Raw genomic sequence first — 115343 nt, forward strand, 5'->3', positions numbered from 1 at the left:
AGACAGCCGTCCTAGAATAAGTTGACAACAAATCGACTTATTATGAAAATGTAGGAATAGAATTTCCGAAGAGGAAAAGCGAAGTCAGAAGGATTATAACTCATTTTAAATTATCACTGGTTTCGCGTGTAGAACAAGGTGAAATGACTTACAAACAAGCCCAGCGATTGTGCGATACAAGGGAAATCGACAGTTTTGGTTTGCTGTGAAACATGGTAAGCTTGGATTGGTCCAATCCACTCATCCATTTTATGAATCCTGAAAAGAAAGAAGAAACCCCTGCCCAAAGATCAAGCGACTTGAGAGAGAGCTTTCGGGAAGAGAACGGTTAAAGAATTTGATTTACTGAAGATGATCGATATTTCCGATCAGCAGCAGGCATGGGACAGCCATCAGAAAAAAGTTTTCCCCCAAACCGTCTGGCGCCTCAGAGAAGAAAAAACAATAACAAGTATTTCCAGTCTCTTTGGGAGAAAAAGCTGATCAGTCGCCAAGCTTTACATCAGGCAGAAACAGAGCATTGAATGAAAAGAAGAACTGTCTGAAAGATTAAAACCGCTGTTATTGGAGAAGCGGATGAAGATGCCCCGTCTGGGCACCAGAAACTGTATTATTTACTAGAGGATCAATTCAGTGAAATGGGAGTCAAATTGGGTAGGAGATGGCCTTTTTGGCTTATTTAAGAGAGGAAAAGATGTTGGTCAAACCTTGAAAAGCTATACCAAGACCAATTATTCAAAACACTGGCTGAAAAGCTATCCCAACCTGTTAAAGGAACTCAAACTACCAGAATGGAAGAGGTATTTGTCATGATATAACTTATGTAAGAAGTAAAGAGAGGACACATTATCTAAGTTTAGTTACGGATGCTTTTACAAGGAAAATCATGGGATATGAGCTCAGGATGATATGGGCACAGAGCATGTGTAAAGGTATCATTGCAAATGGCCATCAAAACACGGAAAACCAAATGGCCGTTGATTCATCACCTGACAGAGGTTACAACACGTTCATCTTTATACCAGCAAACATTGCAGGAAGAAATCCAGACATCCATGACCGATGGATACGACTGCTATCAGAATGCTCTTACAGTGGTTAATGGAATATTGAAACAGGAGTTTCTTGTGGAAACCTGTAATACTGGACAGGATCTGAAAAATATATTGAAGAGTCAGTAAATACTATAATCAGGAGAGACCACATTTAAGCCTGAATATGAAAAACTCCTGATCAAGTACATCAAAAAACCGAGGAAGAAAATCAACCTCGGTCTCAAATTCATTAATTTAAACCTGTCAATCTATTTTAGGACGATAAACTAAAAAAGGTGGTCAATTGACCACCTTTTTTTATTGATTACCTTACAAATTAGGCATTTTTCTTTTCTTGAACTTCCTTACGGATATCTTGTGCCATATTCTTCAAGTCTTGCATTCCTTTCCTAACTCTAGTGCCGGCAGCTTGGTTGCCTTTTTCATAGAATTTTTCAAAATCGGCTTCTAAGCCATTTACAAGATCTCGGACTTCACTAAATCTGCTCATAGTAAAAGTGATTATTGTTTAGGTTGATGATAAGTTTATTCCGTTCAATATAGCCTAAATACTTGCTAAATCAATCAGGAGGGCATTTTTTTTGAATTTTTTTTTATTCTCCAAAAGAAATTGCCAACTCTGAATTCTTATAAATTCCTGATGTAAGTTTTTCCTTGATTTCAGCAAAGGCTTTCACTGTTTCTTCTACATCGGATAAGGTATGTACCGAAGTTGGGATCAACCTCAAGATAATCATTCCTTTAGGAACAACTGGGTAAATGACCACCGAACAGAAGATTCCGTAGTTTTCTCTTAAATCATGGGATAGCGCTGCAGCTTCTCCTACAGTACCGTTTAAGACTACTGGTGTCACCGGTGAGTTTGATTTTCCGGTGCTAAAACCATTGTTATGCAATCCGTCTCTTAATGCATTTACAATTTTCCAAAGATTATCCTTTAGCTCAGGTTTGGTTTGAAGTAACTCTAATCTTTTTAAAGCTCCTTCTACCAATAACATTGGAAGGGACTTGGCAAAGATTTGAGAACGCATGTTAAAACGTAAGTAATGGATCACTTTTTCATTACCCGCGATGAAAGCACCAATAGAGGCCATTGATTTTGCAAAGGTCGAGAAGTATAAATCTACTTCCTCAATTACACCTTGCTCTTCATGTGTACCTGCTCCTGTTTTACCCATGGTTCCAAAACCATGTGCGTCATCCACGAGTAATCTGAAATCAAATTTATTCTTTAGCGCACAAATTTCTTTCAATTTTCCTTGATCTCCAGTCATACCGAATACACCTTCGGTAATCAATAAAATTCCACCGCCAGTTTCCGCGGCTAATTTAGTGGCTCTTTCAAGTTGCTTTTCACAATTGTCGATGTCATTATGAGGGAATACGTAACGTTTACCCATATGCATTCTTAATGCATCTATAATACAAGCGTGACATTCAGAATCATACACTACGACGTCTTTTCTATCCAATAGTGCATCAATTACAGACATGATGCCTTGGTATCCGTAGTTGAGTAAATATGCTTTTTCTTTACCCACGAATTTGGCAAGTTCATCCTCTAATTTTTCATGAAGATTGGTTTGGCCTGACATCATTCTAGCTCCCATAGGATAGGCTGCTCCCCATTTAGCAGCTGCATCAGCATCTGCTTTACGAACTTCAGGGTGGTTAGCTAGCCCAAGGTAGTTATTCAAACTCCATGTCAATACTTCCTTTCCTTGGAACATCATTCGTGGAGCAATTTCCCCTTCTAGTTTGGGAAACATAAAATAACCATCTGAATACTTAGAATGTTTGCCCAGTGGGCCCATATTCGTTTTTAATTTAGCAAATAGATCCAAAGTGATTTTTTATTTTAGGTGTGTGCTATTACGATTAAGAAATTGTGATCTTTTCTTGTAAAATCCGTCAAAAATAAAACTTTAATGCCGTCTAAGCAAAAAACGATTTTCGTTTCCAAGCTTTCTTAACATAACTTGGATAAATTTCTTTACTTAGCCAACGACCCAAATAAAACTTAATAAACCAAAAAAAGCATGCCTAACATCAAAAAACTTTTAATAGCCAATAGAGGTGAGATAAGCTTAAGGATCATGAGAACAGCAAAGGAAATGGGAATTCAAACTGTAGCCGTATACAGTGAAGCGGATCGCCTTTCTCCCCATGTGAAGTTTGCGGATGAGGCAGTTTGTCTAGGACCAGCCGCATCTTCAGAATCCTACCTTTTAGGAGATAAAATTATTGAAGTGTGTAAAGAATTAAATGTAGATGCTATTCATCCTGGCTATGGCTTTCTTTCGGAAAATGCAGGTTTTGCAAAAAAAGTTACTGATTCCGGTTTGATTTTCGTCGGACCTTCTCCAGAATCCATTGAGGTGATGGGGAGTAAATTAGCTGCTAAACAAGCGGTAGGGAATTACAATATTCCATTGGTTCCGGGTACCGAAGAAGCTATTTCAGATATCCCTGCTGCCAAGAAAATTGCAGCACAAATTGGGTATCCAATTTTAATTAAGGCCAGTGCTGGGGGAGGTGGAAAAGGGATGAGGATTGTGGAGAATGAAGCTGAATTTGAAAGCCAAATGGATCGGGCAATTAGTGAGGCAATCTCCGCATTTGGAGATGGTGCAGTTTTTATAGAAAAATTTATTACCTCACCCAGACATATTGAAATTCAGGTTTTAGGAGACCAGCAAGGCAATATTGTTTATTTATTTGAAAGAGAGTGTTCCATCCAAAGAAGGCATCAAAAAGTAATTGAAGAAGCACCTTCGGCAGTGGTGACTCCTGAAATGAGGGAAGCGATGGGAAAAGCTGCTGTTGGAGTGGCAAAAGCCTGTAATTATTATGGTGCAGGAACGGTTGAATTTATTGTAGATGATGCCTTGAATTTTTATTTCCTGGAAATGAATACTCGACTACAAGTAGAACATCCTGTGACAGAAATGATTACGGGGAAGGATTTGGTCAAAGAACAGATTCTAATTGCTGAAGGCAATCCACTTTCCTTCTCCCAAAAAGACATAAGCATCCATGGACATGCGATTGAAGTAAGGGTATATGCTGAAGACCCCAAGAATAATTTCCTTCCGGATATTGGTACTTTGGAAACTTACCAGCGACCACAAGGTCCTGGTGTTAGGGTGGATGATGGGTTTGAAGAAGGGATGAAGATTCCTATTTATTATGATCCTATGATCTCAAAATTGATCACCCACGCATCCACAAGAGAAGCTGCTATTGAAAGAATGATCAGGGCTATAGAAGAATATCAAATTACAGGAATCCAAACTACCTTGGGTTTTTGCAAATTTGCGTTGAATCATGAAGCTTTTGTCTCTGGAAATTTTGATACCAAATTTGTTGAACGGTATTTCAATCCTGAATCCTTGGATCCAACTTTTTCTAAGGAAGAAGAAGAGTTACTCGCTGCCCTGGCGGTAGAGTTTTTTGATAAATCCAAAAAAGAGTTGGTGCAAAAACCCAAACAAGAAAAAGCAGCAACAGTTTCAGCTTGGAGAAATAGATTAGATTAAGAATGGCAGAAATCCTACCAATTAGGGCCTGGAGATACCATGATCGTCTTTTGGGTAAAATGGAGGAGTTGACCGCTCCTTTATTTGATGTGGTATCTTCCAAGCAAAGAGAGTTATTGTATGAAAACCCATTCAACAGCATTCATCTTTCTGTTCCCAATGGACCTAATCCAGCAGAAAAAGCTCGAAATACCTTGAGAAAATGGAAACAAGAACAACTAATTGTCCAAGATGGGGAGCCTGGAATCTATGTGTATTATCAATATTTCAGATTACCTGGAGAGCATGATGCAAGATGTAGAAAAGGTTTTATAGCCCATATTAAGGCATACGATTGGGATGAAAAAGTAATCCTAAGGCATGAAAACACGATTGTCCATGCAGTAAATGATCGAATTGATTTATTGAAGTCTACAGAAATACAAGCTAGTCCCACTCATGGATTGTATGAAGACCCAGAGAATCAACTGGAGGCTTTTATGGATGAAGCGATGGAAAAACCTATCTATGAATTAGAGGATTACCAAGGAGTGAGAGAGGTCCTTGCTGTCATCCGAAATCCTCAAATCATTGCCAAGTTTTTGACTGTTTTAAAAGATAAACAGGTGATATTGGCTGATGGTCATCACCGTTTAGAAGGAGCCATTCAATACCGGAAATCCAAACAACCAACTGCTTCCAAATCAAAATGGAATGGATTTGATTACCATATGATGTATTTAACAAATACGAATGGGAACCATTTAAAAATTCTTCCCACACATCGGATTTTTAAAGCATTGGAATTAAGTAATCATGAATTTATTCAAGCGTTACAAGAATGGTTTGAGGTGAAAAAATTTCATGACCAAGAAGAGTTGGGTGGTTATTCCTTTACCAAAAAATGGTCTTATGGGTTGATTTTGAAGGAAGAAAGTTATTTACTCCAGTTGAAACCTGAGAAATTTGATGAAATAGAATCCAATTTTCCGGAAATCATTAAAAAGTTAGATCTGGCTGTATTACACAGCTTGGTTTTCGATAAGATTTTGGGAATTCCATTGGAAGAACAGCGCTTTCAGAAAATATCAACTATGAGAGAAATTTTTCCAGATGTATCCATGAAGTCCAATCTGGAAAGGCTAGCTTTGCAGTCATCACTCGCGAATTGGAATTGAGTCAGGTTCTAGAGGTTTGTAGGTCCGGGTATGTGATGCCTCAAAAATCGACTTACTTTTATCCTAAAGCTTTGGGAGGCTTACTTTTTGCGAGTATTAATCAACAAGAATTCGAATTCGATTATGGAGCCTTTTTTAAATAGCTTGAAGAGCAAAAAGATAATTCTTGCATCCAACTCACCAAGAAGGCAGGAGTTATTAAAGGGACTGGAAGTTGAATTTGAGGTTCGTCCCACTTCAGTAGAGGAGAAGATTCCTGCAGACATGAAACCTGAGTTTGTGGCTGCCTACCTTAGCAAATTGAAGGCGGAATCCTTCTTGGATGAATTAAGTGAAAATGAACTCTTAATTACTTCCGATACAGTAGTGATTCAAGATGGGCATGTGTTAGGGAAGCCTAATAACGAAGAGGAAGCTTTTGATATGCTTAAAAGTCTTTCAGGTACAAGTCATGTAGTGATGACTGCGGTTACTTTTAGAGATCATAAAAGACAACTAACTGTGGAGGATGAAACCCAAGTTACTTTTAGGTTTTTGGAAGAGGAAGAGATATGGCATTATATCAAAAACTATAGTCCTATGGACAAAGCGGGTGCTTATGGAATCCAAGAATGGATAGGATATATAGGAGTAACCAAAATGGAGGGTTCCTATTTTAATGTGATGGGATTTCCCTTGCATTTGGTCTATGAACAGTTAAAAAAATGGTCATAAAAAAAGCCCCGATTAATCGGGGCTTTTTTTGATTAATTGGCATTAGCAGCTGGCCCAGCTTTAGGGGCTTCCATTTTAACTACTTTATCTCCTTCTTTCAACTGCTTGGAGACTACAAAGTATGGGCCTGAGATGATTTCTTCTCCCTCAGTAATGCCTTCTAATACTTCAATGTTTTCGAAATCAGAAATACCAGTTTTGATTTCTTTCAATTTCGCAACTCCATTTTCACTTACAAATACCAATTCTTTTGGTTTTGTCGTACCACCGGCCAAGGTATCTACCATGTTATCTCTGGTAGTAACTGCTGATAATGGGACAGACAAAGTATTGTTTTTAGATGTGGTGATGATATCCACAGAAGCAGTCATTCCTGGACGGAAAGGATATTTTTTGCCTTGGGCTACCAAGTCTTGGTAAGAGCTATTCAAGATTCTGATTTTTACTTTAAACTCGGTTACAGCATCTGCGGAAGCTTTGGTGTTGGCAGTATTAGCAATACTGGTTACTACACCTTTAAATTTCTTACCGGTAGAAGAATAAGAATCAACATCAATAATGGTAGTATCACCCATGCTAAGTCGGATAATGTCATTTTCATTGACATCTACACGTACTTCCATTTTAGAAAGATCTGCAATAGTAAGCATTTCTGTACCTGCCATTTGTTGAGTACCTACTACACGTTCTCCTTTTTCAACCAATAAGTTGGAAACAATTCCATCCACCGGAGAATATACATTGGTCAACCTTAAGTTTTCTGCCGCCTCATTCACGGTAGCTTGTGAACTTTTAACGATAAATTCCGAAGCAATCACGTTTTGTTTAGCTGCTTCAAGGTCTTTCTGAGCAGTGATATAATTGGCTTGGGCAGTTTCAAAATCAGCTTCAGAAATTGCTTTTTGTTCAAACAATGTCTTCTGTCTATTGAAGTTCAATTCAGCCTGGGTGAATTGAGCTTCGGATCTTTGTAAGCTGGCTCTAGCTTGGGAAAGATTTGCCATTTGCTGATTTAAGTTGGCTTTTGATCTATCCAATGCAGAGATGAAGTTGTCAGGACGAATTTTGACTAACAATTTGCCCTCAGCGACAGAATCACCTTCTATCACATTCAATTCTATAATTTCACCCGCAACATCAGGAGATAATTTCACCTCAACTTCTGGTTGGATTTCTCCAGAGGCACTTACCTTTTCAATGATCTGAGTCTTTTTTGCCTGGGCAAATTCCACTTCGATTTCCTTTGCTCCTCCAACCCATCCTGCAGAACGGCCGATGATTGCAAAAACAATAATTAATCCTACTGCTCCGAGTAGGTAATACAATAGCTTGTTCGACTTCTTATTAGCCATGGTTTAGTTTAAGTTAATAGGATTACCCAAGTAAAAATCAAGAACTTTTCTCTGAAAATATAAGTGTATTTATCATAAATCAATTGCGACTGAGCGCTGAAAAGATTGTTTTGAGCAATTTGAAAATCAACAGAGTTGATTGCCCCTAAATCAAATCGTTGCTGAGCAATTCTATAAGATTCTTCCAAACTCTCTACTCTTTTAAGGGAAGCTTGATAGGACTGCTCTGATGCCAATGCATTGGTATACGCAGTTTCAATGTCCTGTCGAAGCTGATTTCTTGCTTCAATTTCAGCAACTTCTGCCAGGCTTTTTGCACTCTAGCCCGCTGTACAGAAGCTTTATTGGCCATTCTAGAGAAAATAGGCACGCTCAAAGAAATTCCAGCAGATTGTGAAAAGTTGAAATCCAATTGGGTTCCAAATTTTTCATCATACAAATCCACATAGTTTGTACCTAAGTTACCTCCAATGTTAATGGAAGGGTAGAAGCCAGCTTTAGCAAGTTTTACTCCATATTCAGCACTTTGAACTCCTAAGGAAGCTGCTTTGATTTCAGGCATCACTTCCTCCGCTGTTTCGAAGATAGTCGCTGAAGACTCGGTAACCATAAACGTATCATCAATGGTTAGTTCTGGTTTTACAATCTGAAAATCAGGAGTGTAAGGTATTTGAAGAGCCTGAGCAAGATTTAATAATGAGATAGTCAATGTAGCTTTGGCATTGATTAAATCCACATTATTGGTTGCCAATTGTGACTGTAAATCAAGTTGATCCGAATAAGGCAAAGAACCCGCATTTACAAGTTTTGTAGTCCGTTCTAATTGCTCTTCTGTAGTTTTATATTGATTCTCCGCAATTTTAACCTGCTCTTGGTTAAAGACCACATTGATATAAAGATTGATCACATTCAAAGTGATCGAATTCTTTGTTGCTTCAATATTATAATAACCTTGCTCCAAGTTTACCTTGGATTGCTTGATAGAATTATTAACTCTTCCAGCATTAAATATTGGTGCATTTGCGTTTGCATTCAAGTTAACATTACCAATTCTTTGGGTCTCAAATAAGTTGGTTGCCGGGTTAATCGATCTACCCCAATTAAAATTGGTGGAACCTCCGGCCGTCAAATTTGGATACCTTGCACCTTGATTTTGAAGTAAGGCGGCCTCATTGGTTTGTTGGTTTAATTCACTTCTCTTTAAGTTCAAGTTGTTTTCCAAAGCTATATTTACCGCAGTCTCCAGGTCGTAGGGACCTGTGTATTCCTGTTGGGCAAAAACTCCAAAAACCGTACTTGCCAAAAAAGCTAAGCTTAAAAAGCATTTCTTCATGTGTTTGTGCGTAGTTAAAGGTCAATGTCAGGTATATAAATTAATTCTTTGATCCAAGGAAGTGATTTAAGGTATTCAATAGTAATCCCTTTAATTCCGGAGTCCATTTCAATAACATGACATGCTCGATCATGTTTACCTTTTCTGGAAACAGACATGGTGGCAATATTGGTTTTTTCTTGGGCGATAACACTTGAAATAAATGCGATGGCTCCAGAGACATCTTCTGCTTTGATTATTAAAGTATGATCTTTGGCAGAAAAATTTGCAACAAATCCATCTACTTCAGAGATATTGATAATCCCACCTCCCAAACTTTCTCCCACTACTTCAACAGATCTATCACCTTTGACCAAATTTAGTTTAATGGTATTGGGGTGATGTATGGAAGAATTACCAATGGACTTGAATTTATACTCAAATCCAACTTCTTCCGCAATGCTTAATGCATCCTTTATTCTAGGGTCATCCGTCTTAAAATCCATAAGACCACCAATGATTGCCCGATCACTTCCATGGCCTTCATAGGTTCTTGCAAATGAATTATAAAATGTGATGAGCGCAGAATCAGGTTTTCCTCCTAATACTCTAATAGCAGCTCTTGCAATTCTCACTACCCCGGCTGTATGAGAAGAGGATGGCCCAATCATTACCGGACCAATCATATCAAAAACGCTACTCTTATTTGCCATCTCTTTTTTGGGTTCAATATTAGTGCTAAGCTAAATAGACTTTCGTTATTAAGCCCAAAAATGTCATTTATCACTGAATTTTCCTCATATGGGTAATTTTCTTTATTAGATTTAACAAGTTCAATTAATGACAATTTAGAAAACTGACCGTATTTGAACAGTTTATGAGCGATTTTGAAACAAATTTTATTTTAGATAGCCAGACGAGATCGTGGCAACCAATTAAAGATATAAAAATTCCAAATAGAGCTATGAATTTTGGGGATGGTCTCTTTGAATCTATGGTTTTTGTTGGGGGAAAGATTCGATATGTTCACAAGCACTTGGCTCGGTTAAAGTATGGCATGGAACTGCTCCAATTGAAAATGGATTCTGTAAATCTTGAGGAAATTGAATCATTGATGAATAGGTTGTTACCCAAGGAAAATTTTCGGATTCGATGGAATGTATATAGAGCTGAATCTGGTACTTATACGCCCACTACTCAAGAAGTCATCCAAACCCTACACATCAAGGAATTTAAACCGCCGGTTATGGTTAAGAAATTGGCCTATATATCTAAAAAGATCCATGTTTACCCCACATATTGGTGCAATGCCAAAACCTTAAACTCTTTGACTTATGTATTGGCTAATCAGGAAAGGACTGAGTATGAAATGGATGAGGTAATTCTTTTGGATCAAAGAGGGTTTATCTCGGAAGCTGGCTCTTCCAACGTATTTTGGAAAATAGGTGACGAGGTTTTTACTCCATCCCTTAAATGCTCTTGTATAGCAGGAGTAGGAAGAGCAGCGATTCTTGAGCGATTAAGGGCTCAACATTTAGAGATTCATGAAGGAATGTATTTGCCAGAACATTTGGCTAAAGCAAGTAGTGTTTGGGTGAGTAATGCGATAGGAATTAGTTATTTGGAGAATGTAAATGGGGTTAAATACGCTACTGATCCACTTCCTTTTTTAGATCAGATTTTTGAATAAGTTGATAATCCCAATAATTTATTTTCTGACCTTTAGATGAAAACCCTATATTTAACGCCTTGTCTTGATTTTAGACTTGAATAATAATCTATTAAGCCCAAACACCAACCTAAATTAATATGCTTTTAGAACCCTTAGATCTGATTGTTTTCGTTGGATACTGTATGCTCATCATTGGGATGGGCCTTTTTGTATCCAGAGAAAAGAAAGGACATGTAAAAAATTCCTCTGATTACTTTCTAGCATCCAAAGCGCTCCCTTGGTGGGCCGTCGGAGCATCCTTGATTGCATCCAATATTTCAGCCGAACAATTTATTGGAATGTCTGGATCTGGATTTGCCATGGGATTGGCAATTTCAACCTATGAATGGATGGCAGCAGCAACCTTATTAGTGGTCGCAATTTTCTTTTTACCAGTCTACTTTAAAAAGGAATCTATACCATGCCTGGCTTTTTGCTAGATCGATATGATACTAGGGTAAGAACTACCATGGCTATATTTTGGCTTTTATTGTATGTCTTCGTAAACCTTACTTCTGTATTATACTTAGGTGCTCTTAGTTTAAATACCATCTTGGATGTACCTATGATATGGGGTATTGTGGGCCTGGCAGCATTTGCCATGCTTTATTCCATTTATGGTGGTTTGAAAGCGGTTGCATGGACTGATGTAGTCCAAGTAGTTTTCTTAGTAGCCGGTGGATTGGCTACCACTTACATTGCCTTGCAAATGGTTGGTTCTGGAGATGCATGGGAGGGGTTAAGCCTCTTGAGAAAAGAAGTTCCAGGTCACTTTACCATGATTTTCTCCAAAGGTGAAATGATGATTCCTGATGGATCAGGAGGAGTGAAAGATGCCTATTTGGATCTTCCCGGTATTTCGGTTCTAATTGGAGGAATGTGGATTACCAATTTAAGTTATTGGGGATTCAATCAATACATTACCCAAAGAGCTTTGGCTGCCAAAAGTCTTGATGAGGCTCAAAAAGGGATGATTTTCGCAGGCTTTTTGAAGTTGTTGATGCCTTTGATCGTAGTAATTCCAGGTATTGCAGCATTTGTCATAGTAGAGAATGGAATAGATTTAAGTTTCATGGAGTCAATGAAAGATCCTGCAACTTCAATTATAAAATCTGACAGAGCATACCCTACCTTATTACAATTACTGCCGGTAGGTTTGAAAGGATTGGCATTTGCAGCCTTGACTGCCGCGATTGTTTCTTCTTTGGCATCTATGGCCAATAGTACCTCCACTATTTTTACCATGGATATTTATAATAAATACATCGGTAAAGGAGCATCTGAAACCAAACAAGTAAAAGTAGGAAGAATTACCGCCTTGGTGGCATTTGGATTGGCATCTTTGGTAGCTCCTGCATTAGGAGCATTGGATCAAGCTTTTCAGTTTATTCAGGAATATACAGGCTTTATTAGCCCTGGGGTATTTGCGATTTTCTTCTTTGGGGTATTCTGGAAAAAAACCACATCCAATGCCGCATTGGTAGGAGCTGCTTTGAGTATTCCACTATCTATCGTACTGAAAATAGCCTTCCCAGGACTTCCTTTCATCGATCGCATGGGGGTAGTGTTCCTAATATTGGCAACATTGATGATAATTATCAGTTTGGTAGAGGGTAAAGGAAAAGACCATCCAAACAGTATAGATATCAATAAAGAACTTTTCAAAACCAGTACTTCATTTAAAATTGGTGCAGTATTAATTGCGGGAATTACTGCAGCGCTTTATATCGTGTTCTGGTAAAAAAATATTCAAATGAGACAGTTATTATTAGGGTTAGATATAGGTAGCTCTTCTATCAAGGCATCCTTATTAGATGCTGATACTGGAAAAGCAATCGTAGCGAAGGCATTCCCTGAAGAGGAAATGACCATTGAGGCACCACACGAAGGCTGGGCTGAACAAGATCCAGAAATGTGGTGGAAATACATTAAAGAATCCAGTAGATATGTGCTTCAAAAAGCAAGTGTAAAAAGTGGAGAATTAAAGGGGATTGGAATTGCTTACCAAATGCATGGATTGGTATTGGTGGATAAAACCAACAGGTTTTAAGACCTTCGATCATCTGGTGTGATAGTAGAGCTGTTAGCATAGGTGAAAAAGCTTTTCAAGACTTAGGGAAAGATTATTGTCTTCCGCACCTTTTAAATTCTCCTGGGAATTTTACAGCATCTAAGCTTAGATGGGTCATAGAAAATGAACCTGAATTGGCTTCAAAAATTGATAAAATCATGTTACCAGGTGATTTTATTGCAATGAAGCTGACAGGAGAAGTGCTCACTTCAGAGACAGGTTTATCAGAAGGTGTCTTTTGGGATTTCAAAGAAAATGGGATCAGTGAAAAGGTGATCGAAAATTATGGAATAACTAAAGATTGATCCTAAAGCTGTACCTTCCTATTCTATACAAGGAAAGGTGACTCAAGATGCAACTGATGAGACTGGCATAGAAGCAGGGGTTCCAGTCGCTTATCGAGCAGGTGATCAGCCTAATAATGCGTTCTCTTTGCAGGTGTTGAAACCAGGAGAACTTGCCACCACGGCAGGAACTTCAGGTACAGTATACGGAGTTTGTGATACACCCCTATATGACCCATTGTCTAGGGTGAATACTTTTGTTCATGTAAATCATACCAAAGAGAAGCCTTCCTATGGAGTATTACTTTGTGTGAATGGCACAGGTATTTTGAACAGCTGGATTAAGAAACTGATGGGGGCTGGGAAGATAGATTATGATGAAATGAACAACTTAGGAAGTTCTGCTCCTATAGGTTCTGGTGGCCTGACCTTTATTCCTTTTGGGAATGGAGTAGAGCGAATTATGCAAAACAAACATGTAGGGGCTCATTTACTTGGGTTGGATTTGTTGAAGCATGATAAGAAGCATATGATCAGAGCCGCACAAGAAGGAATTGTATCGGCATTGACTTTTGGCTTTAGAATTATGCAGGATATGGGAATGGATTTGAAAACAGTGAAAGCTGGAAAAGCCAACATGTTCCTTAGCCCTATATTTAGAAAGACCTTTGTTCACATGAATAAAGTGGTTTTGGAACTTTATGATACAGATGGAGCACAAGGAGCCGCACGGGGAGCAGGAATCGGAATCGGCTTGTTTTCAAGTGAAAGCGAAGCCTTTGCTGGATTGGAATTGTTGGAAACCATTGAGCCCAATGAACAATTCTATGAGCCTTATGAAGAAGTCTATGCCCATTGGAAATACCAATTGGAACAGATTCAAAATTTAAAATTATAATTGCAAGATTAAACCTATTAAGTCAAACCTAAATATTAGAAACATGTCAAAACAGTATTTCCCAAATATCGACAAGATTCCTTTTGAAGGGAAGGACAGTGATAATCCGTTGGCGTTTAGATTTTACGATGAAAATCGGATCATCCAAGGGAAAACCATGAAAGAGCATTTCAAGTTTTCCATTGCCTATTGGCATTCTTTCTGTGCTACTGGTTCAGATCCTTTTGGCCCAGGTACCATTGTTCATCCTTGGGATGCCAATCCAGATCCAGTGCAGAGAGCCAAAGATAAAATGGATGCTGCATTTGAGTTCATCACTAAAATCGGAGCTCCTTATTATTGTTTCCATGATGTCGATCTGATCGATGAAGGAAAAGATATCGCAGAGTACGAGCAGCGTATGAAAATCATTGTTGATTACGCAAAGCAAAAGCAAGCAGAAACTGGAGTGAAATTATTATGGGGTACTGCCAATGTATTCAGTAATCCTCGATACATGAACGGAGCATCGACCAATCCGGACTTTGATGTATTGGCTTATGCAGCTACCCAAGTGAAGAACTCCATCGATGCAACGATTGCTCTTGGAGGGGAAAATTATGTGTTCTGGGGAGGTCGTGAAGGTTACATGTCTTTGTTAAATACAGATATGAAACGCGAAACAGAGCATTTGGCGAAATTCTTATCCATGGCAAGGGATTATGCTAGAAAGAATGGATTCAAAGGTACTTTCTTCATAGAACCAAAACCAATGGAGCCAACCAAGCACCAATATGATTATGATGCTGCAACGGTGGTTGGATTTTTAAGACATCACGGATTGGATAAGGACTTTAAATTAAATATTGAAGTAAACCATGCTACCCTGGCTGGTCATACCTTCCAACATGAACTTCAAGTGGCAGCCGATGCAGGAATGCTGGGAAGTATTGATGCCAACAGAGGAGACTACCAAAATGGTTGGGATACAGATCAATTTGCATTGAACCTTCAGGAATTAACAGAAGCGATGTTGGTGATCCTAAATTCTGATGGAATCCAAGGTGGTGGAGTGAACTTTGATGCAAAAATCAGAAGAAACTCCACAGACCCTGAAGATTTATTCCTCGCACACATTGGAAGTATGGATGCTTTTGCCAGAGGAATGTTGATCGCAGAAGATATCTTGAAAAAATCAGATTATCTTGAAAGAAGAAAGAATCGCTATGCAAGTTATGATTCCGGAAAAGGAAAAGAGTTTGAAGATGGTGCCTTGACATTGGAAGATTTGCGTAACTACGCAGCTGCCAAAGGCGAGCCTGCCATGACTAGCGGTAAACAAGAATACTTCGAAAACTTGTTGAACAGGTTTATTTAATCTGCCTTAAATAAAGAAAGATGAAGAGTCCCGATGAAGTTTTGCTTCATCGGGCTTTTTGTTTTCTAAAACGGAAGGATTGGGAGCCCAGATCTGTATTTCATTATTCTTTCCACTATCGATTAGGGATAAAATTTTGAGATTAAGAGAATGGAGGTCCATTAAGGTCAATTGCCAAACTACCATGACTAAATGGGTGAATACCCTATAAGTATCAAGTATATATTGGACTTTAAGGAATATTAAGGTAGAAATACAAGGCAGTAGTATATCATTTCAAAAAAATGTCAATTTTCAATAGTAAACCCTAAAATCTATGAAGCGTTATTTAGCTGTCCTACTTTTAATTTGGAATTTTGGCTGTGATTCAGACAAGTTTGAATCTGAAGTAATGATGCCAAAACTTTTCGAAGAGGGTATGGTGCTTCAAAGAGAACAGAAAATCTCTGTTTGGGGAAGAGGGATTCCTACTAAAAAGTTCGAGTTTCAATAGCTGGATTATTAGGTAGCACAGAGGTAAATGCGGATAGTACCTGGTCGATCAAGCTTCCAGCATCTAAAGCCGGAGGTCCTTATATTCTTGAGGTAAATAATACGCAAATAAAAGATGTCTACATTGGGGATGTTTGGTTGGCAGGAGGTCAATCCAATATGGAATGGGCGTTAAAATCTGCTGTCATTGGAGCTGATCAAGAGATAGAAGAAGGAGGATTTCCGAAAATCCGATTTTTTAAAGTTCCCAAGTCATATAGCGCAAGACCTCAAAATGAGCTAGAAGGTGGGGAATGGGAGGTAGCTACTCCGGAAAATATGCCTGACTTTTCTGCTGTGGCTTGGTTTTTCGCAAAACGAAATCACTTAGAGAAAAATGTTCCAGTAGGTATTATTGAATCGAACTGGGGTGGTACACCCGCTGAAGGATGGACTGAATTATCGGTTTTGGCAGGAATGAATGCTTCCTATAGTAAAGAGGCACTTGATATCTTGGAAAACCAGGATACGTGGCAAGAGGAGGTATTCGCGAATGAGGAGAGAAGGGCTCTACGGGATCAACTAGTTCCAAAACCAGATTCCTTAAAAGCCTTGGAAGTTGCCAGTGTAAAATATAATGATAGCCAATGGAAAAAGGTCAATCTACCCCAATCCAATCCATTAGAGCACATCGCATGGGTTCGGAAGGTCTTTCAAGCGAATTCTACTGAAGCAGCTACGCTTCATTTGCCTAGAATAGACCAAATGGGCTATGTTTATCTGAATGGGAATTTACTTCATTACAAAGATTGGGGAACTACTACTCCCGATTTGGAAATTCCAGCATCTAGCCTCTTGGAAGGAAACAATGTATTGACAATAAGAGCGGTCAATACTTGGAATAATCAGCCAAGTATAGGGGCCACAGGTGAAATGTATATCCTGCAAGGGGACAAAAAGATCTCTCTGGAAGGTATTTGGAGCTATTCAAATAATAAGGTAGAACCTTTGCTTCCAAAAGTAGATTTTCTGAATTGGAAGCCAGGAATGATGTTCAATGCCATGATCTATCCATTAATCAATTATCCCATTAAAGGGGCAATATGGTATCAAGGAGAGAGTAATGCAGGAAGGGCTGAAGAATACCATGAGTTGTTTGCTGCCATGATTACCAATTGGAGAAAAGTATGGGGTCTTGGCGATTTTCCATTTCTGTTTGTTCAATTGGCCAATTTTATGGAAAGGAAATCCCCCCAGCCAGATAGCAATTGGGCTTATTTAAGAGATGCGCAGAAGGAGACCTTAGATTTACCCAATACAGGAATGGCGGTAATTATCGATATTGGAGAGTCAGGGGATATACATCCAAAAAATAAAAAAGAGGTGGGTGAAAGGTTATGGCTACAAGCGAGGAAAGTAGCTTATAAGGAAAAGCTTGTTTCCTCTGGGCCTGTCTTAGAATCTGCCACTTTAAGGGATGGAACCATGGTGTTAAATTATTCAGAAGTTGGTGAAGGGCTTCAAACTTCCGATAATTCAGAGTCAGTTAAAGGATTCATTATCTCCGATTCAAGAGGGAATTTTACAGAGGCCAAAGCAGTGATTACTGGGAATAATGAAATTACCATTGAAACAGAAAGGGCAAATATTTCTGAAATCAGGTATGCTTGGGCGGATAACCCAGAAGTCAATTTGATCAATCATCTAAATTTACCCGCTGTGCCATTTAGGTATCGCTTTGAGGAAGAATAAGCTGCCAAAATGAAACTAGTCTTGATTATTGCATGGATTCCAATTCTACATCCAACTTATTTAATTCCTCTACTTTTCTTTGATATTCCTCTTTGGAAGGTACTTTAGCTACATTTTCCAGAAAGTCAATGGTGGAAAATAAAACACCTTCCCAATCTCCAGAGGTGATGGAGCTTCCAATGACATGGTCTCCTGCATCAGGAAAAGCCGCCTTTCTTTTCAGGCTCTCCGGTGTTCCCAGTTGATCAAACATTTCTAACATTTTAGGGACAGAAACGACAAAATCTTGTTCTTGCTCACTTTTGTAATAATATCCAAGAAAAAGGGGTTGATTGATTTTTCTAAAAGTCTCTTCATTCATCATGCTATACATCAAAATCCCCAGACTTTTGTAGGCATTGTAATGATATTCCTCAGACCAATATTTTGCTTTTTCGCCTTCTCTTGGCTGAGTCTTCATTTTATTTTCCATCCAGGTCCATTGCATGATTTTTTTCATCCAAGGCGTAAATAAATTATTGAGGGTTTCTCCATTGTCTCTTATGGCAGGAGAATAAACGACCACAGATTTTAGATCAGGTTGTTGACTAGCCAAAAGAAGTGTCAATGCTCCTCCCATTGAAGTGCCCATTACAATGACTGAATCTCCTAGGTTTTTTCCTATTTGATAAGCTTCTCCAGCTGCATCAGCAAGCTTTTGAGCAGACAAATATTCCATGCCATTTTCACGTTTGATTCCATGCTCTGGAAGCCTTGTGACAAATAAATTTGCGCCAAAATGAGCTGCTAAAAAGCGGTGAACCGGATCTCCCTCCATGGGACTTGCTCCAAAACCATGAATGTAGACGATGGAATAGGGGTCTTCCTTTTATTAGTACTATCGGCCCAAATGATGTAAGCTTCGTTACCGGGCTTTAGCCCTTTTACAGTATCCTCTCGTTGAGCTACATATTGCTCAATTTCAGCCAATCGAGTAGGGATCTGTGGATAATTAATGATCAGCTCCTGCTTTTCTTCTTTTGGCCCCACCATATAGAGGATCGCAAAAAGCATGGCCGCACCGAATATTCCTAAAAAGATTTTGCGTAACATGTTGGTTCGTTAATTTTCAAATAGGATTTATGGAATCCTGTAAATGCTTGAATTCCCAAGCCAAATATACTATAGATCTAAGCTATTTTGAATGATCCCAGGTCTTGTGATTTTCAATTTAAATAAATCAGGTAAGTTCTTATCGTTCAAAACCATAATCCCTTTCAACCAAACAAATCCTGGTTTTAAAAGACGCATACCATTTTTCTCTTCCCATTTGTTGTGCCAACAAATGGTCACTTTGGGCTTTCCAATGCTTAATGGAATCTAGATCTTTCCAATAGCTAACGGTAATTCCTACCTCCTCTCGAGCAGAATCATGCCCTAAATACCCTTCTTGAAGGGAGGCCAAATGCTCCATTTTTGGCGGTTTCTATGTAATTTTGATCGTCACTTGTTCTTATACTTGTGAAAATCACTGCGTAATAAGGAGGATTTGGAGTGGTTGCTAACATTTTTACATTTTTTAACTAGGGGTAAATTCCCAGTGGGTTGTCTTAGGATCAAAGAAATAAAACTAAACCAAAAATCCGTTCAAAATGGCTTTAATCCAAGAAAATGTGCATGCTATCACAGCAAATCGAAGAGCAGGCGACTTGCCACCATCTTCACCTAAGCATTTGGTAATTCTCCAATTGCTTTGACTTAGATCAAGAAATCAACTAGTTGATAACCAGTGCTGTGAAATTGCCGTACATTTGTATGCTTGCAGCACTTTAAAATTCAAAAATCAAAATTTTATTTTAAAACATGCAAGATCATGAAGTTTAGAAAGAATTATATAAAGATATATTATACATTTTCAATTTTATTAGCATTAGCACTATTTAGCTCTTGCGGTAAAGAATTGGAAGTTGTTCAGTCCATCAATCAAGAGTTTGAAGGAATTGAAGAAGTGGAAATTGAATCCGGTTTTCTGGAAGTAGTTTATACTGGAGATCCAAACTTGACCTCTGTCACCTTAAATGCCATGTTGGAATCTACTAATGCCGGGAGGTATAAGATTGAGTATAGAGAGGAATCAGGAAAGCTGATCATTGAGTTGGATCAAAAACGAGTATCGAATAGCGGAAGAGATCGAGGATTCATCCATTTGATAGGGCCAGAAACCATGGGGATGAACGTGGAAGTAGGAGCTGGTTCAGCTACTATTTCAAATGTGGAAACTGAAATATTTGATGTTGTAGCAGGCTCAGGGAGATTGAATATTCAGAATATTCATGCTTCTATTGCCAATTTAACTGCCGGATCTGGTTCGGTTAATGTGATCAACTTGGAAGGAAATACTATTGTAGAGGTAGGTTCCGGAGTTGTTGAGATGAAAGACGTAGTAGGAGGCGTAAGTCTATCTGGTTCATCAGGTAGATATAAATTGAATAGAATGGAAGGAAAGGTGGATGCCATCCTTAGTTCAGGAAATATTGACTTGACTGATGTAGAAAGCTTAGGAAAGTTAGAAGTCTCTTCTGGAAGGATCAATGCCATCAATTCAGGATTAAGCGAAGAGTCTTTATTCAAAGCTTCTTCTGGATCTATTAGAATTCAAACATTTTCGAATTTGATGGATTATAATTACAACCTCACCACCAGTAGTGGGAGAGTTTCTGTAGGAGATAGTTCCTCCAGTGGAACATTAAAGATTGATAATGGTTCTCCTTATACCGTGTCAGGTACCGTTTCTAGTGGTATCATTGAAATAAGGAATTAGTGAAAAGTTGTCACAATCACCTCCAGCCCCGAATTAAAAATTCGGGGCTTTTTTCTTTATAAGAAAATAGAAACAAGTGTTTTGATTCTCCCTTTTATTTGGCAAAAAGAAGGAATCTCCAATTTTTAACATAGTTGATGACCAAAGTCAGATTTTTATTGGTCATTTCATGGATTTTGCGTATCAAACTAGATCAAAACTATTTTTTCATAATGAATCAATAATGCCTGTTTATACCTTATAAAAAACAGTAAATCAATTGATTATAATTTTATGTTTAGAAAATAGTTTATAGATAAATCAATCTCACTAAAAAATACATAAAACCCATATTTTTTACCTAAGTAATAATTTTTAGCTCTTAAAATAGCCAATCATGTAATGGGTTTCCCTGTTTTTTGAAAATAATGTAATTTAGAAATCCTTCATACGTTAGAATCAGTATCTCTTCATATGATTTGAAGAGGTACAATTCCTAGACTAACCTTGAAGAATTGAGAATAACTAGCTGAATAATTACCCATGAAATCTATTTTTACTGAGAGGAAATTAAAATCTTCCTTTAAAGGTTGGATTGTGTTTTCTGCACTGTCCTTACTTTCCCTAAGTTCCTGTGGTGACGGAGAAGGTAACCGCCGAAAGAAAAACAAACCATTAAGTATTCCAATCATGGAACTTACTTCTAGAAGTATAGACGTTCCCCAAACTTATGTTTGTGACATACAGGCGGTTCAATTCGTGGAAGTACGAGCCAAAGTGGAAGGTTTTGTTGAAGAAATTTATGTGGATGAGGGAGAAGAAGTAAAAAAAGGTCAAGCGCTATTTAAACTTAACTCCGCTGAGCTCGGAGAGGTAGTCAATAGTAGTAAAGCTCTTTTGATGAAAGAAAGGGCAGAAGCTCAGGCTGCCAAATTAGAAGTAGAACGTCTTCAGATTTTAGTAGACAAAAACATCATTACCGATTCTGAATTAGAGTTAGCCAAAGCAAAATTGGAAATGGCTGAGTCAGGGATTCTTCAGGCAGAATCCATGTTGAAAAATGCACAAACAGGACTTTCATATAGCATCATTAAAGCCCCATTTGATGGAATTGTAGATAGAATTCCTTTTAAGACAGGTAGCTTGGTCACTCCTGGAGACCTAATGACTCATATTACCGATATTTCGGAAATTTTTGCCTACTACAAGGTAACTGAAAATGAATACCTGCGGTACATGCGCGAAAAGCAGGAAAAAGGGGAGGAGTTTACGGAGAAAGAAATCACTTTAGTTCTGTCTGACGGACAAGAATACCCTTATAAAGGCAAATTGGAAACAATGGAGGCTGATTTTGAGAGAGGTACAGGATCCATAGCCTTTAGAGTTCGATTCCCAAATCCTGATGGTTTGATAAAACATGGTGCCAGTGGGAAGGTGATGATGACCAATGAAATGGAGGATGTGTTTTTAATTCCTCAAAAATCCAGCTTTGAAATTCAGGAATATACCTACGTCTATATTTTGGATAGTGATAATACGGTAAAGGTGAGAAGTTTTAAACCAATCAGAAGGTTTGGACTTTTTTACGTGGCTGATGGTTTTCAACCAGGTGATAGAATCATATACGAGGGGATACAACAGGTGAAAGATGGAAGTCTAATTGAACCTGTTCAAGTATCTGATCAAGAAGCTTATGATACGCTATATCATTCGCTATAATCTTCTGTTCACCTAAATAAGTAAGCTTTATCCATGTTTGAATTATTTATCAGGCGACCGATTTTATCTACGGTCCTTTCGGTAATTATTGTCTTTATGGGCTTATTGTCATTGACATCCCTGCCCATCACGCAGTTTCCAGAGATCGTTCCACCTTCTGTTACCGTCACAGCGAAATATACGGGAGCCAATGCTGAGGTATTGGCAAAAGCAGTTGCGACTCCCCTTGAAAGAGCCATCAATGGGGTTCCGGAATGACATACATGAACTCTGTCAACACAAATGATGGTGTCACTGTCATTACGGTGGTCTTTAAAGTTGGTACAGATCCTGATCAGGCAGCAGTGAACGTGCAAAATAGGGTGGCCACCGTGATCGATGAACTTCCAGAAGAAGTAATCAGAGCTGGGGTGATGACTGAGAAGGAAGTAAATAGTATGTTGATGTATCTCAACATCATGACTTCCGACACTACCCAAGATGAGAAGTTTGTATACAACTTTTCCGACATTAATATCCTTCCAGAACTGAAGAGAATTGATGGGGTAGGTTTTGTGGAAATCATGGGTTCCAGAGAATATGCCATGAGAATCTGGATGAATCCAGATCGAATGGTAGCCTATAATATTTCTCCCCAGGATATCACAGATGCAATCAGAAAACAAAACGTAGAGGCTGCTCCTGGTAAATCAGGAATTAGTTCTGATCAAGACCCTCAGGCCCTTCAATATGTCCTTCGTTATACGGGTAAGTTTAGCGAGGAAGTGGATTATGAAAACATCACCCTTAAAGCGCTGCCTGATGGTTCCCTGTTAAAAATTAAGGATGTGGCAGAGGTAACTTTTGATTCCCAGGATTACAATATGGCTTCTATTACGGATGGGCGTCCTTCTGCTTCCATCATGATCAAGCAACGTCCTGGATCCAATGCGAGAGAGGTGATAAATAACATCAAGAGTAAAATGGAAGAACTGGAGCAAACATCCTTTCCTCCAGGGATGATGTTTAATGTCTCTTATGATGTTTCAAGGTTCTTGGATGCTTCCATTCATGAAGTAATCAAAACCTTGATCGAGGCATTTATTCTTGTTTCCATTGTAGTATTTCTCTTTCTACAAGATTTCAGGTCCACGTTAATTCCAGCCATTGCAGTTCCAGTGTCCTTGATTGGTACATTTTTCTTCATGGACTTATTCGGTTTCTCTATTAATATGTTGACCCTTTTTGCCTTGGTGCTGGCGATTGGAATTGTGGTTGATAACGCCATAGTAGTGGTGGAAGCTGTCCATGTGAAGATGCATGACTTAAAAATGAATGCAACAGATGCAACCATTGAAGCCATGAAGGAAATCGGGGAGCAATTATTGCCATCACCATGGTGATGTCTGCTGTATTTATTCCCGTAGGCTTTATGGATGGTCCCGTAGGAATATTTTACCGACAGTTCTCATTGACCTTGGCCATTGCCATTGTGATTTCAGGAATCAACGCACTGACATTATCACCGGCACTATGCAGTATGTTGTTAAAACCGGCCAAGCATGTACCTGATGATGAAAAAGGATTGGTACAAAAGTTTTTTGACGGTTTTAATACACGATATGATCAATTATCCGGTAAGTATTCCGGGATTTTGAAAAAGATTGCGGGAAGACAAGTGGTGACCTTTGGGATGTTGGGAATCTTTATCTTGGCAACTTTTGGTATCTCTAGTATACTTCCGACAGGATTCATCCCAACAGAGGATCAAGGGATGATTTATGTGAATATTACCACTCCTCCTGGAGCTACCGTAGAGCGTACAAAAGTGATTTTGGATGACGTTCAGGCTGCTTTATTGCCTTTGGAGGAAGTGGAGACGATCTCTACTTTGGCAGGGTACAGTTTATTGACTGAAACGGCTGGAGCTTCCTATGGAATGGGGATGATTAACCTCGTTGCTTGGGAGGATAGAGCACAAAGCGTGAATGAATTGATTTTGGATTACCAAGATCGAGTGAGTCATATTGCGGGAGCTGAAATTCAATTTTTCCTCCTCCAAGTGTTCCAGGATTTGGTAATGCCTCCGGTTTTGAAATGCGACTTCTTGATAAAACAGGAGGTCCTTTAGGAGTTACAGCCAAGACTACACAGGATTTTGTGGCCTTATTGAATGAAAAGCCGGAGCTCAATGGAGTGTTCACCAACTTTGACCCAAATTTTCCTCAATACATTCTTCATGTGGATCATGATAAAGCAGCGAAGCTCGGTGTTCCTGTAGAGGATGCCATGCTGACACTTCAAAGTTTCATTGGAAGCTTTTATGCATCTAACTTTATCCGATTTGGGCAGATGTATAAGGTAATGATTCAAGCAGCTCCTGAATACAGAACTAATCCCGAAGCCTTACTAAGCATGTATACCAAAAGTGATCGGGGAGACATGGTTCCCTATTCAAATTTCGTGACCTTAGAACGAGTGTATGGGCCAGAGCAATTGACAAGGTACAACATGTATACTTCAGCGATGATCAATGGAGAAGCTGCTGAAGGATTTAGTAGTGGAGATGCGATTCAGGCGGTTGAATCTGCTGCTTTGGAATTTTTGCCAAGAGGATTCGATATTGATTGGTCAGGAATTACAAGAGAGCAAATTGCTTCAGGCAATCAAGCAATCTACATTTTTGCGGTGTGTTTGATTTTCGTTTACCTGCTATTGGCAGCCCAATATGAAAGTTACTTATTGCCTTTGCCTGTCATCTTATCCTTACCTGCAGGTATCTTCGGTGCATTTTTATTGCTCAAGGTAACAGGCTTAGAAAATAACATATATGCCCAGGTTTCATTGGTCATGCTGATAGGACTTTTGGGAAAAAATGCCATTTTGATTATTGAGATCGCGATTCAAAATAGAAGTAAAGGATTGGGGATAATAGAATCCGCGATGAACGGAGGGGTCGAAAGATTAAGACCAATTTTGATGACCTCATTTGCCTTTGTTTGTGGCTTGATTCCATTGACGATCGCCTCCGGGGCAGGAGCCATTGGAAACAGAACCATCGGAACTGCTGCGGCAGGAGGGATGATGATCGGAACTATCGTAGGAGTTTTTCTGATCCCAGGACTATACGTAGTCTTCGAAACACTGTCTACCAAACTGAAAACCAAATCCCAAGCAACAGAAGTAACAAAATGAATCGATTCAAATATAGCATAGTAACAGCGGCGTTGGTATTAGGCTGGGGATGTAAGTCTTCTTATGAAATACCAGAAAAGAAAGCAGTTCCAGTTGAGTTTGAAACTACCAGTGATTCAACAAAAAATTTATCAGATCAAAGCTGGGACCAGTTTTTTGAAGACGCCAGGTTAAAGGAATTAATCAGATTGGCACTTCGAAACAATTACGATCTGCTGAAAACCCTTGAAAAAATCCGCATTGCCAATGCCCAGATGAAAATGGGAAAATTAGGCATGCTCCCTCAAGTCAATGGAATGTTTGGCGCAAGTCAAACTAAGTTTGGTAAGTATACCATGGATGGGGTTGGGAATTACGATACTAATTTCTCCGAGAATATTACCGAGGACGAGAAAATACCGGATCCATATAAGGATTTCGGGATTGGAGCTCAGTTCTCATGGGAATTGGATATTTGGGGTAAATTTTCCAATAGGAAGAAAGCTTCTATCTCCAGGTGGCTAGCAACCCAACAAGCAGCAAACTTGGTTAAAACTCAATTGGTTGCCCAAGTCGCAAAATTGTACTACCAATTAGTGGGACTTGATGAAGAGATTATTATTTTAAATAAAAACATTTCTTATCAAGAGATCGCATTTGGGCTTTCCAAGGATTTAAAAGAGTCAGGAAAAGAGACACAATTGGCAGTGGATCAATTTGAGGCACTTCTCTTACATTCTAAATCCTTACTGATAGAAAAGGAAAGAGAATTGAAAGCAACAGAGTTGGCACTTAAAGGATTATTAGGAAGTTATGAAGTATCCTTGCAGAGAACCACTTTGTCGCAGGTAAACTTTATGCCGGAGATACTACAGATTGGAGTTCCCGCTCAATTATTACAAAGGAGACCAGATATTCTCCAAGCAGAAAATGAATTAGAGGCAGCTCATGCAGATGTAGGGGTAGCGAGAGCGGCTTTCTTCCCATCCGTAAGGTTATTTGGTTCAGCTGGATTTAATGCTTTTGATTTCAGTAAGTTTTTCTTTACTCCTGGTTCTGCCGTGTATGAAATGGGTGCAGGTTTAGTAGCACCAATTTTTAATAGAGGTCAAATTAAAGCAAGCTTCGAGCAGGCTAAAGCTTCTCAACAAATAGCTTGGTTGGATTATGAACAAACTGTATTAAATGCCTATTTGGAGGTCATTCAGGTAGTGAATGAATACGCTACATTGGATGAGCAATTAGACTTGAAGACGGATGAAGTTTTGGTTTTGAGGAGGTCTATTTCCAATGCAAATACCATGTTCTCCGTAGGATATGCGAATTACCTCGATGTCATCAATTCACAAAACCGAGCGCTAGAAGCAGAATTGAATTATGTTGGACTTAAAAAACAACAATTGGCAAGTATTGTAAGTCTTTATAAATCCTTAGGGGCGCAGCTACCGATTTGGATGTAGGGGAATAACAAATTGTAGCCCCCAACAAAAAGGGGAAAGTACTTCGGTGCTTTCTCCTTTTTGTTTTATTGCTATTCAATTTTTACCTGAGGTTGATCGCCTAAATAGCCAAGAGATTGTAGGAATTCATCCGCTGCCAAAAGAGTCTTTTGATAGTATTCAAAGTTTGGGTAGTTGAAAAACCCATGAGGTTGGTTCTCATAGAGCTTTAATTCACACCTACTTCCTATCTTTTCCATCACCAATTGATAATATTGAGCCGTGGTAACGGGCACGAGGCGGTCTTGAGTCCCGAGCATCAATAGAGTAGGAGGAGCTCCAGCTCTAATATTGTGAAGAGGAGAGAAGCTTGGATAAGTTTCTCCGATCCGTTCATATCCATAGCCTCCAGGACCATTATCTATTACCGGGTTAAACAAGACCAATGCGTTTGGTACTGGGCTGATGTCCAAAGGATCGGTGGCTTCATTAAATTCAGAACTCAATGCTGTTGCGGCGGCCAAGTGCCCCCAGCAGATCCTCCAGAAGCAATGATCTTTGAAGGAGATACATGGAACTTTGCGGCATTTTTTCTGATATATCGAATGGCGGATTTTGCATCCTTCAAGGATTCAAAAGGACTGGTTTGATGCTTGTTCCTTGTCCTGTAATCCACTAAAAAACAAACCAGTCCTCGCTTGGCAAAGTAATCAGCTTGGTGTTCAAAATGGGATCTTTCTCCACCTACCCAGCCTCCTCCAAAAAAGAAAACCATGGCAGGGTATTCTTTCGTTTGGTCCATTTCTTCTGGATAGATTACTTCCAAGAATAATTGTGTTGTATCTACTTCCTTATAAAGTATCACTTCTTGGGCTGAAGCAATTTGTAAGAGGGAGGAAAACATTATTCCTAGCAAAATTGACCGGTAGTTCATAGTTCAAATGTTTTTTTCGGATTGGCTACTGTGAAACAAATAGACTCAATTAAATAGGGAACTAATGAATATTTTAGAAGTGGAATGGAAATCCTTGAACCATTTCCAGATCACTTAATTCCCTGCTAGGTCCATTCTTCAGAGTTTAATTTGATCAATAGGTTTATGGGGTATGATGATCTGAATTTTCATAATGTTCTTTGATTAGGTCTTTTCCGAAATCCCCATTAAAATCTCTCCATACGGTGTGGATATGATTTGCATTGGTTTGTGTGTTGTCAAATTCTATTAAGAATGACTTTCCTTGAATTCTATAATAATGTCCCTCCCCTGATTTAGTAGCCCCTGCCCAACCAAATCTGATTTCTCCTAGTTCTTCATCTTGAATGTTTTTCATCCTTTCCATTGCCAATTTTTCAGGCATAGTGGATAGGTATTCATCAATAAGACTTAAGAAAACTTTTTTTGACTGGAATTTAAACGCTCAAATTTGATACCTTCTGGTGACATGGGGTTAACTTCGATGGAGTTTCTGGTCACGATATCATTAATAGGTGCCTCCTGAAAGATAGCGATGGCTTTCTGCTCTGGATCGAGAGAATTGACCAATTGAAAGCCTAGCTCTTCTTCTTTTTCTAAAGTTCTTTCCCCTTTTCTTGGACCAGAAGGTATAACAGCTGGATTTGCCCCAAAAAATCTTGGCGCTATGCTTTGTTCATCATTGAGTACTGTGAAATTTAAGGATATGTGATGCCCTTCAAAGGACCAAGACCAAAGACTATCTGTTACAGGATTACCATAAAAAGCCACAAAAAACTTATCAGGGTCACGCATCACCGAGTCCCCGGACATTTCTCTCAAAACATTTTCCAGATCAATAATCTTTTTGGTTTTTATATACCCTGTTTCGGAAAGAGAGGATTGAAGCAATTCATGTAGTAGCTTTTTCTGGGTAACATCTAATTCTGCCAACGAAATTCCTGCTCTTGGAAACATAGAACTTGGAATATAATGCCATTGGGTCTTTGTCTCATCCTCAAAAGAATAAAGCACTTTTTGCTTTTGATCCTGGCTCATGGAATTAAAAAATTTGCTGGCAGGATCATCCTTAAATAGTATAAATGCTAGAAAAATTGAAGAAAAAATGAGCAGTCCTACTAAAACAATTTTTTTCATAATGACCTATAATTGGTTTAAAATTGAATTTACACACTACAAAATAGGACTTTTTGAAATAGGAATTCGTGGATCTTCAAAGGAATCTCAACTCAATCTCTTGTTTTTTAATAGAATATAGAATTTAAAGAATAATCTAAATCGGTACGATTGACGATAGGAAGTCGTGCAAATTAGAAATAAGTCAGGATTTCTTCAGCTATAAGCTGATGGCCTTTCTCATTGGGATGATTTCCCTGAGACATATATTCCATTACACATTTACAGGATTCTTGAATTTTTTGGAATAGCGCATAACTGTCCACCAAACCCACTTGATATTTTTTTGCCAATTCAATTATTTGTTGACGATGTAAATCGAGTTCATTCCCGGATTCTGTAAAATCTACTTTAAGGTCAGGAGATGGTGTCAAAAGAATGACTTTGATATTTTTCTTTAAAGCTTTGGCAATCATTTTTTCCCATGCTTTTCGGGATGCTTCCAAACCAATTCTTCGGTCATTTAATGCATAGTCAAAAAACAAGACCTTGGGTTGATGAGGGAGAACTTCTTTGCTAAACCTCTTTTGTCCACTGTAAGAATCTTCTCCACCAATGGCGGTATTGATTACATTGACCACAGCATTAGGATAAGCTTCTTTAATTCCTTTTAAAACTAGAAAAGGGTAGGAGTGTAGCGTATTTACATCTGGAGTTTTGAAATAGCCAGCCGGAACACTATGGCCATGGAATACTAGGTTTATCGTTTGATTATCTGGCCATTTGACATTCAACTCTGATTTGATTTCATACAGGTAATTTGTTTTTGAATCCTGTTCAGGTGTTTGGGCAACGGATGAAAGGGTAAAAAGGAATAAGAACGTAACTGGGAACGCTTTATACATGAGAGGAAACTTGATTAAAGGAATTTCAAAGAATTCAAATTACTTATTTTCTTCAGGAATTTTATCCTCTTCACCTACTTGGGCTTCTAGGTTTGGTTGAGCAGCGGTCTTGATTTTTTCCATTGCCTCTTCCTGTCGCTTCAATCGAAACTCTTTCATGGCATTACCTCTTTTGGATTCTCCTGAATGATAATCAGTTTTTGGGCCTTCTTCTTTTTTCCAATCATCATCTGGTTGATAGATAGCATCCGAAGGTACGCTACCAACAACAACCTCCATATTTCTATAGCCACTTGACCTTACGGTTTTATCCCTCTCTGATCCTTTTTTCTTTACTTTGCTATTTCTCTTAGAGGAATGAAAGGAATCTAACGTCCCATGAACTCCCTCACCTAAGGGTACTTTATGACCAGTAAGCGGATCAAGTGCCCATTGAGCAGATAATTTTTCTTTATTCACTTTAGATAAATCAGTGATAATTGCCCCGCTATGTTCATATCTTTCTTTTGTTTCTGGGTTAATTTTTTCAGGTTTTTGACCAAAACTTTCATGGGCATTGCTAAGAATCGGCCTTTTAGTAGAGGTATGGCTTAAGGCAAAAAGGTTGTCTCCTCCACCGGCACTTTGCTGGACAAATTCACGATGATTCCAAGTAAGTTCACCTGCTCCTCCTGGCCCAATTTTCTTTTTCTTCTTAGTTTTCCATAAGTACCGATTCCTTTAGTAGTTAATCCAGCTTGAATATCATCTTGATAATTCAACTCCCTTCTGATATATCGAGGCACAAATGTTCCTCTGTTATCCTGAACATACTCTTTGCCTACATCATCTCTTCGAAAAAATTTGGTATTGTTCTCCTCCACCTCTTCTCCGTAATAGGCCTGACCCGATAATAATGCAGTTTCTTCCAGATTATATTCTTTCGCTAAAGCAATTACCCCTTCTTCGTATTCTTTCCGTATCCTTTCTATTTCAGCATTATAATCATTGTCCCTAGTTTCATCCTTACCTTGTTTGTTTGCCCAGGTCATAGTGGCTAATTTTTTAGCTGCTCTTCTAGTTTGTTTTAAGGCATCGATTTTTTGCTGGATTTCTTCTTTTTTATTCTGCCCCACTTTAGACATATCAATTCGGTTTTTGAGTTGAAAAGGAGGGACATTTACCAAAGAAGTTAGCTTTCGCTGAAAAATGGATTCAGGTCGAAGATCAGCAAACTGGAAATTGGTTGATTGCTTAGTTGGTGAGTGGACAGGGCTACTCGGTTTTTGAGCGAATTGATGAGCAAAAAAAGGCATAAAAAATTTTATTGAAAAACGTTCTCAAGAATTGAATTGATTTAATAAAAACTTATAAATCAACAATTGTTTTTGAATTTAACTTATTGACAACCAATTTACAATGGTAGATTTGAATGCGAGTGACTTTTTTACCTAATTAGTTTATTATTCACCATTCCAACTCAAGGTAATCTATTTCATGTGGCTTACCTGGCGCAACCAAAAATCTTGGTTTATCCGAAAGCTCATAAATGACGCTGGCAAAAGTAAATCGATTACTCACCACATCTTGACCATCATTATCCCTTGAACTCAATACTTTTTTTATTTCATCAATACTAATGGATTGGGTGTTTTCAGTAAACCGATTCTGAAATGATTTGATGCGCTGACATTCGTATAAACCTTCTTCAGGAGTCTTATTGTTTGATGCCAAAGAAGCCAAATAGTTGGCACTATAATCAGTATTGCTCATGGGATGGTTGGTATGATAGGTGAAAATAGAATTTTCAAAGGGTCGGAATTCTTCCAGTTTATTTGAGGAGCATTCTAAACTATAAACTCTTTCTGGGCCTCCCAAAATGTAATTTTGACCTGATGCATGATGAATCCTCTTCAGGAAATCCATTGCCTCTTCCTGCGTATCCTTACTTAATACTCCTCTGACAATAAAGGTTACCGGCAAACCAGTTTTGGTATAATCCAATTGCATCAAGGTATTGCAATTGATAGAAACAGATTGATTATTCATTCCTGTCAATCCTAAATGACCTGGTACTGACAGGTACATTACTTCTTTACTTGAATTGGATTCAGAAGCTTTGATCACTGTTTGAAAACCATGATAAAATTCTGGAATATCCATGTTTTGGGCGGTAATGCTTGGATACTGCGAGGTCTTGTTAACACCGAAAGAACTGCAACTATGTGCCATTACGTCTTTAGTATTGAACCAGTATTCGTCTCCCAATTGATGCATAAAAATCGTTTCAAATTCTACTCCTGATCCATCGCTGATCCCATTTACTTCTTCTAATAATTCCGGAGTATATTGCTCCACAGAAGATAGATAGTCTGTCTGCTCTAAAAAGAGGGTGATAAATTCTTTTGGATCTATTCCAGTCGTAGATCGTATATCCTCATAAAGCAACTCGATGACATCTTGGATATCCTTTTTAACAATTTCCCGTGCTCAAAACCTCTTTGATAGGGCGATCCAGTCAGTTTTAAATACCTGAGGTTCCCATTAGCAAGAATTTCTAGGTGTACTTCTGGCTTTACCGATCTGTCTTCTTGACTTGATTCTTTTGGTGAACAAGAGAAAAATAATAGACAAAGTGAAACAAGAACTATATGATAGTTTTTCATAAAATCTAAAAATTGAATTCAGTTGAATTTACACAAAATAGATGGAATTGGATATAGTAAAGAGTTTGTAAATCAATAAGATATAAAAAATTGGGAGGTCAAACATTTTGTTTAAATGGGGAGATCAGAAAGTAGGACGGAAAAAAATCCAGAAAGCCTTTTTTAAAAGATCAATTATTGGGTGTGGGCTTTAATCGATTAAAATAAAAATAATTGAGTTCATCGGAATTACTCTCGATGATATCCAATCTCTGGTCGTTATTTAGATCTTTGAGGATGATATCGTAAGTGTCTAATTCTCCACTGGAGAGGGGAATCTCTTTCCAACTATTTCCATTTTGGAAATTTAAAAAGACCTTATTGGGGCTCCCCGAATTTGCAATAACTATATCAATGCTGCCATTATTGTCTAAATCCCCAAAATCCAAAGAATAAGATTCATCTGAACTGGGGTCAAAAATGATGTTTCGTTGGTACACTAAGGATGAATCTCCAAAATAGATCACATTGGGCTCACCAATATTGGCTGTAATGATATCCAGGTAACCATCTGTGTCTATATCAATCACTCCAACAGATCTAGTTTCATCTGAGCCAGTCCCAAAAGGTAATCGAGCAGTAAATGTCAGATTTCCATCATTTAAGTAGATGAAGTTTTGCTGCCCATCTCGATTTGCCAAAATCAGGTCCATGTCTCCATCTTGATCCATATCTGCAACATCCACATCGATGGTGGAGTCGTCAGAGGATCCAAACTCTACTCGGTCACTAAACTTCCCTTGTCCATTATTCAGACAAATTTCATTGACACGACCTCTATTGGTAATTAGAATATCGATGTCTCCATCGGTATCTATATCCACTGTTTTTAGATTTCGAGTGGGGGAATAGTCATTTCCAAAAGTACCAGACCTGGTGTAGTTTCCTTTTCCGTCATTTAGGTAGATGGCATTAGGGGCCATATCGTTTCCTACAGCCACATCCAAGTCTCCATCCCCATCAAAATCGGCTAGTTCTGTTGCATAACTTGTTTCATACACTTCATCTAGCAAACGGGACACGGTAAAGATTCCGTACCCATTATTGTAAAATACTTTATTGGTTTGGGGCCAATGCCTTCCATCTGCCACCACCACATCGATATCCCCATCCTGATCAATATCTCCAGCGCTTACGGAAGCTGATTTTTCTTTTTCTCACCCAAAATCAATCTGGAATTTGTGATAAACTCTATTTCTTGGGCATTTACCAGTAGCTGTAGGAAAATCAAAGGGAGGAACATTAGCTTCTTCATAGTGTGACTGGTAATTTTGGGATAGGATGTTTTTTCTCTAATTCAACTGTTTCAATAAGCCCTCTAAAATTTCATCCTCCTCATCTAAAAGATAGTCTTTGATATAGATATCTGGAATTACTCCCTGCTCTGCGGTACTTCCATTCACCCGGACAATATAACCTTTTGAGACTTGGACTTCTATGCCTGAATTGGGCAATTTATACCTAAAAACTGATGCATATAAAGAGGGATATTCTCCGGTCTCCTCGCCGACAATTTCACCAAAATTATAGTCTTGAATTTGAGAAGCTGAAACCGCTGATTGAGAATGAGATTGCCTATTCACCAATACGTATACTTTTCCGGTAAATCTCTTCTCTAATGGCTGGGGCTGGATATCATCAAATTTAAAATCAAATATCTCCCCATTTTCGTGTGAAAGAATTGCCTTTGAATAGCGGGTGGTTGTATCATTGTTTTTTCGAACATGGTCTTTTAAAAAACTACTGGTCTTCAACGTGAATTCTGAATTCCAAGTAAATGGCCGATCTGCAAAATAAGAAATCAAATAATCACTATAAGAATTATCGCCACCTCCATTATTTCTCAGGTCAAGAATTAAATTTTTGCTTTTATTATTCCGAATTTCCACAAAAGCTGAGTCGATGAATCTTCGATATGCTTGTTCATCACCTCCAAAATTGCCAGGATTTATATAAGCCGAATTTCCTAAAAATTTTAATTCCAGTCTTGCATTTAAAATTTCATCTCGCTTCATCTCATAATCTTCAATGACACGAATGGCATTAAGCGTATAATTAGATATTGTACCGTTTGACTTTAATTCAATCTCAAAAGTGTCCTGCTTGCCAAATAGTTGCCAATAAAACCTAGGGAACGAAAACAACTCTAATTTCACTTGCTTAAAGTACAGTCGCTCAGCTGAAATTTGGGGATAAATTTTTGACAAGATATCTGAAATTGGAACCCCGTTCACGCTGAGTAACTCTGAGCCTGTTTTGATTTGTTCTTCAGTGGACCAATTTTTTCGAATCAAGGGCTTTCCATCTTCAAAGGCAATTTCCAAAGGAAAAACGGTGCCTCCAGTATAAGCATATTCAGCATAGGATTGGCCTGGAAATTGAATTTCAGTATGACCGTTGTTAATGGCTGAGATTAATTGTTGGAAAGCGGTAGTGGTTTCCAATAGATTCAGACTATCCTTTTTGATGGAACCCTTTACTTTCTGATAAGTAGATTCAAAATCTTGCTCAGTGACATAGGCATACACTTGATAATGCGCTTCAATTAAAGAATTATATAAGTAGTCTAAATCTTCCAATACTTTTTCCTTAGGGAGAAGGGTTGAGTTTGATTGGGCAAGGATTGATTGGATGGATAGGCAGAAAAAATGAGTATTGCCAGTATTTTTTTTATATATGAAAGTTTCAACAGAAGATAAGATTTCATAAAGACAAGTTGTATTACCTACAATGATAACTTATGCATGGTAAATGCAAAAGAAATTTGATGCCTTAAACCTATTCATATAATTTTAACCGGTTTCTGAGCATGTTTAGCTCTTCTTTCAGTTCTTTTTCTTTTTGTAAAAGATTAAAAACCACGTCTATTCCCTCCAAGTTAAGGTTTAACTCATTGCGCAGTCGAATCATTTTTTCGAGATCTGAGATTTGATCTTGATGTATAAACCTGTCATTTTCTATGAATTCAATATGGATCAATCCAAATTCATTTAGTTCTTCTACAAAGGAATTATCAATACCATAGTTTATGCAAATGGTTTTGATAGCTATAAAGTGAGTCTCAACCATGAGTTCTAAGTTTTTGTAATTCTTTGAATAATTCTTTTTCGCGTTCGGTTAATCCTGTTGGAGTTTTGATATGGTAAGTGATAATCAAATCTCCAAATTGTCCTTCTTTTTTGTATACAGGAAAACCTTTTCCTTTTAGTTTGGCTTTGGTGCCATTTTTGGTTTCGGGACTTATTTTAAGCTTTACTTTGCTGTCAAACGTATCCATGATGATCTCATCTCCTAAAATGGCGGTATATAGGTCGAGATCGACATCTTTATACAAATTGTTTCCCTCTCTCTTAAATGGGGTGGAGTTGTTGATGATAAACTTGATGTATAAATCCCCGTTAGGCCCTCCGTTGATACCTGGGCCTCCATTTCCCTTAATTTTGATTTGTTGTCCATTTTCTACTCCTGCAGGAATGGTCAATCTTATTTTTTTATCATTTACAGTTAGTATTTGCTTTTGGGTTGTATAAACATCTTTGAGGTCTAAATGCAATTCTGCATTGTAATCTTGTCCTTTGAATTTTGGAGTTCTATGCCCGTGACCGGAATAAGTTCTTCCACCACCGCCAAACATTGATTCAAAGAAATCTGAATAATCCTGACCCGAGAAGCTTCCTTGACCGGATTCATGCTGGGTATACTGTGATTGTTGCCGTCTTTGCTGTTGAGCTTTTTCAAATTCCTCTCCGTGCTTCCAATCTTTCCCGTACTTATCGTATTTCTTTCTGTTTTCCGGATTGCTTAAAACCTCATTGGCCTCATTAATCTCTTTGAATTTTTTTCAGCCTCTTTATTATCTGGATTAAGATCAGGATGGTATTTTCGAGCGAGTTTTCGGTAGGCAGCTTTGATTTCTTTTTCCGTTGCAGTTTTCGAAATGCCTAATGTTTTATAATAATCTATAAATGCCATAGAATAAAATACTAGTTAGAAGCACTTTTAATTTCGCCATTTTGATCGGCTTGTCGCTGAAATCCGGAAGAAATTTTCATTCACTTCCTATTTTGATTATAATTTTTCCTTGATGAAGACCTCTTCCAAAATATTGGATCATTCCCGGAATTTTGTCAAAAGAGTAAGGTCCATCAATTTGAAATTTAAACCCATTCTTGAGCATATATTGCGTAATATTTTCTAGATCCTTATTAGGAACCAAACTCAGAATATGGAGATTTTTTTCTAAACTTTTTGGCTTGAGTTTACTCCAAATTAAAATACTTATGAGGCTTTTAATATGACCCCCAATAGTGACATAAGTTCCATTTTTCTTTAATGCCTTCAAATAGCTTTTGGGTTTTTTGGTGGATTTACAATCCAAAATCAAATCGTATTGGTCGCCAGTTTGGGTAAAATCGGTGGTGGTATAATCAATTACCTCATCAAACCCTAGCGCCCTCATTTTGCTTAGTTTGGATTTTGAATCTACACCGGTAACGTGGCAGTTATAGGATTTAGCAATTTGAACACCTATGGTTCCAACGCCACCGCCACCTCCATTGATTAACACCTTTTGTCCAGTCTTTATTTTTCCTAAATCTTGTAATGCTTGAAAGGCAAGAGCAGCAGCATGTGGGATTGCTACCACTTCTTCAAAACTTAGGGACTTTGGTTTTGGAAGTAATTCTTTTCGGTACACTGATATATTCAGCGAAAGTTCCGAAGCCAAAATTCGAAATATCTCCATATACTTCATCACCCACCTTAAATTTGCTGGCTCCTGATCCAATTTTTTCTATGATTCCAGAAAGCTCCATTCCCAAAATTTTGTTCTTTGGTTTGGTTAAACCATACATGAGACGGAATAGAAAGGGCTTTCCTTCACCATGCTCCAATCATAGTCATTGATTGAAGTAGTAATAATTTTAACCAGAACTTCTTTTTCTTTTGGTTGTGGAAGATCGATTTCTTGTATTCTCAATACCTCCTCTGGAAGTCCATATTTTTCTAAAACAATCGCTTTCATAAAAAAATGTAGTGATGTGCCCTCTACAAGATAGGTAATTATTCAAAAGTTAAAGAGGTGAGATGCCCTAATTTGCAAACGGGTTTTTACCCCATTCATATCGTTTAACTGGATCGAAATCTGGATTTGGTTTTGGCATTTGTGCCTTGGTGTTTTGTTGCCATTTTTTTAATAGGGATTTCATTTCCTCAAGCTTTTCTGGATAGCTGAATTTTAAATCAGTCATTTCACTTAGATCAAACTCTAAATTGTAAAGCGAGAATTCCCCTGAAACCAAATTCTCAATGATTTTCCACTTTCCTTTTCTAAGGGCGGACATGGGAACCGCATGATGGTACACCGGGTAATGAGTAAAAAGTTCACGTTCTGGGTCTATCTTATTTTCAGTGAGAATAGGAAGCATTGTAATTCCATCAAAAACTTGATTTTCAGGCATGGAACCATTCCCTAATTCTACAAAAGTTGGAAAAAAGTCCACACTGGAAACCAAGGCTTCAGTTTTGGTTCCTGCTTTTATTTTTCCAGGCCATCTCACAATTAAAGGAACTCGAACTCCACCTTCATACACCGTTCCTTTTCCAGCTCTTAAAGGAATGTTTGTAGTGGCTATATATCTTAATGGATGACCTTCTGGATACACCTCCAAACTGCCTCCTGCCAATAAAGGAATGTGATCGAACCGATTATTAACTCCACCATTATCCGAATAAAAAATAAAGAGGGTTTCTTCTGCTAATCCCAACTTCTCAAGAGTTTCCATGATCTTTCCAACGCTCAGGTCCACATGCTCGATCATGGCTGCATAAACTGCATTATTGGAATAGTTTGGATCATTCTCTTTATTCAGGTATTTAGAAATCAATTCTTTATCAGCGTCTAACTGAACATGCACATCGTAATGAGAGATGAAAAGGAAGAAAGGCTCATCTTGATTTTCCTCGAGAAAATTTATTCCCATATCAGTAAGCACTTCACTTAAACGCTTCTGCTCATTTAATGGATATTCAGGAGTAAACCTGGGGTTATAAAAGCCACCTCCAACATAGGTATGGGCTTGATCATAGCCTCTGTTTTGAGGTAGATGTTCTGGATTGTTTCCTAAATGCCATTTTCCAAAGTACCCTGTCTTGTATCCAGCGGACTGCATGGCTTCACCAATCGTTATAATTTGATTGGGTAGGTGCTGAACTTCGTGATGGGGAACAGTAACCTCCTCATAGGGTCTCCAATGTCCGGGTATAAAGTCAAAAATTCCTACTCGCGCGGGATACTGTCCAGATTGAATACTCGCTCGGGTTGGGGAGCATACGGGAGCTGCATAGGCATTGGAAAACACCATGCCCTGAGAGGCAAGTTTAGAAATATGGGGAGCTTCATTAAAGCGATTTCCATAAACCGGTAAATCCCGACCGCCTAGGTCATCAGCCATGATGAGTACGATGTTGGGTTTCTTTTGGGCAAAGCTGGTATTGAGAAAAAATAAACTCAAAAAAAGGGCAAAAGTCACTTTTGATAACTTCATAGGAAGAGGTTTTTGGGTATAAAGGGTAAATCAACTCAACAATAAAATGAATTCAAGTGTAGCCTTGAGAACCAGATTATTGCAGTTTAATTTAAAGGGGAAATTGGAACTGGCTATCCTGCTCAAGTAGGAATCAGAAAAAATTTAGAGATAATTACTCCGGGGTATTTAAATTTTCTGTGATTTTATTGATCATGCCCTGAAAAATGAATCCGTGAAACGGGAAAACAGCATACCAATATAATCTTCCTGAAAGGCCCCATGGACGGAAGGTAGCGGTTTGAGTTAACACATGATCTTTAAAACTGAATTCTAGCCAGGCTTCCCCGGAAGTTTCATTTCTGCAAAAAGTAACAATCTCCCTTCCTCTTTATCCGCATACAAAACCCTCCAAAAGTCCAAAGCATCTCCAGGTGATAAATTGGAAGGGTGACTTCGACCTCTTCTGAGTCCAACCCCTCCATACAATTGATCCAAAAACCTCTGATTTCCCATAACAAATTGCCATAATACCAACCATTTTCTCCTCCGATGTTCCAAATCTTATCTTTGGCTTTTTGGATGTTCTCTACTTTTTTGGATCGAACATCTTTGAAGCAACCAAAAGTTGGGACATTTCTCCGTAGGGCCAATTTCTTATTGATGACACCGCTGCTCCATGAATCCTTCCAACTGGATAAAATTTCATGTTCATCAATTTTGTATAGGGTTCTTTTTAAGGCTGTTTTATAATCTATAGGATTGATCTGTAGGATTTCATTGATGTTACTTTCTCTACAGATCACTTCTATTTTCATGCTACTCACTAAGGCCGTCGCTAAATTGTAGGAAGTTGAAGTGACGAAATACAGCCAATAAGAAGAGATTTTGGGCGTCATCACGGGTACAATAAAGATTTTCCTTTCTAAGCCTCTTGCTTCTGCAAAGCCCAAAAGCATTTCTTTATAGGTAAGTATGTCTGGTCCTCCAATATCAAAACTTTGATCATAGAGCTCTTCTTTGAAAAGGGCTCCCACCAAAAACTTGATCACATCGGAAATAGCAATAGGCTGACATTTTGTTTTCAACCATTTTGGAGTAATCATTACCGGAAGTTTTTCTACCAAATCCCGGATAATTTCAAAAGATGCACTTCCCGATCCAATGATGATTCCAGCTCGAAGCGTCGTAAAGTGATAGGTGCCTTTAGCCAGTTCTTCCTCAACTGCCTTTCTGGATTTTAGATGTTTTGATAATTCCGAATCATTGATGATCCCACTGAGATAAATTACATGTTTGGCCTCGGTGCGATTGATTACCTCTTTAAAATTTTTAGCGCACTTCATTTCCATCTCCTCATAATCAGAGGATGCTGCCATGGAATGCAATAAATAATAAGCCCCTTCAATGTCTTTTGGGATAGTATGAAGTGAATCTCGATCAAGAAAATCCACTTCTATTACATCAATAAGATGGTTGTTTTCTTCCGGCGGGTTAAAACGATTTTTGTCCCGCACGCAGCAGATCACCTGATGCCCTTTTTCCAATAATATAGGGAGGATTCTTTTTCCAATATATCCAGAGGCTCCTGCCAGTAATATTTTCATCTATTCCTTTTCCTTTTCCAATGCTTTAATTTCTTCGTACACCTCTTCTGCTTCCGCTAGTTTTTTATCACTTTCGGTTCGATTGACGGTAGAAAGTTTATAAGATTCGTGTTGAAGTTTTTGATACTTTTCTTTTAGGGAGTCGATTTTAGACTTCTTTTTGAATATTCCGAACATATGTTTTTTAGTTAATTCCTGCCATTCCTCCATCCACATGGAAAACCTGTCCTGTGATCCAGGAGGATTTTTCTGTCAAAAGAAAATTGGCCATTTCTGCAATATCTTGGGTACTACCTATTTTTTTTAACGGATGGCGTTGTGCATTCGCTGATTTTTTCTCCTCTGAACTCAATAATTTTTGAGCTAGTGGTGTATCTGTTATGGAAGGTGCGATCGCATTCACTCGGATAGTTGGTGCCCATTCTGATGCAAGAGATCTGGTCAGCCCTTCAAGTGCTCCTTTTGAGGCTGCCACTTGGGTATGAAAATTGAACCCTTTTTGCACGGCAACGGTAGAAAATAAAACCACAGAAGAATTGCCTGAAGCTTTTAGACGAGATGAAGCAGCCTGTAAAATCTTAATCGCCCCAATCACTTGTAATTCATAGTCTTGGACAAACTCTTCTGGTTTGATTCTAGAAAATGGCTTTAGGTTGATACTTCCAGGGCAATAGGCAATCCCATCTAGCTTTTCCGGTAAAAAGTCCAGGTTTAAATCTTCATCCATGACATTTAATGAACTGAATGAGAGGTTCGGGATATCCTCCTCTACCTCATGTTTAAAATAAGTACCAAACACTTGATGCCCAGACTCTGCTAAAATTTTGGCAAGGGTATTCCCGATTCCTGAAGAAGCTCCAATGATTAAATAATTTTTCAATGGTTATTAATTTTTGGTGATTAGAGATTTTTACATTCAAAAAAGTTGTTGGGATTAACCATTTGAATGTTTGTTCTAATCACTAAACCACGAGCTTGCTTGATTGTTTGAGGAATAAAATGCTTGAAACTGGAAAGCTTCAAAGGATGCTGTTTTCAATCAGTTCATAAACCCATTGATTGGGAACCATGTCGATGGTAATATTAATTCGCTCTGTTTGACTAGGATTTAAAATATAGTGTGGATCTGTGAGGCGCAAGTACCAGCATTCTCCTGGCTTCATCAGAACAGGTTCTTTATTTAAGAAGAATTGGGTGTTTTCATTTAGTACCGGGATAGTCAAACGAATGACTGATTTTTCTATATGCAATCCTAAGGTTGGGTCAGTGTGTTCCTTGACATTGGCACCAGGGGCAAGCCTCAGAATTCTTACCAGATTTACAGTTGTATTTTCTTGAAATTGGTTGACTATACGTTTCAGATAAGGTGATTTTTTTAATGCATTGGTATCCATCCAGTCACACCAAGTCCCATCCGCATAATCTTCTGCTGGAGGAGGAAAAGGCAAACTTGGGTCTACCAAATGTGCGGGAGCACGTAAAGAAATTACATCATAATATTCGAAGTGATTGAGTTGCAGGGCCTTCACTTCAGCGAAGATTTTTCTACATCAAATGAAAAAGGAAGCTTGATTCGATCTAATTCAAAAACAGATGGGCTAGCTTGGTCCATGGAATAAATGATTGGAAATGATTTTGAAAAACCTCAAGATAAAACAATTTTAGAAATGATGGTTGACTTAAATCACCCAAGGAATCGATAGGAGATGATTCATTGAAGTTTACACCCTCCTTTATTTCCAGTTCCCAGTAAATGGAGTAGAAGGTTCTTTACCGAATTCTTGTTAGTTTTATTGAGGATTAAATTTCTTTATTGGCTGTGTCATGATTGAGTTGCTCAGACTCTTTCGGGATTAAAAATTTGATACTATGAGTACAACAGATAAGCACAACGAGCGAATTGCCCAAATGACTTTTTCTTCGGTATATCCTCACTATATCACCAAAGTGGAGAAAAAGGGTAGAAGTGTTGAAGAGCTCCAGCAGGTAATTGAATGGTTGACCGGCTTTAATGAAACTAGGCTAAAGCAATTGATAGAGGAGAAGGTCACCTTTGAAGGGTTTTTTGATCAGGCAACTCTAAACCCCAATGCAAATCTGATTACGGGAGTGATCTGTGGATATAGGGTAGAGGATATTGAAAACCCATTAACTCAGAAAGTCCGGTATTTGGATAAGCTGGTAGATGAGTTGGCTAAAGGAAGGAAAATGGAAAAGATCTTAAGGTCTTGATAATAAAGTCATTCCTTCATTTTACGATGAAGAAACTTTAAAATTCTGGTTTTAGGTTTATTTTTTTAATGGAACTTTGATCAGATGCATTAATACATATTATTCGAATTGGCAGACTTTTTGGGACCTGTTGAATGGCATCCCAATGCTCACAAATTTTCCCCTTTTCATCAAACCTGAAAAAGTCCATGGTAATGTATTGATCATTTCCAGGCCAAATCTGGTGAGTATGTAATGCAACCAAATCACCTTCTGCTATCGCCCTGACAAACTCGATGGACTTATCGGGGTAGTCTCGCTGCATCTTTTCAAAATATGCTATAAATCCCTGTGTGCCATCAGCAACCTGGGGATTATGCTGAATGTATTGATCTCCTACATATTTTTTTACCGCTTCTTGGGGATTACCCAAGTAAGCGGTTCTATAAAAGGAGATGGCATTTTGTTTATTCAAATTGGGGTCCATCATTCTTCATATTATTTTAAGCTTTCCAATACCAGCTTGACCAATTCGTTTTTATCTCCATTTGGTATCCACCTAGCAACGATCACTAAATCGTTTTCCTGGTCTACATAAATCATATTGGTTCCCGCTCCAATATGGGCAAATGCAGTAGCGGGTGCTGCAGGGATAAATTCCCGGTCATCGTTAAGGAAATAATTCATGAAACCATAACCAGGATTTGCAGGAGTAGGAGTTTTTGATTTTTCCATCCATGAGGTCGGAATGAGTTGCTCTCCTTCCCATTGACCATTATTTAAAGTAAGGTATCCGAATCTTGCTTGATCCCATGCAGAAAGCATCATCCCACCTCCCCAATGAGAGCCACCTGATACGGATTGCATAATTTGACCATCAATGATCACAAAAGAATTTTCATACCCTGTCCACCTCCAGGTGTCACTGGCACCAATAGGGTCCATGATTTTTGATTTCAAAACCACTGGTAAAGGTTTCCTCCATACGTTCATTAAAGCCAATGCAAGGACATTGACTCTCGTATCATTGTATTCATAAAGTGATCCCGGAGCATTTTGGGGTCTTTCTCTTTTTTCTTGAACGCCCTCTCTTGGTCGATCTGCCCAGTCTGGTTTGCCCCAAAGACTACCTTCCCAATCGGAGGTTTGTCTTAATAAATGATCCCAAGTAATGGTTCTGTTATGCTCCGTATCAAAAAGCTCGAAGGTGTCTTCCTCATCAAAATGATCTGCCTTGTTGATCATCAATTTGGCAGGCTCATATGGATATATGGGGGCCATATACGGATATACTAAATCCTTTTCTGAAGAGATTAATCCCTCTTTCACCGCAAGTCCTGCAGTAGTAGAAAGGAAGCTCTTTGCAACGGAGAATGTCAAATCAACCCTGTCGAGGTCTCCCCATTGACCCACAACATATCCTTTGTAAATAATCAAGCCTGTAGCCGGTCCTCTCATTTTCATTGGCCCGATGGGATATCCAAAAGGTTCTCTTCCAAAAGCGCTTTCATAATGTGCAATTTTAAGATTTGGGTTAGCATTACTTTCATGGGCCACAGCAAAGTCAATTGCTTCTTGTAGTTTATTGGGATCCACTCCAAGTTCACTAGGGGTTTTGCTCTCCCAATTCCCTTTGGAAGGAAAATAGGTCTGAGCAGAAAGAAATTGGACGAGGCAAAAAACTAGAAATAAGGAAGAAGTAAGTTTTTTCATGATAGGGCGGTTTATTGAAACAATCTCATATTTAAAAGATTCATATAAATGTCTATTCAAAATGATTAAATTTTAAAAACTCTTTTATAAGAGGTAAGTTATTATAAAAACCTTTGTTTTTTAGCAGCGAGGATTTTAGAAATTTTTAATTGCATAGAACTGAATGAAAGAACAGAAAATATACATCATAGGTGCAGGATTGTCGGGTCTTGTAGCTGCGATAGAATTAGAAAAAGCCGGTTTTTCACCCATTATTTTAGAAAGTACAGATAAGGTAGGAGGAAGAATGAAGACTGATCAGGTAGAGGGGTTTTTACTGGATCATGGATTTCAGGTTTTGCTTACGGCTTACCCTGAAGTAAACCGCTATTTGAATTTAGCAGCTTTGAATCTTAAAACCTTTGACCCAGGGGCTGTTATTTTTGATGAAAAGGACTCTTACATTATTTCCGACCCCCTACGAAATCCCCTTAAAGTAGTAGGAATGGCTTTTTCAAGAGTGGGTACTTTTTTGGATAAAGTCAAAATGTATAGTTTGACCCAGGAATTAAAAAAGAAATCTGTAGAGGATATTTTCAATGAACCTTCGATTCCTACTTTACAGTATCTGAAAAACTATGGTTTTTCAGATCAAATAATCAATAACTTTTTCAAACCTTTTTTTAGAGGGATTTTCCTTGAAAAACATTTGAATACCTCTGCAAGGATGTTTGAATTCGTTTTCAAAATGTTCTCTTTAGGTCATGCAGCCATACCTGAAAAAGGGATGCAGGAAATCCCAAATATGCTGAGAAAGCAACTTGGAACTACTCAGATTTACTTTAACTCTCCTGTAGAAAAGGTAGAAGGGCAGACGATCACTTTAAAAAATGGGGAACAATTGGAAGCAGATCGAATTTTGATTTGTACCCAACCCGATAAGATCATGCCTCAGTTACAGGGACAATTTTCAAAACCAAAAAAAGTAATCAATTTGTATTTTTCTCTTCAAAAGTCCTTTATGGCTAGACCTATGCTTGGCTTGGTCCCAGGAGAAAAATTTCTAATTAACAATTTGGTGTTTTTGGACGATGTATCGGCTTCATATACAAGTTCGGATAGGTCTTTACTTTCTGTCACTGTTTTGGAAAGTGAATTGGAGGAAAAGGACCTGATCAAGCAAGTTCAAAAAGAATTGGAGCATATTTCTGGTATCAAGGGAGATTATTTCAAGTTTATTAAGTCCTACTACATTTCCTATGCATTACCTAGCCTAGACGACATCAAAGGCAGTATTCCTATTACTGAGTGTAAAATCACTGACCATGTATACTTGGGAGGAGATTATTTACTCAATGGATCAAGCAATGCTGCCATGACCTCAGGAAGATTGGTTGCTGAATCTGTACTTTTAAGTTATACTCCGACCCATTAATTTATTCTTTTATTAAATCAGGTTGAACCCTAGATACCTGATTTAAATCAATTGGTATGGAAGTGTAAAAATGGGATAAAGCCGTATTTTTGCGGGATGGAAAATATACCCCCTTGCCCTTCATGCAAATCACCCTATGGATATGAAATGGATAATCAACTTGTTTGCCCTGAATGTGGCTTTGAGTGGGTTCCAGAACAAGAAGTAGAGGAGGAAGGTCTGATTGTAAAAGATGCTAATGGAAATCTATTGTCGGATGGTGATTCGGTGGTCATTGTTAAAGATCTTCCCGTAAAAGGAGCTCCAAAGCCCATCAAGGCAGGGACAAAAGTAAAAAGCATCAGATTAGTAGAAGGTGATCACAACATCGATTGTAAAGTCGATGGCTTTGGCTCTATGGCTTTGAAAAGTGAGTTTGTGAAGAAATCCTGAGGAATATATGAAATGGGAAATACGAAGTACGAGGAAGTTCATACTTCGTATTTCTTAATCTTATTTCCGTATGGGTGTTTCATCTACCTCTACATCTCCAACCAAGTATTGCATTCCATCTAAGAAAAACTGCAATAAATCCGGGTTTTCAAAGCTTTGGGCATTATGCGAAGGGGAGCTATATAAAACTCTTCCTTTTCCATCTTTCCTGATCCAAGCTACATAGGTAACACCTTCCGTTAATTCCTGGCCTTTTCTCTGAGCCTCGATCTCAGCATTGTTGAAATACAACAAAGGTTTGAAGTCTAATGCTGCATAGGCATTCTTATAAAAATAAGGTTCATCCGTATGTACAAATCCATCTGCAGGGAAAGCTTGAACCAAAGGATGTTGTGGGTCCACCAATCTCACATGTATAGGCTGCTGCTTGGGATGATAGTCGAAAGATCCTCCAAGTAATCTTGAAAATTCCATAGAGTTGTTCAGGGTAGTATTGCCCCCGTGAATCACAAAAATCCTCCTCCTTTTTTAACGTAGTTGATTACATTCTTTTCAAGTTCTGAAGCCTTTTTCCAAACAGCCACACTGTCCATATTACCTTCTTCTGTGAGCTTATCCACGAATAAGTTTCTATAGGTTGGTTTTGAATTGGTATTGTTGAAGATTACTAAATCAAACTCCTTCAGCTTGTTTTTTTCCATCATGGCCAGATCCCTACTACCTACAACCTCAAAGGCCCCGCTTTTTTCCCCAAGAATTTTGAACATTGCTTCGGTATGGGGATTTACCCAGTGCCAAAACCCAGTGTGTAAAGAAAAAACCAATACTTTCTTTTTGGTTTTGAAAGGGAAGCTGGCTTTATCTGGAGCCAATTCATAGATTTTGTCTTTCCATTCTTCGGTCAGCTCCACCTCGGACATACTTTGGGAGTAAGCAGTTCCGATCGAAAAAATGAAAACGATTGCGTAGAAAATATTCTTCTTCATAGGTAATTGGGGTAAATGCAATTAGGCATTAGATTAGATTTCGATATCTTTAAAATTGAAGCCCAATAACTAGATTTTTCCATGATTATCAAAAAATATTATTTCTCCCCATGGTCCTTATTTTGATGATAGGGACTGTTTCTGCTCAAAAAGTCACGTTACGTGAAACCGAAAAAGGAATTGACTTCATGCTTGGAGAACAGCGTGTTTTGACCTATCAAACGGCAGTGGAACCGGTACCGGAAGGTGTAAATCCTGACTATGCAAAATCAGGTTTTATCCATCCCCTTACTTCTCCTTCCGGTCAAGTACTTACTCGAGTTCAACCCAAAGATCACTACCATCATTATGGGATATGGGGTCCTTGGACAAGAGCTACCATTGGAGGGAGAATGGTGGATTTTTGGAATTTGGCGGATCATAAAGGACGAGTTGATTTTGACCGAGTGATTGCCAAAAAAGAAGCGGGAGGAGTGGCAGAATTAACGGTAAGACAAAATCATTTGGATTTGACTGCTCCTGAATCTGAAAAACTTGCCATTTCCGAGGATCTGGTAATTAAGGTCATGCCAGCTGACAAAGGAAGGTTTCTTGTAGATTATACAACTAATATTTCCACAAAGTTGAAAGATGGGATTTTATTGGATGCATACCGGTATGGGGGAGGATTAGGGTTTAGAGCTACTGAAGTCTGGGGATCTGATAACAGTACAGTACTTACCTCAGAAGGAAAAGACAGAAAAACTGCGGATGGGACCGAGGCCAAATGGATCATCATTACCGGAGAGTCGAATGCCCCAGAAGGTAAAAGTGGGCTGTTGATTTTAAGCCATAACACCAATAAGGCTCATCCCGAGCCACTTCGGGTTTGGCCTGAAGAAAATTACAATCGTCAAGGAAATGTATTTGTGGAGTTTACTCCCATAAGACATGAATCTTGGGAGATCCTACCCAACAAACGATACTCTTTAAAGTATAGATTAATCGTTTTTGATGGGGAATTGACCGCAGAAGAAGCCAATAAATATTGGTCTGCATTTGTAAAATAAAAGAAATGAATCAAAAGATAATAATGCTCAATCATAACCCTGAATAGCTATGAAAAAAAGAACTTTTATAAAAAATACCGGTCTGGCTGCAGCCGCTTTTGGAATTCCCACCATCGTTCCTTCCTCCGTTTTTGGAAAGAATGCTCCAAGCAACAGAATCCAAATCGGTCAAATCGGTTGTGGGAGAATAGCGAGGGATCATGACATTCCCGGTACCTGGAGACATGCCAGTGCCAGATATATAGCGGTTTCAGATTTGGATTCCAACCGGATGCAGGATGGCAAGGAGCTGATAGAAAACTATTATGCCAAAAAGGAGAATGAGGCATCTGGTGAAATCAAACAATATGGAGATTTCCGTGAAATGCTCTTGAATGATGAGATTGATGCGGTCGTAATCAGTACTCCTGATCACTGGCATTCGCAACCAGCTATGATGGCAGCCTTGGCGGGGAAACACGTTTACCTTCAAAAACCTACCTCATTAACTATTCGTGAAGGAAGGCAATTGGCTGATGTGGTCAAAAAACAGGCGTTAAACTCCAATTAGGAACTCAACAACGATCCAGTGAGCAATTTAGGATTGCCGCAGAATTAGTTAGAAATGGTAGAATTGGAAAGCTTCATACTGTAAGGATTGGCTTACCTGGTGATCCAGCAGGACCAGAGGCTCCAGCCATGCCTGTTCCAAAAAACCTAAATTATGAGATGTGGCTAGGCTCCACACCTGAGGTACCTTATACGGAAATCGGAGTCCATCCTCAAAAAGGATATGGTCGTCCTGGTTGGTTGAGAATTAATCAATTTGGTGCGGGAATGATTACGGGTTGGGGGCAACATCATTTTGATTCTGCAGCCTGGGGAATGGATACTGAATTAACCGGTCCTAGATATATAGAAGCAGTAGCTGAATTTCCACGTTCTGGACTTTGGAATGTTCATGGAGATTTCATGGTGAAGGCGGAGTATGACAATGGAATCCATATGTATACCAGCGGAGGTTACCCGAATGGAATCCGATATGAAGGGACCGATGGATGGATTTGGGTTTCTAGAGGAAATTATGTGGCCTCGTCCAGTGATCCTGTAGCTCAAGGGGAGAGCGCTAAAGCTTTAGATGCTTCTGATCCAGCCATTTTAAAATCGGTGATCGGACCTAATGAAATCCATTTACAAAAAAGTACAGAGCATCATGGAAATTGGCTGGGCGCTATCCAAGGGGAAAATGAGTTGCTTTCTCCAGTAGAAATCGGACACAGGGCTTGTTCAGTGTGTTTAGTGAGCCACATCGCCATGCAATTAGGAAGAAAACTGGAATGGGATCCGATTTCAGAACGATTTGTAAATGATGACGAGGCAAACACTTATCTAAGTAGAGATCAAAGAGCACCATATGGTACTAATTATGTCAAAGTTTAAATTGATGGTCAAGTGTAAAACAGCGCTGCTTATCCTAGCAGCAGCCCTTTTTCAAAATTGTGATTCACCTTCAGAAAGCATGGATGAAGCCAGAGAAAAAGCTCCTATTCAAATCGTAACTCTTGATCCGGGCATTTCCATGCGGGCCTGATTCATAAGAGCATGTACCCTGAGGTAGACTCTACCATTCATGTTTATGCACCAGAAGGAGAGGAGCTCAAAGACTATCTCAACAGGATAGCAGGCTATAATGAACGGAAGGAAGACCCCACAGCTTGGAGTATAGAGGTGTATACCGGAGATGATTTCTTACAAGAAATGATCAAGGAGAAAGCAGGAAATGTCATGGTCGTAGCAGGGAAAAATGATCGTAAAATCGACTATATTCTTTCTGCATTGGAAAATGATATGAATGTCTACGCGGACAAGCCTTTGGTAATTAATCCTGCAGGTTTTCAAAAATTGAAAAGGGCTTTTGAAATCGCCGAAGAGAAGAATTTGCTGTTTTATGATATCATGACCGAACGGTTTGAAATTTCTACCATTTTACAGCGGGAGTTATCCATGATACCAGACGTATTCGGTACTTTGGAACAAGGGACACTTGAAAATCCAGCCATTACCAAAGAGTCGGTTCACCACTTTTTTAAGTATGTTTCTGGAGCCCCTTAGTTCGACCAGAGTGGTTTTTTGATACTGAAATAGAGGGTTCTGGTTTGGTAGATGTGACTACACATCTAGTGGATTTGGTTCAATGGGAATCTTTCCCTGGAGAAGCTTTAGATACCTCAGATGTTAATATGCTTCAGGCAGAATTGCTACCCATCTCTCTCAATTATGAACAATACCAATTGGTTACTGGAAAAACTCCTCCTTTTGCTGAAGGCGAAACGTTAGATGTTCTTGCCAATGGAGAAATGAATTATACTCTGAAGGGAGTACATGCAAAGGTATCGGTGAAATGGGCTTACCAAGCTCCGGAGGGAACTGCTGACACCCATTATAGTATCATGAGAGGGACCAAAGCCAATTTGATCATTAGGCAGGGACAAGAAGAAAATTACAAGCCGGTTTTGTATGTGAAGCTGCTCGAGAATCAAGAGGCAGCTTTGCAAAAAGCAATCAATGAAGATTTACAAAGTGCTTATCCAGGAATTAGTCTTACCAAACTGGACAATGGTGAATTTCGAGTAGAAGTACCTGATAGTTATTCTGTGGGACATGAAGCACATTTTGCGCAAGTCACCGAAAATTATTTGAAATTCTTTAAAGAAGGAAGAATGCCTGATTGGGAAGTGCCAAATATGATCGTAAAATATTATACAACTACCCAAGCTTACGCAAAAGCTCAATAGAAAAATCAAAGCCTCACAAACAGTGAGGCTTTTTTTAGGTTTACCAAACAGGAATATGGAATTTCTTTTCATGCTATTTTAGCTTTTTCTGAAAAGCACGAATTTCTTGAATGGATTAAATGTTGTCATTGGACAACTCAATTATACGATCTATTTATTTAACCTTATTAATGAGACCTAAATGAGTCTATAAATTTTATGAAAAATTTAACTTTTGAAAATGGGGATCGCATGCCCATTATTGGTCTAGGAACCTGGAAAAGTGAACCGGGCCAAGTAAAACAAGCGGTGTATTGGGCAATTGAAAGCGGCTATCGGCATCTTGATTGTGCCGCAGTTTACCAAAATGAAAAAGAAGTAGGAGAGGGTATTGCTCAGGCAATAAATGAAGGGCTTGTCAAAAGAGAAGAACTTTTTGTGACTTCTAAACTTTGGAATAATTCCCATAAATACGAGGATGTAAAGCCAGCTTTGGAAAAAACACTTTCTGATTTAGGGCTCGACTACCTAGACTTGTATTTAATCCATTGGCCAATTTCTTTTAAAAGGGGGATTGGGTTTGCAAAAACTAGGGATGAGTTTTATACCTATCTGGATGTCCCTCTGACTCAAACATGGGAAGGGATGCAACATTTGAAAACTCTGGGATTGGCAAAGCATATTGGAGTTTCAAATTTTAATCAAGCCAAACTTAGGGAGGTGATGAATATTGGAGGTCAAAAACCAGAAATGAATCAAGTGGAAATGCATCCATATTTACCTCAAAAGGCTTTGGTTCAATTTTGCAGGGAAAATGGCATTTTGATGACTGCCTATTCTCCATTGGGTTCACCGGATTCCAGAAATGAAAGCCACAAAAATGACCCTGTATTATTAAATGACCCTGTTATTGAGTTGATTGCTAAAAAACATGGGGCAAGTATTGGACAAGTGTTAATCGCTTGGTCCGTTGCTAGAGATATAGCTGTGATTCCAAAATCTACCAATCAGGCTAGAATCAAAGAAAATCTTGCTGCTGCAAAATTGAAATTAGATCAGAATGATTTAATGGAGCTAGATGATATAGGAGTGGAATTTAGATTTATCAATGGGAAGTTTTTTACGGGACCTGAGAGTCCCTACAAGCTATCCGATTTATTTGAATGAAAAAGGCCCGATTTATTCGGGCCTCTTTTTTTATTCCTCTATTTCTAATACCTCCAGAATGTCTGCTAATGCATCAAAATCTTTGAGTCCAGGTTTAATCTCTTCTCCTCCTTCTAATACAATCCCTTTAAGATTTAATTCATCTACAAGACCAATTACATTTTCTGCAGATAAACCCGCTCCTAAAATGACTTCACAATCCTTCGTCAAAAGGGAAATCACTTCCTTATCACTTACAGTCAAAGGGTCATCATTGGAGGTGATATGGAAAATAATTCCTTCTTCGCGGAGTTTTGTGGCCACATCTTTTTCCATGTGTTTAACTTCAGCCAAGTCTTTTTTATAGATCACTTGATAGCCAGCCTTTTTAAAGTTACCAGGTCGTCAATTCTTGTATGTTCCACCCAGGAAATGGAGGGGTAGTTTTTTAAAGTTTCAAGTACATCATTTGCAGATAAAGTATCAAATTCCCCAACAAACTCAAGGCCTGATAACCAGCCTGTTATTTCTTTATATTGAGCGGGGTTTACAAATTTTTCAGTACCTTCTTCCAAAGAAAACCCTATGAGATTTACATACATGCCAGCACAATACCTTGCATCACTGAGATTGGTAATGCCACTTATCTTTACAAAAGTTCTTAAAGCCATATCTTGATTTTTGGAACTGTAAATGTAATCATGAACATTGGGCTAGGAAAAGGAATCTGAAAGAATATGATCTTTTAAGCATCAGGTAAAACAGGAAATTAATGTATTTTTAAGTTCAAATTTGGAATCTATGAACAAACTTGTACCTATTGTTTTTTTAGTGGTCTTGGGATTGTTTTTTAGCTGTGAGAGGAAGTTGGATGAAAATCCTATTGAATTAGAATTGGATTTTCAGCCCCTAGTGGTAGGTAATTATTGGGTTTATGAGGTAGAGGAAAGGATTTACTATGGGGAAAATGATTTTGAAGATGATGCTTATTTTTTGCAGGACATCATCCAATCTACCTATATCAATGAAGCGAATGAAGTAGTATTTATCCTACAAAGAAGCAAATCCTATGATCAATTAGAGTGGGACCCATTGGAGCAATATACCCTTTTAAGAAGAGGGAAAACGTTGATTCGGACGATGCAAAATCAACAAGTCATCGCATTGGTTTTTCCTCCTACGGATGGGACCACTTGGGACTCTAATAACTATTTGAATGCTCCTGAAGATATATTTGAGTTAAAAACTATTGCGGCCAACTCCTCAAATAAAAGAATCCAAATTAACCAAGAGGATGCGGATGATCTAGTTACTTATCGGGATTATCGATACGAGGTGTTTGAAAAAGGAATTGGATTGGTAGAGGATTATGAGGAGGTTTTAACCTATTGTTCAAGAAACGATTGCTTGGGTGAACAGTTAATAGATGGAGGAAGTAAATTACATTTGACAATTACCGAGAATGGGAAATTATAAATTATTATTATCGACAATTCTATTAGTGGGAATGTGGTTTCAAACCCATGCCCAAGATCGGTATGCAGTGTTTTTTAAATTTAAACCTCAGGAGGAGTATTCTTTAAATCAACCCGAACAATTTTTATCATCAAAAGCATTAGCTAGAAGAGCAAAGGAGGGAGTGCTTCCAGATTCTTTGGATTTACCGGTTTCGCAAAAGTATATCGATGAAATTGCCAATAACGTACAAGAGATCCTTTATTCAAGCAAGTGGCTAAATGCCTTAGTGCTGGTTACTGATGAAGAAGGAGCTTTGGAAATTGAAACGTATCCATTTGTTGAAAGAGTGGAAATGGTGGCTTTGGACTTCGTACCTAGTCCCAATGCTAGATTAGGCAAGAAAATATTTGCCTCTGTAAGTTTAAAAATATGCCTGCCTGTCAATCATCGAAAACTAGGGACCAATGAGAACCCATATGATTTTCAAAATAGCTTATTAAGAATACCGGAGATGCATGAGGAAGGCTTCACTGGCAAAGGGGTTATGGTAGCGGTTTTTGATGCAGGTTTTCCGGGTACTGACGAGTCCAGTGCTTTAGCCCATTTATTTGCGAATGAACAAATCGTAGCAACCAAAGATTTTGTGAAACCTTGGTCTGATCATGTTTTCACTTCCAATCAGCATGGAACGAATGTACTATCGCTAATTGCAGCCAAGGAGGAAGGAATCTTAGTCTCTGGTGCTCCTGATGCAGCTTATTTTTTGGCAATTACAGAGGAAGATGCCACAGAGTATAAGGTAGAAGAATACAATTGGGTTCGTGCAGCAGAATTTGCAGATAGCTTGGGAGTAGATATCATTAATAGTTCTGTGGGGTATTATGATTTTGACGATCCAACCATGAATTATTCCCCTGAAGATTTGGATGGGAAAACAACTGTGATTGCTCAAGGGGCCACTATTGCTGCCCAAAAAGGGATTCTTATTGTGAACAGTGTTGGGAATTATGGGCCCGCAGAAACCAGCTTAGTATCACCTTCCGATTCAGAGTTCGTGTTAGCCATTGGGGCTGTAAATAAAAATCTGGAAGTGTCCAATTTTAGTTCCAGAGGACCTACAAGCGATGGTCGAATAAAACCAGATTTAACTACTTATGGAAATGGAGTTGCCTTAATAAAGTCCAATGGGAATCTGGGTTTTTCAAATGGAACATCCTTTTCTGCTCCACAAATTACTGCTTTGGCAGCAGGTCTTTGGGAAGCCAAGCCAGAATGGACCAGAGCTGAATTGGTAGAGAATTTAATCCGTAGTGCTACTCAGGCTGATGCTCAAGACAATGACCTGGGTTTTGGAATACCAAACTTTTATGATGCCTATTTTGGGGAAGTTTTAAGTGTGAGTGGAGAAGAGGAAATAGTTTGGAAAGTATTTCCAAATCCTTTAGCAGAAGATAATTTGACCATCTATTTTGGTCAAAGTCTTAGTGCTGAGTTTGCGATTATCGATATGAATGGGAAAACTCTTCAAACGGCTATCTTACTAAGGAACTCACCCAAAGATCCTTTCAGGACTTCTTTGCAAGGTTTGAAACCGGGCTTCTATATTGTGCAATTGCAAGATGGTCAACACCTAAAACGAACCAAACTCTTTAGGCAATAATCAAGAGCCTTTCATTCTTACTAATTCTAAATAAACTATGTCCATACAAATTGCCCCTTCTATTCTTGCTGCAGATTTCGCCAATTTGCAAAAAGAGGTAGAAATGCTCAATTCTTCCCAAGCTGACTACATTCATGTGGATATCATGGATGGTCTATTTGTACCTAATATATCCTTCGGTCTCCCAGTCACGGAAGCAATTCACAGGCATGCGACCAAACCATTGGATGTTCATTTGATGATTATGGATCCAGATCGGTACTTAGAGGCATTTAGAAAAGTGGGAGCGGAAACAATTTCTGTGCATTTAGAAGCTTGCCCACATCTACATAGAACAATTCAAGCCATCCATCACTTGGGGGCTAAATCGGGAGTGGCCTTGAATCCCCATTCCCCAGTGGACTTATTAAGTGAGGTTATACAAGATGTAGATATTGTTTGCATGATGTCTGTTAACCCTGGGTATGGAGGACAAAAGTTTATAGAGAATACCTATCAAAAAATTTCTAGGTTGAAGGACTTGATAATTTCTAAAGGAGCAAAAACCAAGATTGAAATTGATGGTGGAGTAAATCTTGGAAATGCACCTAAACTTAAAGAGGCTGGTGCGGATATCTTGGTAGCTGGAAGTTTTGTTTTTAACTCCGCCAATCCATTAGATACAATTAAGGAATTGAAATCAATTTAGAGGATTTAGCATTTTTAGGTACCGTTTATCTAAAAATACCTTAATTAACCCAAAAAGACTTGATTTTTGGATTGTGGTTTATTTATTGAACATCTTACGAAAACTAAAATCAGAGAAGACTATGAAAAAAGTATTGTTGTTTGGAGCGTTTTTCGCGTTTATTGGAATGAGTGGTTTTGCGCAGGAAGCAGCGGAAGAAGTTACAAATGAGGAGCTAGCTAAATTTGCCAATGTGGAAGTGATGACTTCCGAGTATGTAGATTCCAAAACTGAAGAGCTTAGAGCTATGATTTTGGAAAATGAAATCTTCAAAGGAGGAGCTAGATACAATGAAATCAAAGCTGCTTGGGGAGATGAAGCAAAAATGGCGGAAGCCGAGGTAACGGAAGAAGAAAAAGCGGCTTATCAAGCAGTACAGGATTTTCAAAATTCTCTTCAGGATGTGGTAAAAGAGTACAAGACTGAATTGATCATGAATGATTCTATCTTGGGTGCATCTACTTATAATAAAGTGAATGGTGCTCAAAAATCAGATCCTGCTGTCAAAGAGAAATTAGAAGCTCTAATTTCTGAAATGAAAGCTAAAAATGAAGAAGAAAGTGAAGATGGTAACGAAGGAGAAGGAAAATAATTTCTGATAAACATCACATGAAAGCCTCCTTTGTGGAGGCTTTTTTTTAATTTCACACGAAGGAAAGGAAAAAATCGTTACCCATTTATGAAGTTGAAAAAGCTACCCCTGTTCATGTTACTTTATTCCATTTCTACAGCCTTATTTGCTCAAGGAGAGGATATTTTTGGAATATCTGAAAAAGCGAAGAACCCTAAAAGTGAAAGCGCTATAGGAAATGCAGCAAGAAATGTATTGGAGATGTTTAGCATTGAGCTTTCTACAGGCGCAGCTTACCACCAATTTTCAACTCCCTTTTACACTGCGAATCCTGACTTATATCCTAACTTCAATCAATTTCAGAATTTTGATCAACCTCTGGATATTTCAGAAGATAATCCATTGGAAATGAAAAGTAATGACTGGACTTTTCCTGTCCTCAATGCCGGTTTGAGAATTAATCTTTTCAACTTACTAACCATCGGGGGAGGATACGGTCAGGAATGGGGAAATATGTCTACCATGAGAGGGGAGATTTTGAGTTTGGTTTTGAAGGCGGGTCATATCAGGCTAGCAAATTATATGGTACTGTTGGATTGGTTTTATTTGATGCTAAAAGAAGACAAACATTTTTGAAATGGCGGTATAGAAGATATGCATCAGCTAATTATTACATGCAATCAGAATTGACTCAACGCTCCAAACAAGTGTATCCTTGGAGATTTATCCTTGAAGGTGAGTTCGGTCAATTAAAAATGAAGAATTTTGTTGATCAAAGTATGGTGGCTGGTGGGTCCATGTATGAACCCAAACTTGCAGTGGGAGACAAGCCATATATGGGGATAGCATTACGCATTGAAAGAGATTTTTCAGAATACACAAAAATGTTCGTCAAAGGAGGAGCAGAGTTTAGAGATTTTACCTATGCTGCCTCAGACTTCTCTGAAGTTCAAAACCTTAAGCAAACCCTTTATGGTATGCAGGTTGGCTTTGCTGTTCGATTTCCCGGCACCAAAAGGTGTAAAATTGCGGGCTGTGGGGTAGTGATGAAACACATGCACAATGGAATAGAGTACAGGGGTAGCGGAATTTTTAATTATCAGAACAGAAAAGTCGGTCAATGGTATTAAGTTTTTAAAGACGTATTAAGACAATATTTTCTCTTTTCAAACCATTGGGTTTTTACTATCTTGCAGGCTAATAATCGACCCTACAAAAGCATTATATGGCTCAAGGAGAAAACGAGAACATCATACCAATTAACATTGAAGAGGAAATGCGTGGAGCCTACATCGATTATTCGATGTCGGTTATTGTTTCCAGGGCACTTCCAGACGTCCGTGACGGAATGAAGCCAGTTCATAGAAGGATCCTTTACGGGATGCAAGAACTAGGCGTACTTCACAATAAACCTTATAAAAAATCTGCGAGAATCGTAGGGGAAGTACTCGGTAAATATCACCCTCATGGTGATTCAGCTGTGTACGACACCATGGTTCGTATGGCACAACCCTGGTCTCTTCGCTACCCTTTAGTAGATGGACAAGGAAACTTTGGTTCTATCGACGGCGATAACCCTGCCGCGATGCGTTATACCGAGGCCCGCTTGAAGCGAATTGCCGAGGAAATGCTGGTGGATATCAATAAGGAGACTGTTGACTATCAATTCAACTTTGATGATTCCTTAAAAGAACCGGTAGTTCTACCAGCAAAAGTTCCAGCACTACTTCTGAATGGTGCATCTGGTATTGCTGTAGGTATGGCTACAAATATGGCTCCTCACAATTTAGGGGAGGTTATTTCAGGAATTATTGCCTATATCGATAATAGAGAGATTACCGTAGCTGAATTGATGGAACATATTATTGCTCTGATTTTCCTACCGGCGGTATCATTTATGGGTATAATGGGGTGAAGGCTGCTTTTGAGACAGGAAGAGGCAGAATCGTCATGCGGGGCAAGGCCAATGTGGAGACTAAAGATGGAGGGAATAAAGAGATGATCGTCATCACTGAAATTCCTTACATGGTCAATAAGGCCAATATGGTTGAGAAGACCGCCCAATTGATTAACGAGAAAAAATCGATGGAATTTCCGCAATCAGAGATGAGTCTGATCGATCAGGAATGCGAATTGTCTATGAATTAAAAAGAGATGCAATTCCATCGGTAGTTTTAAATAACTTATATAAGCATACTCAGTTACAGACCTCATTTTCAGTAAATAACGTTGCCCTAGTTAAAGGAAGACCTTATACTCTGAACTTGAAAGATCTAATTGTACATTATGTGGATCATAGGCATGAGGTCATTGTCCGTAGAACGCAGTATGAATTAAAAGAAGCTGAAAAAAGAGCCCATATTCTACAAGGGTATTTGATCGCTTTAGACCATTTGGATGAAGTAATTTCCCTGATTAGAAATTCTGCAGATCCAGAAACGGCAAGAAATAGCTTAATTGAGAGATTTGAGTTGAGTGAAATTCAGGCAAGAGCGATTCTCGACATGAGATTACAGCGATTGACTGGAATGGAAAGAGATAAAATTATCCAGGAATACAAGGATATTATGGCTTTAATTGAAGAATTGAAGTTCATTCTTGAAAACGAGGATAAGCGAATGGAAATCATCAAAGAGGAACTGACGGAGATGAAAGACCGTTATTCTGATGACAGGCGAACTGAAATTGAGCATAATGCAGAGGATTTCAGCTATGAGGACATGATTCCAAATGAAGAAGTAGTGATCACTGTTTCTCATCAGGGATATGTTAAAAGAACTGCCTTAACTGAATATAGAACTCAAGGTAGAGGAGGAGTTGGATCTAGAGGAGTAAGTACCAAAGAAGATGATTTCACTGAGTATATATTTACTGCCTCTACCCATAATTACCTACTGATCTTTACCGATAAGGGGAAATTATTCTGGCTGAAGACCTATGCCATTCCAGAGGGATCTAAAACCTCTAAGGGCAGACCTATCCAAAACTTGATAAATATTCAATCGGACGATAAGATTCGATCAATTATTCAAGTAGATGATTTGAATGATGAAGATTACATCAATAATCATTTCTTGGTGATGGTAACCCGAAAGGGAATCATAAAGAAGACCACATTAGAGCAATATTCCAGACCAAGAACCAATGGTATCATTGCTTTAAATATTAGAGAAGATGATCAACTAGTCAGAGTAGATATGACTAATGGAGATCAACATATCGTAATTGCTGCTAAATCCGGAAGAGCTATTCACTTCCCTGAAACTGCTGTAAGACCGATGGGTAGGACTGCTACCGGAGTAAAAGCGATTACTTTGACAGGCGAGGATGACTTTGTGATTGGCATGGTTTGTGCCTCTGATGAGTCTGCTACTTTATTGGTGGTTTCAGAAAATGGATATGGAAAGCGTTCCTATCTTGAAGAGTACAGAATCACCAATAGAGGAGGTAAAGGAGTGAAAGCGATGAATGTGACGGAGAAAACCGGAGCATTGGTTGCGATCAAAGAAGTGAATGATTCTGACGATTTAATGATTATTAACAAATCCGGATTATCATCCGAATTTCTATGGATACCCTCCGTATCATGGGAAGAGCTACTCAAGGAGTTCGATTGATAAAAGTAGGAGAAGAAGATAGTATTTCGTCGGTAGAAAAAATCACGAAAGAGGAGGAAGAAGAAATTGAAAATGAGATTTCTGAAGATTCTCCTGAAGCAACAAATGAATCTCCTGAATCACCGGGAGATGAACCAAATGATTAACCAAACAAAAAAGTAAAACGCTAATAATGAAGAAGCTAATTCTATCAATGGCCTTAATTGGTGCGACAACCTTGGCCTTTGGACAAAAAAGTAGTTAGGTCTGCAGAAAAGAACTTCAAATCTGGTGATCTTCAAACAGCATTATCTGATATCGAAGCTGCAACTGCTGACCCTGAGACAGGAGTAGATCCTGAGACTTATTTAATCAAAGCACAAATCGAAACCAAAATGTTTGGTTCTGATTCCTCCAACACCAAGCAAACATATGAAGTAGGACAAGCAGCCCTTGCTACTTTTATGAAAGCTTTTGAAATGGGGGTAGCAATAAAGAAGATGGTATCGGAGAAGATATCTGGGAAGAAGATGTATTAGGTGTTCCTGATAATTTAAGACCTTATTCAATCAATACGCTTAAGAATACTTCCTTCGATAAAGCAATTGAGAGATACAATGAAAATGATCAAGAAATGGCTTACTATTTCTTTGACCTAGCAGGTGAAATTGCTCCTGAAGATACTACCATCCATTACAATGCAGGTTTCTTGGCTAATGACTTGGGAATGTATGAGGAGGCTAAAAAGCATTTCAACTTGCTTTTGGATGTGGAAGAATACGATAAATTGAATACCTATTATTTCATGGTTCAAATCTTGAGCGGTCAGGATGAAAACCCTGAAGGAGCTTATGATATGGTAATGGCAGCTAGAGAAGAATATCCTGAAGATAAGATTCTAGCTGAATATGAAATTCAATTATTGCTTCAATTAAATAAAATGGATGAGGCAATGGCTTCTATTCAGGAGGCATTGAAATCAGATCCTAATAATGCTGCTATCCTTTTAAGATCTGGTTCTTGAAAGAGAAATCAGGTGATATGGATGGAGCTATGGCAGATTATAAGAAATCTGTAGAAGTAGATCCTGATTTCTATGATGGTAACTTCTATACTGGAGCTTTGATGTTAGACAGAGCTAGAGAAATCTTGGCTGATTTGAACGCTCTTCCAGATGATGAGTGGGAAAAGAAATCAGAAGCTATGGGTAAAGAAGCGGATAATTATTATAAAGAGTCTATTCCTTACTTCACTAAAGTATTGGAAATCAGACCAGAAAACACTGACGTAATGGAGATTCTTTTCCAAGTTCATACTAGATTAAAGAACACCGAAGAAGCTGATAAATACAATAAAAAATTGATCGAGCTGAAAGGTCCAAATTGGATGGAAGGTGGAATGTAATTTCTAGAAGAAGACGAAAGGCCAGCCGAAAGGTTGGCCTTTTTTTTGTTCCAAAGAGTTTTTTCAAATAGCTGAATAGAACACAGTTAGGATTTAAAAACTACCATTAAATATCCCGCTTGCCTCAATTCATCTGTCTAGTTGTTAATTTTTCCTTGCTCTTTTAGAAAGGAAAAATTTGGAAATTAATGTCAATTAATTCTTGTTAAATATTAGAAAAGTTAAGTAGTAATTCAGACGAAAGGAAATTGGTAAAATGGAGATATTGTTTGTGCTATCCTTAGTATCTTTACCCTTAATTAGTCTAGTAAGTTTTAGAATGTCTTTGATTAAAAGGTCAGTAGCCCTCACCACCTTATTTTCTCTTTTTTTCTTTCAAGTTTTGGCCAGGTCAAATTTCAAAAGTCTCTTGTGGTCACTTATGAAAATGGACCTTTACTTAGCAATGGAAAGGATTGGGCTGAGGAAATCAAAAAAACTGAACATTATACAGGGATCGATATCCGAATGGAATGGAGAAAAATCGAAAATACCTTTTATAATTATCTGTATAGATATCCTAGTATGGGCGTAGGGTTTAGTTCCATGACCAGGTATTCTAATCAATTGGGAAGACCAATGGGGATTTATGGTTTTATCGAAATGCCATTTTCTCGACGTGGAATATATAAGAATTTTTATCTCAGTTATTTCGGGCAGATTGGGCTAGGCTTTCATATAAAACCTTATGATGCAGAATCAAACCCTTTAAACCAATTCGTAGGTACCAATTTAAATTCCTACATCCATTTGGGCTTTAAGGCCAATTATAAGCTCTCAAATCGAGTTAGCCTGATCGGTTCCATAGGTTTAAAGCATTTCTCAAACGGAGCGATCAAAAGACCAAATGCAGGAATAAATTACATTCCAATAGGAATTGGAGTAAAAACAAAATTGGGTTCAGTACATCCTCTTCCTACTGAGGCAGTTAATTATCCGGAATTAGAAAAAAGAGGGTTTTGGAATATTGCGATGTATCTGGGCTATAAAAATTATGAGGTCGATGAAGGAAGCTATTTTAGAGGTGGTTTAGGAATAAATTACTTATGGGAAGCTTCCTACAAGTATCGTGTAGGTTTGGGCTTGGATTGGTTTTATGGAGCAGGTGTCAATGATCGATGGCCAGGGGAAAACACAAATTTTTTAGATGCTAATTCCTTTGCCATAGTGGGGTCCTGGGAGTGGAAGATCAACAAGCATTTATACGCTCCTGTAGCATTAGGTGTGTATTTGGATAGGTCGGAGTTCAATAATGAGATGACTTGGTTCTATGAACGTGTAGGCGTGAGGTATCGGTTTGATAACCATGTGTTTATAGGTGTTCAGATTAAGGCCCATAAAGCGAAAGCAGATTTTTTTGAGTTTACGATGGGTTATACGATTCCGGGTAAAGTTCAATATATCCGTTCCAAATAGCAGATAGATTCCCCATTAATCACAAAATATTTTTATTTGAAGCTGTCATATTTTAGCTTGTGATGTTTTACCAAGCCCATTTATGACCAAATCGATAGTAATGCGTGCTTTCGCACTTATCTTAGTTTTATTTTCTTTCAAGATTTCTAATGCACAGTCCGTTTCCTCCTCACTGCTTTATCAGAAATTGCAGCAGATAAAAGAAACGAGAAGGGTATTGTATGTTGCCGCACATCCTGATGATGAAAATACACGGTTGATCTCTTACCTCGCAAATGGGGAAAATTTGCAGGTAGCCTATTTAAGTATGACTAGGGGAGACGGAGGTCAAAATTTAATTGGGAAGGAATTGGGAGTGGAACTCGGGCAGATTCGAACCCAAGAGTTACTGCAGGCTCGAAAAACAGATGGAGGACGCCAATACTTTTCCAGAGCCATTGACTTTGGTTATACAAAAACTCCGAATGAAACTTTTCAAAATTGGGAAAGACAGGAAGTTCTTTCTGATGTAGTATGGGTGATTAGAAATTTTCAGCCAGATATTATTATTACTCGATTTAATACCATTCCTGGTGGAGGGAATCACGGTCAACATACCACTTCAGCAATTTTAGCAGGAGAGGCTCTTTCAATTGCAGGAGACCCTACTGTGTTCCCTGAACAACTTCAATATGTTGAACCTTGGAAGCCCAAAAGGGTTTTTTGGAATACCTATAATTTCCGAGGAGAATTTGAAAAAGTAGAGGGCGAGCAATACTTTGAGTTTCCTACAGGTGATTACAATCCATTGTTGGGTGAGACTTACAGCCAAATTGCTGCAGATAGTCGCACCATGCACAAATCTCAAGGATTTGGAAGTACTCCAAGAAATGGAGGAGCATTGGACCATATACAGTTTGTGGCTGGCGAGCCAGCTAAGGAATCAGCATTTGATGGGGTAATAAACCGTTGGGAAACACTTTCAGGTGGTCAAGAAATTGAAGCATTAATCGATCAAGCTTTATCTTCCTTTGACTTTAAAAACCCTCAAAACAATCTCGAAAACTTACTGTCTATTAAAAAGAAATTGACTGATGTTCCTAACCCTGCTAGTTGGGTGAAGGAGAAATTGGAAAGTATCGATGAATTGATTTTATCTTCTTTAGGAATAGAAGCGGAATGGATCGTAAATCAAGAATTAGGCTATCCGGGAGAGGAGATTACGACCAGTTTAGAAGTGACCAACCCATCTGATGGTCATTTAAAGATCATTTCATTTGAGAATATTGCTGGCGTTAATCGTATTGATAAAAATTTGGATTACAATGTGTTAATGGAGGTAGATCAGAAGTTTGTCCTTCCTACAGATGTTCCTCTTTCCCAGCCTTATTGGTTAAAAGAACCCACCGATGGAGCACTTTATCATGTAAGTAATCAATTGGATATTGGAAAAGCCTTTGAGGACAATCAGCTCCAAGGAATTTTGAATATGGAATACAAAGGAAATCCAATTTCCATTAGCCTACCTTTAAGCTATAAATACAATAGCAGGGTAGATGGTGAAGTGAATCAACCTTTCACGGTGATTCCAAAAATTGACTTATCTGTTTCCAAGGAAAATGTCATTTTAGTAGACGGGGTAGATCAGGATTTTTCTGTGACTGTTCATTTTTCGGATGAATTGGAAGAGGGAGAATTGACGTTTGAAAACCTGGAGAAGAGTCAATATTCCATCACTTCTGTAGAAATCAATGAATTGAATAAAGAGAAAGTATATCAGATATTATTCACGTTGGGGAACAATCAGAAATTGACGGTGACGGCTAGTTATGTCACTGAATCTGGAGAGGTTTATAATCAGACTACGAATCGAATTTCCTATAGTCATATTCCCAACTTGACCTACTTTAGTCCTTCTTCAATTAATTTGATCAAAGCAGACTGGGAAATTTCCGGAGATAAAATTGGCTATATTGAAGGTGCTGGAGATGATGTGCCAAGTGTGTTAAGTTCTTTGGGATACCAAGTCACGATGATTGGATCAACCGATTATTCTTTGGATTATTTAAATCAGTTTAAAGCGGTAGTCGTTGGAATTCGAGCCTATAATACCAATACTGATTTAATTGAAAATCAGAAGATTTTGATGGATTATGTAGCCCAAGGAGGTAATGTGATCGTTCAATACAATACCACCGGTGGATTGTTATCTGAAAACATGGGACCCTATCCATTCCAGTTGAGTAGGGATCGAGTTACTGTAGAGAATTCTCCGTTCAAGGCAGATTGGAGCCACCCCATACTAGCTGGTCCTAATAAGATAGATGAAGCTGATTTTGACGGTTGGGTTCAAGAAAGAGGCTTGTATTTTGTGACCGATATTTCAGAGGAATACAGCACCCCTTTGCAATTTCAAGATCCAGATGAACCCTTTATGAATGGCTCATTGATTTATGCAGAATATGGAAAAGGGCATTATGTGTACACGGGAATTTCCTTTTTCAGGGAATTGCCAGCAGGGGTTCCAGGTGCAATTAAATTATTCATAAACTTAATCGAACAATAGTTTTGGAAGAGAAACCGATACGTTGGAAAAACTTATACGTAGGACTATTGGCTAGTCTATTCATAATTATTGCATTGTTCACCTGGATTCAAAATGCTTTCTCATGAGTTTAATCGATTGGATTGTTTTATTTGGAACCTTAGGAACCATTGCTGCTTATGGAGTTTATAAAACCTACCAACAGAACAGTTTAGATTCCTACCTGAGAGGGAAACATTCCATGAATTGGTGGACCATTGGCTTGTCAATTATGGCAACTCAAGCGTCCGCTATTACATTTTTAAGTACTCCAGGTCAGGCATATGAGGATGGAATGCGATTTATTCAGTTCTATTTTGGATTGCCTCTTGCGATGATTATCATTTCAGTAAGCTTTATTCCTATTTACTATAAACTAAAGGTTTATACTGCTTATGAATATTTAGAAAATCGCTTTGACCTCAAGACCAGAACTTTAGCAGCCCTATTGTTTATTATTCAAAGAGGATTAGCAGCAGGGATTACGATTTATGCCCCCGCGATCATCCTATCCACTTTATTAGGCTGGAATTTAACTTGGACCAATATTTTGATAGGTACCTTGGTAATCGCCTACACGGTTTCTGGGGGTACTGAAGCGGTATCCATTACCCAAAAGCAGCAAATGGCTGTGATGATGGGAGGAATGATCCTTGCAGGTATTATTGTGATCCAAATGCTTCCTATTTCTTTTCAGGAAGCGATGCATGTAGCTGGAAAGATGGACCGTTTAAACATGGTCAATTTCGAATTTGATTTAGCGGACAGATACAATGTTTGGTCAGGGATGACTGCTGCTGTTTTTCTGTTTCTATCTTATTTCGGAACAGATCAAAGCCAGGTTCAGCGTTATCTTTCCGGACAGACACTTTCCCAAAGTAGGATGGGACTGATTATGAATGGCTTTCTTAAAATTCCAATGCAGTTTGTCATTTTGTTTATTGGGGTGATGGTATTTGTTTTTTATCAGTTTTATCAACCTCCGGTGGTATTTAACAAAGTCCAAACCGACAAATTAAGAGAAAGTGAATATGCGGCAGATTTTGAGCTTTTAGAAGAAAAATATACTGCCAATTTTGATGAAAGTAAGGCTTCGTATCAGGAATTGCTTTCCGCGATCGATCGGAAAGATGTGGCATCTGAAAACCAAATTCAGCAGGAATTAAACGTTCTAAAAGAAGAACAAAAACAGATTAGGGATCAGGTCAAGGAATTAATTATCACGAATGACCCGGTTGCCGAGACGAGAGATACTGACTACGTGTTTATGCGTTTTGTGATGGATAATCTGCCCAAAGGGGTGATTGGATTATTGTTTGCCGTGATCTTCTCTGCAGCTATGTCTTCCAGTGCCTCGGAATTGAATTCATTAGGCTCTACCAGTACCATTGATTTATATAAGCGATCAATAAAAAAGAATGCTTCTGATAAGCATTATTTACATTCGTCTAAATTCTTTACAGCTTTTTGGGGAGTAGGGGCGATTTTATTCGCTACCTATGCTTCCTTATTTGAGAATTTAATCCAGGCGGTTAATTTATTGGGTTCGCTATTCTATGGAACCATCCTAGGGATTTTTATTGTGGGATTTTTCATGAAGTGGATCAAAGGCAAAGCGGTATTTATTGCAGCCTTAGGCTCTCAGGCCCTTATTCTGCTAATTCATTTTAGAAATGGTCTAGGGTTATTTGATTTTGTTTGGAACATTGGCTTTTTATGGTACAATGCCATAGGTTGTTTGGCAGTCATGTTGTTTGCAGCCATTGCCCAATTGATGATTAAAAAGTAAAATATAAATAGCGTTCAAACTCAAAAAGGGGAATTATCTATTTGATAATTCCCTTTTTTATTCCCTTTGGTTTGATTACTTCAGGGATTGAATCAACCGTTCGTTTAAACCCACATAATCTGGGTTTTGAGCTTCTTCAGCCAAATCAATGGATTCTTTAGCAGATTCTATGGCTTCAGTTTTGAGCCCCAATGCAACTTCAATTTTAGCTTTCAGGTGGTAAGCCCAGTACTTAGGATCTGCCTCTACTGATTCCTGAATCCACTCATAGGCTTTATTTAAATCTCTTCCTGTATTCAGGTAATAGCTTGAAGCTTCGTAGAGCAGGGTAGGGTTATCAGTATCTTGATCTAGTACATATTCTTTGATCTGAGCCATTACAATAGGGTCTGAATCCATGGAAATATGGAAACTTGCGCTGGTTTGATCCCAAGCCATCGTAAGGTCAGCTCCTTTATCAGTCATATTAGTAAAACTGATTTCGAAAGTCTCATACTCTTTTTTGTTTTGGTAGGGCTGACTTCAAATCGGATTAGATCCTCTTCTGGATTGTATCCAATAGCTCCCCATAGTTTCGTGTTTTTTGACAAAATGATAGTCCAGGATTTTTTGTCAGGAATAGAATACAAAGCATACTGGCCTTTAGGAACATCCTTACCTTGGATTTTAACATCTGTGGAAAAGCTCAAAACAGTAGCTCCATTCGCTCCTGTTCTCCAAATCGCTCCATAAGGAACAAGTTCACCAAATATCTTCCTTCCTTTTTTGCTAGGCCGACTATAGGATACTGTAACGTCTGTTAATCCGACTTTTTGTGCAATCTTGGCAGATGGTGATGCCTGAGGCATTTCAATTTGCTGTGCAACAAGTTGAAAGTCAGTTACTAGAAGCGTAAATAGTAATAAATTAAGAATAGCATACTTTTTCATATACAGTAATACGTGTTATGTAAATTAAATCGAATTTTCTCTCAGAATATTTCTAGAAATCCTGTAATTTCATGTAAAATCATGAGCTTTTGTAATGAAAGTATCAGTAATTTCGTTTTTAGTGGGTTATAATTAAATGAAACCTAACTAGGTTATATATTTTTCAATTATTATGAGTTTAGCTATTATTTGTCCAGGGAAGAACGCTGATCCTTGGATCAAGGTTTTAAAGGATCAAGACCCTGATTTAGAAGTTCAAGTTTACCCCGATATTAATAATCCGGATTCGGTGGATGTGGTCATGTTATGGAACCACCCAGCAGGTATTCTTTCTTCTTTTCCTAATTTAAAATTGATTAGTTCCATGGGAGCAGGGGTTGATCATATTTTGAGAGATAAATCTGTGCCAGAAAATATTCCGGTAGTAAGAATTGTGGATGAAAAATTAACATTTTCCATGACTAATTATGTCATCATGGGCGTGTTGAATTTTCATCGACAATTCACAAGGTATCAACAAGATAAAAGAAGAAAGTTTGGGATATGAGCTATCCCGAAATAGATGTTAAAATCGGAGTGATGGGAGTGGGGGCACTTGGGGGTGATGTATTGGAAAAACTTGCATTTATGGGCTTTGATGTGGTCGGTTTTGGATTTTCAGAAAAAAGGATTTTCCATATCCCTATTATTCCAAGGGCCAATTGCATGAGTTTTTAAAAACAGTAAATGTGATTGTTTGTCTTTTGCCTCTGACGCCCGATACAGAAGGGATTTTAAATATTGAATTATTTAAACTATGTAAGAAAGGAACTTTTCTAATTAATGTAGCAAGAGGGAAACATTTGGTCGAGGAGGACTTAATCCTTGCCTTGGATAAGGGGTTCCTCTCTGGCGCTTTATTAGACGTTTTCAGAACAGAGCCTTTACCCAAAGAGCATCCTTTTTGGGAGGATGAAAGAATTCTTTTCACGCCACATATTGCCAGCGTAACCAATCCTAGCGCTGCCGCTCCTCAGGTGGTAGATAACATACGCAGAATACAAACCAACCAGCCTTTGAATAATCTTGTTATTCGAAAAAGAGGCTATTAAAATTTTTAACTATGTCCAATACTTTTACAATTATTTGTCCTACAGATTTTTCTGAATGTTCATTAAATGCGATAGAATACGCTGCAAAGTTGGGCGAGTTTTACCAAGCCGACTTGCTGCTTTTCCATGTTTTAAATAAAAAGGACTATGAAAAGCTTTCTCCTTTGGATTCGAAAGGCTTCCATCAAGAGGAATTCATCAAAGAAAAAATGATCAATCTTCAGCAAGCAGTTTTAAAAGAAAGTTTACCCAAAGGATTGAAAAGCTGTTTGATCTCCTATAAAAATGGAAAGATTGTTCCAACAACTTTGGCGGAGACTGAGCATATCAAGGCAGATATGATCGTGATGGGAACTGAAGGAACCAATGATTTGCGAGAACATATTATAGGTTCGAAAACCAGTAAAATTGTAGAAGAAGCCAGTACAGATGTATTTGTGGTTCCAAGAAAAGTGTTTTTCAAAAAGCCCCGAAAAATGGTTTATGCATCTGATTATTTGGAAGAGGATAAAATTGCCATTCAAAAGGTCATTGAAATGGCTCAGTTTTTTGATTCTGAGATCGATATAGTCCATGTTAGTAGTACCCACAAAGCCATTGATAAATCTCTTCATAAAGAAATGGTCAATGAAATCACTCCTTTTGTAAAATATGATAAAGTCAGTTTTGTACTGAAATCCTATCGGGATGACTTGGCCTTGGGTTTGGAAAATTACCTTCAAACCTCCAAAGGAGATGTATTGGTGACATTGAGTAAAAAGAAATCTTTTTTGATCAGATCTTCGCAAAAAATCTTTCAAAAAAAATGGCTTATTTCATCAATAAGCCATTATGGGTCATCAAGTCTCTTTAACTATTTCTTTTTAAAAATCCCTTGGATAAAATCTTTGAATTCTGAACGTGTCTTCGGATCTGTAAAAAGTGATCCTAAGGTGCGGAAGTAATAAGACACTGTGATCTTTTTAGGAATTTGCTGATGTTCGTTTGAAATTTTTTCTGTGTTTTCCACAGGAGGGGTAGGTGGTGTTTCAGGTTTGGTTTCAGGTTGAGGTCTACCTACAAGGTCATCTGCTTTTTTAAAGCTTTTTGAGAACGTCTTTTGTAACCGAGTTTCTCTTCAACCAGTCCCTTGTTATTGAAAGAAACTGCATCTTCTGGATCTAACTCAATTGCTTTTTCATAATCTTCAATCGCTCCTTTAAGATCCCCGATTCTATCTTTAAAGTATGCCCTGCTGCTATACCTGTAGGGATTTTTAGGGTCCAGATTTGCGGCACGGTCAAATTCTGCCAAAGCTTCTTCATCTCTTTTTAATAAATGAAGGACTACTGCCCTATCTGAGATATAATTTGTATTGTATGGGTCTAACTCAATGATGATATCAAAATCAGCAATTGCTTCCTGGGTTTTTCCCAATCTTGATAATATCCTACCTCTGAAAAGGTGAAATTCTGGATTAGTCTCTGAATTGGATATCAAGCTATTAAATAGGGTCAATGCCTCTTCAAATTTTCCTGCCTTGTATAATTCTATTCCTGCCTCGAAAGTCATTCTTTAATTTTTATTCAGTAATACAAAGTTAAGACAGGAATAGTTTACCAAATAATCTTTCTGATGTTTTTGCACCCAAACCAATCGGCCTATTATCTTTAAGCTTTAGAGTTCGTATTATTCATGGCCCAATCACCCCAAACTGTACTTAAAGATCTTAAAGCGAAAAAGTTTGCTCCCATTTACTTTCTAGATGGAGATGAGCCCTTTTATATCGATCAAATTACCGAGTATATTGAAAAGAATGCCATCGCCGAACACGAACGGGGATTCAATCAAGTGGTTTTGTATGGAAAAGACAGCAATGTTGGATTAATACTTAATAATGCCAGGAAGTTTCCAATGATGGCAGAGCGCCAAGTGGTGATTGTAAAGGAGGCTCAAAGTTTACCGGATTTAGGAAAGGAAGAATCCCAGAAACTACTGATCAATTATTCCCAAAATCCGCTCCCAAGTACGATTTTAGTATTTGCACATAAATACAAAAAGCTGGATAAAAGGACGCAGCTTTCCAAGGAACTGCAGAAAAATGCGGTCTATGTCACTTCTGATAAAGTTCCGGATTATAAATTGACAGACTGGGTGATCCAGTATTTCAAAGATATTGGACATGATATCGAACCCAGAGCAGCCCAGTTTTTAGCTGATGCCATTGGCAACAACTTGGAGGTAATGACAAATGAGGTGGGGAAGATGCTCATTAATTTCCAGGAACCTACAAAATTCACAATCCCTGATATTTCAAAATATATTGGGATCAATAAAGATTACAACAACTTTGAGCTATTGAAAGCAATAGGGGTTAGAGATGCGGAAAAATCCAATCGGATCATCCATTATTTCATACAAAACCCTAAATCTCACCCACTTATTCCACTTTTTGCGCTGATGTACAATTATTTTTCGAAGTTGGCTTTAATTCATCAAGCGAAAGGAGCCACTGATGACCAGATCGCATCCTTAATCGGTGTGCCTAGATTTGTGGCCAAAGAGTACCTTCAATCCGCCCGCAACTACAAATTGGGCAAGGTAATTGATGTGTTTACATACATCAAAGAGGCAGATCTGCGTTCTAAAGGAGTTGACTCCGGTAGTATGACGCATGGTGAAATCCTCCGCGAACTCGTGTACAAGATTTTGCACTGATTACCGAAGCTAATTTTAAATAAACCAAAAGAATTTGTTGTCTTGGGACTGTTCCTTTATCCATTGATTTGGATGAAATGAATCTCATGCTTGATTTTTTGGGTGCTAAAACCAACTACTGTCTATGAAATATTACCTGATGCTTTTTGTTGGATTGGGGTTGAGTTTGGATGCTGTTTCGCAATCCACACTCTATCAAACGAGTCCACAATACCCCTTAGATCATCAGACTGAGCTCTTCGAAAAGCAACTTTTTCTGCTTCCTTATACGATTACACCCGTCTTCTTAAGGAGGATTTGACCAATGAGCAAAAAAATCTGCGGAATTGAATAGAGCAATGTCCGCATTACAGGTGGAAAGTCCAGATGGACCTGGATTAATGAAATCTTACATCTATGATCATGGCAACCATCCTTCCGTTACCTCTGCCGGTTTGTATCTGGGAGATCACTTCTTTTATAAGAGAAATTATACGGAAGCCAATGAAAGTTATGCTTTGGTAAACCCTAACAGCCTTGGTGATGAAAACCGAGCTGACCTATACTTTAAGCAAGGCTTTGGGCATTTTCAAATGAAAAATTATGGACAAGCAGCTCCATTTTTTGATCAGGCCAAAGTTTTAAATACCTCAGTTAGTCCCGATGCTTACTATTATAGTGGATACATTGCTTTGGAAAATGGGGATCATGAAAAAGCAATTGCAGACCTTCATACTGCATCTCAAGATGTGTTTTATTCAGGTAAAGTTCCTTATTTAATTGCAGCACTTTATTACAATACAGGTAGTTATGATCAATTGATCAGTTATGCAGAACCTAAATTCGGTACAGGTCAGCAACTAGAAAAACCTGAAATCATTCATTTGTACTTGGCGGAAGCTTATTATGCCAAGCAAGATTATGCAAATGCCTCCAGTCACTATGAATCTTATATCAGCTCCAGAAAAGGCACCTTATCTAGAGAAGAGATTTATAAAGCTGGAATTTCCTTATTTGAAATTCAGAACTATAATAGAGCCGCTGAATATTTGAAAAATTCAGCTTCAGCAAATGATGAATTAGGACAGGCAAGTAGTTACTACCTAGGACATGCCTATTTGAAGCAGGAAAATTATCAGTTTGCTTCCACCAGTTTCGCTGCGGCCTCCAAAGCTGAATTCAACAAACAAATTCAGGAAGATGCATTGGTTAATTATGCAAAAGTAAACCTTCAAAAGGGGAGTTTTCAAGCTGCAATTGCTGCTTTAGATGAATATTTGGATAAGTATCCAACTGGAACTCATAAAGCTGAAATGGAGACCTTGCTTTCGGAGGCCTTGGTCAACACCAATGATTATTTAAGGGCTATTGAACAAATGGACCGAATCACCAATAAGTCTCCAAGAATTCAATCAGCTTATCAAAAAGTAGCCTTTTATCAGGCCATGGTATACTTCAGGGATCAAAGATGGGATGGAGCAATTGCTTATTTGGATAAGTCTTTGGCTTATCCTGTTGACCGTACTATTGTATTGGAATCTCATTTTTGGAAAGGAGAGGCTTATTCTGCAGATGGAAAGCTACCTCAAGCAATTAAATCCTATGAACAGGCAATATCACTGGGTCGAAGCACCTCTAGTTCGTACTTAACCAAAAGTTTGTATGGATTAGGGTATGCCTATTTTAATTCACAAAAATACCCTCAAGCTGAAGTTCATTTCAAAACATACACTGATCGTCTGAGAGGTCGTGATAATAAAGAAAATTACGACGATGCCATGCTCCGGTTAGGAGATTGCTATTACGTACAAAAAAGGTTTTCTGAAGCTGCTTCGGTATTCCAACAGGCAATAAACGAGCGCAATTCTGGCATAGATTACGCTTATTATCGATTAGCAGTAGTACAGAATTTCCAAACCAGAAATCAAGAAGCTTTATATCAGTTGGATGCTCTGATTTCCAGGTATCCTTCCAGTTTGTATTACGAAGATGCATTGTATCAAAAGGGTCAGATTAACATGGAGGAGACCAATTACGCTGAAGCTTCCCGTGCCTATTCTGATTTGATTAATGGAAAACCGAATTCACCTTTTGTTCCATATGCGTTGGAGGGTAGGGCAGTTGCTAATTTCTCCATGCAGAATTATGATCAGACTATTCAGGATTATAAAACCATTTTAGATAGACATCCCAATGCCCAAAATGCAGAAACAGCTCTAAAAGGCTTGCAGGAAACGTTGGCTTTACAAGGAAGATCGGGTGAGTTTTCGGATTATTTGGCACGGTACAAAGGTTCTAATCCATCCAATACAAGTGTTCAATCTCTTGAATTTGAGGCGGCCAAGAGTATGTATTTTGATAAAAATTATACGCAGGCTTCCAGAGCTTTTGAAAGCTACTTAAGAAATTATCCTCAATCCGCTCAAAAAGCAGATGCCTTGTATTTCTTGGGAGATTCCTACTTCCAGTTGGGAAATAAGGATCAGGCCTTGGCTCAATTTAAGGCCTTGGAAAATGAACCGGCATCTCCTCAAAGAGTAAGGGCTTTACAACGAATTGGGGGAATTGAATTGGAAAACGGAAACTTCGAGCAAGCTATTCCTTACCTACAAACTGCTGCGGAGAATGCCAGAAACAAAATTGAAGAGGCCGAAGCGGTGCAAGGTTTGATGGTAGCGAATTTTGAAACCAAAAAATACAATCAGGCAATTACCAATGCGGACCGTCTACTGACCTTGGATGGTATTATTCCGAATCTACTCCTAAAGCTTTGCTGACTAAAGCAAAAGCCGAGCGTGAGACGAATAGAAAGGCAGATGCTGAAACTACATTGATGACCTTGGTGAATGAATACAAAACAGAACAAGGAGCAGAAGGCTTGTATTGGTTGGCTTATTCATTTCAGGAAAAGGGAGATGTAGCCCAATCCAATGAAACCATATTTGATTTCTCAGGACCATTTGTTGACTTCGGGTATTGGTATGGAAGAATGTTTTTACTCTTGGCAGACAACTATGTGACACTTGGAGAGGATTTCCAGGCCAAGGCAACTTTGGAATCTATTGTGGAGAAATCTACGAATGAAGAAATAAAATCTATGGCTCAAACTAAACTTCAAACTTTAAACTAAACCATGAAAAAGCTAGTAAAATTAATTCTATTTGGCGGAGCATTTGGTTTAACAACAGGTTTGACTTTTGCCCAGACCCAATCAAGAGGAGAAGTAACTGATCAAGAGTTTATCATTCGTAAGGACCGCGTACTGACTGTTCCTGTCCAGCCGAGAGTTTATGAAAAATTGCCAGTCTTACCTCAGCCCAAAGGATTGGCAGATTTTAACTATCGGGTAAACAGGTATCCATTGACTCTGGAACCTTTGGTTTTGGAAACTACACCTATCCAAAAACCTTTTAGGGCCCCACAACTTGATTTATTCCCTGGGTTTTTGAGAGTAGGGTATGGAAATTTCGCCTCTCCTTTATTGGAGGCTAGATACATGGGGACAGAAGCCGATATAGTCAACTTCTCCTTGAACTTAGGACATCAAAGTTTTGGAAAGGGACCTGTGCAAGGGGAGGAATCCAGTGAAGCGCATACCAATTTTGGAGGAGATATCAGTTATTTCGCAGATGTGTTTGAATTGTTTGGGGGGATAGATTGGAACCAGGATCGCTATTCATTTTATGGGGTAGATCCTGTGAATTTTGAAAATCCAGAATTTGAAATTCCTGACAATGTTTTTACCTCCTTTTCGGTAAAAGCTGGAATCAGGGACATTGAAAAAGTAGGGCCATTTTCTTATGAAGTACAGGCAAGCTATAGAAACTTTAATGACAGCTATATGGCTCGTGAAAGTGAAATAGGAGTGTCTGGTTTAGGGAAGTTTAGACCAAGTGAGGATTGGAAAGGTCAAGTGGGAATTTCTTACTACACCACCAATCCTGAAGATTTAGATTATGCTCAAACAAGAACTTATTTGGGGATTCGGCCTGAGATAGAATATACTACAGGGGAATTTAGAGTCTCTGCAGGTTTGAATATCATTTCAGAAAATGATTCCATTGAGGATAAATCCAGTGATTTCAGAATTTTCCCAAACCTGAAAGCTTCCTATCAGTTTGCTGAAGAATTTGGATTCTTTGGAGAATTTTCCGGAGATGTAAAACGAAACACCTATTTCAGTTTCGTGAATGAAAACCCTTATCTGGGGCCGAGCGAGCAACTGTTGAATACTATTCAAAACTACAAGGTAGAAGGAGGAATAGAAGGTCAATTTCAGGAGGCATTTCATTATCGAGCGGCAATCAATGTCAGTCGATACAATAACCTGAGCTTTTTTGTGAATAACTATACCAATAATTTGATGACCACCGATTCTTCAAGGTTCAGTTTGGTATATGATGATAAGAGTACCGTTTTCAATATTAATGGAGAGCTAGGGTTTAAATTCTCAGATGTCTATTCTTTGGGATCAAGGTTAGACCTGTATCAATATGATTTGAGTACGCAAGCTGAAGCCTGGCATAGACCTACTTGGGAATTACGGGTAAATAACCAGGTAACCCCTGTACAGGGACTTTTGGTCCAGGCGAATTTGAATTTTATGGGTGGGTTAAAAGCGAGAGGAAATGATTTGAGTGATATTGTGGGAGAATTTGGGCCCTATGAGGTCGTGAAGTTGAAAACAATCGCCGACTTACAATTGAAGGCTGATTACCAAATCACGAATAGATTTGCTGTTTTTGCAGAAGGAAATAATATATTGAATGGGAAAAACACCCGCTGGTTAAATTACCCGGTAAGAGGGATTCAATTAATTGGTGGAGTTTCTATGAAATTCTAAGAATGTTGCATGTTAGGGTTGGGGTTTACCCTCAATTCTTTTAGTTTCGTAGCACTCAATTTGATTATGCCGGAAAATTCTTCTGAAAATAGACAATGGACTGACCCAAAAGATTTTGGACTTCCTTATGTGGAAGTAACTCCAATAACTCCTTTGGGCGAGGAAATAAAACTTCCTGAAAAGGAAGAAGAACAAGTGGTGACGCTTGCTGCCGACAACCATTCTCAAGAAAAGTCTATGCAGGAAACTGAACCTGCAAAAGAAGAAGTAGTACCTACTCCAATAGAGGAAGTTAAAACCTACTATCCAAAAGAGGAAGATGTAGCGCAACAACCAAAGGAACTTGCTCAAGAAAAGCGAGTCACTGCTGAACCTGAAAAGAAGAAGAATTCTTGGGTAGTAGCAGTTGTAATTATTGCCCTTTTGGTAGTTTCGGTAATCGTTTGGCAATTAATGAGCCAAGGAAACGGTCCAAATACCCCAGGAAATCAAGTAGCCCTGCAACAATCCCCATCTGAAGTACCTGTGGAATCTCAGGTAGTTCCAGAAAATACACCAACTGAAGAAATTCAAACCCCTGAAAATCAAGATTCTATTCCAAAATCCAATTCTTCTTTGGAAGAACCTGTGGAAACTCCGCAAACTGGTACAACTATTGATCGTACTGTTGCCGAGAAGTTGATCAGAGTAGAGAGTAGAGGAGAAAGGCCACAATATTTTATTGTGGTAGGAAGTTTGCCAAATGAAAGGATGGCACTTTCTGAATCTACTCAGTACCTAGATCGTGCAAGTTCAGTTTATCTGATCTTACCATACGAAGATGTGAAAAACTATCGTTTGGCAATAGGGTCCTTTACAAGCTTTAGGAAAGCCAGTGAGGAGCTCAACGCGATCAAAGATCAATACACAGAAGCTTTATGGATTTTGAAATATTAATATGATTCTACTTCAAACCCTTTCTGTTGCCGATTCACTGGCAGCAGCGGACAGCCTTGCGGAAGGTGCTACAAAAGAAAGTATCGGTTTATTAGATCTTTTGATCAAAGGTGGCTACATGATGGTGCCCCTCTACCTGTTATTTATTTTGGCAATCTTCATATTCTTTGAACGATTGATTACCCTAAAAAAGCTTCAAAAACTCCAACTTCCTTAATGGATCAGATTCGTGTGTTAGTACAAGGAGGAAAAATAGAGAAGGCAAAAATGCTTTGTGCCAGTGAACATACTCCGGTGGCGAACATGATAGCCAAGGGGATAGAGCGCATTGGAAGCCCTTTGAAAAACATTGAAGTTTCTATTGAGAATGTGGGTAAAATTGAGATTTATAAATTAGAGAAGAATCTCAATCTTTTGGCAACCGTTTCTGGAGCTGCCCCAATGATTGGTTTCTTAGGTACGGTAGCTGGGATGATCCAAGCATTTATCGCGATTGCTCAGGAAGAGGGAATGGTCTCTCCTAAATTGTTGTCAGAGGGGATTTATGAAGCCATGATTACAACCGCAGCTGGATTAGTGGTAGGTATTATCGCTTATTTAGGGTACAACTACCTTGTTTCTCAGGTATCCAAGTTGGTTCATAGTATGGAATATACTACCGTAGAGTTCATCGATTTACTACAAGATAAGTAAGATGGGATTACAGTCTAAAAATAAAGTTGATCCGGCATTCAGCATGTCTTCTATGACAGATATTATATTTCTGTTATTGATCTTCTTTATGCTTACATCCTCTTTTATTACTCCTTCAGGTTTACCAGTTAATTTGCCTTCTAGCGAGACTTCAGACATCGTGATGCAGGAAGTTTCCGTTACAATAACCAAGGACTTCAAATACTCGGTAAATGATAAAATCGTTCCGAGGGAGAATATAAAAGCAGAATTAACGACCTTGTTGAAGGATAAGAAAGGGCAAGTTGTGTTGCATATAGATAAAGAAGTACCCGTTGAATATTTAGTTGAAATTGGAGGCATTGCAGCCGGACTGGAAGCGAATGTCTCTATCGCTACTAAACCATATTAAATAATGGAATACTGGGACGCAGATAAGGAAGAATCACAAAGCAAGAAAAGGGCATGGATAATTACCATTGTCTTTAATGCTTTGCTTTTGGTTGCATTCTACTTTATTGTGGTTTGGAAACAACCGGTTCCACCCTTACCAAGTTTTGGTTTGGAATTGAATTTAGGATTTACCCCAACGGGATCCGGGGAACGTGACAGTCCAAATGCACCTTCTGAAATACCTACTCCTGTCAAAGAAGCTGCTGCTCCAGGAGAAATTGCAGAGAAGGCGGTTACCAAACCTGCTACCCCAACCCCAAGCCCTAAAACAGAGGTGGCTAAACCAAAAGCACAAACTCAACCAGCGGTTAATAAAGCGGTGACCACTAAACCTTCACCTATTAAAGGGGAAGAGAAAGCAACAGAACCTTCCAAGAAACCAGAACCCGCCAAAACAGAACCTTCAAAAACAGTGACCACACCCGCTAAGGCGGAAGCAGAGGAAACCACTCAGAAGGCTCCTGAAAAACCTAAAGTAGATCAACGAGCTATTTTTGGAGCTGGAGGAACTTCTGGTAAAAGCACTACGCCTGCATCTGGTGGTGCCCAAGGCTCTTCCAATGAAAAAGGTGATGAAGGGGATCCCAAAGGAACGGTGGATGGTAGAGCCATCATGGGGACCGGTAGTGGGAAAGGGACCAATCCAGGGAATGGGGTAAGTTTAGACCTTGCAGGATGGGAGTTTGGAAATAGACCGAATATCAACGACCGAGTTTCCACTCGAAATGGTCGAATTGTTTTTAAGATTACCGTGGATGATGCAGGACGTGTCGTTCAGGCGGTTCCACTGGAATACAATGTGTCAAATGAAGTGCTTGCTTATTACAGACAAGTAGTAAACCAGATTTCATTTAAAAAACAAGGTGGCGCGGCTGCTGACTTCTCTACAGGAAAAATCACCTTCATTATCAAAGTGGACTGATCCATGAATTACCAGGAGACACTGGACTACCTGTTCAATGCGTTACCCATGTTCCAAAGGGTAGGGGCCACGGCCTTCAAAAAGGACTTAAGTAATACCATCTCATTATGTGCCCATCTTGGGCATCCTGAAAAGAAATTTAAATCCATCCATGTGGCAGGAACCAATGGAAAGGGAAGTACCTCCCATTCTTTAGCTTCCATTTTCCAAGCTGCGGGATATAAAACTGGACTTTATACTTCCCCCACTTAAAATCCTTTACAGAACGGATTCGGATAGATGGATTGGAGATTCCAGAAGAAATGGTTGTTCAATTTGTAGCAGAGAACCGGGACTTTTTAGAAGCGTTAAAACCTAGTTTCTTTGAAATGACAGTTGGAATGGCCTTTTGGTATTTTGCGTTGCAACAGGTAGATATAGCCATCATTGAAGTAGGTATGGGGGGAGGTTTGATAGTACCAATGTCATCAGGCCGGAAGTTTCTGTCATTACCAATATTGGTTTTGACCATATGCAATTCTTGGGAACTACCTTGCCTCAGATAGCGGGAGAAAAAGCTGGCATTATAAAAAATGAGATTCCGGTAGTGATTTCTCAGACTCAACCTGAAACAACACCGGTATTTATTGAAAAAGCAGATGGTACTGCTTCCCCCATCTTTTTGCGGATGATTGGTGGAAGGTTCACAAGAAAGGGACTTCCTTAGGCTTGGCAACCTATCATGTAGAAACCCTAGACCATTCATTTGAAGTTCAACTTGACCTTCTGGGGAATTACCAGCGCTTTAATCTTCCGGGAATACTCGAAACTGTTTCACAAATGAAAGATCAGGGTTGGGAACTTAGTCAATCGGCTATTCTAGAGGGATTAAAGACAGTAACTACCCGGACAGGCTTAAAAGGGAGATGGCAAATACTAGGAGAAAATCCTTTGATCATTTGCGATACAGGTCATAATGAGTCAGGAATCCAAGAAATTTTGGAGCAACTGAAAAGTTATGAGTTTTCCCAACTTTGGATGGTGCTAGGAATGGTCCAAGATAAAGATATTTCTAAAGTCCTAGCCTTGTTGCCTAAAGAGGCAAAATATGTTTTTTGTGAAGCGGTTATTCCAAGGGCCTTGAAAGCAAATTTATTGGCTGAGAAAGCCGTGGAACTGGGCTTGAAAGGAGAGATAATTCCAGATATTAACGAAGCCTTAAGATTTGCCAGAAAAAATGCTGCAAAAAATGACTTGATTTTTATCGGAGGGAGTACTTTTGTGGTCGCGGAAATCGAAGACCTATAAATGAGCAGAAAAAAACTTGTTCGCTTCAAAGAAAATGAAGAGAACCCAAACGTAATCCAAGATGGAAAAGCAATTTTTGAATCCATCAAAGGAAATTGGAATGAGGTTCAGTTTAAAAATACAAATCCTATTGTGGTAGAATTGGCCTGTGGAAGAGGTGAATTTACTGTGGGTTTGGGAAGAGTATTCAGAGACCAAAACTTTATAGGGGTAGATATCAAAGGAAGCAGAATCTGGAAAGGAAGTTCTACCGCTACAGCAGAAGGAATTCATAATGTGGCGTTTCTCCGAACTCAAATTGAGCTGTTGGATAGATTTTTTGCAGAAGGTGAGATTTCTGAACTTTGGATTACATTTCCTGATCCCTTTCCCAGAGATGGGGATGAGAAAAGAAGATTAACTTCCCTAGATTTCTGGATATGTACAAACCCCTATTGAAAAAAGGAGGGACTGTTCATTTTAAAACCGATAACACAGGCTTGTTTGATTACTCTTTAGCCCTTTTTCAAGAAAAGGAAGACATCAACCTCTTAGGTTTTACCCACGATTTCTATGAATCAGAATGGAAAGATGATCATTTGGGAATACAAACCCGCTACGAGAAGATGTTTTCAGAAAAAGGAGAAAAGATCAAATACTTAAAATTCCAATTTAAGGATTGATTTCTACCTTCTGAACCTGTTGAAGGTAGAGTGCATTCAATACTTTTTCCAGTAATAATTCTGGGTCAACGGGTTTCGTCAAGAAATCATCCATTCCAACAGATCTTGCCTTGATTTTTGATTGGTCTGTGGTATCGGCAGTAACGGCAATGATCGGTATTTCCTGATGGATAGCTCTACCTCTTCCGTCTCGAATGGCTTGAGTCGCTTCATATCCGTCCATTTCAGGCATTTGTAAATCCATTAAGATCAAATCGAACTGAGCAACTTGAAGCTTTTCCAAAGCTTCCAAACCATGGTTAGCAAAATCCATATTTATTCCTTTCCATTTTCTTAACATGGATTTTATCACCAATTGATTTACAGGGTTATCTTCTACCACCAAGATTTGACGCCCTTTCAATAATTTTTCCGCTTCTTTTTTAGCCAATTCTATTAAGTTAGACGCTGTTGTTTCAACTTTTTCAAAGTTTAACTGAAGGGTTACTTGTGTTCCTTCTCCGGGTTTACTGTTTATTTGAATCTCGCCCTTGAACAAATTCACCAATGCTTTTACAATGCACAATCCAAGACCAAACCCACCAAACTTTCGCTTATCATCTAATTGTTGCTGAATAAAGGACTCATAAATCCTTGAAAGTTTTTGTGGTTCTATGCCCACTCCAGTATCTGTAATTACTATGTTCAGATGGATTCTATCCTCCTTGTCTTCGATTTCAGCAAATTTTAATTTCACCTCACCTTGAGGAGTAAATTTTATTGCATTGTCTAGAATGTTCCCAATAACTTGCCTAAATCTTCCCGCATCACCAATCATCCTTTTTGGAAGAGGAGCATCTTCCTCATAGATAAATTTCAGACCTTTATCCCGAGCTTTTTGAAAGGAATAGGCTTTAATCTCCTGGATAAGTTTAGGTAGGTCAAAAGTTTTGTGGTCTAGGATCAATTCCCTTTTTCAATTTTTGAATAATCCAAAATATCCTCTATACTGGACTATAGAGAGGCAGATGAGTATTTAATGACTTCAAGGTTTTCTTTGATTTTTAAGTCAGTAATTTCATTCATTATACTTTGAGATAAACCCATGATCGCATTCAAAGGAGTCCTTAGCTAATGACTCATATTGGAAAGAAAGTAAGATTTGATCTGGTTGCTTTCCTCGGATTGTTGAAGTGCAATGGCCTGCATCCTTCTTTTTCAGAGTTTAGGATGCGGATTCTATTAGCCATCGATAGGGATAAAAACAGAATTTCAAAACCTGTACCTAGTTTGGCAGCATTTTCAGTTAGAAAGGAGTTTTCGATTAAACTGAAATTGTTCAGGATAAAAATCACAAACCCAATAATTAAGGAGGTAATACCTGCAGCAAAGAAAAGGTCAACAGGATACTTGGTAAAAAAACTTACAAGGACGCCTATTAAACAGAGGATGATCAAGATCAAGCCGATGGCATTTGCTGCAGGATAATAAAACGTCCTTCCTGCATCTAAGAAAAGTATGGCTAACAGCAGCATTAAATTCAGAGCTAAAGCTAACTGAAAGATCAAATTCAATTTTTTGAAATATGGTTTAGCCTGATAAATACTTGGGTATATCTACCAAATAAGAACGTGGAAGTTGCTGCAATAAACAAAAGGCTTCTATCATATAACCACTCCTGTCCGCCATTGGTGAATTGATATATAAATCCGTCCAATGAGGCATGAAGCAAAGCAATGGAAGCTACATAGAGGGCATACAACAAGAAACTTTTCTCTTTAATCCCGAAATAGAAAAACAGATAAGTTATTCCAGCCAATGCAAGAATTCCATAGAATGCTCCAAATATCAACTGATCAAAATAGGATGTTTGGATCAAAGAATTGGCGTCGTGCAGTAGGATTGGAAGGTTAATTACCTCGCCGTCACTTTCTAGATATAAAAAGTTGTCTAGCTTGGAAGAGGCTTCTAGTATTATTGGAAATATAATCTTACGGTGGTTAAATGGCCTTTTATCTGCCTGAATCAGGTCCCCGCTTTTTTGTATTTGAACTTGCCCGGAAGAGTTTATGGAATAAAGGTTTGCAACATCAGTAATAGGCCTGGCTACCTCTAAATAATATTCTTTAGTTTCTGAAGTAGGGTTTTCAATTGGGAATTTCACCCAATAGTTGGAGTTGGTAAATCCTAAATTTGAATTGGCACTTGGAAGGCTTTTAAAGTTATCGTCCAGGGAGCCTTTTGAAATTGAATCAAAATCAATCTGATGGTGACCTAAATTCAGGATTTTTGATTGTTGATGAAGGGATTTCTGAAGGATGTTTGGGATTTGTGCAAGAACTTAGGGTCAGGATAAATCCTATTAATATGAGAAAGTAATTTTGATTCATAGGGTGGTGGGGTGAAAACTTCAGTTACAACATGAACGGAGTACCCAATGTTATTGGATTGCTATAACTGTTTTTGACCTTCAAAAAAGGTGTTTTTAACTACGGATTACCTGTCTCCTAATTTTAACTTCGATTAAAACTGTATAAAAAAGTAGTTCTAAATAGTAAAGCCCCCATCCGCGGTAATGATGGAACCCGTGGTATAAGAAGAGCCTGGAGCGGCGAGGAATAAGGCTAAAGCCGCAATCTCTTCTGTAGTCCCCAGTCTTTTGATGGCCAATTGTTTCATCATATAAGCCATTATTTTTTCATTGCTCCAAAGTGCTTCAGAAAACTTTGTCTGTATGATGCCTGGACAGATGGCATTCACCCGAATCTTGGAATCTCCCCATTCCCTTGCAAATACCTTGGTCAAGGATACCAATGCTGCTTTGCTGATGCTATATACTCCCAAACCCGGCTCAGGGGAAATTGCTCCAATGGAACTAATATTGATTACTGATCCGGATGAAGATTTTCTAAGATGGGGAAGCAAAGGTTACAAAGTGCAAAAGCTGCTTTGACATTCACATCCATGATTTTGTCAAAAGCCTCCAAACTCGTTTCATGGATGGGACCAAAAACTGGGTTGGTTCCAGCATTGTTTACCAAAATATCCAATTGGCCATAAATGGCCACGGTTTTATCAACCAGCAATGGGAGCTCTTCCATATTCCCTACATTACAGGCAATGCCTGTTGCCTCGTACCCTTTCCCTTTCAATCGGGTAGCCTCCTCATCTAGTTTATCTTGCTTCCTGCTACTCAGCACCACTTTTGCACCTGCAGCAGCAAAAAATTCTGGCAATAGTCAGGCCTATTCCTTTACTAGCCCCGGTAATTAAAGCGACTTTTCCATCCAGAGAAAAAACCTTAGATAAATCCATAGTTTGAGAGGTTTTAGAGTAAACCTTAAGTTATAAAAAAATGAGATTTGAGAGCCATAGGACGGGAATATATCGGTAGTTTTAATAAAAAATAATTGAATTAAACCCATATCCTCATGAAAGAAGTCATATTCGAACAAACAGGTAAGCCCTTAGAGGTATTGAAGTTGCAGGATGCTCCCGTTCCAAATCCAGGTGAAGGAGAAGTGCTGATAAAAGTAACCGCGAGGAATATCAATCCTGCAGACATGATGTTTATTCAAGGGTTATATGGCATTCAACCACAGTTTCCAAGTAGTGCAGGATTTGAAGCCTGTGGAGTGCTGGAATCCTCTGGATCGAAGTTGTCCAAAGGAACGCGAGTACTATTTTCAACGACAGGTACCTGGAGAGAATTTTTGGCACTTCCAGAAGCTTCCTTGATACCTATACCTGAGGGAATGCCGGATGAGGTAGCAACTCAGGCGATAGTGAACCCAATGACGGCTTATTTGATGATCGAAAAGTCTGGCTTGAAAGCGGGTGAATGGTTGTTAATCACCGCTGGAGCTTCGGCTTTCGGTAAGTTTGCCATACAGCTCGCCAAGAAAAAGGGATCAAAGTAGCTTGTACGGTCAGGCATGACGAGCAGAAGGAGTTATTGAAGAAATTAGGAGCAGATCTGGTAGTCAACACGGAAAAAGAGAAACTGCAGCATGTGGTCCCAGAAAATACAGAGGGTGGAGTGCATGTCGTGTTTGATGCAGTAGGGGGACTATTAGGGGCAAAAGCCTTAGCTTCCTTGAGAAAAAATGGTTTAATGATGGTTTTTGGGAGCCTAAGCCTGGAGAATATCCCTCTAAATAGTGGATTGATGATTTTTAAAACTCTTCGAATTGAAGGGTTTTGGTTGACAAGTTTAATGTCAGAAATTGGACCTCAGGAAAGAAATAGCGCATTTCAACAGGTGTTTGAGTTTTTGATGAACCACAGTTCCCAAGTTGATGTTGCCGAAAAATATCCTTTAGAAGAGTTTGAGAAGGCGATCAAAGCCTATGAAAAAGCAGGAAGAAATGGAAAAATCCTTCTGATTAGTTAAATTCTTTCAAATAAGTTCTGCTTAAAAAAGGGATTGCCCATCTTTGTGTTTTCATAAACCAAAAATCAAGAAGGAATGAATTGGGATAAGCTGGATTTAGAGCTCACCGAAATTGTAGAAAAAGAAATCAACTGGCAGAAATGGATTATAGTGATTCCAATTATGATGATTTGGAAGAGGAGCTTCATGATTTGGAGGATGATTTCAATGCTGATTATGAAGAACTCCTAGAAAAAGAATTGGAAAAAATTTATGCTGTGTTGAAGTCTGATACGGATATCTTACTTCCTACTGCATACTTAGCTAACAAATACAAGCCATTACTTCCGGATGCTAGAGGAATTGTGAGTTATGAGGTAGTAGGGAGAGAGGGAGTTCCTATCGAATCTGATCAATTTGATAGACAGGATGTAAGATTGGTTTTAGTACCTAATCCTGCAAGGTTTTTGATGATCATCAACGGAAACCCGTTGAAAGTACTTTGGAGAAGTAGATAATCAAATCATTGATAATAAAAGCTTTGAGGCCCGGTTTTGTCCGGGCTTTTTATGTTATAAAGCTTAAATACAAAAATAGTTAAATTTGAACTATGAATTCAAGAAGAGTAGTCATCACAGGTATGGGAGCATTATCTTCCTTGGGAAATGATGTTGCCAGCAATTGGGAAAGTGCCAAAAATGGAAAAAGCGGGGCCTCGACCATTTCTTATTTTAATGCCGAAAAATTCAAAACTCAATTTGCAGCTGAAATAAAGAGTTTTGACCCTAGTTCAAGATTGGATCGAAACGAAATCAAACGAGCAGATTTATATACCCAATATGGTCTTTTTACCGCGGCAGAGGCCATGGAAGACGCAGGATTGGATATTTCATCACTTGATTCACCCTTTGATGCGGGAGTGATTTGGGCAACCAGCCAAGGTGGGTTGAACACCTTCGAAAAAGAAATGCGGGACTTTGTAGAAAATGATTCTAATCCCCGGTTTAATCCATTTTTCATTCCCAAGTTTTTGGGAAATATGGCTTCGGGGTTGATTTCTATGAAGTATGGAATGATGGGTATTAATTATGCCCCAGTATCCGCCTGTGCTTCCTCAAATAGTGCCCTCATGGATGCTTACAATTATATTAAATGGGGAAAAGCCAAAGTGATTTTAACTGGTGGGTCTGAAGCTCCGATAAGTGAAGCTTCAATCGGTGGTTTTTCTGCCTTAAAGGCACTTTCTACCCGAAACGATAACCCTTCAGCAGCTTCTAGACCCTTTGATATGGAAAGAGATGGTTTTGTCATGGGAGAAGGTGCGGCTGCGTTAATCCTGGAAGATTATGAGCATGCCAAAAAAGAGGAGCAAAAATCTATGCTGAGGTCGCAGGAGCTGCCATGACTGCAGATGCCTATCATATGACCGCAACACACCCGGAAGGTTTGGGTGCTTATCATTGTATGAAGTTTGCATTGGAAGAAGCTGGTTTAAATATACAGGAGGTAGATTATATCAATGCACATGCTACTTCCACCCCTTGGGAGATGTAAGTGAAACCAAGGCGGTTTCTAAGCTTTGTCAGGGAGAAAAAATAACATGCATCTATCCGCTACAAAATCCATGACAGGGCATTTATTAGGTGCGGCAGGAGCAATTGAAGCCGTATTTAGTGTAAAGGCAATCAATGAAGGTGTGATTCCTCCTACTATCAATACAGAACAATTGGATCCGGCTATTCCATCAGATATACAAATCGTTTGTCAGCAGGCCTTGGAGAAAAAGTAAAAGTGGCCTTAAGTAATACCTTTGGTTTTGGAGGGCATAACGCCTCTGTGGTCTTTAAAGAATTCAAGTAAAAACAAAAAAGCTGCTTCTTAGAAGCAGCTTTTTTGTTTTTATCTAAAACCTAATTTTTCTCTAACTTTTTCCAAAATAGGTCCTCCAGTAGCTTTGGCTTTTTCCTCTCCGGCAGCAAGTTTCTTCTCAACCTCCTCTGGGTTTTCCATGTAATAGTTGAATAATTCCCTTTCCTTGCTGTATTTGTCCAAAATCAATTGCATGAATTCTTTTTTGGCATGTCCATACCCATAATTGCCTCCAAGATATTTTCCCCTCATTTCTAAGGTTTGTTCTTCTGTAGCAATCAGGCTATATAATTTAAATACATTGCATGTGTCGGGGTCTTTAGGCTCCTCTAAAGGTGTGCTATCTGTCACAATGCTATTGACATTCTTTTTCAAGGCTTTTTCAGGAAGAAAAATGTCAATATAATTATTGTAGGATTTGCTCATCTTTTGTCCATCAGTACCTGGAATAGTTTTGACCACCTCATCAATTCGGGCTTCTGGGATGGTCAAGATGTCTTCTCCCATCAGTCGATTGAAAGTAGAGGCGATGTCTCTGGTCATCTCCAAATGTTGCATTTGGTCTTTTCCTACCGGAACCAAGTCAGCAGAATAAAGAAGGATATCGGATGCCATCAAAACAGGATAGGTGAAAAGTCCTGCATTGACATCTGACAGTCGCTCTGATTTATCCTTGAAGCTATGCGCATTGGCAAGCATGGGGTAAGGAGTAAAGCAGCTTAAATACCATGTCAATTCGGCAACTTCTGGTCTTCTGGATTGGCGATAAAAAACCGTATTGTCTATATCAAGCCCAAATGCCAGCCAAGCAGCGGCAACTGCTAAGGTATTTTGTTTTCTAAGCTCTCCATCTTTAGAACTTGTCAATGAATGAAGATCTGCAATAAAGATGAAGGATTCTTCTTTGTTTTGCTTTATCAGTTCAATAGCCGGAACAATCGCTCCTAGGATGTTGCCCAAATGGGGTCTCCCGCTACTCTGTATGCCTGTCAGTACTCTTGCCATTTGTTTAATTTTGGCGCAAATTAAGTAAATCAGGATATAATCCATTTGAAATTATGCGTTAATTGCAGCATGAGTAGCATTCGAATTCCACTTCTAGTTATAGGTTTATTTTCTCTATTGACACAATCCGTTCAGGCTCAGGAAGCTGCAGTTCCAAGACTGATTTGGAAAGTGAATAAGGTAGATTTGGGGACTGTTTTTGAAGAGCAGGGAAAACAACTTGCAGAATATGAATTTACACATACCCAGGATTCACTATTTTTTATAGAGGATGTATGGACAGATTGTGGATGTACGACAGTTGACTTCACCAAGGATACTCTGGAAGTCGGGGAAGTTGGAAACTTGCAGGTGTCATTTGACCCATCTTCGGCAGCCGGTTATTTCAATAGAATGATCATTGTTAAAGGAAACCTTCATAACACCCAGGATACCTTGTATCTGGAAGGTACAGCAATACCCTATCCAGAAGACCCGGATAAGATTTATCCTATTAAAATTGATGGAATTGGTTTCCGATTACCAAAATTGAATATGGGCGAGGTATTCAACAATGTCCCCAAAGTAAAAATGTTGGAGATTTATAATTTTGGAGAAGAAAATTTGTATGCAGATAGCTTGAAATTTAATACACCTGAATACATTCAACTTCTACAAATTCAGGAGTTTATCAGGCCTCAGGAAAGAGGGTTGATCCAAGTTTCTTACGATGGGGCTTTAAAGGGGGAATTAGGATATGTGGAAGATCAATTTGCTGTATCATGGGACTCTTTGTCTGTGATTCCGGTTTCAGTCATTGCAGAAGTCTTTGAGTATTTCCCACCATTCTCTAAAGAGGAATTGCATTTGGTTCCTCAGCTGGTTCTAGGAACCAAAGAAATTGACCTGAAAACCATTTCGGCAAATACCATCCAAAATAGGTCTGTAACCATTTCAAACAAGGGACAGCGTGACTTGGAAATCAGGAAAATCCAAGGCAATTGTGATTGCCTGAAATTGGAAATTCCAAAGACCGAATTAAGCCCAGGGAGTCTGTAGAACTTCAAATCACCTTTGATCCAAAAGGTAGAAAAGGGATCGATCAGAGAAATATTTACGTATTCAGCAATGATCCGGTAAATCCCGTTCAACTATTTATATTAAAAAGCAAAGTCGAATAGAAAAAGTCAGTCTTGAAAGAAAATCATTAAATTGACTTGTTATTATTTGCATTGGGCGAATAGATCAACTGTACATTCAAATTTTTGATTCTTTATGCTAAAAAGAATTTCTATTCTATTCCTATTTTTTTGGTATGTATCTCTGCTCAGGCTGGTGTAAAATATGCTTCTCCTTCTGGAAATTCTTCAAATTCAGGGAATGATCAATCCAACCCTTGGAATCTATCCTATGCCTTGGGGGTAGGTTCCCCGCTGGTAGCTGGAGATTCATTGGTTCTAATGGATGGAATTTATGAAGGGAATTTTGAAAGCTACCTAAATGGGACTGGTTCCGATCCAATCATTGTGGTTGCTCAAAACGATGGGATGGCAACTATTGATGCGGGTAAAAATCGAACCAATGGCACTGGCCTTCTAATTTATGGATCCTATACTTGGTTTGTAGGATTGAAAGTCACCTCTTCCACAACCCTTAGGAGTTCGGATGCAAGTAATGGTTTTGCAGAAATAAAGGATGAATTAGGAATTACAGTATTGGGAGACCATATCAAAATCATTAATTGTTGGGTTTATGATATTGTCGGTGGGGGGATAGAGTTATGGAGAAATGGTTTCAATAATGAAGTTTATGGATCCATTATTTTCAATAACGGTTCACAAGGTGATACCAGAGGAAATGGGCATGGATTCTATGTGCAGCATCAGGATGAAAACCAACCCAAAATCCTTGAAAACAACATAGTTTTTCAAAATGCCTCTCAAGGAATAAACCTGTACACTACTAATCCTGAAAATAAAGGGGTGAAGGTCATCCGAAATGTATCTTTTAATACAGGTGTAATAGCAACAGTAAATCTAACGGTGCATCGGCCTCCTCATAACTTTACGGTGGGTTCGAGAAACAATCTTAGTTCTGAAGTTGTCGTGACGGACAATATTTTTTATAGGGATTTGCAAGGTTCAAGATTAATGGCTGACCAAGTTAGAAATGTGACGCTCGGGAGGACCTATATGCCTAACGAGAACATTAGATTTAGCGAAAACCTGATATATGGAGGAGGGAACTTGTTAGAAATTCTTCCACTAAATAATATAGAAATACGAGCCAACCGTTTTTTCAATGTTCATGGTAAGTTCTATGCTGTGTTGGGTGATAAATCTTCATTTCCCAATGCCAGCTGGAATTCGAATTTCTATTTCAACCTAAATAATCAAGACAAGCCTTTCAATGACCTCACATTTGGGGATTGGAAAAACAATTTCGGTTTTGATTTAGAATCACAACTATATACCAATCCAATTCGGACCAGGAAGTTTTGATTACTCAAAACAAATACGATCCCTCCAAATTTTATGTCACGGTTCTCAAGTTTAATACTAACCCTGAAGCACTTGTCGATTTTTCTGAATTTGGTGAGCTGAAAGGAAAAAACTATGAGATCATAGACTTTCAAAACCCATTCGACCCCACTCAAAAAGTAGAGGGAGTCTTTGGGGAAAATACTATTTCATTTCCTATGAATTGGAATAAATCGATGCAGCCGAATGGGAATATGCCCTATGGGGTCGTACATACAGATGCTACATTTGGTACTTTTTTGATTCAATTCAAGACTTCAGAAGAGCTACCTGCTCCAGTTTTTAAAGAGGAAATCAGATTATCGTTAGCAGAAAATGGAATGGCATCTACAAAACCTTCAGATTACTTCATTTCCGGATATTCAGATGCCTATACGAATGATTTTTCCAGAGAATTGAATTTTACCTGTGCGGATCTAGGATTGAATGAAGTGCAGGTTAAAGTAAAATCAGAAGGAGTTGTCAAATGGGAGGGAACAGTAAAAGTTACTGTACTTGATGAACTTAAACCTGAGCTTACCTTACAGGAATTTCAGGGAACAATTGATGTCACTTTGAGCAATAACTTTGAACTAAAACAAGAACACATTGCTGCAGGGGTTTCAGATAATTGTGGGGAGAATTTAGAGATCACATACAGTCCTAAAACGATTGGTTGTGAGGATTTTAATATGCCTGTGAAAGTAGAGGTAACCGTTAAAGATCAGTCTGGAAATACCACTACTGGAAGCACTGTTGTTACCATTGAAAAAAAGAAAGTAGGAAAGTGAGCCTTAACGGACCTGGTACAGCCACCATTGGATCCGAGGTGCTATTGGAATTAGGCTCTGAATTTGATTATCAAGTTATTGGATGGTATAGAGGAGAGGAATTAATCTCATCATCCGCTACCAAAGTGATTTCCATTAAGGAGTCAGGTGTCTATTCAGCACTTCTTCTGCCTGTCAATGGATGCCCTGTTTATTCCAAAGTAAAAGAAGTGGAGTTTTATGAACCCCCACTACCGGTGAAAAGCCTTATCCTCCCTTGAAGGAGCTCATTGAATTGGTTTTAAATGAAAATGGTGTAGGGGAACTTTCTATAGCTGAGTTATTTACAGCTAACTTGCCAGATGGATTATCAGTGATACTTAATCAAGAACGGTTTACCTGTGACAATTTAGGAGAGCAACAAATTGTAATCACCATTGAAGATTTGGAGGGAAATGTATGGAAAGAAGAAATGAGTGTAAACGTTCTGGATCTGTTGCCTCCAATTTTGGAAACAAAAAACCTAGAAGTTGAACTCGATTTAAGTGTGGGTTCATTGATTTTGGAGGCAGAGGATTTTGTTTCAAATATTGTGGATAATTGTGGCATTCAGGAACTAAGCATCAACCAAGCTGAATTGACTTGTGAGTCGGTTGGAAAAGAAATCCAAGTTGAACTTAGAGCGTTAGATGTTTCAGGAAATGTAACAGAAAAAACCGCATTGGTCTTTGTAAAGGGGATAACCAGTAAACCGGTAATCATTTCAGGCCCTGAATCTATTTGTTCAGAAGATACAAAGGAAATTTCCTTGGTTAGTGAAGCTGCATTTGAGGTGGTAAGATGGAGAAGAAATGGAACTGAAATCCAAGGAGAAAATGGAAAATCCCTGGAGATTGAGGAGGGTGGAGTGTACCATGCCGTGATTCGATATGAAGGAGGATGCCTTGCAGAAACTGAAAAAATTGAAATACCAACCTTGGAGAGACCAGCTGGGGAGATTTTGGAAGATGGAAATGTATTAATTGCCCCTGATGGAGATTTTGAATACCAATGGTATAGAAATGGAGACCTGATGGAAGGGGAAACGAGTTCCACTTTAGAGCTCAACCAGATGGGCTTGTATACAGTAGAAATTACCAATTTAAATGGTTGTACATCTACGTTAGGACCAGTTGAAATAACTATTTCTGGGGTAATTGGTGGAGTAATTGTCTCTCAGGAATTAAAAATCTACCCTAACCCCGTCTTAGATGAGGTTGTTTTGGAGACAATAGGTGATGTTGAATTTATTCCTGATACTTGGAAAGTTCGAGATACCAATGGAAAAGAGGTGAATGCGAATATTGCCCTAATCAGTCAAAACTCCTCGAGAATTGTCTTGGATTTAAGGAGCTTGGCTAGTGGCGTCTATATGGTGGCCATAGAAGGAGAAGAAAAGCAACTTTTCTTAGGAAGAATTTTAAAAATTAAATAGAATATAATTTTTTTTAGCGTTGGGTTGTAGCGAATTAATTGGGGGATTCGTTTGGTTTAAAAATAATATTTATACCAAAATCAACCTTTTATGAAATATTTGTTCAGTTTACTATTGCTAAGCTCTTTCTTATTTTTTCCTGCGGTGGGAATGAAGAAGATCCAGTCCTTAAAGTTACCTATGAAGTGATCACTACCGGTGGAGCAGAATGGTATGGGGAGTTTGATGATGAAAATGGGGAAAGAATCAATTCTTTTGACTTGAATTCAGGCTTACTCTCAAGTGGCTGGAAATATGAATTTGAACCGAAAGTTTCTCCTATAACTTTGACCATTCATGGCACCACAAATTGTCCAACCTGTGGGAGTGATTCTCAGAGATTAAATTCTGAAGACATCACCGTTAATATTTACATCAACGATAAGTTGGTTCAAACTGAAACAAATACCTGCCGGGAATGTACGATACCACCAATCAAAGGGATGGCAACAGCTTGGATGAAATTACCTGAGGAACTGGAGTAGAAAAATTAAAAAAGCTGTCTCATAAAGCTCCTGATTTAGACTGAGAGAAGTCGTAGTCCATTAGATAATAGAACCTCATTTCAACTACGCTCTTTTTGACAAAACCAATGAATGAGACAGCCTCTCAAATTATTTGAAAGCAGGAATCCCTGTGATTTCATTTCCCAGGATCAGCAAATGAATATCGTGCGTTCCTTCATAAGTGATTACAGACTCCAAATTCATCATATGACGCATGATTGGGTATTCACCAGTAATTCCCATTCCTCCATGGATCTGTCTCGCTTCTCTGGCGATTTGCAGTGCCATTTCCACATTATTTCTTTTGGCCATGGATATATGCACTGTTTTAGCTTTCCCTTCATTCATCATTTTTCCAACTTTCCATGCCAATAGCTGAGCTTTGGTGATTTCAGTCAGCATTTCAGCTAGTTTCTTTTGTACCAATTGAAAGCTTGCGATGGGTTTATCAAATTGTATTCTTTCCAACGCATATTTTCTAGCAGAATCATAGCAATCCATCGCTGCGCCAATAGCACCCCAGGCAATTCCGAATCTAGCCGAATCCAAGCACATTAAAGGAGCGCCCAAACCTGACTTATTTGGCAATAAGTTCTCTTTGGGTACTTTGACATTATCAAATACCAGTTCGCCGGTACAAGAGGCTCTTAAGGACCATTTATTGTGAGTAGTAGGAGTAGAAAAACCTTCCATTCCACGTTCTACGATTAATCCATGGATTCTACCTTCCTCATTTTTTGCCCATACGACCGCAATGTCTGCTTCTGGGGAATTGGAAATCCACATTTTTGCACCATTTAAAAGGTAATGGTCTCCCATGTCCTTGAAGTTGGTCACCATCCCACTTGGATTGGAACCATGATCTGGTTCGGTTAGGCCAAAGCAACCTAAATATTCTCCTGAGGCCAGTTTTGGCAGGTATTTTTTCCGTTGTTCTTCCGAACCGAATTTATAAATAGGGTACATGACCAAGGAGCCTTGAACTGAAGCAGTGGAGCGCATTCCGGAATCTCCTCTTTCAATTTCTTGCATGATCAATCCGTAGGATATATAATCCAATCCTCCACCTCCATACTCTAAAGGAATTTGTGGCCCAAAGGCTCCGACATCACCAAATTTTTTGACGATTTCACTGGGGAAATGCGCATTTTGAGCCCAATCTTCTATGTAAGGTGAAATTTCTTTTTTGACGAAATCTCTCATGGAACTTCTGATCAAAAGATGCTCCTCCGTCAATAAATCGTCGATTTGAAGAAAGTCTACTCCTTCAAAAAGGTCTTGCTTTTGGGTTTTTTGGGTTGATTTTGACTCCATAGTATTTTGGTTAATTAGGATGAATCAGTGATTTTTGTCCAGTCAAAAAATTACTGACCGATTCGAAGTAAATAGATTGCTTCCTAAAAGTCTATCTTTTTCAAATAAATTCATCATGCAACAAGATCAATTTGACCCAAAAATTCTAGAAAAAATAGAACAGCTAGAGCAAAAATTCAAGGCTTCGGGTCAAGACATGCTATCGTACTTGGAAGGGCTGTTATATGCAGATTATCTAACCTATTGGGAATACATCAATTTGGATGTGCTCTTATCTTTGCAGCAGCCGAAGACCTCCTTTCATGATGAGAAAATCTTTATCATCTACCATCAGATTACAGAACTTTATTTCAAACTGATCATTTCTGAAATGGAACAAATATCCATTCAGGAACCGATAAGTGATGAGTTTTTTAGAACCAGATTGGAAAGGATCAATATGTATTTTGATCACTTGATCTCTTCCTTTGCTATGATGTGGAAGGGTATGGAAAGAGAGCAATTCCTCAAATTCAGAATGTCTCTATTACCTTCCAGTGGTTTCCAATCTGCCCAGTACCGTGAAATTGAATTGATGGCTGCTGATGCATTTAATTTGGTGGCATTGAAGAATAGAGAGGAGCATGATTACCATTCACCTGCAGATGATTTATTCGAACACTTATATTGGCAACAGGGTGCTATAGAACTAGCCACGGGGAGAAGACGTTGACTTTGAAAAACTTTGAGATAAAGTACGGTAAAAAGCTTAAAGAAATAATTGAATTATACAGGCGTAAGAATCTGTGGCAGAAGTATATAGATTGTGCTGATAAGACAGATGGATTGAAAGAGGCTATGAAGCAATTCGATTTAAAAGCGAATGTTTTTTGGCCATTGGCACATTACAAATCTGCCGTTAGATACCTTCAAAAGGATCCTGTTGATATAGCAGCTACAGGGGGAACCAATTGGCAAAAATACCTTCCGCCTCGTTTTCAAAAGGTGATTTTTTATCCTGAACTATGGACTGAGGAAGAAAAAGAAGAATGGGGAAAAGGTTGGGTGGTCAAAGAAATTTTTGGAGATGATACTCCTGGGAAATACTAATAAGGTTTGAATTAATGAAAGGGAATCCACTTGACAAAAAACAGAAATATCATCCCGATATTTTATTGTTTTTATGGTTGATTCCCTTTATTTCTGCCTTTAATTATTCCTTGACCTATTCCAATATTCAGTGGAATGGCTTTTTGTTGATGACCTATACCATTGATACGGTTCAAGGGTATCTTGCATGGTTATGCGTCCGATGGATGATCCTTTTTTAGATCAAAAGGTCCCTTATGAACCTAAACCTTTAAAAAGAATACTCATACAGATTTTTTACTACAGCAGCCGGATTGACTTTTATTATCGTTACTACTGAATTGATCAGTCTTATAGTTAAAGGAGAATCCGCCCATATTAGTTTTTACACCCTTGATGTATTGATTATTAGTATCTGGTTTTTTGTAATCAATGGCATTTACATAGGACTTCATTACCAACATGCTTTTCGGTCTATTCAAGCGGCACAAAAGGATTTGAACGATGATTTTATTGGTTTTCAGGTACGACAGGGGAAACAAGAGTTTTTGATCAAGCCTAAAGACACTGCTTTTCTCAAAGTAGAAGATCAATATATTCTTCTTGGAACTAAATCTGGAAAAAATTATTTGCTTGATGGAAGTTTGGATACCTGGGAAAAAATAGTGCCCAAACAAGAATTTTTTAGGCTGAACAGGCAAACTCTTATTCATCGGGATATGGTAGAGGGATTTACCAAGCTCGAAAATGGAAAATTGCAAGCTCATGTTTTTGGAACTGAGGAATCTCACTTGGAATTGGGAATTAGCCGGATCAAAGCTCCCTTATTTAGATCTTGGTTTTTACAAAAATCCTGACATTTCATCCATATATTTCCTACATCTCAGCAGTAAAATGGGCTTTAATCTACATTTTAAGCTGATTTTAGGGTAATCTTGTTTACTCGATTACAAGCCATGAAAAAGCCATTCCTTACTCTTTTATTCCTAGTTTTATTACCATTCCTTGCAGTTAGCCAAACTGAAAATCGGAAGGATTATCGAAATTTTCCGCTGACTTTAAGCATTCAGTTTCATGCATTTTCTATGCCTTTTAAAAATTTCAAAACCAATTTCCAAAACATAGGAATAGGTTTAGGAACGGAGGTCAGTCATAGTTCTAAACACAATTGGGTACAGGAATTCAGTTTGATTTGGGTTAGAAACAAAACCATTGGTAATGGATTGTTTTTAACTCAAACCGCTTGGCGTCCTTATTTATCCAACCCAGTATTTGGGGAGTTTAAAGCTGGGATTGGCTATCATTTGGCTTTCCGACCAAGAGATTCTTTTAAAATGGTCGATGGAAATTGGGAATCCGTTGGTAAGAAAGGAAAAGGAATGTTAGCAATACCTCTGGGAATAGGATTGGGATCGAATCACTATTCGGAAAACATCTATTCTAGCCCATTTATTAATTATCAGTTTATGCTTTTAAAAGGATTTAATAAGACGGTTCCCATTATTCCTGAAACGCTAATTCAACTTGGGACGCGTACTCACTTTAATTCCCAAATCCAATGAGAAAATTGCTGTCAATAGTTGTTATGGTTTGGTTGCTGCTTCCCGTTCATTTTTCCATTGCCCAAGAAGAATCAGTACTTCTATGTGATCATGCAGTAGAAACAACGGTTCAGGATAATTTTGGTGGGCTGGAAGAAAAAATGAAACAATTGGTAGCTGCAGGGGTGCCAGGATTTGTGATTGGTGTAGAATCTTCCAAAGGTTCTTATTACGGTGCGGCTGGGCTTGCCCAAATTGAAAATCGCGTTCCTATGGGAATTTGCCATTTACAGTACCTTCAAAGTATCTCAAAACTATACTTGGCTGTTTCAATTCTTCAATTCCATGAAACTGGAGCTTTGGATCTTGATCTGCCTATTTCCAATTATCTTCCTTCGGAATTGGCAGCTTGGGTGGAAGGTTCTGAGCGCATGACCGTTAGAATGCTATTAAATCATACTTCTGGTATTCCTGAATACAATTACCTACCTAATTATATTTCGGTTTTATTGCAAAGTCCTGAGCATGAGTTTATTCCTGAAGACTATATTGAATTGATAAAGGGAAAAGAATTAGATTTTGAACCAGGGTCAAAGTATTCGTATCGTAATTCAGGCTATGTACTGTTGGCTTTGATGATGGATTTCTTGACAGGAGATCATGCTCAATATATGCAGGAGCATATTTTTGATCAGTTAGGATTGGAAAATACTTTTTATAGAAATGATTCTAACTATTTAACTTATCCTAACCTAGTGAATGGGTATTGGGATAGATTTAGCAATAGAATTATTGAGAATTCTAGCCGTCTACAAATCGCAAATGTTTCAAGATTAGTAGGAGATGATGGAATAGTCACCACCCCCAGAGATGCGATTATATTTCTCCAGGCATTGATGAAAGGGAGACTTATTTCTGAGGAAAGTCTTTCAGAAATGAAGAACTGGGTTTCGGATTCGAATGGAAACCCTGCTTATGGATTGGGATTGGATTATTCTGAATTTGCAGGAGAAAAAGCATTTGGGCACAGTGGAGGCGGTTTGGGTGCAGGAAGTCAACTCTATTATTTCCCAGAAAAGGACCTTTATTTTTTCATGCCATCAATTTGGCAACAGTGACCGATAGTCCGATTCATCAGGATGCAGAACCCATACTAAATGAAATCTATAAACTATTAATAAAGGGTTGAAGGTGGAGGAATCAGAGGCTAAGGGCGAATGGTGCATTAAGAAAGGTAATAGTCCTCATTGGTAATCTTCTTTTTGGTAAATTGGGTGAGGAGATGGATTATCCATCTTTTACTTAAAAGAATAGACCCATGAATATCCTTAAAAACATTAAGCTATCTGAAGAAAGGCCGGGAGTATTGCAGGTTTATAAAACTGATCAACTCAATTTATTTGCAATAGCACTCTGTAAAGGGCAAATGCTCAAAAAAATCATACCAATGTTCCTACTCTGCTTACCATGCTCAAAGGTAGGATTGAATTCGAGATCGAGGGGAAAACCTTTGAATTTGGGGAATTTGACATTTATGAAATCCCTGTGACCGTGGAACATGAAGTCAGAGGGGTGGAGGAGGAAAATATATTCACCTTAACTCAGGAACGATAAGTTCAGGTCAAATCAAAAGTCCTCTTCAAATGACTTGATAGGATAATGTTTCTTTACAAAATTGGCGGCGTTATGAAAGCAAAAATCTTCCACAGCAGTCCTGACCTCATTTAAATCTTTAAAATGGGAAAGGTGTTTTGGGTTGCCCTTCTTTCTAGCCTGCTCGATTTCAAAAATTAGATTCCCTGCAAATAACTCAAATTCCAATACGGTAGGGTAAGGGCTTACAGGATCAATTAAGCCTTCCAAATCTGTACCTATGGTAATGCACTTCCAGATGTGGGGCTTTTCTTCATCACCAAGGTTTTCATTCGCATAGGCACTTTTGACGATTCCCTCAATATTTTCCCAAAGAAGCTGTATACCATTTCTTTTGCTCTCCTTGTCCTCGGCAGTAATGCCTAGTATTCGCTGATCAAAGGATAGTCCAAAAAGACCCTTGGTTTTTACGATCATTTCAATGTCCTCATCACAAAGATTAATATTCCAGGAATTAAAGAGTCCTGAATCATCACAGTAATCATCTACTTCCTTGGGCATTCGTTCAATATGTTTTTCTAAGGAAGAAATCCCAGAATATCCGCAATGAGACCCTATTATTGGTATAATATCGTCTTTTGCTAAGCAAGGCTTAACTATTTCCTCATAATATTCCTTCCTGGCCCTAGCACTCATATGCTTCACATCGATTAGGATTCTATATCCTAATTTTGGGTCTATTTCCAACTTTCTATTTAAACCCAAAAACTCCCTTAGAATCCTTCTTCCATTGTCGTTAAATCCTGCATTTAGATTGACCGACTGATCCAAAAGAGCCTTTCCCTGATCAGGTATTGAATGGGCATGCCCACAAAGTTTATTATCAAAATGATGCGCAAACGTGATGAAGAAAACAGGGGTGGGCCATTGGGTTTTGATGTAATTAACCCTCCTGGAAACTTCAGCGATACTGGCTCGATCGGTTCCCAATGCATGAGCTCCTTCAATCGTCAGGACCATGGTGATTTCGGAGTCATCATCCACGGAAGCCCTCAAATCTTCCCGGGTTTTAGGGATATGGTAGCAGGCATCCTTTGCAAGCATTTCCCTTGGGAAATTATTCCTTCTGTTTTTCTCTGATTCAAATATTCTTCTTGCAAGGCCAGGAGTAAATACCTCATTTCTTTTGATCCGTTTTCCCGAATCCATGGTAACAAATTCCATTTCCCTGTTTAAAGACTCCCAATAATCATAGGCTGTAGATTGGAAATAATCCACGGCATCATCCGGGATTCTCATGTAGGCAGTTTGGATAAAGTCTCTTAAAGGAAGTTTATGCGAAGTTGCAAAGGCGATTAAAAATCGGGTCCACTTGTCTTCTCCGAGTTTTGGTTTGAAGCCTTTGACAAAAGGTTTTTCGAGTGGGTATAAAGAATTAAACGTAAGTCGTAGGTTACCATTCCAAGCTTTTACCAGATCTGTTTGGCTGTAGGAAGCCCCCATTTTTCCCTTGAGGTATCCTTTTCGATTGGACGAAATCACGGTCCAAGGGGTAAATTGACCTTTTCGCTCAAATCTTTTTCGCTGTTCTTGCATCCAAAAATGGGCTCGCATATGATTATGGCAATGTAAATCTGAAAATCTCATGGCCATTCCTTAGAAGTTAAAAATTGAATTTCTTCCCCAGAATACTGCGGTGATATCTTGGATGACGGATTCTGAATTGGTGTAATACCAGTGGTGAACCACTTCATGGAGTAGGCCATTATCGTCTTCAATATCCGATACATCGCATTGGTAAATGTCATCGGGCAAATTCATGGTGTTTTTTGCTCCCCATCTACCTAGGCGGTTAAATGCATTTTTTGTGATTTCGGATACGCCTAATGCCTGATCTTTATTGTGGAAATATACATGAATTCGTTCTCCTAAATCAATCAACCGGTACATGGGTTTTGGACGTTCCAAGGCATCGTAATCAATGTCAGAACCCACTAAAATAATTTCTCCAAAAAGTGTATTCAATTCAAGTCCAATATCAGCCAATCCAGCGATCATGCTTTCCAATACACGATTACCCATGCTATGGCAAAGTAGATGGATCTTTTGTTCACATTGGGGCTTTTTTTCTTTGACGAGTTTCTCTTTGAAATACTCTCTTAAACTAGCCATAGACCTGGCTAAGGCAAAGCCCGATTGGGAGGCATCATATGCATCTGACCTGTATTTGAGCAATTGTTTCTTCGCAGGCCAGGTAAATAGGACTATATGGCAAATAGGGGAGTCCTTGGGTTCTACATATTTTTTATGAAGCTCACATAAGGTTTGCATGGCAGTTTCTAAATCTGACTTGAACCCATGGACAAAAACTAATATATCTTCCCTTGACTTTGCCTTGGAACCTGCCTCGTAAAGCTCATCAAAAATTTTTCCCGAAGGAAATTTTGCTTTACTGACCGGGCTTCCTTCGGTGTATTCCTTTAAGGTAGCTTCAGCCACTTCAGGAATGATTTGAATTTTGAAATCCTTCAGCTTCTTGGCTTTCTTAGGGTCAAAGCTAACGGTTCCATATCGTAAATTGTGTCGAGCCTCTTCGTCTCCGTCCATTCTCATAAACTCTTTTTCATTGACAGAAATATAGCTTTTGCTTTTTCGGGAGGTTACTTCACGATTTGTAATGATGTAATGGGTTACCATGGTAAGTTGATTTTGAAAAATTTGATTTTAACAACTAATGATCCTGGAACTATGAAACAGGATTTAAAAACATAGGGACAAGACCTAAGCTTTAATTTCTTGAATAATTACTTGAAAACCAAGGATAAGCAAATTGGACTGAACGAAAGGTTATTTTTAGAATTTGAATGGTTCAATTTCAACACTCCTTTTTGTATATTTTGAAAATTTAGTAATTACAATTTAATTATACGGTAATTACTAGTACACCCAAATTTTAACCTATAAAAATGAATATTCATTATTGTCCTGATTTTGACCACATGAGTCAAAAAGGTGCGGACCTTGTACATCTTGCGATTGCAAAAAAGCCAAATTTATTATTCTGCGCGGCCAGTGGTGGCTCACCATCCGGACTGTATAAGTTGATGGTGAAAAAGCATCATAGCAATTCGGAATTTTTTAATCGGATTCATGTGGTAAAGCTCGATGAGTGGGTTGGTTTACCTGAGAACTCTGAGTTTTCCTCTGAAATTGACATTCAACAGAAACTGCTTCAACAGATTGAAATCCCATCTGAGAGATATTTGGCATTTAATGCCCAAACAAAAAATCCAAAAGCAGAGTGTGAGCGTGTACAGGAATCATTGGGGAAGATTGGCCCAATTGATATTTGCATCTTGGGCATTGGACAAAATGGTCATATCGCCCTGAATGAACCCGCTAAGTACTTGAGTGTGGATTGCCATGTGGCAAAGCTTTCAGAAACCACCTTATCAAGTGGAATGATCCAAAATGTAGGTGTGCCACTTGAAGAGGGGATGACACTTGGGATCGGGAATATCTTAAGATCCAAAATGGTTATTTTATTGATCGCAGGAAAGGGAAAAGAAAAAGCCCTCAAAGCCTTGCTCAAAAAGAGATTACTCCACAATTACCAGCCTCTATGTTATGGTTGCATCCAAATGTGCATGTAATTATTGACGAATCTTCTATAGAATCATAAAGGGCTTGATTAAAATCAAGCCCCTTTTTCCTTAAACCTCCTGAACAAATTCCTCTTTTGGATTTCTGACCTTCTTCATAGGTAAAAGCCAGTCTCCCTCTTCATCCCTGTATCCCAAAGGCAACATTAACACAGATTTTAAACCTTTGGCTTTGAGTTGTAGAAGTTCGTCTAGTTGCTCCGTGTTGAATCCCTCCATAGGAGTTGCATCCACTTTCAGTTCGGCAGCTTGGGCAATTGATAGTCCAAATCCTATATAAGCCTGCTTTGCTGTATGGACGAAATTTTCTTCAGGACTTTGTTTTAAATACACTGCCTTTAACCGATTGGTATAGTCCACAAATTTATCCGATGGCAATCCTCGTTCTTTGGTGGTCAATTTGAAAATAGAATCAATTCTCTCTTCAGTATATTGATCCCAAGCAGCAAAGACCAATACATGGGAAGCATCAGCGACTATTTGTTGTCCATTAGCGATAGGCACCAACTGATCTTTGATCTCTTGTTTGGAAATAACAAATACCCTGAATTGCTGCATCCCTGAGGAGGTAGGGGCAAGTCTTGCTGCTTCTACAATCTTGTCTACATGTTCTTGACTTACCTTTTTGGTTGGGTCATACTTTTTGGTGGCATATCTCCACTCTAGGTCGTTTAATAAAGCCATATGTACTTTTTTATAGTTGGTTTTTATTTTCTACCTGTGCTAATGACAATGAAATAGAAAAAGTTCAATGTTGGTGTATTAAATGTTGATACATTTAAAATAAATGTTTTGGGGGTCTTTGGAATAGGTTTTGGAGTTCATTCGAGATTAAAAAAATGTGAAGTATTGGCTGAAAAAATCAGTAAACTTCATAATTCACTGTTGTGAAAATCCAATGGGTTGTTCAAAATGTTACTATTACTTTGAAATAATTAAACTTTTAATACTTAAAAATTCAATCAGGTAATTTCCTTCAATTTGGCATTAGCCATCTGCGTTAATTTTGTTTAAAATCCTCTTTGTTTTCATAATACAAGCCTAAACCATTTTTAACATTAGAGGAATTTAGGTGATCTACTTTTACGGGAATTAAAAAGGGCTGGGCTTAAGCTCTGTTTCTTTTGAAGAAATGAAAAATTCTCAAGAATTCATCACTTAAATTTTATGCATTCAACTTTACAAGTTTCTAAAATCATTTGTGCTTCGGCATGTATGATGGTTTGGACTGGATTAGTAAGTCCAACACACCTCAGCGCCAATGGATTGGAAAATAAGGGGTGGCTAAGAACTGACGCAGCAGTTACCAGTAATCTGGAAATTAAACAAGCAATTTCAGGGGTCGTTTCAGATGAGACAGGTACACCTATGCCTGGGGCGACCGTCCGGATCAAAGGAACCAATAATGGTACCATTACCGATTTGGACGGGAAATTTTCAATAGAGGCAGAAGAAGGTGCCATTCTTCAAATTTCCTATGTAGGCTATCTTTTACAAGAGATTACAATAAGTAATCAATCTTCTTTAACTATTCAATTGGAGCCGGATGCTCAGCAATTGGATGAATTAGTCGTAGTAGGATATGGAACCCAAAAACGATCCGATGTCACTGGAGCGATTGGGTCAGTGAAAAGCGAAGATTTTAACAAAGGTGTCATTACTAACCCGGTTGATTTATTGCAAGGCAAAATGGCAGGGGTAAATATTACTTCCACTAGTGGTGAACCGGGAGCTACACAGAATGTAATCATTAGAGGTATCGGTAGTTTACGTTCAGGAACGCAACCACTTTATGTGATTGATGGCTTTTTATTGGATAATTCCTCTACTGGGATAGCTACCAACCCACTAAGCTTTTTGAATCCTGGTGATATTGCAAGTATCGAGGTTTTGAAAGATGCCAGTGCCACTGCACTTTATGGTTCTAGAGCCTCTAATGGGGTAGTGGTAATTACTACCAAAAAAGGGAAAGCAGGAACATCTCAGATCAATTTATCTGCATCTACAGCTTGGTCTTCCATGGCGAAAAAAATCGATGTATTCAGTGCCGACGAGTTTCGTAGACAAGTAGTAGGAGTAGGGGGAAATTTAGAAGATTTTGGAGGCAATACCGATTGGCAAGATGAATTGACACAGGTAGGCTTTTCAAAAGATATTAATTTCTCCATGAGTGGGGCCAATACGGAGAATTTTTCCTACTTCACTTCCGTAGGCTACCAGAATCAGGAAGGAATTTTGAAAAACTCAAATCTCGAGCGTTTCTCCGGTAAATTAAATATGAACCAAAAAGCGTTCAACGGCAGATTAATCGTAGACTACAACCTCACAGCCTCTCATACTGAAAACTTAAGGCCAAGCATCACTTCTACCATCAGTGATATGTTGAGTTTGAACCCTACCATCCCTACCTATACAGATGGTGAACCTACCTTATTGAATACCAATGCCCTCAATCCTCTAAAGAGATATGAGCTGTATAGTGATATGGCAGCAAATAACCGGATTTTGGGAACCATTTCCCCTTCTTTTGAAATCCTAGATGGGCTGACTTATAAACTCAATCTTGGCGTGGATTATTCTTCCACCAATCGTTACCAGCAATACAAACCTTATACCGCTGTCATCAATGAATCCAATATTTCAGATGGAACCCTGGATGAATCGATCAGTAATAATGTGAATCAATTGGTAGAGAATACCTTGACCTATAACTGGAATAATTACCTGCATAATTTGACTGTATTGGCGGGTCATTCATACCAGACATTTTTAGATCAATATAGAGCAACTTCTTACAGAGGTTTTGCAGATAACAACATCGAACCTAGGTTTCAAGATCATAATAGTACTAGCGAATATCCTACTACGGTTAGCTCTGCTGCTATTAAAAATGAATTGCAGTCTTTCTTTGGCCGGTTGAATTACGTGTATGCAGATAAGTATTTGTTTACAGCAACCTTCCGAGCGGATGGGTCCTCCAAATTCGGTGAAAATAATAAATATGGGTACTTCCCATCTTTTGCCTTGGGATGGAATGTGAGTAAAGAAGATTTCATGGCCAATTCTGCTTTCAACAACTTGAAAGTTCGTGCGAGTTGGGGACAAACAGGAAATCAGGAAATTCCTTCCAAAATCACAAAAGCGAGTTATTCTGAAGATAGGTTGTCTACTGGCTCAGGAAGTTTAAATACCTATCCAATTGATACAGATGGTAACTCCTTGGATAATTATCCATATGGAATCGTGTTCACCCGATTGGCAAATCCTGATTTGCAATGGGAAGTTTCCACTCAAATAGATTTGGGGATAGACTTCGCGTTGTTTGATTCTAGAATCACAGGTACAGTGGATTATTTCAACAAAGTATCTTCCAATATTTTATTGGAGGTGGTTCCGGCCGATCCTGTGCAGCCTACATCGACTTATTGGGACAATATTAAAGACATGAAGATCCATAATAGCGGGGTGGAATTGGCTTTAGATTACAACAGTGATATCCAGCGGGACTTCTCATATACCATTGGAGGTAATGTCACTTTTATCAATAATGTGGTAAAAGATTCTCCTTATTCTGTATTGACTACGGGAGCAGCTCAAGGAGCGGGTCAGACAGGGGCTACCATCAATGGATATATCAACAATGAGCCAATTGGTGCTTTCTATATGCTGCAATTTGACGGAATCGGAGAGGATGGATTGAATAGATTTAAAGATATCAATGGAGATGGTCAAGTATTGGATGATGATCGAACTGTGGTAGGAAGTGCGATTCCAAAAGTCATCTACGGCATTCATACCAACTTCCAATACAAGGCATTTGACTTAAGCCTGAATTTCAATGGTACTTCTGGAAATAAAATCTACAATCATACCACTATGTCCTTATTTACCAAGGCACAACTTTCCAGATCCAATAACACTACTGATTTCGCAGTAGAATATCCTGAAGAGTCTTTCAACAATTCAAATACCGTTTCTACCAGATTCTTGGAAGATGGTTCCTTCTTCAGGTTGAACAATGCAACCCTAGGCTATAACCTAAATACCCAGCAGGTTGGATTACAAAATGCATTTCAGAATATACGACTATCAGTAACTGGCCAAAACCTGTTTGTGATCACCAATTATTCCGGGTTTGATCCTGAGGTCAATACAGGATCTACTTCTGGTGGAATCCAAACCTTTGGCGTGGATCGCTTTACCTACCCTAGAGCCAGAACCTTTTCAATTAACCTGAATTTAACCTTCTAAAAATCAAGTGATTGAATATTAATTCATTGCGAAAATCATAATCAGATGAAAAAGAATAGATTTTATAAATTGTTACCCATTGCCGCATTTCTTTGCGGATTCCTTAGCTGTACTAATTTGGACGAGGAGATTCTTGATGAGTCTTTGACAGGAACCGGAGAGGCTGAAATTGTCAGTGGTTCTATTGCTCCAGTTTACGGGCTTCTTCGCCAAGTATGGATGCATACCGTAAATTTTGGACTTCAGGAAGTGGCTTCAGATGAAGGAATCCTACCTTATAGAGGTGGAACAGACTGGTTTGACGGCGGTAAATTTATTGCGGTTCACCAACACTTGATGACTCCCGGTAATGGCTTGGTTGGGGATGCCTGGACTTACATCACGCTGACCTTGTCAAGAGCAGTATTGGCAGAAGAACGATTGAAATTGGAAGTGGAAAATGGGAATTCTTCTGCACAAGGTCCTTTGTATGAAATGATTGCCATGAAAGCCTATTTAAACATGTTGGCGTTGGATAACTGGGGATTGGTTTTCAAAAAGGACAACTCTGATGATCTTTCAGAAATTTTAAGAGGGGAGGATGCCGTTCAATACCTAGAGACAGAACTTCTTTCCGTAGTGGATGTCTTAAGTAGTGATAAAGGTCATGGAAGAATGAACAAATATGCGGTGAAGGCTTTATTGGCTAGACTCTATTTGAATGCTGCTGTTTACCGAGATCCATATGGTACACCTGAATTTAAAACTTCCGATATGGATAAAGTGATTCAGTATACCGGGGAGATCATCAATGGTCCCTATTCCTTGTCTCCTGAGTATTTTGAATTGTTTAATGACGACAATGATACCAATCCAGAAATCATCTTTGCCTTGGATCAAAGAGGGGTGCTTCAGACAGAGCATAGCAGATGGGCTTATTGGTCCATTTCTGGAGATCAGGTTCCCAGACCGGAATTCCCAAGTACCAGAGGAACTGATGCGGTGGCAGCTACACCTGATTTCTTCCAGACTTGGGTAGATGCTTATGGAGAGGTAGATCCAGCAGAAGCAGATGCCCGTTTCTTCCAAGAAAATACGGTTATCCCTGATGAATTAAGGGATTTAACAGGTGTCAATCCCACCAATGATGCAGACCATTATTATGGGGTGGAAGCAAGTGAGTTTGAAATAGATAGGGGGATTTTGAGAAATGTCATTTGGGGCCCAAGAAAGGATGAGAGTGGGAATATTATGACCACAGATGATGGAAAAGTAAGGATTTACCCCATTATCAACAGAAGAAGCAGCGGTGCAAATATCCGATATGTGGACCATACACTTCAAGTAGACTTTAGCAATGAAGGAAGTTTACACAACACGGGATACAGATTTTCAAAATATCAGTTTAGTCGTACTGCCCCAAACTGTTGTAGTAATAGCAGCGTGGATATTGTTTTGATTCGTTTGGGAGAAGTATACTTAATGAGTGCTGAAGCCAAATTAAGAAAAGGTGATGTAGCTGGAGCCTTGGCAGATGTCAATACCCTGAGAACTTCTAGAAATGCTCGTCCTGCTCAGACTCCTGCTCCTTTGAGTTCCATTGATTTGGATGTGCTGTTCAGAGAAAGTGGATTTGAACTATACTGGGAAGGACATCGAAGAGTTTATCAAATACGATTTGGTAAATATGAGGATAGCTGGACTGAAAAGACCAATGCTGATGTATATAAAAGACTGTTTCCAATTCCACAAAAAGCCATGGATGGAGCTTCCAGTGAATCCGGATTCTTGGTTCAAAATCCAGGTTATTAAACCAATCAATCTATAATTTCAATAGAGGCTGTCTCAAAAGTCGATTATTCGTCAGCCTGAGCGGAGTCGAAGGCTTAATTGAGCAAATAAAAGCACATTTCGACTTCGCTCAATGTGACAAAAAATATTTATGAGACAGCCTCTATTTTTTTGGTTAGGGTCGAGAAAATTAGATTCTATTTGAAACTCATTCCAATCAAAAACCTCGGAGACCTCCTCTTATTTAAAAATAGAGTCGGGCGAGGGCTTAAAAAATGTTTCTTCCAATTTCAATCTCTTTTTTCAATCGTATTTTGATTCAGGTCTATTTGGAAATGATCAGCAGGAAGTGAATAGAAAAGTTTTTGGAATATGCCAATAAACTGGGCCAATTGCGAGCTTAAGCTTTTTTCCTCTGTGTGCTTGGTGTCCACTTGAGCAGAAAATAAGGATTGATAGAAAGTAATTCGATCGGATGGAATTAAGTTCCTCCCTAGTTCATCTCCATTTTTCAGCAAGTAAAAATCCTCGATCATTTGGGGAGTTCCAGAAAGTGGGTGTTCCGTTGGACTTATTTTTTTTGATAAGAAAAGGGCTCCTTCTTTTGGATCCATTTTACTCCAATTCAATAATTCTTCTTCGTTCATGGTTTGCAATAAGGCAACTAGGCTTTTTGGCCAATCAGAAGGAATAAACCTGGATTTTGTCAATTCTTTCAAATGGTTTTTGGTATAGGCTGCATAGTCTTTGGAAGCTAAGATGGTACTGTCCCAAATTCCAGGACGTTGATTTTCCAGCAACCAGCGATGTTCCATCCTATATAAATCAAAGAATTCATTCATATGGTCTACTTCGTTGAGCGGGATCGTTTGGATCTCAAACTGGTTTTGTCCGGTTTTTTGAATGGTTTTATAGGCCGCAGGAAATGCAGCTAAGGAAGGTACTTGAATATTATACAACGTGTTATTGCTTAGTTGATCCTGATAGATTCCTGTGTCATTAATGTGCATATGGCCTGCAAAATGGAGTTGAAGACCGGTCGCAGCGTATTGCTTGCTTGTTTCTGTGCTAGGAACTCTTGCTAATTGAAACTTCTCTTGCCCAAATAAGGACTTCATTTCTTCGGAAGCTCCATCGTGAAATTCTACTAATGGATAGTGACTAAAAGAAATCAAGGTTTTATGTCGCTTTTTAGCCTCTGCCACCACCTTTTGAATCCAGTCCAACTGATGCTTTTTATAAATGGAAGCCTGATTAAAACCTATTGAAGAACCGTTCCAATTGCCATTTTCTGATGGAGTGTAAACATTTCCATCTAATGCCAGTAGCCAAATTCCTTCCGTGGGTTCCACCACATAGCTGGCATCAGGCAATAATCCTTCACTACCATCTATAGAGTACATTCTATTCTCTAATGTTGAATTGGTTTTCGTCTTTTCAAATTCATAATGATCATAGTCTAATTCCTCAAAGGGGTGTGCCCAAAAAGGTCTTCTGGATGTGGGAAGAAACCAAAATCAGCAAGTGCTTGAGTGATTTCAGGATATCCCCAATAATTGATCTGATCAGATTTTGCCACTGTAGTCGATTGAAAAAATCCGTCGAGCCTGCAATGGCTTGTTCAGCACCATTCACCCCCAAAAATCTCTTTTCCCAGCAATTCCCCCAAAGGGTTTAACGGGATCATGATTACCTGTCGTCAAGAAAAAACGCATGCCAACTTCTCTTGAATATTGGTCAAGAATTGATTTCAAGGCCATCACATTCATAGGTTGCCCGTCATCTGTAAAGTCACCAGGGAGGACTACCCACCGAATTCCTTTCTGCTTTAGATCTTCCAGTGCCTGAATGAATGCGAAGTAGTTTTCATTGAAAAGCCGGGTAGAATTCAACTGACTCTTCATCGTGCGTATCGTGGCAAACTTTCCATTTCTTGGATTTAAAACGCCCTTAAACTCTTTTGAATGAAGGTCTGCATAAACATCTTGAAGATGCACATCAGAGAGGAACGCAATGGTTTGATCTACAGTTTGGCCAAGTGATAATTGAGTGGAGCAGGCTAAGGTAAATGCAGCTCCGAGAATGGTAGGTATGAGTGGGTATTTATTCAAAATATAAAACTGTATTTCGGTTCTTGACCAAAACAGGGTTTGCTCTTTCATATTCGTTGGATTCGAAAATAACCTTATAATCGGATTTGAAGAAAGATGAAGGCATATAATAATCAGTGGAGATTACCTGAGCCCCTGATGACTTCGCCTTTTCAAAGGTGGAGTAATCCTCAGACCTTGCTTCTTTGGTATCAGAATCTGCACGAGTTCGGATGAGGTACCCTTTTTCGACAAGCGATCGAATGTATGCTTCATCTTTTTTCGCATTGTTGATGATCCTAAATCCGGCACTGGGATTTCCTTCTTTTTTATTGACAAATAGGACTGCATCTCTCAATTCTGGTTTGGCAAGTAAGTAACGATCAATTTTTTCTTCATTTTCATCTAAGACAAAAAGAAATTTTCCTCTGACATCTTCCAATTCTGGCCAATTTCCTGCCAGCACAGCAGTTTCCAGATTTGGGAAATCCCCTTTTACCATATCTGGAGTGATAAGATGTTCCATACCCAAGTGTGTCCTGATTTCTAAGTCGATGCTATCCAAGGCCGAGGAGGTAAATGGTAGGACTTCCCGTGTTCCAGGGATATTTCCATCTTTGGCATTGATCAAAATATAAATAGGAGAGTGATTCGGATGTTGCTCACTCCAGTTTTTTAATGCTTTCAAAGCATCCGCAAACAATAAATAGTGAGATTGGAAATCTAAATCCTGTACATGGAAAAGCTTAAGGCCTGGTTTTGCCAGGGCATGCGTGGGATCGTATTCAGGAATTTCCCCACCTGCAGCTTTGATGATTTCCAATCCTTTGGGGTTGGAGTACCTTCCTCCTTGTGGATCATGAAATACATCCAATTCCAGGTTTCTTAATCCCATGTCCAATTGGGATTCCAATGGAATATGAGCATAGGCCAAGCTATTTGAAGCAGCAGGGTTGACTTTAGATAGGTATTCCAATAACTCCGGAGCCATTTTGCTTTTATAGCTATTATGGCTTCCAATCACCTGAATTTCATTCAGTTTTTGAGCGGAAAGCTGAGAGGTGAAAAAAATGCAAAACGTAAATAAGAATAAGGTAGAATAAGACTTCATGTTTTTAGATTATCTCCCAAGATCCACTATTTAAAAGTGAGATAAGTAAAGTCTTTTTCAACTTTATGTTATGGTTTTAGAAAATTTGGTTTTAAAAAACCGCGAGCTATACATGCAAGATTTTTTGTGAATCGAAATACCACCCTTAATTGTCGTAATTCGCCTCAAATCAACAAAAAATGTTTTGGAACTTTATAAAAAAAACAAAAATGCAAAAAGAGGAGAAGACTAAAGGTGTTGTCCATGATTATCTTGGATGGAGTGATTCAAGGGCCAGGAAATCCGCAAGAAGATACATCAGGAGGGTTTGAGTTTGGTGGTTGGGTAGCTCCTTTTGACGATGAAGTATTAGGTGAGGTGATGCAAAAATTAATGGAGATTTCGATTTGCTGCTAGGTAAAAAAGTTTCAAATTTGGGAAACCTATTGGCCAAGTCATGTGGATTATTGGCCAAGCATTAATGTTGTTACCAAATATGTATACTCGAAGACAGTTCAAAATTCGGATTGGGAAAATACCGTTTTCCTTCAATTAGTGGAGGAACTAAAGAACCTCAAAATTCAAGAGGTTGAACAATCAGATGCCAAAAGTCAGGATATCCAGGTTTGGGGAAGTAGTGAGTTGATTCAGGTTCTCTTAACAAATGATTTGGTAGATGAACTTTGGTTGATGATCCACCCACTTACTTTGGGAATAGGAAAAAAATTATTTAAAGGAGGTGCTATTCCAGCAGCTTTTCATTTAGAAAGCTGTACTGTGACTCAAAGTGGTGTAATCCTAGCCCAATATCAAAGAAAAGGGAAAGTAAAAACAGGAACTTTTAGAGATTAGATTAGAAATTGAATTAGAATTAATTTTTTTGTCTTAGTCCATTTTACCTAAAAGAAAGAATAGCATTAAATTGGTTTATGCAAATTGACCAACTTATTGATCGAATCTACCTTCTCCCAGAATCTTCTAAACAAAAACTCAAGAATAACACGAAAGAAGTTTTTTATCCTAAAGGCCATATTCTACTTAAGGCTGATAGAGTAGAAGAAAAACTATATTTTATCAAAAAAGGAGTAGTCCGGGCTTTTGCAAAAACGCCGGATCAAGAAATTACTTTCTGGTTTGGTAAGGAAGGTGATACAGCTTTATCAATGAAAAGTTTTGTTGGAAATCAAAAAGGCTATGAGGACATTGAACTGCTTGAAGATAGTGAACTATTTCAAATAGATGCCTTGAATTTACAACAGCTATTTAAGGAGGATATTCACATTGCAAATTGGGGTAGGAAATATGCAGAGAATGAATTATTGAAAACGGAAGAACGACTTATCTCGAGATTACTTTTAAATGCTACAGAACGCTATCTAGAACTGATAAATAATGATCCTACCTTGATTCAACGGGTTCAATTAAGGTATATCGCATCCTACTTGGGAATCACACAAGTAAGTTTAAGTAGAATAAGAGCCAGCCTCTAATGCTTATTTATCATATGTAAAATGCAACTCCATTCCATTTACAGACCTTTGTAAAAAAAAACGAGGTATGAACTGGATTATATTATTATTCGCAGGATTGTTTGAAGTGGTTTTTGCTTTTTGTTTGGGAAAGGCGAAGTCAAGTGAAGGGCAAGAAATGTTTGTATGGTATGTTGGATTTATAGTAGCTCTTTCCATCAGCATGCTATTGTTGATCAAAGCTACTCAAACATTACCCATTGGAACTGCCTATGCAGTTTGGACTGGAATAGGTGCAGTTGGTACTGTATTGGTAGGAATTCTTGTTTTCAAAGAACCTGTTACAGGATTAAGACTTCTATTTCTTTTTACATTAATCGCCTCAATCATTGGATTAAAAGTAGTATCTCATTAAATCAAAAAAATGTTGGAATGAGAAGTTTACAGTATTGGAGAATTTCCTTTTTGATTGCCCTGTCATATAAAAATTATTCTTTCCGACTAATGGCTGTAAATAATCTAGAATTTATTAGTAGTTCAAATAGCTCTTATATGACAGGTAAGAATACAATCAATTGGGGAATTTCTGTGGTTCTATGTTCATTCATTTTTGCATGCAAGCAAGGCCCCATGCAGGATTTTGAAGAATCAAGAAGGAAAATGAATAAAATTGAAAATTTGAGTTTCAGCCAAACGGCTTATTACCCAAATCCTGTGGGTTCGGTGGACACCTTACAGGTAAGCAAGGATATCAGCAGAAACCCTCAATCCATCATTGGGTATGACTTTTTAATAAAGGGTGGTAGTAAAGACGTGCTTTATGAACAGGGGGAACTCAAAATGGTCAATCATCAAAAAAGAGAAGTGACTATCTTTCCTTCCGATAAGTCCATTGAAAAAGATCATAACATCCTGAACAATCGATTTATTCAATATTCTCCATTAACCCTGATGAATTTAGAAGACTGGTATTATTCAGGTGATACGAGTCTAAATGAGAGTAATTATGCGAT

105 protein-coding genes and 19 pseudogenes (1 of these 124 running past the window's edge) are annotated in these 115343 nt (G+C 38.6%); 74 read left to right on the forward strand and 50 right to left on the reverse strand.

What is annotated here, in order from left to right:
* The first annotated feature begins 61 nt into the window (after nt 1-61).
* Nucleotides 62-1288 (forward strand): annotated as a pseudogene (locus V8V91_RS00005) (integrase core domain-containing protein).
* Between the two features lie 83 nt (nt 1289-1371).
* Here V8V91_RS00005 and V8V91_RS00010 read toward each other — a convergent pair.
* Both V8V91_RS00010 and V8V91_RS00015 read right to left on the reverse strand, forming a co-directional pair.
* Nucleotides 1372-1545 carry a histone H1 gene (locus tag V8V91_RS00010; RefSeq protein WP_074223854.1) on the reverse strand — a complete coding sequence of 58 codons (174 nt, stop codon included), beginning with the start codon at nt 1543-1545 and terminating at the stop codon, nt 1372-1374.
* 103 nt (nt 1546-1648) lie between these two features.
* Nucleotides 1649-2899: an aminotransferase class I/II-fold pyridoxal phosphate-dependent enzyme gene (locus V8V91_RS00015; protein ID WP_373398205.1), complete on the reverse strand. Its 1251-nt coding sequence runs from the start codon at nt 2897-2899 to the stop codon at nt 1649-1651.
* A gap of 195 nt (nt 2900-3094) precedes the next feature.
* Between V8V91_RS00015 and accC the strand changes: the two genes are divergently transcribed.
* From accC to V8V91_RS00030, 3 genes are all read left to right on the forward strand, one after another.
* Nucleotides 3095-4594 carry an acetyl-CoA carboxylase biotin carboxylase subunit gene (gene accC, locus V8V91_RS00020; protein ID WP_373398206.1) on the forward strand — a complete coding sequence of 500 codons (1500 nt, stop codon included), beginning with the start codon at nt 3095-3097 and terminating at the stop codon, nt 4592-4594.
* A 2-nt stretch (nt 4595-4596) separates the two neighbouring features.
* Nucleotides 4597-5751, forward strand: coding sequence for a DUF1015 domain-containing protein (locus V8V91_RS00025; RefSeq protein WP_373398207.1), 1155 nt, complete (start codon nt 4597-4599; stop codon nt 5749-5751).
* Nucleotides 5752-5874: 123 nt separating this feature from the next.
* Nucleotides 5875-6465 carry a Maf family nucleotide pyrophosphatase gene (locus tag V8V91_RS00030; RefSeq protein WP_373398208.1) on the forward strand — a complete coding sequence of 197 codons (591 nt, stop codon included), beginning with the start codon at nt 5875-5877 and terminating at the stop codon, nt 6463-6465.
* Between the two features lie 32 nt (nt 6466-6497).
* Here V8V91_RS00030 and V8V91_RS00035 read toward each other — a convergent pair whose 3' ends face one another.
* The 3 genes and pseudogenes from V8V91_RS00035 to sdaAB form a co-directional block, all read right to left on the reverse strand.
* Nucleotides 6498-7817, reverse strand: coding sequence for an efflux RND transporter periplasmic adaptor subunit (locus tag V8V91_RS00035; protein WP_373398209.1), 1320 nt, complete (start codon nt 7815-7817; stop codon nt 6498-6500).
* A gap of 8 nt (nt 7818-7825) precedes the next feature.
* Nucleotides 7826-9150: pseudogene (locus V8V91_RS00040) on the reverse strand (TolC family protein).
* A gap of 14 nt (nt 9151-9164) precedes the next feature.
* On the reverse strand, nt 9165-9842 hold the full coding sequence (gene sdaAB / locus V8V91_RS00045) for an L-serine ammonia-lyase, iron-sulfur-dependent subunit beta (RefSeq protein ID WP_373398210.1): 678 nt from the start codon (nt 9840-9842) through the stop codon (nt 9165-9167).
* Nucleotides 9843-10093: 251 nt separating this feature from the next.
* Between sdaAB and V8V91_RS00050 the strand changes: the two genes are divergently transcribed.
* From V8V91_RS00050 to V8V91_RS00075, 6 genes and pseudogenes are all read left to right on the forward strand, one after another.
* Nucleotides 10094-10819: an aminotransferase class IV gene (locus tag V8V91_RS00050; RefSeq protein WP_373398211.1), complete on the forward strand. Its 726-nt coding sequence runs from the start codon at nt 10094-10096 to the stop codon at nt 10817-10819.
* 119 nt (nt 10820-10938) lie between these two features.
* Nucleotides 10939-12581: pseudogene (locus tag V8V91_RS00055) on the forward strand (sodium/sugar symporter).
* A gap of 12 nt (nt 12582-12593) precedes the next feature.
* Nucleotides 12594-14093: pseudogene (locus V8V91_RS00060) on the forward strand (xylulokinase).
* Nucleotides 14094-14136: 43 nt separating this feature from the next.
* Nucleotides 14137-15450 (forward strand): xylose isomerase, encoded by a 1314-nt coding sequence (gene xylA / locus V8V91_RS00065; protein WP_373398212.1) that lies wholly within the window; start codon nt 14137-14139, stop codon nt 15448-15450.
* 316 nt (nt 15451-15766) lie between these two features.
* Nucleotides 15767-15943 (forward strand): hypothetical protein, encoded by a 177-nt coding sequence (locus V8V91_RS00070; protein WP_373398213.1) that lies wholly within the window; start codon nt 15767-15769, stop codon nt 15941-15943.
* A 137-nt stretch (nt 15944-16080) separates the two neighbouring features.
* Nucleotides 16081-17673 carry a sialate O-acetylesterase gene (locus V8V91_RS00075; protein WP_373398214.1) on the forward strand — a complete coding sequence of 531 codons (1593 nt, stop codon included), beginning with the start codon at nt 16081-16083 and terminating at the stop codon, nt 17671-17673.
* A gap of 25 nt (nt 17674-17698) precedes the next feature.
* Here V8V91_RS00075 and V8V91_RS00080 read toward each other — a convergent pair whose 3' ends face one another.
* From V8V91_RS00080 to V8V91_RS00090, 3 genes are all read right to left on the reverse strand, one after another.
* Nucleotides 17699-18490 (reverse strand): alpha/beta hydrolase, encoded by a 792-nt coding sequence (locus V8V91_RS00080; protein WP_373398215.1) that lies wholly within the window; start codon nt 18488-18490, stop codon nt 17699-17701.
* Nucleotides 18460-18765 (reverse strand): hypothetical protein, encoded by a 306-nt coding sequence (locus V8V91_RS00085; protein WP_373398216.1) that lies wholly within the window; start codon nt 18763-18765, stop codon nt 18460-18462. Before V8V91_RS00085 ends, V8V91_RS00080 begins: the two co-directional genes overlap by 31 nt.
* Before the next feature lie 139 nt (nt 18766-18904).
* A complete protein-coding gene (locus V8V91_RS00090) occupies nt 18905-19126 on the reverse strand; it encodes an antibiotic biosynthesis monooxygenase (RefSeq protein ID WP_373398217.1) in 222 nt (73 codons plus the stop codon).
* Nucleotides 19127-19525: 399 nt separating this feature from the next.
* Here V8V91_RS00090 and V8V91_RS00095 point away from each other — a divergent pair, with 399 nt between their 5' ends.
* The 4 genes and pseudogenes from V8V91_RS00095 to V8V91_RS00110 all read left to right on the forward strand — a co-directional run bounded on the left by V8V91_RS00095 (nt 19526) and on the right by V8V91_RS00110 (nt 26784).
* Nucleotides 19526-20473, forward strand: a complete 948-nt coding sequence (locus V8V91_RS00095) for a DUF4097 family beta strand repeat-containing protein (RefSeq protein WP_373398218.1) — start codon at nt 19526-19528, stop codon at nt 20471-20473.
* Between the two features lie 522 nt (nt 20474-20995).
* Nucleotides 20996-22171 carry an efflux RND transporter periplasmic adaptor subunit gene (locus V8V91_RS00100; protein WP_373398219.1) on the forward strand — a complete coding sequence of 392 codons (1176 nt, stop codon included), beginning with the start codon at nt 20996-20998 and terminating at the stop codon, nt 22169-22171.
* A 33-nt stretch (nt 22172-22204) separates the two neighbouring features.
* Nucleotides 22205-25345: pseudogene (locus V8V91_RS00105) on the forward strand (efflux RND transporter permease subunit).
* Nucleotides 25342-26784 (forward strand): TolC family protein, encoded by a 1443-nt coding sequence (locus V8V91_RS00110; protein ID WP_373398220.1) that lies wholly within the window; start codon nt 25342-25344, stop codon nt 26782-26784. The pseudogene V8V91_RS00105 and the gene V8V91_RS00110 overlap by 4 nt, the downstream one beginning before the upstream one ends.
* Before the next feature lie 71 nt (nt 26785-26855).
* Here V8V91_RS00110 and V8V91_RS00115 read toward each other — a convergent pair whose 3' ends face one another.
* From V8V91_RS00115 to V8V91_RS00215, 21 genes and pseudogenes are all read right to left on the reverse strand, one after another.
* Nucleotides 26856-27287: an alpha/beta hydrolase gene (locus V8V91_RS00115; protein ID WP_373398221.1), complete on the reverse strand. Its 432-nt coding sequence runs from the start codon at nt 27285-27287 to the stop codon at nt 26856-26858.
* A complete protein-coding gene (locus V8V91_RS00120; RefSeq protein ID WP_373398222.1) occupies nt 27266-27667 on the reverse strand; it encodes an alpha/beta hydrolase in 402 nt (133 codons plus the stop codon). Before V8V91_RS00120 ends, V8V91_RS00115 begins: the two co-directional genes overlap by 22 nt.
* A 193-nt stretch (nt 27668-27860) precedes the next feature.
* A pseudogene (locus V8V91_RS00125) lies at nt 27861-28873 on the reverse strand (DUF3500 domain-containing protein).
* A 173-nt stretch (nt 28874-29046) separates the two neighbouring features.
* Entirely contained in the window at nt 29047-29757 is a 711-nt protein-coding gene (locus tag V8V91_RS00130; RefSeq protein WP_373398223.1) for an SGNH/GDSL hydrolase family protein, read from the reverse strand.
* 39 nt (nt 29758-29796) lie between these two features.
* A complete protein-coding gene (locus V8V91_RS00135) occupies nt 29797-30216 on the reverse strand; it encodes a hypothetical protein (RefSeq protein WP_373398224.1) in 420 nt (139 codons plus the stop codon).
* Between the two features lie 131 nt (nt 30217-30347).
* Nucleotides 30348-30881 carry a hypothetical protein gene (locus V8V91_RS00140; protein ID WP_373398225.1) on the reverse strand — a complete coding sequence of 178 codons (534 nt, stop codon included), beginning with the start codon at nt 30879-30881 and terminating at the stop codon, nt 30348-30350.
* Nucleotides 30882-31203: 322 nt separating this feature from the next.
* A complete protein-coding gene (locus V8V91_RS00145; protein WP_373398226.1) occupies nt 31204-32184 on the reverse strand; it encodes a C45 family autoproteolytic acyltransferase/hydolase in 981 nt (326 codons plus the stop codon).
* A 388-nt stretch (nt 32185-32572) separates the two neighbouring features.
* The gene (locus tag V8V91_RS00150; RefSeq protein ID WP_373400831.1) at nt 32573-33562 is read right to left on the reverse strand and encodes an FG-GAP repeat domain-containing protein; all 990 of its coding nucleotides are present in this window, start codon (nt 33560-33562) and stop codon (nt 32573-32575) included.
* Between the two features lie 11 nt (nt 33563-33573).
* The gene (locus tag V8V91_RS00155) at nt 33574-33696 is read right to left on the reverse strand and encodes a hypothetical protein (RefSeq protein ID WP_373398227.1); all 123 of its coding nucleotides are present in this window, start codon (nt 33694-33696) and stop codon (nt 33574-33576) included.
* Nucleotides 33697-33733: 37 nt separating this feature from the next.
* The gene (locus V8V91_RS00160) at nt 33734-35020 is read right to left on the reverse strand and encodes a S41 family peptidase (protein ID WP_373398228.1); all 1287 of its coding nucleotides are present in this window, start codon (nt 35018-35020) and stop codon (nt 33734-33736) included.
* A 199-nt stretch (nt 35021-35219) separates the two neighbouring features.
* A complete protein-coding gene (locus V8V91_RS00165) occupies nt 35220-35510 on the reverse strand; it encodes a chaperone modulator CbpM (RefSeq protein ID WP_373398229.1) in 291 nt (96 codons plus the stop codon).
* Nucleotides 35503-36413: pseudogene (locus tag V8V91_RS00170) on the reverse strand (DnaJ C-terminal domain-containing protein). The gene V8V91_RS00165 and the pseudogene V8V91_RS00170 overlap by 8 nt, the downstream one beginning before the upstream one ends.
* A 76-nt stretch (nt 36414-36489) precedes the next feature.
* On the reverse strand, nt 36490-37185 hold the full coding sequence (locus tag V8V91_RS00175) for a zinc-binding dehydrogenase (RefSeq protein ID WP_373398230.1): 696 nt from the start codon (nt 37183-37185) through the stop codon (nt 36490-36492).
* Nucleotides 37091-37294 carry an alcohol dehydrogenase catalytic domain-containing protein gene (locus V8V91_RS00180; protein WP_373398231.1) on the reverse strand — a complete coding sequence of 68 codons (204 nt, stop codon included), beginning with the start codon at nt 37292-37294 and terminating at the stop codon, nt 37091-37093. The genes V8V91_RS00175 and V8V91_RS00180 overlap by 95 nt, the downstream gene beginning before the upstream one ends.
* Nucleotides 37282-37464: a hypothetical protein gene (locus tag V8V91_RS00185; protein ID WP_373398232.1), complete on the reverse strand. Its 183-nt coding sequence runs from the start codon at nt 37462-37464 to the stop codon at nt 37282-37284. The genes V8V91_RS00180 and V8V91_RS00185 overlap by 13 nt, the downstream gene beginning before the upstream one ends.
* Nucleotides 37465-37531: 67 nt before the next feature.
* Nucleotides 37532-38986: a sulfatase gene (locus V8V91_RS00190; protein ID WP_373398233.1), complete on the reverse strand. Its 1455-nt coding sequence runs from the start codon at nt 38984-38986 to the stop codon at nt 37532-37534.
* Between the two features lie 154 nt (nt 38987-39140).
* Nucleotides 39141-39409, reverse strand: a pseudogene (locus V8V91_RS00195) (DUF2867 domain-containing protein); the annotation flags it as partial.
* The gene (locus V8V91_RS00200; RefSeq protein ID WP_373398234.1) at nt 39322-40572 is read right to left on the reverse strand and encodes an NAD(P)H-binding protein; all 1251 of its coding nucleotides are present in this window, start codon (nt 40570-40572) and stop codon (nt 39322-39324) included. The pseudogene V8V91_RS00195 and the gene V8V91_RS00200, both read right to left, overlap by 88 nt.
* Nucleotides 40573-40749: a Lacal_2735 family protein gene (locus tag V8V91_RS00205; protein ID WP_373398235.1), complete on the reverse strand. Its 177-nt coding sequence runs from the start codon at nt 40747-40749 to the stop codon at nt 40573-40575. It lies immediately after the preceding gene.
* A gap of 7 nt (nt 40750-40756) precedes the next feature.
* Nucleotides 40757-41452: an SDR family NAD(P)-dependent oxidoreductase gene (locus V8V91_RS00210; RefSeq protein WP_373398236.1), complete on the reverse strand. Its 696-nt coding sequence runs from the start codon at nt 41450-41452 to the stop codon at nt 40757-40759.
* A 139-nt stretch (nt 41453-41591) separates the two neighbouring features.
* On the reverse strand, nt 41592-42101 hold the full coding sequence (locus tag V8V91_RS00215; RefSeq protein ID WP_373398237.1) for an aspartyl/asparaginyl beta-hydroxylase domain-containing protein: 510 nt from the start codon (nt 42099-42101) through the stop codon (nt 41592-41594).
* Between the two features lie 340 nt (nt 42102-42441).
* On the opposite strand from V8V91_RS00215, the gene V8V91_RS00220 reads away from it, so the two are divergent.
* Nucleotides 42442-42804 (forward strand): DUF2200 domain-containing protein, encoded by a 363-nt coding sequence (locus V8V91_RS00220; RefSeq protein WP_373398238.1) that lies wholly within the window; start codon nt 42442-42444, stop codon nt 42802-42804.
* 37 nt (nt 42805-42841) lie between these two features.
* Here the strand turns inward: V8V91_RS00220 and V8V91_RS00225 are convergent, their stop codons facing one another.
* On the reverse strand, nt 42842-43273 hold the full coding sequence (locus V8V91_RS00225) for an ester cyclase (protein WP_373398239.1): 432 nt from the start codon (nt 43271-43273) through the stop codon (nt 42842-42844).
* 8 nt (nt 43274-43281) lie between these two features.
* On the reverse strand, nt 43282-44496 hold the full coding sequence (locus tag V8V91_RS00230) for a serine hydrolase domain-containing protein (protein WP_373398240.1): 1215 nt from the start codon (nt 44494-44496) through the stop codon (nt 43282-43284).
* Nucleotides 44497-44659: 163 nt separating this feature from the next.
* On the opposite strand from V8V91_RS00230, the gene V8V91_RS00235 reads away from it, so the two are divergent.
* Both V8V91_RS00235 and V8V91_RS00240 read left to right on the forward strand, forming a co-directional pair.
* Nucleotides 44660-45910: an NAD(P)/FAD-dependent oxidoreductase gene (locus tag V8V91_RS00235; protein WP_373398241.1), complete on the forward strand. Its 1251-nt coding sequence runs from the start codon at nt 44660-44662 to the stop codon at nt 45908-45910.
* A gap of 96 nt (nt 45911-46006) precedes the next feature.
* A complete protein-coding gene (locus V8V91_RS00240; RefSeq protein ID WP_373398242.1) occupies nt 46007-46342 on the forward strand; it encodes a zinc ribbon domain-containing protein YjdM in 336 nt (111 codons plus the stop codon).
* 60 nt (nt 46343-46402) lie between these two features.
* On the opposite strand, the gene V8V91_RS00245 is transcribed toward V8V91_RS00240, so the two are convergent.
* Nucleotides 46403-46816, reverse strand: coding sequence for a ThuA domain-containing protein (locus tag V8V91_RS00245; protein ID WP_373398243.1), 414 nt, complete (start codon nt 46814-46816; stop codon nt 46403-46405).
* Nucleotides 46817-46848: 32 nt separating this feature from the next.
* On the reverse strand, nt 46849-47328 hold the full coding sequence (locus tag V8V91_RS00250; protein ID WP_373398244.1) for a hypothetical protein: 480 nt from the start codon (nt 47326-47328) through the stop codon (nt 46849-46851).
* 110 nt (nt 47329-47438) lie between these two features.
* Between V8V91_RS00250 and V8V91_RS00255 the strand changes: the two genes are divergently transcribed.
* The 5 genes and pseudogenes from V8V91_RS00255 to V8V91_RS00275 all read left to right on the forward strand — a co-directional run bounded on the left by V8V91_RS00255 (nt 47439) and on the right by V8V91_RS00275 (nt 52297).
* The gene (locus V8V91_RS00255) at nt 47439-48377 is read left to right on the forward strand and encodes a PmoA family protein (RefSeq protein WP_373398245.1); all 939 of its coding nucleotides are present in this window, start codon (nt 47439-47441) and stop codon (nt 48375-48377) included.
* 49 nt (nt 48378-48426) lie between these two features.
* Nucleotides 48427-49796: pseudogene (locus tag V8V91_RS00260) on the forward strand (Gfo/Idh/MocA family protein).
* The gene (locus tag V8V91_RS00265) at nt 49783-49947 is read left to right on the forward strand and encodes a hypothetical protein (protein WP_373398246.1); all 165 of its coding nucleotides are present in this window, start codon (nt 49783-49785) and stop codon (nt 49945-49947) included. The pseudogene V8V91_RS00260 and the gene V8V91_RS00265 overlap by 14 nt, the downstream one beginning before the upstream one ends.
* A 167-nt stretch (nt 49948-50114) precedes the next feature.
* A pseudogene (locus V8V91_RS00270) lies at nt 50115-51151 on the forward strand (putative oxidoreductase C-terminal domain-containing protein).
* 198 nt (nt 51152-51349) lie between these two features.
* Entirely contained in the window at nt 51350-52297 is a 948-nt protein-coding gene (locus tag V8V91_RS00275) for an aldo/keto reductase (protein WP_373398247.1), read from the forward strand.
* A 30-nt stretch (nt 52298-52327) separates the two neighbouring features.
* Here the strand turns inward: V8V91_RS00275 and V8V91_RS00280 are convergent, their stop codons facing one another.
* Nucleotides 52328-52648 (reverse strand): hypothetical protein, encoded by a 321-nt coding sequence (locus V8V91_RS00280; RefSeq protein ID WP_373398248.1) that lies wholly within the window; start codon nt 52646-52648, stop codon nt 52328-52330.
* Nucleotides 52645-52947 carry a hypothetical protein gene (locus tag V8V91_RS00285; protein ID WP_373398249.1) on the reverse strand — a complete coding sequence of 101 codons (303 nt, stop codon included), beginning with the start codon at nt 52945-52947 and terminating at the stop codon, nt 52645-52647. Before V8V91_RS00285 ends, V8V91_RS00280 begins: the two co-directional genes overlap by 4 nt.
* Nucleotides 52948-53077: 130 nt before the next feature.
* On the opposite strand from V8V91_RS00285, the gene V8V91_RS00290 reads away from it, so the two are divergent.
* The 13 genes and pseudogenes from V8V91_RS00290 (at nt 53078) to V8V91_RS00350 (ending at nt 67499) form a co-directional block, all read left to right on the forward strand.
* Nucleotides 53078-53752: a hypothetical protein gene (locus V8V91_RS00290; RefSeq protein ID WP_373398250.1), complete on the forward strand. Its 675-nt coding sequence runs from the start codon at nt 53078-53080 to the stop codon at nt 53750-53752.
* Nucleotides 53739-55394, forward strand: a complete 1656-nt coding sequence (locus V8V91_RS00295; protein WP_373398251.1) for a S8 family serine peptidase — start codon at nt 53739-53741, stop codon at nt 55392-55394. The genes V8V91_RS00290 and V8V91_RS00295 overlap by 14 nt, the downstream gene beginning before the upstream one ends.
* A 37-nt stretch (nt 55395-55431) precedes the next feature.
* A complete protein-coding gene (gene rpe, locus V8V91_RS00300; protein WP_373398252.1) occupies nt 55432-56082 on the forward strand; it encodes a ribulose-phosphate 3-epimerase in 651 nt (216 codons plus the stop codon).
* A 121-nt stretch (nt 56083-56203) separates the two neighbouring features.
* A complete protein-coding gene (locus tag V8V91_RS00305) occupies nt 56204-56713 on the forward strand; it encodes a hypothetical protein (protein WP_074223897.1) in 510 nt (169 codons plus the stop codon).
* Nucleotides 56714-56800: 87 nt separating this feature from the next.
* Entirely contained in the window at nt 56801-57328 is a 528-nt protein-coding gene (locus V8V91_RS00310; RefSeq protein ID WP_373398253.1) for a hypothetical protein, read from the forward strand.
* A gap of 38 nt (nt 57329-57366) precedes the next feature.
* A complete protein-coding gene (locus V8V91_RS00315; protein WP_373398254.1) occupies nt 57367-57822 on the forward strand; it encodes a hypothetical protein in 456 nt (151 codons plus the stop codon).
* 95 nt (nt 57823-57917) lie between these two features.
* A pseudogene (gene gyrA, locus V8V91_RS00320) lies at nt 57918-60455 on the forward strand (DNA gyrase subunit A).
* Between the two features lie 78 nt (nt 60456-60533).
* Nucleotides 60534-60827 (forward strand): hypothetical protein, encoded by a 294-nt coding sequence (locus V8V91_RS00325; RefSeq protein WP_373398255.1) that lies wholly within the window; start codon nt 60534-60536, stop codon nt 60825-60827.
* Between the two features lie 95 nt (nt 60828-60922).
* On the forward strand, nt 60923-61312 hold the full coding sequence (locus V8V91_RS00330) for a hypothetical protein (protein ID WP_373398256.1): 390 nt from the start codon (nt 60923-60925) through the stop codon (nt 61310-61312).
* The gene (locus V8V91_RS00335; protein ID WP_373398257.1) at nt 61309-61692 is read left to right on the forward strand and encodes a tetratricopeptide repeat protein; all 384 of its coding nucleotides are present in this window, start codon (nt 61309-61311) and stop codon (nt 61690-61692) included. Before V8V91_RS00330 ends, V8V91_RS00335 begins: the two co-directional genes overlap by 4 nt.
* A gap of 411 nt (nt 61693-62103) precedes the next feature.
* Nucleotides 62104-63147: an acyloxyacyl hydrolase gene (locus tag V8V91_RS00340; RefSeq protein ID WP_373398258.1), complete on the forward strand. Its 1044-nt coding sequence runs from the start codon at nt 62104-62106 to the stop codon at nt 63145-63147.
* Between the two features lie 82 nt (nt 63148-63229).
* Nucleotides 63230-65692: a PIG-L family deacetylase gene (locus V8V91_RS00345; protein ID WP_373398259.1), complete on the forward strand. Its 2463-nt coding sequence runs from the start codon at nt 63230-63232 to the stop codon at nt 65690-65692.
* Between the two features lie 103 nt (nt 65693-65795).
* Nucleotides 65796-67499, forward strand: a complete 1704-nt coding sequence (locus V8V91_RS00350; protein WP_373398260.1) for a sodium:solute symporter — start codon at nt 65796-65798, stop codon at nt 67497-67499.
* A 75-nt stretch (nt 67500-67574) separates the two neighbouring features.
* On the opposite strand, the gene V8V91_RS00355 is transcribed toward V8V91_RS00350, so the two are convergent.
* Nucleotides 67575-67964, reverse strand: a complete 390-nt coding sequence (locus tag V8V91_RS00355; RefSeq protein ID WP_373398261.1) for a hypothetical protein — start codon at nt 67962-67964, stop codon at nt 67575-67577.
* The gene (locus tag V8V91_RS00360) at nt 67961-68428 is read right to left on the reverse strand and encodes a DUF2911 domain-containing protein (RefSeq protein WP_373398262.1); all 468 of its coding nucleotides are present in this window, start codon (nt 68426-68428) and stop codon (nt 67961-67963) included. Before V8V91_RS00360 ends, V8V91_RS00355 begins: the two co-directional genes overlap by 4 nt.
* A 172-nt stretch (nt 68429-68600) precedes the next feature.
* On the opposite strand from V8V91_RS00360, the gene V8V91_RS00365 reads away from it, so the two are divergent.
* Genes V8V91_RS00365 through V8V91_RS00380 form a run of 4 tightly spaced genes read left to right on the forward strand, consistent with a single transcriptional unit; the run spans nt 68601 to nt 70463 of the window.
* A complete protein-coding gene (locus V8V91_RS00365) occupies nt 68601-68975 on the forward strand; it encodes a hypothetical protein (RefSeq protein ID WP_373398263.1) in 375 nt (124 codons plus the stop codon).
* Nucleotides 68972-69145 carry a hypothetical protein gene (locus V8V91_RS00370; RefSeq protein WP_373398264.1) on the forward strand — a complete coding sequence of 58 codons (174 nt, stop codon included), beginning with the start codon at nt 68972-68974 and terminating at the stop codon, nt 69143-69145. Before V8V91_RS00365 ends, V8V91_RS00370 begins: the two co-directional genes overlap by 4 nt.
* Entirely contained in the window at nt 69130-69519 is a 390-nt protein-coding gene (locus V8V91_RS00375; protein WP_373398265.1) for an NAD(P)-dependent oxidoreductase, read from the forward strand. Before V8V91_RS00370 ends, V8V91_RS00375 begins: the two co-directional genes overlap by 16 nt.
* A gap of 11 nt (nt 69520-69530) precedes the next feature.
* Nucleotides 69531-70463 carry a universal stress protein gene (locus V8V91_RS00380; protein ID WP_373398266.1) on the forward strand — a complete coding sequence of 311 codons (933 nt, stop codon included), beginning with the start codon at nt 69531-69533 and terminating at the stop codon, nt 70461-70463.
* 112 nt (nt 70464-70575) lie between these two features.
* Here V8V91_RS00380 and V8V91_RS00385 read toward each other — a convergent pair whose 3' ends face one another.
* Nucleotides 70576-71070 (reverse strand): tetratricopeptide repeat protein, encoded by a 495-nt coding sequence (locus tag V8V91_RS00385; RefSeq protein WP_373398267.1) that lies wholly within the window; start codon nt 71068-71070, stop codon nt 70576-70578.
* A 123-nt stretch (nt 71071-71193) separates the two neighbouring features.
* Here V8V91_RS00385 and holA point away from each other — a divergent pair, with 123 nt between their 5' ends.
* The 11 genes and pseudogenes from holA (at nt 71194) to trmB (ending at nt 81970) form a co-directional block, all read left to right on the forward strand.
* Complete coding sequence (gene holA / locus V8V91_RS00390) at nt 71194-72216, forward strand: DNA polymerase III subunit delta (protein ID WP_373398268.1); 1023 nt, start codon at nt 71194-71196, stop codon at nt 72214-72216.
* A 124-nt stretch (nt 72217-72340) separates the two neighbouring features.
* On the forward strand, nt 72341-72517 hold the full coding sequence (locus V8V91_RS00395; RefSeq protein ID WP_373398269.1) for a hypothetical protein: 177 nt from the start codon (nt 72341-72343) through the stop codon (nt 72515-72517).
* A 37-nt stretch (nt 72518-72554) separates the two neighbouring features.
* A complete protein-coding gene (locus V8V91_RS00400) occupies nt 72555-74972 on the forward strand; it encodes a tetratricopeptide repeat protein (RefSeq protein ID WP_373398270.1) in 2418 nt (805 codons plus the stop codon).
* Nucleotides 74966-75325: a tol-pal system YbgF family protein gene (locus V8V91_RS00405; protein ID WP_373398271.1), complete on the forward strand. Its 360-nt coding sequence runs from the start codon at nt 74966-74968 to the stop codon at nt 75323-75325. The genes V8V91_RS00400 and V8V91_RS00405 overlap by 7 nt, the downstream gene beginning before the upstream one ends.
* Nucleotides 75326-75328: 3 nt before the next feature.
* A complete protein-coding gene (locus V8V91_RS00410; protein WP_373398272.1) occupies nt 75329-77038 on the forward strand; it encodes a TonB-dependent receptor in 1710 nt (569 codons plus the stop codon).
* A 66-nt stretch (nt 77039-77104) separates the two neighbouring features.
* A complete protein-coding gene (locus V8V91_RS00415; protein WP_373398273.1) occupies nt 77105-77974 on the forward strand; it encodes a hypothetical protein in 870 nt (289 codons plus the stop codon).
* Nucleotide 77975: 1 nt separating this feature from the next.
* Nucleotides 77976-78667: pseudogene (locus tag V8V91_RS00420) on the forward strand (MotA/TolQ/ExbB proton channel family protein).
* A 1-nt stretch (nt 78668) separates the two neighbouring features.
* Entirely contained in the window at nt 78669-79058 is a 390-nt protein-coding gene (locus tag V8V91_RS00425; protein ID WP_074223913.1) for a biopolymer transporter ExbD, read from the forward strand.
* Nucleotides 79059-79061: 3 nt separating this feature from the next.
* Nucleotides 79062-80021 carry an energy transducer TonB gene (locus tag V8V91_RS00430; protein WP_373398274.1) on the forward strand — a complete coding sequence of 320 codons (960 nt, stop codon included), beginning with the start codon at nt 79062-79064 and terminating at the stop codon, nt 80019-80021.
* A 3-nt stretch (nt 80022-80024) separates the two neighbouring features.
* A pseudogene (locus V8V91_RS00435) lies at nt 80025-81308 on the forward strand (folylpolyglutamate synthase/dihydrofolate synthase family protein).
* A pseudogene (gene trmB / locus V8V91_RS00440) lies at nt 81309-81970 on the forward strand (tRNA (guanosine(46)-N7)-methyltransferase TrmB). It begins immediately after the preceding pseudogene.
* Here trmB and V8V91_RS00445 read toward each other — a convergent pair.
* From V8V91_RS00445 to V8V91_RS00460, 4 genes and pseudogenes are all read right to left on the reverse strand, one after another.
* On the reverse strand, nt 81960-82916 hold the full coding sequence (locus tag V8V91_RS00445) for a response regulator (protein WP_373398275.1): 957 nt from the start codon (nt 82914-82916) through the stop codon (nt 81960-81962). The pseudogene trmB and the gene V8V91_RS00445 sit on opposite strands and share 11 nt — an antisense overlap.
* A 172-nt stretch (nt 82917-83088) precedes the next feature.
* Nucleotides 83089-83484, reverse strand: coding sequence for a 7TM diverse intracellular signaling domain-containing protein (locus V8V91_RS00450; protein ID WP_373398276.1), 396 nt, complete (start codon nt 83482-83484; stop codon nt 83089-83091).
* Between the two features lie 35 nt (nt 83485-83519).
* Nucleotides 83520-84278 (reverse strand): 7TM-DISM domain-containing protein, encoded by a 759-nt coding sequence (locus V8V91_RS00455; protein ID WP_373400832.1) that lies wholly within the window; start codon nt 84276-84278, stop codon nt 83520-83522.
* A gap of 218 nt (nt 84279-84496) precedes the next feature.
* A pseudogene (locus V8V91_RS00460) lies at nt 84497-85264 on the reverse strand (SDR family NAD(P)-dependent oxidoreductase).
* A 116-nt stretch (nt 85265-85380) separates the two neighbouring features.
* On the opposite strand from V8V91_RS00460, the gene V8V91_RS00465 reads away from it, so the two are divergent.
* The 4 genes and pseudogenes from V8V91_RS00465 to fabF all read left to right on the forward strand — a co-directional run bounded on the left by V8V91_RS00465 (nt 85381) and on the right by fabF (nt 88181).
* The gene (locus V8V91_RS00465) at nt 85381-85869 is read left to right on the forward strand and encodes a zinc-binding alcohol dehydrogenase family protein (protein ID WP_373398277.1); all 489 of its coding nucleotides are present in this window, start codon (nt 85381-85383) and stop codon (nt 85867-85869) included.
* A gap of 35 nt (nt 85870-85904) precedes the next feature.
* A complete protein-coding gene (locus V8V91_RS00470; protein WP_373398278.1) occupies nt 85905-86342 on the forward strand; it encodes a zinc-binding dehydrogenase in 438 nt (145 codons plus the stop codon).
* Between the two features lie 140 nt (nt 86343-86482).
* Entirely contained in the window at nt 86483-86839 is a 357-nt protein-coding gene (locus V8V91_RS00475; RefSeq protein WP_373398279.1) for a hypothetical protein, read from the forward strand.
* Nucleotides 86840-86931: 92 nt separating this feature from the next.
* Nucleotides 86932-88181, forward strand: a pseudogene (fabF, locus tag V8V91_RS00480) (beta-ketoacyl-ACP synthase II).
* 39 nt (nt 88182-88220) lie between these two features.
* Here the strand turns inward: fabF and trpS are convergent.
* Nucleotides 88221-89195, reverse strand: a complete 975-nt coding sequence (gene trpS / locus V8V91_RS00485; RefSeq protein WP_373398280.1) for a tryptophan--tRNA ligase — start codon at nt 89193-89195, stop codon at nt 88221-88223.
* A 69-nt stretch (nt 89196-89264) separates the two neighbouring features.
* Here trpS and V8V91_RS00490 point away from each other — a divergent pair.
* The 6 genes and pseudogenes from V8V91_RS00490 to V8V91_RS00515 all read left to right on the forward strand — a co-directional run bounded on the left by V8V91_RS00490 (nt 89265) and on the right by V8V91_RS00515 (nt 94461).
* Nucleotides 89265-90355: pseudogene (locus V8V91_RS00490) on the forward strand (DUF1573 domain-containing protein).
* A gap of 84 nt (nt 90356-90439) precedes the next feature.
* On the forward strand, nt 90440-91675 hold the full coding sequence (locus tag V8V91_RS00495) for a hypothetical protein (RefSeq protein ID WP_373398281.1): 1236 nt from the start codon (nt 90440-90442) through the stop codon (nt 91673-91675).
* The gene (locus V8V91_RS00500) at nt 91672-92484 is read left to right on the forward strand and encodes a hypothetical protein (RefSeq protein ID WP_373398282.1); all 813 of its coding nucleotides are present in this window, start codon (nt 91672-91674) and stop codon (nt 92482-92484) included. The genes V8V91_RS00495 and V8V91_RS00500 overlap by 4 nt, the downstream gene beginning before the upstream one ends.
* Nucleotides 92481-92744, forward strand: a complete 264-nt coding sequence (locus V8V91_RS00505) for a hypothetical protein (RefSeq protein WP_373398283.1) — start codon at nt 92481-92483, stop codon at nt 92742-92744. The genes V8V91_RS00500 and V8V91_RS00505 overlap by 4 nt, the downstream gene beginning before the upstream one ends.
* Nucleotides 92741-93937: a T9SS type A sorting domain-containing protein gene (locus V8V91_RS00510; protein ID WP_373398284.1), complete on the forward strand. Its 1197-nt coding sequence runs from the start codon at nt 92741-92743 to the stop codon at nt 93935-93937. Before V8V91_RS00505 ends, V8V91_RS00510 begins: the two co-directional genes overlap by 4 nt.
* A gap of 185 nt (nt 93938-94122) precedes the next feature.
* On the forward strand, nt 94123-94461 hold the full coding sequence (locus V8V91_RS00515; RefSeq protein ID WP_373398285.1) for a hypothetical protein: 339 nt from the start codon (nt 94123-94125) through the stop codon (nt 94459-94461).
* Nucleotides 94462-94590: 129 nt separating this feature from the next.
* On the opposite strand, the gene V8V91_RS00520 is transcribed toward V8V91_RS00515, so the two are convergent.
* On the reverse strand, nt 94591-95796 hold the full coding sequence (locus V8V91_RS00520; RefSeq protein WP_373398286.1) for an acyl-CoA dehydrogenase family protein: 1206 nt from the start codon (nt 95794-95796) through the stop codon (nt 94591-94593).
* Between the two features lie 115 nt (nt 95797-95911).
* On the opposite strand from V8V91_RS00520, the pseudogene V8V91_RS00525 reads away from it, so the two are divergent.
* From V8V91_RS00525 to V8V91_RS00550, 6 genes and pseudogenes are all read left to right on the forward strand, one after another.
* Nucleotides 95912-96885 (forward strand): annotated as a pseudogene (locus V8V91_RS00525) (tryptophan 2,3-dioxygenase family protein).
* A gap of 14 nt (nt 96886-96899) precedes the next feature.
* The gene (locus tag V8V91_RS00530; protein WP_373398287.1) at nt 96900-97106 is read left to right on the forward strand and encodes a hypothetical protein; all 207 of its coding nucleotides are present in this window, start codon (nt 96900-96902) and stop codon (nt 97104-97106) included.
* Nucleotides 97107-97178: 72 nt separating this feature from the next.
* Nucleotides 97179-97721: a LytTR family transcriptional regulator DNA-binding domain-containing protein gene (locus tag V8V91_RS00535; protein WP_373398288.1), complete on the forward strand. Its 543-nt coding sequence runs from the start codon at nt 97179-97181 to the stop codon at nt 97719-97721.
* 99 nt (nt 97722-97820) lie between these two features.
* Nucleotides 97821-98426: a hypothetical protein gene (locus V8V91_RS00540; protein ID WP_373398289.1), complete on the forward strand. Its 606-nt coding sequence runs from the start codon at nt 97821-97823 to the stop codon at nt 98424-98426.
* Nucleotides 98423-99523 (forward strand): serine hydrolase domain-containing protein, encoded by a 1101-nt coding sequence (locus V8V91_RS00545; protein ID WP_373398290.1) that lies wholly within the window; start codon nt 98423-98425, stop codon nt 99521-99523. The genes V8V91_RS00540 and V8V91_RS00545 overlap by 4 nt, the downstream gene beginning before the upstream one ends.
* A 331-nt stretch (nt 99524-99854) precedes the next feature.
* A pseudogene (locus V8V91_RS00550) lies at nt 99855-100019 on the forward strand (hypothetical protein); the annotation flags it as partial.
* A gap of 12 nt (nt 100020-100031) precedes the next feature.
* Here the strand turns inward: V8V91_RS00550 and V8V91_RS00555 are convergent.
* A complete protein-coding gene (locus tag V8V91_RS00555) occupies nt 100032-101594 on the reverse strand; it encodes a hypothetical protein (RefSeq protein WP_373398291.1) in 1563 nt (520 codons plus the stop codon).
* Between the two features lie 60 nt (nt 101595-101654).
* Entirely contained in the window at nt 101655-102695 is a 1041-nt protein-coding gene (locus V8V91_RS00560) for an alpha/beta hydrolase (protein WP_373398292.1), read from the reverse strand.
* Between the two features lie 269 nt (nt 102696-102964).
* On the opposite strand from V8V91_RS00560, the gene V8V91_RS00565 reads away from it, so the two are divergent.
* Nucleotides 102965-103651, forward strand: coding sequence for a 6-phosphogluconolactonase (locus tag V8V91_RS00565; protein WP_373398293.1), 687 nt, complete (start codon nt 102965-102967; stop codon nt 103649-103651).
* 60 nt (nt 103652-103711) lie between these two features.
* On the opposite strand, the gene V8V91_RS00570 is transcribed toward V8V91_RS00565, so the two are convergent.
* Entirely contained in the window at nt 103712-104344 is a 633-nt protein-coding gene (locus tag V8V91_RS00570) for an NAD(P)H-dependent oxidoreductase (protein ID WP_074223931.1), read from the reverse strand.
* A 483-nt stretch (nt 104345-104827) separates the two neighbouring features.
* Here V8V91_RS00570 and V8V91_RS00575 point away from each other — a divergent pair, with 483 nt between their 5' ends.
* A complete protein-coding gene (locus V8V91_RS00575; protein WP_373398294.1) occupies nt 104828-107911 on the forward strand; it encodes a SusC/RagA family TonB-linked outer membrane protein in 3084 nt (1027 codons plus the stop codon).
* A 45-nt stretch (nt 107912-107956) separates the two neighbouring features.
* Nucleotides 107957-109702, forward strand: a complete 1746-nt coding sequence (locus V8V91_RS00580) for a RagB/SusD family nutrient uptake outer membrane protein (RefSeq protein ID WP_373398295.1) — start codon at nt 107957-107959, stop codon at nt 109700-109702.
* 269 nt (nt 109703-109971) lie between these two features.
* Here V8V91_RS00580 and V8V91_RS00585 read toward each other — a convergent pair whose 3' ends face one another.
* The 3 genes from V8V91_RS00585 to V8V91_RS00595 form a co-directional block, all read right to left on the reverse strand.
* Entirely contained in the window at nt 109972-111084 is a 1113-nt protein-coding gene (locus tag V8V91_RS00585) for a hypothetical protein (RefSeq protein WP_373398296.1), read from the reverse strand.
* Nucleotides 111085-111312: 228 nt separating this feature from the next.
* The gene (locus V8V91_RS00590) at nt 111313-111843 is read right to left on the reverse strand and encodes a metallophosphoesterase (protein ID WP_373398297.1); all 531 of its coding nucleotides are present in this window, start codon (nt 111841-111843) and stop codon (nt 111313-111315) included.
* Nucleotides 111785-112882, reverse strand: a complete 1098-nt coding sequence (locus V8V91_RS00595; protein ID WP_373398298.1) for a phosphatidylinositol-specific phospholipase C1-like protein — start codon at nt 112880-112882, stop codon at nt 111785-111787. The genes V8V91_RS00590 and V8V91_RS00595 overlap by 59 nt, the downstream gene beginning before the upstream one ends.
* 243 nt (nt 112883-113125) lie before the next feature.
* Between V8V91_RS00595 and V8V91_RS00600 the strand changes: the two genes are divergently transcribed.
* The 5 genes from V8V91_RS00600 to V8V91_RS00620 all read left to right on the forward strand — a co-directional run.
* Nucleotides 113126-113278 carry a hypothetical protein gene (locus tag V8V91_RS00600; RefSeq protein ID WP_373398299.1) on the forward strand — a complete coding sequence of 51 codons (153 nt, stop codon included), beginning with the start codon at nt 113126-113128 and terminating at the stop codon, nt 113276-113278.
* Between the two features lie 42 nt (nt 113279-113320).
* Nucleotides 113321-113713, forward strand: coding sequence for a dihydrofolate reductase family protein (locus V8V91_RS00605; RefSeq protein ID WP_373398300.1), 393 nt, complete (start codon nt 113321-113323; stop codon nt 113711-113713).
* Between the two features lie 77 nt (nt 113714-113790).
* The gene (locus V8V91_RS00610) at nt 113791-114351 is read left to right on the forward strand and encodes a Crp/Fnr family transcriptional regulator (RefSeq protein WP_373398301.1); all 561 of its coding nucleotides are present in this window, start codon (nt 113791-113793) and stop codon (nt 114349-114351) included.
* A gap of 67 nt (nt 114352-114418) precedes the next feature.
* Nucleotides 114419-114745, forward strand: coding sequence for a multidrug efflux SMR transporter (locus tag V8V91_RS00615; RefSeq protein ID WP_373398302.1), 327 nt, complete (start codon nt 114419-114421; stop codon nt 114743-114745).
* Between the two features lie 137 nt (nt 114746-114882).
* Nucleotides 114883-115343 carry the start of a TlpA family protein disulfide reductase gene (locus V8V91_RS00620; RefSeq protein ID WP_373398303.1) on the forward strand. It continues 580 nt past the right edge of the window, so the window shows 461 of its 1041 coding nt (coding positions 1-461); the start codon lies at nt 114883-114885; its stop codon lies beyond the right edge, outside the window.

It is taken from the genome of Algoriphagus halophilus (genome assembly GCF_041729275.1).
Classification (GTDB): Bacteria; Bacteroidota; Bacteroidia; order Cytophagales; family Cyclobacteriaceae; genus Algoriphagus; species Algoriphagus halophilus_A.

What these genes read in the sequence shown, in the direction of transcription:
- V8V91_RS00010 (WP_074223854.1), bottom strand. Translation starts at nt 1,545, where the DNA reads ATGAGCAGATTTAGTGAAGTCCGAGATCTTGTAAATGGCTTAGAAGCC.
- accC (WP_373398206.1), top strand. Translation starts at nt 3,095, where the DNA reads ATGCCTAACATCAAAAAACTTTTAATAGCCAATAGAGGTGAGATAAGC.
- V8V91_RS00025 (WP_373398207.1), top strand. Translation starts at nt 4,597, where the DNA reads ATGGCAGAAATCCTACCAATTAGGGCCTGGAGATACCATGATCGTCTT.
- V8V91_RS00030 (WP_373398208.1), top strand. Translation starts at nt 5,875, where the DNA reads ATGGAGCCTTTTTTAAATAGCTTGAAGAGCAAAAAGATAATTCTTGCA.
- V8V91_RS00035 (WP_373398209.1), bottom strand. Translation starts at nt 7,817, where the DNA reads ATGGCTAATAAGAAGTCGAACAAGCTATTGTATTACCTACTCGGAGCA.
- sdaAB (WP_373398210.1), bottom strand. Translation starts at nt 9,842, where the DNA reads ATGGCAAATAAGAGTAGCGTTTTTGATATGATTGGTCCGGTAATGATT.
- V8V91_RS00050 (WP_373398211.1), top strand. Translation starts at nt 10,094, where the DNA reads ATGAATTTTGGGGATGGTCTCTTTGAATCTATGGTTTTTGTTGGGGGA.
- xylA (WP_373398212.1), top strand. Translation starts at nt 14,137, where the DNA reads ATGTCAAAACAGTATTTCCCAAATATCGACAAGATTCCTTTTGAAGGG.
- V8V91_RS00070 (WP_373398213.1), top strand. Translation starts at nt 15,767, where the DNA reads ATGAAGCGTTATTTAGCTGTCCTACTTTTAATTTGGAATTTTGGCTGT.
- V8V91_RS00080 (WP_373398215.1), bottom strand. Translation starts at nt 18,490, where the DNA reads ATGGAGGGAGATCCGGTTCACCGCTTTTTAGCAGCTCATTTTGGCGCA.
- V8V91_RS00085 (WP_373398216.1), bottom strand. Translation starts at nt 18,765, where the DNA reads ATGTTACGCAAAATCTTTTTAGGAATATTCGGTGCGGCCATGCTTTTT.
- V8V91_RS00090 (WP_373398217.1), bottom strand. Translation starts at nt 19,126, where the DNA reads ATGGAGCATTTGGCCTCCCTTCAAGAAGGGTATTTAGGGCATGATTCT.
- V8V91_RS00095 (WP_373398218.1), top strand. Translation starts at nt 19,526, where the DNA reads ATGAAGTTTAGAAAGAATTATATAAAGATATATTATACATTTTCAATT.
- V8V91_RS00100 (WP_373398219.1), top strand. Translation starts at nt 20,996, where the DNA reads ATGAAATCTATTTTTACTGAGAGGAAATTAAAATCTTCCTTTAAAGGT.
- V8V91_RS00110 (WP_373398220.1), top strand. Translation starts at nt 25,342, where the DNA reads ATGAATCGATTCAAATATAGCATAGTAACAGCGGCGTTGGTATTAGGC.
- V8V91_RS00120 (WP_373398222.1), bottom strand. Translation starts at nt 27,667, where the DNA reads ATGTTTTCCTCCCTCTTACAAATTGCTTCAGCCCAAGAAGTGATACTT.
- V8V91_RS00130 (WP_373398223.1), bottom strand. Translation starts at nt 29,757, where the DNA reads ATGTATAAAGCGTTCCCAGTTACGTTCTTATTCCTTTTTACCCTTTCA.
- V8V91_RS00140 (WP_373398225.1), bottom strand. Translation starts at nt 30,881, where the DNA reads ATGTCTAAAGTGGGGCAGAATAAAAAAGAAGAAATCCAGCAAAAAATC.
- V8V91_RS00155 (WP_373398227.1), bottom strand. Translation starts at nt 33,696, where the DNA reads ATGAAGAAGCTAATGTTCCTCCCTTTGATTTTCCTACAGCTACTGGTA.
- V8V91_RS00165 (WP_373398229.1), bottom strand. Translation starts at nt 35,510, where the DNA reads ATGGTTGAGACTCACTTTATAGCTATCAAAACCATTTGCATAAACTAT.
- V8V91_RS00175 (WP_373398230.1), bottom strand. Translation starts at nt 37,185, where the DNA reads ATGGAGATATTTCGAATTTTGGCTTCGGAACTTTCGCTGAATATATCA.
- V8V91_RS00180 (WP_373398231.1), bottom strand. Translation starts at nt 37,294, where the DNA reads ATGTATGGTTTAACCAAACCAAAGAACAAAATTTTGGGAATGGAGCTT.
- V8V91_RS00185 (WP_373398232.1), bottom strand. Translation starts at nt 37,464, where the DNA reads ATGAAAGCGATTGTTTTAGAAAAATATGGACTTCCAGAGGAGGTATTG.
- V8V91_RS00190 (WP_373398233.1), bottom strand. Translation starts at nt 38,986, where the DNA reads ATGAAGTTATCAAAAGTGACTTTTGCCCTTTTTTTGAGTTTATTTTTT.
- V8V91_RS00200 (WP_373398234.1), bottom strand. Translation starts at nt 40,572, where the DNA reads ATGAAAATATTACTGGCAGGAGCCTCTGGATATATTGGAAAAAGAATC.
- V8V91_RS00205 (WP_373398235.1), bottom strand. Translation starts at nt 40,749, where the DNA reads ATGTTCGGAATATTCAAAAAGAAGTCTAAAATCGACTCCCTAAAAGAA.
- V8V91_RS00220 (WP_373398238.1), top strand. Translation starts at nt 42,442, where the DNA reads ATGAGTACAACAGATAAGCACAACGAGCGAATTGCCCAAATGACTTTT.
- V8V91_RS00225 (WP_373398239.1), bottom strand. Translation starts at nt 43,273, where the DNA reads ATGATGGACCCCAATTTGAATAAACAAAATGCCATCTCCTTTTATAGA.
- V8V91_RS00230 (WP_373398240.1), bottom strand. Translation starts at nt 44,496, where the DNA reads ATGAAAAAACTTACTTCTTCCTTATTTCTAGTTTTTTGCCTCGTCCAA.
- V8V91_RS00235 (WP_373398241.1), top strand. Translation starts at nt 44,660, where the DNA reads ATGAAAGAACAGAAAATATACATCATAGGTGCAGGATTGTCGGGTCTT.
- V8V91_RS00240 (WP_373398242.1), top strand. Translation starts at nt 46,007, where the DNA reads ATGGAAAATATACCCCCTTGCCCTTCATGCAAATCACCCTATGGATAT.
- V8V91_RS00245 (WP_373398243.1), bottom strand. Translation starts at nt 46,816, where the DNA reads ATGGAATTTTCAAGATTACTTGGAGGATCTTTCGACTATCATCCCAAG.
- V8V91_RS00250 (WP_373398244.1), bottom strand. Translation starts at nt 47,328, where the DNA reads ATGAAGAAGAATATTTTCTACGCAATCGTTTTCATTTTTTCGATCGGA.
- V8V91_RS00255 (WP_373398245.1), top strand. Translation starts at nt 47,439, where the DNA reads ATGGTCCTTATTTTGATGATAGGGACTGTTTCTGCTCAAAAAGTCACG.
- V8V91_RS00265 (WP_373398246.1), top strand. Translation starts at nt 49,783, where the DNA reads ATGTCAAAGTTTAAATTGATGGTCAAGTGTAAAACAGCGCTGCTTATC.
- V8V91_RS00275 (WP_373398247.1), top strand. Translation starts at nt 51,350, where the DNA reads ATGAAAAATTTAACTTTTGAAAATGGGGATCGCATGCCCATTATTGGT.
- V8V91_RS00285 (WP_373398249.1), bottom strand. Translation starts at nt 52,947, where the DNA reads ATGGCTTTAAGAACTTTTGTAAAGATAAGTGGCATTACCAATCTCAGT.
- V8V91_RS00290 (WP_373398250.1), top strand. Translation starts at nt 53,078, where the DNA reads ATGAACAAACTTGTACCTATTGTTTTTTTAGTGGTCTTGGGATTGTTT.
- V8V91_RS00295 (WP_373398251.1), top strand. Translation starts at nt 53,739, where the DNA reads ATGGGAAATTATAAATTATTATTATCGACAATTCTATTAGTGGGAATG.
- rpe (WP_373398252.1), top strand. Translation starts at nt 55,432, where the DNA reads ATGTCCATACAAATTGCCCCTTCTATTCTTGCTGCAGATTTCGCCAAT.
- V8V91_RS00305 (WP_074223897.1), top strand. Translation starts at nt 56,204, where the DNA reads ATGAAAAAAGTATTGTTGTTTGGAGCGTTTTTCGCGTTTATTGGAATG.
- V8V91_RS00310 (WP_373398253.1), top strand. Translation starts at nt 56,801, where the DNA reads ATGAAGTTGAAAAAGCTACCCCTGTTCATGTTACTTTATTCCATTTCT.
- V8V91_RS00315 (WP_373398254.1), top strand. Translation starts at nt 57,367, where the DNA reads ATGCAATCAGAATTGACTCAACGCTCCAAACAAGTGTATCCTTGGAGA.
- V8V91_RS00330 (WP_373398256.1), top strand. Translation starts at nt 60,923, where the DNA reads ATGGCTTACTATTTCTTTGACCTAGCAGGTGAAATTGCTCCTGAAGAT.
- V8V91_RS00345 (WP_373398259.1), top strand. Translation starts at nt 63,230, where the DNA reads ATGACCAAATCGATAGTAATGCGTGCTTTCGCACTTATCTTAGTTTTA.
- V8V91_RS00350 (WP_373398260.1), top strand. Translation starts at nt 65,796, where the DNA reads ATGAGTTTAATCGATTGGATTGTTTTATTTGGAACCTTAGGAACCATT.
- V8V91_RS00355 (WP_373398261.1), bottom strand. Translation starts at nt 67,964, where the DNA reads ATGACTGATAAAGGAGCTGACCTTACGATGGCTTGGGATCAAACCAGC.
- V8V91_RS00360 (WP_373398262.1), bottom strand. Translation starts at nt 68,428, where the DNA reads ATGAAAAAGTATGCTATTCTTAATTTATTACTATTTACGCTTCTAGTA.
- V8V91_RS00365 (WP_373398263.1), top strand. Translation starts at nt 68,601, where the DNA reads ATGAGTTTAGCTATTATTTGTCCAGGGAAGAACGCTGATCCTTGGATC.
- V8V91_RS00370 (WP_373398264.1), top strand. Translation starts at nt 68,972, where the DNA reads ATGAGCTATCCCGAAATAGATGTTAAAATCGGAGTGATGGGAGTGGGG.
- V8V91_RS00380 (WP_373398266.1), top strand. Translation starts at nt 69,531, where the DNA reads ATGTCCAATACTTTTACAATTATTTGTCCTACAGATTTTTCTGAATGT.
- V8V91_RS00385 (WP_373398267.1), bottom strand. Translation starts at nt 71,070, where the DNA reads ATGACTTTCGAGGCAGGAATAGAATTATACAAGGCAGGAAAATTTGAA.
- holA (WP_373398268.1), top strand. Translation starts at nt 71,194, where the DNA reads ATGGCCCAATCACCCCAAACTGTACTTAAAGATCTTAAAGCGAAAAAG.
- V8V91_RS00395 (WP_373398269.1), top strand. Translation starts at nt 72,341, where the DNA reads ATGAAATATTACCTGATGCTTTTTGTTGGATTGGGGTTGAGTTTGGAT.
- V8V91_RS00400 (WP_373398270.1), top strand. Translation starts at nt 72,555, where the DNA reads ATGTCCGCATTACAGGTGGAAAGTCCAGATGGACCTGGATTAATGAAA.
- V8V91_RS00410 (WP_373398272.1), top strand. Translation starts at nt 75,329, where the DNA reads ATGAAAAAGCTAGTAAAATTAATTCTATTTGGCGGAGCATTTGGTTTA.
- V8V91_RS00415 (WP_373398273.1), top strand. Translation starts at nt 77,105, where the DNA reads ATGCCGGAAAATTCTTCTGAAAATAGACAATGGACTGACCCAAAAGAT.
- V8V91_RS00425 (WP_074223913.1), top strand. Translation starts at nt 78,669, where the DNA reads ATGGGATTACAGTCTAAAAATAAAGTTGATCCGGCATTCAGCATGTCT.
- V8V91_RS00430 (WP_373398274.1), top strand. Translation starts at nt 79,062, where the DNA reads ATGGAATACTGGGACGCAGATAAGGAAGAATCACAAAGCAAGAAAAGG.
- V8V91_RS00450 (WP_373398276.1), bottom strand. Translation starts at nt 83,484, where the DNA reads ATGCTGCTGTTAGCCATACTTTTCTTAGATGCAGGAAGGACGTTTTAT.
- V8V91_RS00465 (WP_373398277.1), top strand. Translation starts at nt 85,381, where the DNA reads ATGAAAGAAGTCATATTCGAACAAACAGGTAAGCCCTTAGAGGTATTG.
- V8V91_RS00475 (WP_373398279.1), top strand. Translation starts at nt 86,483, where the DNA reads ATGGATTATAGTGATTCCAATTATGATGATTTGGAAGAGGAGCTTCAT.
- trpS (WP_373398280.1), bottom strand. Translation starts at nt 89,195, where the DNA reads ATGGCAAGAGTACTGACAGGCATACAGAGTAGCGGGAGACCCCATTTG.
- V8V91_RS00520 (WP_373398286.1), bottom strand. Translation starts at nt 95,796, where the DNA reads ATGGAGTCAAAATCAACCCAAAAAACCCAAAAGCAAGACCTTTTTGAA.
- V8V91_RS00530 (WP_373398287.1), top strand. Translation starts at nt 96,900, where the DNA reads ATGAAAGGGAATCCACTTGACAAAAAACAGAAATATCATCCCGATATT.
- V8V91_RS00540 (WP_373398289.1), top strand. Translation starts at nt 97,821, where the DNA reads ATGAAAAAGCCATTCCTTACTCTTTTATTCCTAGTTTTATTACCATTC.
- V8V91_RS00545 (WP_373398290.1), top strand. Translation starts at nt 98,423, where the DNA reads ATGAGAAAATTGCTGTCAATAGTTGTTATGGTTTGGTTGCTGCTTCCC.
- V8V91_RS00555 (WP_373398291.1), bottom strand. Translation starts at nt 101,594, where the DNA reads ATGCAAGAACAGCGAAAAAGATTTGAGCGAAAAGGTCAATTTACCCCT.
- V8V91_RS00560 (WP_373398292.1), bottom strand. Translation starts at nt 102,695, where the DNA reads ATGGTAACCCATTACATCATTACAAATCGTGAAGTAACCTCCCGAAAA.
- V8V91_RS00565 (WP_373398293.1), top strand. Translation starts at nt 102,965, where the DNA reads ATGAATATTCATTATTGTCCTGATTTTGACCACATGAGTCAAAAAGGT.
- V8V91_RS00570 (WP_074223931.1), bottom strand. Translation starts at nt 104,344, where the DNA reads ATGGCTTTATTAAACGACCTAGAGTGGAGATATGCCACCAAAAAGTAT.
- V8V91_RS00575 (WP_373398294.1), top strand. Translation starts at nt 104,828, where the DNA reads ATGCATTCAACTTTACAAGTTTCTAAAATCATTTGTGCTTCGGCATGT.
- V8V91_RS00580 (WP_373398295.1), top strand. Translation starts at nt 107,957, where the DNA reads ATGAAAAAGAATAGATTTTATAAATTGTTACCCATTGCCGCATTTCTT.
- V8V91_RS00585 (WP_373398296.1), bottom strand. Translation starts at nt 111,084, where the DNA reads ATGTACTCTATAGATGGTAGTGAAGGATTATTGCCTGATGCCAGCTAT.
- V8V91_RS00590 (WP_373398297.1), bottom strand. Translation starts at nt 111,843, where the DNA reads ATGAAAGAGCAAACCCTGTTTTGGTCAAGAACCGAAATACAGTTTTAT.
- V8V91_RS00595 (WP_373398298.1), bottom strand. Translation starts at nt 112,882, where the DNA reads ATGAAGTCTTATTCTACCTTATTCTTATTTACGTTTTGCATTTTTTTC.
- V8V91_RS00600 (WP_373398299.1), top strand. Translation starts at nt 113,126, where the DNA reads ATGATTATCTTGGATGGAGTGATTCAAGGGCCAGGAAATCCGCAAGAA.
- V8V91_RS00610 (WP_373398301.1), top strand. Translation starts at nt 113,791, where the DNA reads ATGCAAATTGACCAACTTATTGATCGAATCTACCTTCTCCCAGAATCT.
- V8V91_RS00615 (WP_373398302.1), top strand. Translation starts at nt 114,419, where the DNA reads ATGAACTGGATTATATTATTATTCGCAGGATTGTTTGAAGTGGTTTTT.